Genomic DNA, 100441 nt, shown 5'->3' on the forward strand with positions numbered 1-100441 from the left:
AGGCGTCCACCAGCGCATGGATTTTGGTTGTCAGCCCGCCGCGCGAGCGACCCATGCCACGGGATCGCGTCTGTTTTTTTTGGCCGTTGGCCGCATGCTGATGCACCCCGATCGACGAGAAGTCGATCATCTGGATGTCGCCATCGTAGGCCTTTGATACCGCCGACAGAATGCGATCCCACACGCCTGCCGTGCGCCACCGGTTGAAGCGGTTCACGCAGGTCGTTGCGGGTCGTAGCGCGCCGGAATGTCCGCCCACGGCGCACCGAACCTGTCAGGGCCTAGTGCGCCAGCACCGCCAGCAGCAGCAGCGCCACGATGTTGGTGATCTTGATCATCGGATTGACCGCCGGTCCGGCCGTATCCTTGTAGGGATCTCCGACCGTATCACCGGTGACCGCCGCCTTGTGCGCGTCGGAGCCCTTGCCGCCATGATGGCCGTCCTCGATGTACTTCTTGGCGTTGTCCCATGCGCCGCCGCCCGAGGTCATCGAGATCGCGACGAACAGGCCCGTCACGATCACGCCGAGCAGCATCGCCCCGACCGCCGAGAATGCCGCCGATTTTCCGGCAACGCCGCCCCCGGCGATCGCGTAGATCAGGAAGTAGACAACGATCGGCGACAGCACCGGCAACAGCGACGGAATGATCATTTCCTTGATCGCCGCCTTTGTCAGCAGGTCCACCGCCTTGCCATAGTCGGGCTTGTCGGTGCCGCGCATGATGCCCGGCTTCTCACGGAACTGGCGACGCACTTCCTCGACGATCGCGCCTGCCGCGCGTCCCACCGCGGTCATGCCCATCGCGCCGAACAGATAAGGTAGCAGGCCGCCGAACAGCAAGCCCACCACCACATAGGGATTGTTCAGGGAGAAGTCCGGGTTGACGCCCTGGAAGTAGGTGTGTTGCGCGGCATCGCCGATGAAGAACTTGAGGTCCTGATTATAGGCCGCGAACAGCACCAGCGCGCCGAGACCGGCGGAGCCGATCGCGTAGCCCTTGGTGACGGCCTTGGTGGTGTTGCCGACGGCGTCGAGCGCGTCGGTCGACTTGCGCACCTCCTTCGGCAGACCCGCCATTTCGGCGATGCCACCGGCATTATCGGTCACCGGACCGAAGGCGTCGAGCGCGACGATCATGCCGGCCAGCGCCAGCATGGTTGTGGTGGCGATCGCGATGCCGAACAGGCCGGCCAGACCGTAGGTCACCAGGATGCCCGCGATGATGACGATCGCCGGAAGCGCCGTCGCCTCCATCGAGATCGCGAGGCCCTGAATGACGTTGGTGCCGTGCCCCGTCACCGAGGCCTTCGCAATCGACTTGACCGGGCGATAGTCAGTGCCGGTGTAGTATTCGGTGATCCAGATGATCAGGCCGGTGACGATCAGGCCGGCGACGCCGCAGGCGAAAAGATCGAGTCCGGTATAATCGACGCCCGCCAGTTCGCCGAAGCCGACCAGCCAGTAAATGACGGCGCCGACGCCGATCAGCGACAGGATGCCGGTGGCGATCAGGCCCTTGTAAAGCGCGCCCATGATCGACTGGCTGTTGCCGAGCCTGACGAAGAACGTCCCGATGATCGAGGTGATGATGCAGATGCCGCCGATCGCGAGCGGCAGCGTCATCATGTTCACGAGCAGCGGCGAGGTCGCGAAGAAGATCGCGGCAAGCACCATGGTGGCGACGGCGGTCACCGCGTAGGTTTCGAACAGGTCGGCGGCCATGCCCGCGCAGTCACCGACGTTGTCGCCCACATTATCGGCGATCGTCGCCGGATTGCGCGGATCATCTTCCGGAATGCCGGCTTCGACCTTGCCCACGAGGTCGCCGCCGACGTCAGCCCCCTTGGTGAAGATGCCGCCGCCGAGGCGGGCGAAAATCGAGATCAGCGAGGCGCCGAAGCCGAGCGCAACCAGCGCGTCGACAACCGTGCGGCTGTTCGCGGCGTAGCCCGCGCCGTGGATGAGATAAGCGAAATAGATGGTCACGCCGAGCAGCGCCAGACCGGCGACCAGCATCCCCGTGATCGCGCCGGCCTTGAAGGCAAGCTCCAGTCCGCCGGCCAGCGACTTGGTCGCGGCCTGCGCGGTGCGCACGTTGGCGCGGACCGAAACGTTCATGCCGATAAATCCGGCCGCGCCCGACAGGATCGCGCCGATCGCGAACCCCACGGCGACCAGCACTCCGAGGAAGTAGGCAAGCAGCGCGAAGATCACGATGCCGACCATTCCGATGGTCGTGTACTGCCGGCGCAGATAGGCCTGGGCGCCCTCGCGTACAGCCGCCGCGATTTCCTGCATCCGCGGATTTCCCGCATCCGCCCTCAACACCGACGAGGTCGCCCAGCCCGCATAAACGATCGAAAGCGCTCCGCAGAGCACAATCCCTACCAGTGCTGTCATTGAATTTGCCTCAGAATTCCGGAAGTTGCCCCGACCACGCCGCGAGCCCGCGAACGGACGTTCAAGGGAGGTCCGTTTTATCGCAAGGCGACGATAAATCGGGCGAGACCATGCCAAAATCGAACCTCCGGCGCAATGTCGGCTTTCGGCTGAACGGCCGAATTTCCGTCAGGAATTGCAACAAAATGCCGGCAATCGCGGAAGGATTCCAAGCCCGGCCGGAGGCAGCCCGCTTGAGCGCGGAGGCTCAGGTCAGCCATTTCCCGAGGCGCGCGACCGCCTCGTGCATCTCGGCGGCCGACCGGGCGTAGGAGAAGCGCAGGAACGAGTGGCCGCGCACGGGATCGAAATCGACCCCGGGCGTCGCGGCAACGCGCGCCTGCTCCAGCATCCTGCGTGCGAAGTCATGGCTGTCCGTCGTGAACTTCGAAACGTCGGCATAGAGGTAGAACGCGCCATCCGCGGGCAGAAACTCGCTCAAGCCGGCCTTCGGAAGACCCTCGATCAGGATGTTGCGGTTTTCCTCGTAGCCGCGCTTCACGATCTCCATCTCCTCGCGGCCCGCGAAAGCCGCCTCGGCCGCGACCTGCGAGAGCATCGGCACCGAAATCGACAGGTTCTGCTGCAGCCGCTCGATCGTCCGCACCAGGTGTTCGGGCACGACCATCCAGCCGACGCGCCAGCCGGTCATGCAGAAATACTTCGAAAACGAGTTGATGATCAGCGCATGCGGCGACAGTTCAGCGGCGGTGACGGCAGGAAACGCATAATCGAGACCGTGATAGATCTCATCGGAAATAAAGCGAATGCCTTCGCTCTCGGCAGCCGCCATCAGATGCGCAAGCGCCTCGCGCGACATCATCGTTCCCGTCGGATTTGCCGGACTGCCGACCAATACCCCCTTCAGCGGCGTCTTACGGTGCGCGGCCAACAGCGCCTCACCCGTCAGCGCGTGACGGTTCTCGCTTGACGTCTCGATCAGAACCGGCTCGCAGCCGAGCGCCGTCAGGATGTGCCGGTACGGCGGATAGCCCGGCACCGCCACCGCGACGCGGTCTCCCGGTTCGAACATCGAAAGGAACGCGAGGATGAATCCGCCCGATGATCCCGTCGTCACGACGATCCGCTCGTGGCTGACCGTGCAGCCGTAGAACTCGCGGTAATGCCGCGCGATCCGTTCTCTCAGCGAGGGGATGCCAAGCGCGGGCGTGTAATCGATCCGGCCGGACTCCAACGCGGCGCGGGCCGCGTTCAGCGCGGTTCGGGGCGCCGGCGCTGAAGGCTGTCCGACCTCCATGTGAATGACGTGTCCGCCCTCCGCCTCGATCCGCGCCGCCGCCGCCATGACGTCCATCACCATGAAGGGTGGAACCTGGCTGCGGCCAGATGCCGCCAGCACGTTGGCGGCCCGCTCTCTCGGTGTCGCGTCGGCCATGGAAATCTGTTAATGCGCTCTCTCGCCCGAGGCCGCGTTACCGCCTTATTCGATGGGTTGTTTAGGACATACAGCGTATTCGAACCCGCGCCAATGATTCCGAAGGCATTGACTAACGAAGATATGACCCGGCGTCCCGTCACTCCCCTGCGTCGTCCCGTCTCGAAGCTGATGACGCTGGTCACCGCCTGCGCGATCGCGAACGCCTCCTTTCCGGTCCAAGCGCAACAGGACAAAGGTCTGCCGATGTTGCGCGATAGCGAGACCGAGCAACTGCTGCGAGACTATACGCGGCCGATCCTGCGCGCGGCGGGGCTGCAGAAGCACAACATTCAGATGGTCATCATCAACGACAGGTCCTTCAACGCCTTCGTCGCCGATGGCCGCCGCATCTTCGTGAATTACGGCGCGATCTCGAAATCGACAACGCCGAACCAGTTGATCGGCGTGCTTGCGCACGAGACCGGGCATCTCGCCGGTGGCCATCTGTCCAAGTTTCGCGAGCAACTCGCCCGAACCCAGACCCAGCTCATCATCGCCATGCTTCTCGGGGCCGGCGCTCTCGCGGCCGGAGCCGGCCGCGGCGGAAGCAACAGCGCCGGCAGCAATATCGGCGCGGCCGCACTCAGCGCGCCTCAGGAAATCGCCCGCCGAAGCCTGTTGGGCTATCAGCGCCAGCAGGAGGAAAACGCCGACCGCGCCGCCGTCAAGTTCCTCAACGCCACCGGACAATCCCCCCGGGGAATGTACGAGACCTTCAAGCGTTTTACCGATGAAAGCCTGTTCGCCGCGCGCGGCGCCGATCCCTATGCGCAGTCGCACCCGATGCCGGCCGACCGTGTCGCTTCGCTCGCGGAACTCGTCAAGACCAGCCCCAACTGGCAAAAGAAAGACGATCCGGCCCTGCAATTGCGCCACGACATGGTGCGCGCCAAGATTTCGGCGTTCATGGAACGCGAGGATACGGTATACCGGCGCTATCCCCGATCAGACACCAGCCTGCCCGCCCGCTACGCGCATGCCATCACCACGTACCTGCATGGCGATCTTCGCTCGGCCATCGAGCAAATCGATGCGCTGATCAAGCTGCAACCACAAAACCCCTATTTCCACGAAGTGCGTGGGCAGGCTTTGCTCGAGGGAGGCCGCCCCGCTGAGGCGATCGCGCCGCTGCGGCGCGCCGTCCAGCTCTCACAAAACGCTCCGCTCATCGAGATGTTGCTGGGTCAGGCGCTCGTGGCTTCGAACAACAAGGCCAATGCCGACGAAGCTATCGCAATCCTGCGAACGGCGCTGGTACGGGAGCCGGAGGCTCCGCTCGGCTACTCGCAGCTTGCGATAGCCTACGGCCGCAAGGGCGATTATGCACAAGCCGATCTGGCATCGGCTCAGGCCGCGTTCCTGCGAGGCGACAACAAGACGGCACGCGAACTCGCATCACGCGCGAAAACCCGCTTCGCGATCGGCACTCCCGGATGGGTCAAGGCGGACGATATCGTCTCATCCAAGGTTCCGGACAAGAAATAAGACCAGACGCTCCGCCACGCGGCCCCTTTCAAAGGATTTGACAATGCCCCCTCTCCGTTTTCTCGCTCCTGCCCTTCTTGCGCTCGCGTTCAGCTCTCCGTCCGCCGCGTCCGCTCAGAACTTCTCCGACGGCCAGCGCGGCGAGATCGAGCAGATCGTCAAACACTATCTGCTCGCACATCCCGAAATCCTTGAAGAGGTTTCGGCCGAACTCAGCAAGCGTCAGGCGGCCGCCGAAGCGCTCAAGCACGAGGCCGCGGTTACGGAGAACGCGAAAGTCATCTTCAATTCACCGCGTGGCGTGACACTCGGCAACAAGGACGGCGACGTCACTTTCGTCGAGTTCTTCGATTACAACTGCGGCTACTGCAAGCGCGCGATGCTCGACATGCTTGAGCTTATGAAGTCGGATCCCAAGCTCAAGGTTGTGCTCAAGGAGTTTCCCGTGCTCGGCCAGAGTTCGGTGGAGGCTGCGCAGGTCGCTGTCGCGGCGCGAATGCAGGATCCCACCGGCAAGAAATACCTCGATTTCCATCAAAAACTTCTGGGAAGCCGCGGTCAGGCCGACAAGGCGCGAGCGCTGGCCGCCGCCAAGGAGGCCGGATTCGACATGGCCAGGATCGAAAAGGATATGACGAGCGCCGAGGTGCGCGCCACGCTCGAGGAGAACTTCAAGCTTGCCGAATCCATGGGGATGAATGGAACGCCAAGCTACGTCATCGGCAAGCAGGTCGTCGTGGGAGCCGTGGGGCTCGAGAACCTGAAGGAGAAAATCAACACGGCGCGCTGCGGCAAAGCCTCCTGCTGATTGGCGCGTCCCTGTTTTGGAGCAGCGCTCACCGGCGAGCCTCGCGTCGCAGGCCGGTACCCGCTTTCGCTTGAGAGCCTCCGAATCTCTCGCGACGATTCTCCTTTACCTATCGTCGTTTGAGAGGTTCCTCAGTGGGCGCGGGAACTGGCTATCTGATACGCTCGCATGCCCCGTCGCGGCGCCCGAGGTCGGTTAACGAGATATTTCCGTATGTTCTCCATGAGTTCTCGCAAACAGCGCGAGGTATCTCAAGCCGAATCAGGGAGTGTTCAGGCTTCCCCTTGACGCCCTTGTTACATATAACGGCCCGAACTCCGGCGTTCGGCGGCGGAAATGGCTGATTCTCGGGATTTCAGATGGCCAAGACGATCTACGTGCTCAACGGCCCGAACCTCAACATGCTCGGGATCCGGGAGCCGGATACCTATGGCCACGCCACCCTTGCCGACGTCGAACAGCTTTGCGCCGAGACGGCCCAAAATTTTGGACTGGTTGCGGATTGCCGCCAGTCAAACCGCGAGGGTGAGCTGATCGATTTCATTCACGAAGCTCATGCAAGGAACGCGGCCGGTATCGTCATCAACGCCGGCGGCTACTCGCACACTTCCATTGCGCTTCACGACGCGCTCGTCGCGGTCAAAATTCCGGCCGTCGAAGTTCATATCAGCAACATTCATGCGCGCGAGGACTTCCGTCATCATTCCTTCACAGCCAAAGCCGCGTTCGCAAGCCTGTCCGGGTTCGGAATTGACGGCTACCGGCTCGCGATCAATGGCCTTGCAGCCAAGATCGGCGCAGTAGACCCGTCGAACAAAGTTAAATCCTGACACATCAGCGTCATTCTCACAGAAAGTTTCGGATCGAGAACATGTCCCGCCAGCCCGGAGAACCTGCAAAAATCAAAACCGGCAACGATCTGCGCGAGGAGAGCGACGTGATCCGCGAACTCGCCGCACTGCTCGACGAAACCAGGCTCACGGAAATCGAAATCGAGCGCGATGGACTTCGTGTCCGTGTCGCGCGCAACATCACTGTCGGGGCGGCGGTACCGACTACCTATCAGGCCGCGGCGGCCCCTGCCCCCTCGCCGGCCGCAGGCGCCGCCGACGTCAGCAAGCATCCCGGCATGGTTCCCTCGCCGATGGTCGGAACGGCCTATTGGGCATCGGAGCCGGGCGCAAAACCCTTCATCGAGGTCGGGTCCAGGGTCACCGCAGGTCAGACGCTGCTGATTATCGAGGCCATGAAGACCATGAACCAGATCCCGTCGCCGCGGTCCGGCACCGTCACGCAGATTCTCGTCGAGGATGGCCAGCCCGTCGAGTTCGGCGAGCCGCTTGTCATCATTGAATGACGCCGTTCGAACCGCGGACGCAGTGATGTTCGATAAAATCCTGATAGCCAATCGCGGCGAGATCGCCCTGCGCATCCTGCGCGCCTGCAAGGAGCTGGGTATAGCGACCGTGGCGGTCCATTCCACCGCCGATGCCGACGCCATGCATGTCCGGCTCGCGGACGAAAGCGTCTGTATCGGACCGCCGCCGACGAAGGACAGCTACCTCAACATCCCGGCGCTGCTGGCAGCCTGCGAGATCACGGGCGCCGAGGCCGTGCATCCAGGGTACGGCTTTTTATCCGAGAATGCCCGTTTCGCCGAAATCCTCGCTGACCATCGCCTGCATTTCATCGGCCCCAAGGCTGAACACATTCGCCTCATGGGCGACAAGATCGAAGCCAAGAAGACCGCGAAGCGGCTCCGTATTCCGGTGGTCCCGGGCTCCGATGGCGGCATCGGTCCCAATGACGACGCCATGGCCATCGCCAAGGCGATCGGCTTTCCTGTCCTGGTGAAAGCGGCCGCCGGCGGCGGCGGGCGCGGCATGAAGATCGTCAAGACACCCGACGACCTGATGATGGCGATCTCGGCCGCGGGTAACGAGGCCCGCGCGGCGTTCGGCGACGCCTCCGTTTATCTGGAAAAGTATTTGCAGAAGCCGCGCCACATCGAAATCCAGGTGCTTGGCGACGGGCGCGGCGGCGCCATCCATCTTGGAGAGCGCGACTGCTCGCTGCAGCGGCGTCACCAGAAGGTCTGGGAAGAAGGCCCCTCGCCCGCGTTGACGGCGGCAGCCCGGAACAACATCGGCGAGACCGTTGCCAATGCCATGAGCGAGATAAAGTATCTCGGCGTCGGAACGGTCGAATTCCTCTACGAGGACGGCAGATTCTATTTCATCGAAATGAACACGCGCATTCAGGTCGAACATCCGGTCACCGAGATGATCACCGACATCGATCTGGTGCTGGAGCAGATCCGCATCGCCGCCGGCGGCGACCTTCCCGCCACCCAGAAGGAAATCGCCGTCAACGGCCACGCCATCGAGTGCCGCATCAACGCGGAAAACCCCGTCACCTTCCGCCCCTCTCCGGGCAAGATCATGCAATTCCATGCGCCGGGCGGGCTCGGCGTCCGGATCGATTCCGCCGTATATCAGGGGTATGTGATCCCGCCCTACTACGACTCGCTGGTGGGCAAGTTGATCGTGCATGGCAAGACGCGCGCCGAATGCCTGATGCGGCTGCGCAGGGCCCTCGACGAGATGGTCGTGGAAGGCGTCGAGACCACCTTGCCGCTGTTCCGGGCGCTGGTCCGCGAGGCGAGCATTATCGACGGTGACTACCATATCCATTGGCTGGAGCAGTATCTCTCCAGCGGCGGTCTTACAGGAGTCTGAGCCGCCTCGAGTCCGGATCGGTTTTTTAGGAACAAAAGGCCTGGAACCGATTGCGTACTGAGGGGTTTAGCAAATGGCTGGCAACGGTGCGGGGGCGATTTAGACTGTCTCGATCCAAACACGATGAAATCGCAGCGCCGCGAGCCAGATCGTCGCGCCCCGCGCTGAGCCAGCTGATCCTGCTGACGGCAGGTCTAGTGGTTCTAACGCTGATCAGCGCCATTTCCGTCTATCTTGTCAACAAGGCGCGCGACGACACCCGCTGGGTTCTGCACAGCACGGCAGTCGAGAATGAAATTTCACTAGCCCAACTCCAGATACAGCGGGCGGAAAGTTCGCAACGCAGCTTTCTACTGACGCAGCGCCCGGAATTCCGTGCGGCGTTCGAAGAAGCATCCGGCCGTATTCCGCAGAGCTTCGAACGGCTGAGGACGCTGACGAGGGAGAACCCCTACCAGCAACAGCGGCTCCAGCAGATGGTCCCGCTGACCAATCAGCGGATCGAGCAATTACGGCAGAGCATTGATCTCGCGCTGACGAACCGGCTGGATCAGGCTGTTGAGAGCGCGCGACGAGAGGCCGGTCAGGACGCCACGCGACAGATCCGCGATCTGGGGAACGAGATGCGAATCGAGGCAAATCGTCTGCTAGCGGCGCGCACCGCGTCAGCCGATGTCAGCCAATCGCGCTCGGCGCTGATTACCAGCGTGGGTTCAGGGCTGGTCGTGCTGTTTGCGGGGCTTTCGATCTATCTGGTGCGGCGGTCGAGCCGGGAACGCGACCTGGCTCACGCCCGGTTGCGCGATATCAATCTCAACCTGGAATCGGCCATCGAGAAGCGGACCAGCGATCTGCGGGAAGCCAACGATGAAATCCAGCGTTTTGCCTATATCGTCAGTCACGACCTGCGCTCGCCGCTGGTCAACATCATGGGTTTCACCAGCGAGCTAGAGGAACTGCGGGGTGACATTTTTCGCCGGATCGCGGAGCTCAGCCGGGCAAACAGCCTCCCGCCTCCGGGAGTGAGCGATCCAGCCAATGCGGCCGAACCGGTTCTCGATGGAGCGGACGAGCAACTGTCGCAGGATTTCAACGAGGCTCTTGGATTCATCAAGTCGTCGATCGCCAAGATGGACCGTCTCATCGGTGCGATCCTCAGCCTGACCCGCGAGGGCCGACGCGAGTTTCATCCCGTTTCGATCGCCATGCGCGATCTGATCGAGAGCATCGTATCCACGGTAGCGCATCAGGCCGCCGAAGCGGACGCCCAGATCCGGGTCGAGCCATTGCCGGATATTGTCACCGACCGCATCGCGATCGAACAGATCTTCTCCAATTTGATCGACAATGCCTTGAAATATCTCAAATCTGATGTACCCGGCGATATCGCCATCAGTGGCCGGCGCAAGCTGGGTTTCGCTATTTTTGAGATCACGGACAACGGTCGCGGCATCGATCCTAAGGATCACCAAAGGATTTTCGATCTGTTCCGCCGGGCGGGTCCGCAGGATCGACCGGGCCAGGGTATCGGACTGGCACACGTCCGTGCACTGGTCCGAAAGCTCGGAGGGACCATATCAGTCTCGTCGGAGCTTGGTACCGGCACCACATTTACAGTTACGCTGCCCAGCACATGGGTGGGCACAAACCGGGACGAACAATCATGAGTACGCCAGTCACCATCATCATGATCGAAGACGATGACGGTCACGCCAGGCTGATCGAACGAAATATCCGGCGTTCCGGTGTCAACAATGAGATCAAGTCGTTCACCACCGGTACAGAAGCCGTCAATTACCTGTTCGGCGCTGATGGCAACGGCCTTCCCCATAAGGGAGAATCATTGCTTATCCTGCTCGATCTCAATCTTCCTGACATGACCGGCATCGAGATCCTGCGGCGCGTGAAGGAAAACAGATACCTCAAGTGCGCGCCGGTGGTGGTGTTGACGACGACCGACGATTCGCAGGAGATCAAGCGTTGCTACGAACTCGGATGCAGCGTCTACATCACAAAACCGGTGAATTACGACAATTTCGCCAACGCGATCCGGCAACTCGGTCTGTTCTTCTCCATCATTCAGGTCCCTCAGGCCACTCCATGAACGTCAAGCCTACCCTCTTGTATGTGGATGACGACAAAGCGCTGGCTCGTCTGGTGGAGCGCGGCCTAACGCGCCACGGATTTTGCGTGGAGTACGCGTCCGACGGCGAGGCTGGACTTGCCCGCATCGCGCAGGGCGGCATCGATGTGATAGCGCTCGACCAATACATGCCCGGCCTGGACGGGCTGGAGACGCTGGGCCGGATTCAGGCAATTCCCGATGCGCCCCCCGTGGTGTTCGTCACCGCCTCGCAAAATTCAAAAATCGCAGTGACCGCGCTCAAAGCGGGGGCCGCCGATTATCTTGTCAAAGACACGTTCGGCGAGTTCGTTCCGCTATTGCATGTCGCGGCCGAAGTGGCGATCCGTCAGGCGCGCGTTCAGAAGGCGCGCGACGAAGCCGAAGCCGAAGTCCGCGCCTCACGCGACCGCTATGCAGCGCTGGCCGCCGAGCGCGAGGTGCTGCTGCGTGAGGTCAATCACCGCATCGGCAACAGTCTCCAGATCATTGCGTCGCTGCTGCATCTGCAAGCCAATTCGAGCCCCGAGGAAGACATCAAGGCCGCCCTCACCAACGCAATGGGACGGGTGGCGGCCGTCGCGCAGGTGCATCGCCGGCTCTACACGTCGCACGACCTGAACAGCGTCCTGCTGAACCAGTATCTCGAAGCGCTGCTCGAGGATCTCCGTCGCTCCGCCGAAGGCAACCGGATGTCGCGCCTCGACCTGAAAGCCCAGCCCATCGAGATCGATCCCGATCGCGCCGTGGCCATCGGTATCATCGTCAACGAACTGGTGATGAATGCGGTCAAATACGCCTATCCCGATGGTCCCGGCCCTATCCACGTCGAACTCGCGAGTGATGGCGATGATGTGGTGCTGTCGATCGCCGATGACGGCGTCGGCCTCAATGCCAGAAGCGATCCGCGCTCGACCGGAATGGGTCAGCGGATTGTTTCAGCGATGGCGCAGAAGCTCGACGCGCAGGCCGAACGCGATCCCACCCACACGGGCACGCGCATCGTTCTGCGGTTCCGCGGCGGAACTCCTCAGGTCACGAAACCCCTGTCCGCGACGGCTGCATGAGCACGGCGGCAGCAGACTGATACCGCGCTCCGCGCGCGCCAGATTATCGACGCGGAAACCTTCCAGCTCTGCTATAAGATAACCGGATGTCCCGCGAGACCGCCTCGTCCGAGATCACGCCCGAACTGCTGCTGCGCGCTTATGCCTGCGGCATTTTTCCGATGGCGGAAAGTGTCGATGACCCGACGCTGTTCTGGGTCGAGCCGAAGATGCGCGGCGTGGTTCCGCTCGAGAGCTTTCGAATTCCGTCGCGGCTCGCGCGCACCGTTCGATCGGACAATTTTACGGTGACCGTCGATACCGCCTTCGACGCGGTGATCAACGGCTGCGCCGCGCCGCAACCCGGCCGCGACAATACCTGGATCAACCATCGGATCCGTGAACTTTATATCGGCCTGCACAAGCTCGGCCACTGCCACAGTGTCGAGGTCTGGCAGGACGATGAATTGGCCGGCGGTCTCTATGGAGTCAGGCTCGGCCGAGCGTTTTTCGGCGAGAGCATGTTCCATGTCGTGCGGGACGCGTCGAAGGTCGCGCTCGTGCATCTGGTCGCCCGATTGATCGCGGGAGGCTTCGTCCTGCTCGACACGCAGTTCGTCACCGACCATCTGCGGGGGTTCGGCGCTATCGAAATCCCGCGCCGGCGCTACCGGGCGTTACTCGACGTCGCGCTGGAAGGCCGGGCCGATTTCGGGACGCTGCCGCTCGACCGGCCGGTGCCGGGCGTGGAAGCGCTCAAGGCCATCGCCGCCCGCCGCTCTTAGAGCATGATCCCGACCCGAAGGGCCGCGCCAGCGCAAAGTGGGAACCGGCAGCCTTTTCACTTCTGATGGAATCAGAAACGAGGCTCGCGGATTTTGATCCGGCGCGTTTTCCTCATGCGACCGATACCCACTTCAATCGAGAATGCCCTGAAGTGTCGCGGCGCGAGCGCAAAAGCGGAACGCCCACTCTACCTCTGGAACGGCGGGAAGAAGGGATTGCTCTGCGGTTGCCGCTGCACCGGAGGCGCTGGCGCTGGTTGCGGCGGAGGTGCCGGCTGACGCGACTGGCGAGTCGATTGCCGCGATCGCCTGGCTGGCGGCGGCGGCGGCGGTTTCGGCTGATCCGGCTGCTCGGCGATAACGGTCGTCTCCGGATCCTTGCAGTCGGTCAGCCAGACATCATAGATCGGATGCTCGACGCCATGCAGGCCGGGGCTCGACGCAAACATCCAGCCGGAGAAAATTCGCTTCACCTCGCCCTGAAGCGTGATCTCATCGACCTCGACGAAGGCGTCGGTATTCGCGGCTTCGGTCGCGGGGCGCGTGTAGCAGGCGCTGGTTTTTACGCGCAGCGCGCCGAACTGCACGGTCTCTCCGATGTCCTCGTCGAAATGGATGATGCGGCCGGTGATTTTATCCAGACCGGAAAATACAGCCTTCTTGTTGAGAATCCTCTCAGCCGGCGCCTCGGTGACGACCTCGTCGCCGGGCTGCAGCGTGGCCGGCGCGGGCGGAGCAGATCGCGCGGCGTTCTGTTCGGGAGCCTGACGGGGTGATGGCGGCGCTACGGCAGCGCCCCCCGGGGCGTTCTGCGGAGCCACGGTGGTTCCGGACGGCGGCGGCAGCGGCTGAGACTGAACCGGACCGGGCGGTGGAGCGCCCTGCCCCGGCGGTGGACGCATTGGCGCCGGCAGCACGCGGCCCTCAGGCGGCAGCTCGGGAACCTCTTCCTCGTCATCCTCAGGTGCCGCCTGCCCCTGTGGAATGGCGCCGGGCGGACGCGGCGGTGGATCCGAGAAGATATTTCCGATCTGGGCGCGCGCGGAAGGCGGGGCCGCGACGAGTGCGACGCCTGCAAAAGCCGCACAACCGGCTATAACGATGGTTCGAAATATCATGCGCGGCTTTGTGAGGCTCGAATCAGGGCCGGACCATTGTACAGGGATAAAGGCTCCAAGCCGCTCGCAGCAATCCGGTTAACACGTCGATTGCGGCGGGGAAAGGGCGACCTGCTCCGCGTCCACTGGCGGCTGCGGCAGGGCTCGCTCGATTGCGTGACCAATAGTGTTTTGGAACGAAGTGGATGCCGGTTTGCCTGAAGAAACGCGTCGAGACAGATCCAGAATCTCGCTGCTGATTGCACCAGAAGCGGAAGGTTCGGGGCGAACCGTGGATTTACAGCAACAGATGCCATCAATCGGCCGCGGATCGTGACCTGGTAGACGATCGGGGGTTGGCGCATTCGGATTATTCAAGCGTATACTTGACAGGACTTTGTCTGTTCTGAGTGTCAGGAGTTGCCATGACCCGGGCGGGGGCGCATTGGATCGCGATGACGGCGGCGACGCTGGCGCTCGGGGGCACCGCTGTGCAGGCTCAGCAGGTCGGCACGGCATCAGCGGTTAACCCTGCCGCCACCGCCAACCTGAAGACCATCACCATCGGCCAGTCGATCGCTCACAAGGAGCGCATCCAGACGAGGTCCAGCGGCTCGGTGCAGTTGCTGTTCCTTGATAAGACGTCGATGACCATCGGCCCGAACAGCGACCTCACAATCGATGAATACGTCTATGACCCGAACGCCAACACCGGCAAACTGGCGGCCACTCTCGGCAAGGGCGCGCTGCGTTTCGTAGGCGGCCAGATCAGCCACAGCGGCGACGCGGAAATCAAAACCGGAACGGCCTTGATCGGCATTCGCGGCGGCGTGATGATGACCGACGGCAAGGGCGGCATCTATGCCGGCTACGGCAGAATGACCGTCTCATCCGGCGGCCAGACCGTCACCCTGGGCGCCGGCGAATTCACCCAGACGCAAGCGGGCGGCCCCCCTTCGCCACCCGGCCTGCCGCCGCCAGGGTTCGTGCAGCAGCTGATCGCATCGTTCCAGAGCGCCGCCGGTCAAACAGGCGGGACGCGCGCCGGCTCGGCTTCGGCGAAGAATGTAGCGGCCGCCGAACACAAGGCGACCGGATCGCCTGGCGGACTGGTCGCCGGGTCGGGTGCTCCGCCCTCTCCCAACCCGCCCACCATTATTCAGCAGATCAACGCGATTACGTCAGCCTTCACGGAAGCGATCCAGACATCCAATCAGGTGACGGGCGCGCAGCAGATCGCGAACGATCATCCGCCCGGCGGCGGCGACCACCCGCCCCCGACAAACAATATCCCACCCCCGACAAACAATATCCCGCCTCCGACAAACAACAACCCGCCCGGGCCGCTGCGCGGATATGTCGGCGGATTGGTCTACACGGACTCAAGTGAGGGCGAATATTACTCGAATCACGGTGAGAACAGTGAGCATGGCGTAAGCCATGAAGTTCCGCCCAATGTCACGCCTGTTACCGGAACCGCGGAAATCACCCTCGACACCGCCAACCGGCGCGTCCAGGCGCGCCTGGACACCTACCGTTACGATCAAAATAATCCGTTCACGCAGCTCGCCGAGACGATGCACGAGTTGTTTCAGTTTGGATCCAAGGGATCGACCGGCCCCGCTGACAGCGTCTATGTGGACCACGATAATTTCTACGCGAATACCCCTGAGAACCATGAGGTCAACGGCACGAAGGTCAGCGGCATTTTGGTTTCCGGCAACGGCATCGCGGCAAACCCGATCGTTAGCGAGACAATTCCGAACCTGACACCGTGCCAGTGCGACTATACCCGCTGGGGTTTCTGGATGGCTGACGAAAGCGATACCAGCACTGGTGAGTCAGCGTCCTACAAAACAACCTTCGGCACCTGGGTCGCCGGCCGGCCCGTGGGCAGTATCGGCGACGTGCCGACGACGGGCGCCGCAACCTACACCGGCCATGTCGTCGCCAACGTGAATAATGCAGGCTTCGTCGCCGGCGGGTTTTCGAACAACGTCAATTTCGGGGCGCGCACCGGCGCGGTGAGCGTGACCAATCTCGACGGCACGAACTATTCCGGCACCGTGAACTTCAACACCGACCCGCGCAATTTCGGCGGCACGATCGCCGGTGACAACAACCGCAGTATGACTCTGCAAGGAAGCTTCTTCCAGGGCGCTCACAGCCCGGTCGGCGAGATGGGCGGACGGGTCGCGATCTCCGACCCGTATGGCTATGTCGGCAGCGGCATTTTCGCGGCTACCAAACAGTGACAGCACCCGCGTAATGCTGCTGCATCCCCGCGCTGGATACGGGTGTTTCTACTGACCGGGCGTCCAGGGCTGATAATCGCCGGTCGCCTTTGGCCGGCGGCCGCTCGCCAGCGTAGAGCCGGACGGTCGATAGGCCGCCGGTGTCCCCGTCATGTTCGGTACATGCGGCTTCTGCCATTCGCGCGGCTGGTAGTCTTCCTTGGTCGGCGGAACATCGACAACGTGATGAATCCAGCCATGCCACTCCGGCGGAATACGGGTGGCTTCCGTATAACCGTTATAGATCACCCAGCGGCGCTCGAAGCCAAGCGCCGGGTCGATCTGTCCGCCTCGCGTCCGGTAATAGCAGTTGCCCTCGCTGTCTCTGCCGACGAGTTCACCGAACCGCGCCGTCCAAAGCTGCGTGCCGAAGGTCTGGCTGTTCCACCAGGTAAAAAGCTTGAGGAAAAACTGCTTCATTGCCGGAAATCCGTCGCAAGGGTATCACGGAGCCCCCGCAAGGGGTCGCGCGATTATCATTCTGTTTCGATTTGATGACATCCCGCCGCGACCTTGTCCAGCCAACGCGGCCAAATAGCGCGTCCGGCCGCCTCCGGCAGCGCCAAACGGGGCGTGAATTATAGCGTTTTCGAGCAAAGCATGCCCTCGGGCCTGACCCGGGGATGAAATCCGGTTCGCGTGAAGAAAACGCGTCAAAACATAAAGATGGAGCCCTTCACCGCTTCCATGAAGTGGCGGAGGACTCTAGCGGGTTGCGCCTTCGGCTCGCACGCCTTAGAGCCTCTTAACGCGTTTTCTTCACGCGAACCGGTATCCACTTCGCTCGAAAACGCTATAACCCACTCTATTATCCAAGCCCGGTCCGGCGCTGATCGCGCGGGCCGAAGGCGCAGCAATGGCAGGCCGCAGACGCTCCGCTGTTGTTGACTGGTTCCTGAAAACTTTGAATGTTGCCTCTCAGGCACGAAAGAACAAAGGCTGCGAAATGTCCGAAGTCGTCAATAATATGGAAAAACATCGCTACGAGCTCGAAGTAGACGGGCTCGTTGCCGCGACCTACTACCGATTCCTGGACGGTGTCCTCGTCTTCACCCACACTCAGGTGCCGCCCGAACTCGAAGGCAAGGGCATCGGTTCGGAACTGGTGAAGGGCGCGCTGGATCAGGTGCGCGCGGATAAATTCAGGGCCAGCGCTCAATGCCCCTTCGTCAAAGCGTGGCTCGAGAAAAATCCGGATTACGCTGATCTGCTGCGCCCGAATTTGTGAGGCAACGAGAGACCAGAGTTCCGCTTCTGATTCAATCAGAAGCGGATTTCAGATACTGGCATAACGCCGTTTCTTTTCGCGAACCGGTGTCTACTTCGCTCCAAATGCTAAAGCTAACTGCGCTCTGTCTGATCACTGCTTCATGTCAGGCGGCAGCTTGCCCCCGTTGGCCGCGAGCTGCGCCATCATCTGCTTATGCAGCCAGACGTTCATCGCCGCGGAATCGTTGGTGTCGCCCGGATATTTCAGATCCTTCGCCAGCTCCTTGCGCGCGTTCAGGCTGGAGTCGACATCAAGCGCCTTCATCAGATCAACGATCGAGGTCCGCCATGCCAGCTTTTCCTTCTTGGCGGCGACAGCCTTGTCGAGAATGGCCGCGACGTCGACGCTTTTGGCGGACGAGCCCTCCGGCGAGGGCGCAGTCCCGCTGCCTGACTCTCCCGCCGGTGTTGCCGCTTCTGCGTGCGAGCCGAAGATAGCGCCCATGATCTTTCCGAATATGCTCATTGTGCCGCTCCCAATAGCTTTAGCCCTATGCCGACTACAAAGCGGAAATCCCGCATCTGTTTCCGCCGGATCGTCAAAAGAGTAACCGGCTCATCGCGGCTTGCCAATGCGAACGATGCCGGGCCCCTCCCCCAGGCCATCCTCCCCTTCGATGAAAAAAGTCACTCAACCGTGAGCAACCAAGATCACGGATCCGAATTAGAATGGTGACAGTACAGGTCGCGGCAGGACCAGGTTGCTTGCCTTCGCGTCTGGTCTTGATCGTGATCCGTTTCCGAAGGGGCGACCTCGCGCCTTCCGGCGGCCAGAGATCGACCCCGCGAAAGGGAGACAACGAACATGGCCACCTCTTATCCTGTCGACGTTACGTCGCATTCCGGAATGGCCGGCGCAGACAGACCAGTGGTCCGTCACATCGGCTTATCCGATCTGTTCGATGCATTGCGGCTGGGCTGGGAAGACTTCAAAGCGGTTCCCAGCCACGCCATCGTTCTCTGCGTTATCTATCCCATCATCGGAATTCTGCTGTGGCGAATGGTGCTCGGCTACTCGGTCTTGCCAATGCTGGTTCCGATCGCCGCCGGCTTTGCCTTGGTCGGGCCGTTCGCCGCTCTTGGACTTTATGAACTGAGCTATCGACGCGAACTCGGTATGGACGCGTCAGCCTGGCACGCATTCCGCGTGCTAAAGGCGCCGTCGTTCGGATCGATGCTCGGACTGGGCGCCGTGCTGCTGGTCATTTTCTTTATATGGGTGGCAACAGCTCGCGCGATCTATGTGTCCACCTTCGGTAACACCCCGGCGGCGATCATTCCCGACTTCCTCACGCAGGTTTTCACCACGACCGAAGGCTTGCAGATGCTCATGATGGGCGTCGGCGTCGGATTCCTGTTCGCAGCCGTGGCCTTGTGCATCAGCATTGTGTCGTTCCCGCTGATGCTTCATCAACACGCTGACATGACCGACGCCATGCTGACGTCGTTGCGCGTGGTGGCGAAGAATCCAATAGCGGCGGCGGAATGGGGTCTGATCGTTTCTGTCCTGCTGACGCTCGGATCGATCCCGTTCTTCCTTGGCCTCACGGTTGTCATGCCACTGCTCGGTCATGCGACGTGGCATCTCTATCGCAAGGCGATCGAGAGTCCTTTAACGTCGTCAGCGCACGAGCCTCGGGAAACGGAGAAGGAAAAACGCTACGCAGCCGATTTCCCCTCCGTCTTGTTCCCGCCTTACGGGCGCAAGCACCGGTTCTTCGATAGTTCGGATTGATCGGAAGACACCGTTCTCGCAAAGGCCGCCTCGATGCCGATCGAGGTGGCCGTTGCGCGTCGACAGCCCTCAGGCGATATCCCCTGGGCAGACCATAGCCCGAATGCGGACACGAATACCGTCGATAGTGAAAGCGCCGGACCGGCGTTAACGCGTTCCTTTTGGCTGAGAAACGCGCTACCCCTTCGTCCATGACACAGTTTGAATCCTCCCGCGCCACCATCCATATCGTCGGCGCCGGCCTCGCCGGCTCGGAAGCGGCCTGGCAGGTCGCGGATCAAGGCGTTCGGGTCGTGCTGCACGAGATGCGGCCGCACCGGATGACCGCGGCGCACCGGACCGATGGCCTGGCGGAACTGGTCTGTTCAAATTCGTTCCGATCCGACGATGCTTCCAACAATGCGGTCGGACTCCTCCATGCAGAGATGCGCCGGCTGGGATCGCTGGTCATGCGCTGCGCCGATGCCAATCAGGTTCCGGCAGGCGGCGCGCTCGCGGTGGATCGCGACGGCTTTTCCGCCGCGGTCACCGAAGCTCTCGACAACCATCCGCTGATCGAGATCGACCGTGCCGAGATCGACGGCCTGCCGCCGGCGGACTGGAGCAACGTCATCGTCGCCACCGGGCCGCTGACCTCGGCACCTCTCGCGGCTGCGATCCGCGCACTGACCGACGAGTCCGCCCTCGCCTTTTTCGACGCGATCGCACCCATCGTCCATCGCGACTCCATCGATATGTCGAAAGCCTGGTTCCAGTCCCGTTATGACAAGGCTGGTCCGGGCGGCAGCGGCGCCGATTACATCAATTGTCCGCTGACCGAAGTGCAGTATCACGCCTTTGTGGACGCGCTGCTTGAGGGCGAGAAGGTCGACTTCAAGGACTGGGAGGCCGACACCCCCTACTTCGACGGCTGCCTGCCGGTCGAGGTCATGGCCGAACGCGGCCGGGAAACGTTGCGCTATGGTCCGATGAAGCCGGTCGGCCTCACCAATCCGCACTATCCCACGGTGAAGCCCTATGCCGTGATCCAGCTACGCCAGGACAACAAGCTGGGCACACTTTACAATATCGTCGGCTTTCAGACCAAACTGAAGCATGGCGCGCAGACGCGGATCTTCCGCACGATTCCCGGCCTTGAAGGCGCGGAGTTTGCCCGCCTCGGCGGCCTGCATCGCAACACATTCCTGAACTCGCCAAAGCTTCTTGACGTCCGGTTGCGGCTGCGCGCCGAGCCACGGCTGCGCTTCGCGGGACAGATGACCGGATGCGAAGGTTACGTGGAATCCGCCGCTATCGGGCTACTCGCCGGACTCTACGCGGCAGCCGATGCACGATCATGCACGCTTGAAGCCCCGCCGCAGACGACGGCGCTCGGCGCGCTGCTCGGCCACATCACGGGCGGCCACATCGAGACCATTGACGCTGGCCCCCGCTCGTTCCAGCCGATGAACATCAATTTCGGATTATTTCCCCCACTCGCCGATCCGCCAACCAGGAAGCCTGACGGCACGCGCCTGCGCGGCAACGAAAAGACGATCGCAAAGAAACAGGCGATCTGCGCGCGCGCGCTGTCGGATCTCGATCGCTGGATCGCGGATGCGCTTCGTCCGGCAGCCGCGGCATAGGTTCAACACGCTATCTCCAGGATTATCATGCCCCTTCCGAAGCAGGACGCAGCATTCCTGTCCACGAACTGGACCGAAGGAGTCCTGCTGAAACGCGACGTGTTTTCGACGGTGGAGCGCGGGCGTTTTCGGACAACCTCCGGCGAGGCCGACGCGGTGCTGCGACGGCTGGATCAGGTGCCCTGGTGGTCGCATCTAGTCGCGCGGCATTTGTTCGAGCGTGAGCGCAAGGCGCTGACGCTCGCCCGCGATCTCGGCGTCGGTCCACGGCTGTTGTGGAGCGGACGTAGCGCGTTGCTGCGAGACTTCATCGATGGCGTGGCGCTGCATCTCGCGAGACCCCACGGCGACCTGTCCTACTTCCGCTCGGCCAAGGCAGCGCTGCGCAAGCTGCATCGCGCCGGCATCTGCCACAATGATCTTGCCAAGGAGCAGAACTGGCTGCGCGGCAGCGACGGCAACGCCTACCTGACGGACTTCCAGCTTGCTGCATGTTTCAAACGGCGATCGCGCCTGTTTCGCATCGCGGCTTACGAAGACCTGCGGCATCTTCTCAAGCACAAGCGCACCTATGCGCCGGACGCCCTGACGCCGCGTGAGCGCAGAGTGCTCGAGCGCAAGTCGGTCATCGCGCGTATATGGCTGATGACCGGAAAAAAGGTCTACCAGGCCATCACGCGCGGCCTGTTCAGTTTCACCGACCGCGAAGGCGGCGGCCGACGTCTCGTCAACGACGCTCCCGTGCTGGTCGCGCGCATCAGGGAAAATCCCGCGGTGCGCGACGCCGCCATTGTCGCCTTCGCTGACCGCCGCAGCGGCGTCGGGCTTTACGCCTTTGTCGAGGCGGACCTGCCCGGACTCGAAGCGCGATTGCGCTCCGCGCTTGCCGCGGCAGGCGAGCCGAAACCTCCCGAGCACATCCAGGTCGTTGCGCGCCTTCCACGCGGCGCAGCCGGCAAGGTGCGCACCGAAATCCTGCAACTCATCGCCATGAATCAGATCGACCTGATCGAGCCGTTGATCACGAGTCCCGCGGATCGCGAGTTCTTGCGCGGTATCCTGGAGAGCCGAAAAAACCTGCGCGACCGTTTCAATTTCGAATCGACCGATCGGGCCCTGCCGACCTGAATATGTTCAACCGCGAAATGCCTTCGAGCGTGACGCCCGCCACATGATCCACAGGATGCGCAGCCGCGACACCGGCCTTGGCATAAAGGGATTGATGTCAGCGCCGCCGACATCGTCCAGTGCGCGTCGCACAAGCGCGAGCGGAAGATAGACACCGCGAGACTCTGGCGGCAGATCGGACAGCAGGCCCAACGCCGCCTTCAGATGCGGTCGCGCCTCATTCGCCAGTCCGCCAATGGCCGCGCGAACCGGGGGCGTATCCCGGCCCGTGAACATCTGTTCCAGATCGGCGCCGTGCTGCTCCAGCAACGTGAGCGGCACATAAGACTGCCGCCGCGAAGCGTCGAAACCGAAGTTCGCGATCACCCGCGCCATACCGCTGGCGAGACCGGCGTGTCGGGCGAGATGATCCGTCTGCTCCGGCCGCTGTCCGATGATACGCGATGAGAGCGAGAACAGCGCGCACGACGTATCAGCCAGATACTGTTCCAATGCCGCCATGTCCGGCATCGGATCGTTGTAGAGATCGAACTGATGCGCCTCGATCAGTCGCCGCAACAACTCGACCGGGAGATCGTGATCCCGGATCGCGAGCAGGAGTTCCGCCGCGACCGGATTGCCTTCAACGCCGCCATGCCCCGCGCCCGCGAGCATATCCATCCACCATTGCAGGCGGACTTCTCCCGCCAACGGCTGGGTGATCTGCTCTCTGACCCTGACGATCTCGACATTGAAAGCATAAAGCGCGAGCAGCGCGCGGCGGCAACGGAGCGGCGCGAACAACGTCGTGGCATAGCTGCCGAAGTCGTGAGTGCGCACTAGTTCCGCACAGAACGCCGCGGACGTGTTCTTTGTTGTATCGTTCATAACACCGCAATCACGCGCGCCAAGGAGCACATCGATATGACGGTCGCCATAATACAGCAACCGACGCCATCAGGCGCTGCCTCGACCTCGCGGTTGTCATGGTACGGCAATCAGTGCCATCAGGCGCTGTCGAAACGATGAGGCTATCATGCCACGGCTATCAGCGCCGCCGCCACCCTGCGCCGCTCGCCCAGCATGATGTTGTAAGTGCGGATCGCCGGACCCGTGAGCATGGTGTCCACGCCGATGCTCACGCGACGCAGAGCCGTGCGCAGTTCGGGAGGAACAAGCCACACATCTGTTCCGGTACCGATCAACAACGTGTCGATGGCAGCCGAGCCCTCGAACACGCGCGCCAGCGCATGACGGTCGATGTCATCCGCTCGCGCTACGGGCCACGCCCATACACCGTCCGGCAGGCAAAGCAGCGAGCCGCGATGCGACATTGTATCGAAGCGAAAGCCGCCGTTGCCATAGGCCTCGATCGCGGCGGGCCGCGGAAGATGCGGCACCTCCGGTGGGACAGCGCTCACGGCTTCGCTGGTTTCGCGGACTTGGCCAGCTTCTCGGACTTGTCAGGCTTTTCGGGCTTCGCCAGCTTTTCGGGTTTGGCCGGCTTTTCCTCGACATCGGCGCGGCTCTCGCCCACGCCGAGATAAATCAGGATCGGAGCCGCGATGAAGATCGAGGTGTAGGTGCCGACCAGCACCACGCCGAACGTCATCACCGCGGTGAAGCTGTGGATCGCAGGTCCACCGAACAGCAGCAAAGCGAGCAGCGCCAGCGTCACCGTGACGTGCGTGATGATCGAGCGCGAAAGCGTCGAGTTGATCGATGCGTTGAGCAGTTCGGGCATCGGCATTTTCTTGTAACGCCGGAGGATCTCGCGGATCCGGTCGTAGATGACGACCGTGTCGTTCAGCGAGTAGCCGAGAATTGTCAAAAGCGCCGCAATGCTGGTGAGGTCGAAGTCGACCTGCGAGATCGACATGAAGCCGATCGTCAGCACGATATCGTGCACGTTGGCGATCATCGCGCCGAGCGCGAACTGCCACTCGAACCGGAACCAGAGATAGACCAGAATGCCGATGATCGCCAGGATCAGACCGATCATGCCGTAAGCAAGCAATTCGCCGGACACGCGAGGTCCGACGACCTCGACCCGGCGATAGTTGACGGTTTCGCCCAACGCGCCGCGCACCTTCTGCACGGCTTCCTGCTGCGCGGCGTCTCCGCCCGGCTGCTCGGCGACGCGGATCAGCACTTCGGTCGGGCCGCCGAACTGCTGAAGCTGGACCTCGCCCAGATCGAGCTTGCTCAGCGTTGCGCGCATGCCCGCGATGTCAACCTCGCCAGACTTCGCTTGCACCTCGAGCAGCGTGCCGCCCTTGAAATCGATGCCGAAATTCAGGCCATGCGTGAAGAACAACGTGATCGCGACGATCGAAAGCACGGCGGAAATCGGAAAGCTGATGCGACGGAAGCGCGTGAAATCGAACTTCGTGTCGTCCGGAACGATCCGCAGCGACGGCAGCAGGCCGAAGCAGCTGACGATGGTCAGTACAACGATGAGGGCACCGAGCCCGATCAAAATCCATTGAGTCACAGCCGGCTCCGCGTCATCAGATCGGCACGGTTTGCGGCCGCTTCCAGCGCACCCACGTCGCGACGATCAGCCGGGTCACCTCGAAGGCGGTGAACACCGTTGTAATGATGCCGATGCCGAACGTCACCGCAAAGCCGCGAACAGGACCGGTGCCGATATAGAACAGCACGGCGGCGGCTATGAAGGTCGTGATGTTGGAATCCAGAATCGTCGCCAGCGCTCGTTTGAAACCGGCGTCGATGGCCGAAATCGCGGTGCGACCGGCGCGCAGTTCCTCGCGGATGCGCTCGTAGATCAGCACGTTCGAGTCCACGGCAATGCCCACCGTCAGAACGATGCCGGCTATACCGGGCAGCGTTAGCGTCGCGTTCAACAACGACAGCACTCCGAAAATCATGGCGACGTTGATGGCGACCGCGATATTCGCGATCACTCCGAAAAACCGGTACGTCAGCAGCATGAACAGGATCACCATGATCGAGCCGACATAGGCGGCAAGCTCGCCCTGTTCGATCGAATCCTGTCCGAGGCCAGGTCCGACGGTGCGCTCCTCGATGATCGTCAGCGGCGCGGGCAGCGCGCCGGCGCGCAGCAGAATCGCGAGGTCATTGGCCTCCTGCACCGTGAAATTACCGGAGATCTGACCCGAACCGCCGGTAATCGGCTCGCGGATGACGGGCGCCGAGATCACCTCATTGTCAAGGATGATGGCGAACGGCTGTCCGACGTTTTCGGTCGTCGCCTGCGCGAATTTTCTCGCGCCATTGCTGTTGAAGCGGAACGTCACGATCGGCTCGCTGGTTCGCGAATCGAATCCCGGCTGGGCGTCGGTCAAATCGCCGCCGGAGACGAGCACCTGCTTCTTGACGACGTAAGGCGTCTTGGGCGCCTGCGAACTCATCAGCACTTCGGAATCGGCAGGCACCCGGCCCTGCGTGGCCTGATCAGCCGGAATGCTGGAATCGACCATGCGGAAGTCCATCTTGGCGGTCTTGCCGAGGATTTCCTTCAGCCGTGTCGGGTCCTGCAATCCCGGCACCTGCACCAGAATGCGGTCGGCGCCCTGACGCTGGATCAACGGCTCGACGGTGCCGAGTTCGTTGACGCGCTTTTCGATGATCTGAATCGACTGTTCGACCGACTGGCGGATGCGATCGGTGACGGCGGCCTGCGGCACGGTCATGCGGATCACGCCGTCCGCGCTGGTGACTTCGAGGCTGCGCTGGCCGCTGGAGCCGAGCAGACCTCCCAGCGGCTGCGACAGCTCACGCAGTTTGCCCAGCGCGGTCTGGAATTCCTCTTCCTTGCTGATGCGGACCTCGACGGCGCCGTTCTTGACCGCAAGGCCGGTATAAGCGATCCGGGCGTCGCGCAGCGTCTTGCGCGCATCATCGCGAACCTGATCGAGCTTCTCCTTCTTGACGTAGTTGGAATCGACCTCAAGCAGCAGATACGAGCCGCCCTGGAGATCAAGTCCGAGCACGAGGTGACGCTGCGCCCATTTCGGCCATGTCTTGACCTGCGCCTCCGGAAAGAAATTCGGTACGGCGCACAGGCAGATCGCGAGAGCGGTCACGATGATCGCCAGCGCCTTCCACCGCGTAAAGTACAGCATCGAGATAACTCGTCAGATTCGAGGAATGATCACCCGAGAATCACCTAGCTCGCCGCGGTGTCGTCCCTGGAGCCATTTCCTTTAGCGCCATCGCCCTTGGCGGCTCCTTTTGCCAGTTCGCCTTTGGTCGATTCACCTTTGGCCGGCTCGCCCTTCGCGCGAACGATCGAAATCATCTGTCGCATCTGCCGCACCCGGACGCCATCAGCGATTTCGAACTCGATCTGCTCGTCATCCACCACCTTGGTGACTTTTCCGACCAGGCCGCTCGATGTGATGGCGGTGTCACCACGACGAATGTTCTTCACCAGTTCGGCGTGCTCTTTCGCCTTCTTCTGCTGGGGCCGGATGATCAGGAAGTACATGATGATGAAGATCAACGCGAACGGCAGCAGCGACATCAACAGGCTGTTGGCGTCGCCGGAGCCGGCGGCCTGAGCAAAGGCAGGGGTAATGAACATTCGGGCCATTCCTTGGGATCAGACCGGCATGAGCACAGAGTCGGGCCGATCAAGAGCAAATTCGCGCGGACTATAACGGCCACGGTCCCAATTGCAACGCCGCCAGACCCTTGATCGAGCCACATTATTCCGCAGCTTGCAGGAGCCAGGTCGCCCCGCTAAGGGTGCGCGCTCGGGAAAGACAAAGATGGCCAGAAAGTCGCGGAAAACCAGCCTTCGAAAGACCCCTCTCAAAACATCGGGGGCCCGCTCCAGTTCTCGGGCCGGCGTGACAAAACGTCCGAAAGCGGCCGCGAGGCGAGATGCCGCGGACCGGATCGCCCGCGCTCTAGAAACGATCGCCGCCGCCATGACCGCCGCCTCAGAGCAGATCGACAATCACGCCGTCATGACCCACGCCGACGCCTTCGTCTGGCATCCTGACGGGCGATTGACGCCGGTTCCGCAGGTCAGCCGCGTCGATCTCGGCCTGCTCAGGGGCATCGACCGGATGCGCGATATCCTGATGGAGAACACCCTCCGCTTTGCCAGGGGTCTGCCCGCGAACAACGCCCTGCTCTGGGGTGCGCGCGGCATGGGCAAGTCGTCGCTGGTGAAGGCGGCACATGCCAGCGTCAACGTCGAGGCCGGCGGACGGCTCAAGCTGATCGAAATTCACCGCGAGGACATCGAGAGCCTGCCCGGCCTGATGGAACTGCTTCGCTCATCCGGGTTTCGTTTCATCGTTTTCTGCGACGACCTCTCCTTCGACGGCAATGACGCCTCATACAAATCGCTGAAGGCCGCTCTCGAAGGCGGCATCGAGGGACGGCCCGACAACGTCATCCTGTACGCGACGTCAAACCGCCGTCATCTGCTGGCCCGCGACATGATCGAGAACGAGCGATCGACGGCGATCAATCCCGGCGAGGCCGTCGAGGAAAAGGTTTCGCTGTCCGACCGCTTCGGCCTCTGGCTCGGCTTTCACCGCTGTAGCCAGGATGAGTATCTCGCAATGGTGCGCGGCTATTGCTCCCACTTCGGCATCAGGCTCGACGATGCCGAACTGGAGCGGGAGGCGCTGGAATGGTCGGCCACGCGCGGCTCGCGTTCCGGTAGGGTTGCCTGGCAGTTCACGCAGGAGCTTGCAGGGCGGCTCGGTGTGCGGCTCGCGGCGAAATAGCCTTCAAGCTTGTTATGCGGATATAGCGCGGCACGAGTTGATACGCTGCTGATCCGGAGTCGTCTCACGCGCCGAGGTTGTTAAGGTTCCGGATCAGCGGAGCATCGCAAGCGCGACGCACCGCCTCCGGGGCATCCAGCCTCAGGCCCCGTTCAGGAAATTCAACGGGTCGACCGGCGTCGATCCTTTCCGGATCTCGAAGTGAAGCTGCGGCGAGCCCGCCTCGCCCGACTGACCCGACTTGGCGATGACCTGACCGCGCCTGATGGAATCTCCACGCTTCACCATCAGCTCACGTGCATGGGCATAGGCGGTCACGTAACCGTTGGAGTGCCGAACAAGAACAAGGTTGCCGTAACCCTTGAGTTCGCTACCGGCATAGGCAACGACACCGTCCTCGGCGGCCTTGACCGGCGTGCCCTCGGGCACGGCGACGTTGATGCCGTCATTGGATTTCCCATTCGTCCGGGCGCCATAGGCTGTGATCACGCGGCCACGCACCGGCCAGCGGAAAGTCGGCAAGGCGCCGGTCGCCTCCGCGGCTTTCACCGAAGGTTTGACCACGGCCGCTTCAGGCGTCGCGGTCGCAACCGCGAGGTTGACCTTCTGAACCGGACCTTCGGGCGCAGCAGCGGCGTGAACCACGGGCGCAGGCGCGGGCTTGGGTGCAGCAGCAGGAGGCGCGGCCGGAGCGGCAATAGGTTGCGCGGACACAGTGGCGACCTTCGTCGGCACCGTGATTTTCGTGCCGATCTTCAGTTTCGCGCCGGGCGGCAGTCCGTTTGCGCGAGCAAGCTCCCCGACAGAAATGTGGTTGCGGCGGGCGATGTTCATCAGGGTGTCGCCGCGATTGACGTAGTGGGTACCGGACGCAGCCGTAGCGACGACCGCCGGCTTCGCGACCGGAGCCGTCTGGGTCTCCGCCACCGCTGCGCGCTTCGGAATGATCAACCGCTGGCCGGGCTGCAACTGGCGGGGACCCCGGTAGCCATTGGCCTTCAAAATCTCCGCGGTGGACACGCCGTATCGGCGCGACAACCCTTCAAGCGTATCGCTGGTCCCAACAATGATCGGCGTGCCGCCGTTATGATTCCAGCCGTCTCGCGCAGCGACCGCGGGGGCGGGCTCGATCGGCCGCGCGGGAGGCGTATACGAACCGGGACCGCGCCCGTTCCCCGACACATTCGATGCCACCGGATAGGACTTCGGCGTCGAGATCGGCGGCAGCGGCTGGGATTGATAGTCGGACTGAGGTCGATACGGAGGCCGCGAATATTGCTGCAACTCGCGGCGCTCCACCGGAGCCGCGGGCGCCGCGGCCACCGTGCCGGTGGTCTCCCGCTGCCAGCCGAAGCGATTTGATTGCTGTGGACCTGATTGCTGCGGACCACTGTCCAACTGCGCGAGGCGCGTCGACATATCCGCGCTGCATCCGGCAAAACCGATCGACACCAGCGCCAGCACCGCTACCTGCGGTGCGCGGCGCGAGCAAAGCAACTCGACGACACGGGACATGGTTACTCACTCGTACGCAACACGACTAAATTTGAATAAACACCGTCCCAGTAAACAAAGCCTTTCACCGTGACACGTCGCGGCCTCGAAAGTTAACATCGCCGGACAAACTGATTACGGCCGCAACCGCACCTTCGACCCGCAGGGTCAGAGCTCGCGGGCGATACCCGGCAGCGCCGGCACGAAGCGGACATCGATCAGTTCCTTGCGGATTATTCCGGCGGGGGCGCGACGCAGGAGGATCAGGGTCTGCCGTCCGCTCTGCGGTCCGACAGGCGCGATCAAAAGCCCGTCGGGCTCAAGCCTGGCCGTCAGCGCCTCCGGTATCTGCTCCATTGCCGCGGTCACCATGATGCGGTCGAACCGCCCTGCTTCGCCAGGAATGTCGAAGCCGTCACCCAGCAGAACTTCGACGTTATCGTAGCCGAGATGCTTCAAGCGGGCGCGCGCGCGATCGGCGAGCACGCGATACCGCTCGACCGTCACGACCTCGCGGCAGAGGCGCGACAGGATCGCGGTCTGGTAACCCGAGCCGGTGCCGATCTCCAGGACCCGATGATCGTCACCTAATTCCAGCCGCTCGGTCATGTAGGCCACGACGAACGGCTGGCTGATGGTCTGGCCGCAGGCGATGCCGAGCGCGGTGTCGCACCATGCGTCCTCGCGATCGCCCTGTTCGACGAAAGCATCGCGCGGGACGTTATCCATCGCGCGGAGCACACGCTGATCGCTGATGCCGCGGCGCCGCAGGTTAAGCTGAAACATCATCTTTTCAGGCGGCGGATGACCGGCGGGGGGCATGACGGGCGAACTCTCGAGCGCCGGCGCTTGGCCGAGCGGTTATCATTAACGCAATCTGCGCAGATCACCCACCGGGTCAATCCGGCGCGGCAAGTATTTGTTCCGGCGAGGAACCGGCGCGAACGCTTCTGCCGGTCCGGGAATCTCCCGATTTGCAGCCCGGCGCACCGGTGCGACAATCTTGCCCGAGGCGACGACACGGATTGCGTTCGGTCGCATAATTTGCGACCCTTCGTTGGTGACAAGGCGGGATTTCCAACATGGAATCAGCGAAGCCACCCAGCGGCTCCGTATTCCTCGTTGAAGACGAGGTTATGATCCGCATGATGGTTGCGGATATGCTGGAGGAACTCGGCTATAGCATCGCCGCCGAGGCTGGCGACATCGAGCAGGCTCTCCAGCTCGCGCGCACAACGAATTTCGACATCGCGATTCTCGATGTCAACGTCAACGGAAAGCTGATTTCCCCCGTGGCGGAGGTCATCGAAGGCCGCAACCGGCCTTTCATCTTCGCAACAGGCTATGGCACGCAAGGGCTTCCGCCCGAGTATCGCAACCGTCCGTCCGTGCAGAAACCCTTCCAGATGGATGGCCTTGACGCCGTGATCCGAAGCACGCTCAAGGGCAGCGCCGTGGCCTGAGGCCGAGCATTTCCGCTTCTGATGGAATCAGAAGGGAGATTGATCCAGCGTGGATTCCGGGCGTCCTACTTGAACTTCGCGGTCAGGATCGCGGCGAACGCTTCGTCGGTGCGGTCCAGCCGCAGCGGCGTCACTGAAACACACTGCCCCGCGATCGCCGCGAGATCGGAGCCCGACGCGGGGGTATCCGCGTCGTCGGCCTTCTCGAACCCGATCCAGAAGTACGGGTTGCCGCGGCCGTCGCGACGCTCATCGATCTTGAGGAAGCCGAGATTGCGCTTGCCCATCCGCGTCACCAGCACTCCCGCCACATCCTCCGGCGCGCAGGCCGGGAAATTGACGTTGATAACCGTGTTTTTCGGAATGCCGATCTCGATCACCTTGCGGAGAATTTGCGGCCCGAATGTCCGCGCCGTTTCCCACACCGGCCTGTCACCGGTTTCCATGCTGAACTCCTGCGACAGCGCGAAAGACGGCAGCCCGAGCATCGTGCCTTCGAGCGCCCCCGCGACGGTGCCGGAATACACCACATCCTCGGCGAGGTTGCGGCCGCGATTGACACCGGAAAGCACGAGATCAGGCGCTTTGTCGGCGAGGATGTAGCGTGATCCCATGATCACGCAATCGGTCGGCGTGCCCTTCACCGCGAAATGGCGCGGCCCGAGTTCGCGCAGCCGCAGCGGATCGTTGAGCGTCAGCGAATGCGAGACCCCGGACTGATCGTGCTCGGGTGCGACCACCCAGACGTCGTCGGACAGGTCTTTTGCGATTTGCTCGATGATTTCGAGGCCCGGCGCGTAAATGCCGTCATCGTTGGTACAGAGAATCCGCATTCCTAAGAGCGCCTCTTTCGGCCGCCGACAGCGTTTTCGAACGAAGTGGATACCGGTTCGCGTGAAGAAAACGCGTCAAATCAAAATCATAGAGCCCCGCTTCTATTCTACCAGAAGCGGAAAGGCTCCAGCCGTTCGGGGACACCTCATATCCGGCCCGGCCGAGGCTGGCAAACCTGACGTTCCGCCTGCGCCGGCGGATTTTACGCCGTCATCACCGGGCCCACCCCGGTGATCCACGTCTTTCCGCTGAACCGCAAGCAAGGCGTGGATGGCCGGAACACGTCCGGCCATGACGCTGAAGCTGGGTCTGAGGGCAGCGGCTACATGCCTTTCGCGATCACCTTCAGGCCGCCCATGTAGGGCTGCAAGACATCGGGCACGGCGATCGAGCCATCGGCCTGCTGGTAAGTCTCCATCACCGCGATCAGCGCGCGGCCCACGGCAGTGCCGGAGCCGTTGAGCGTATGGACGAAGCGTGGCTTGCCGTCGCTTGCGCGATAGCGCGCATCCATGCGCCGGGCCTGGAAATCACCGCACACCGAGCAGGATGAAATCTCGCGGTAGGCGCCGCCCTCGCCCTGACCTGAAATTTGTCCTGGCATCCACACCTCGATGTCGTAGGTCTTCTGCGAGGCGAAGCCCATGTCGCCTGTGCACAGCGTCATCACGCGGTAATGCAGGTCGAGCCGGCGCAGCACTTCTTCCGCGCATGACAACATCCGCTCGTGCTCGTCCTTCGATGTCTCCGGCGCGGTGATCGACACCAGTTCGACCTTGGTGAACTGATGCTGACGGATCATGCCGCGCGTATCGCGCCCCGCCGCACCCGCTTCGGCGCGGAAACACGGCGTCAGCGCGGTGAAGCGCAGCGGCAGGTCTTTTTCGTCGAGGATGGATTCGCGTACGAGGTTTGTGAGCGAGACTTCGGCGGTGGGGATGAGCCAAAGTTTTTGTTCACTCGGAGCACCTAAAAGCTCTTCAAAAAAATACTTTCGTAGTTCAGCTTGCACTTGCTCACGCTGACCAAATAACGATCTGACAATATTAGTGAAGAACCTTCTACGATAAAGAGCGTCGGCCTTCACTTTAGCAATTTCTATCCGCTCGGTTTCAGAAATTCGCCGAGTGGCTTGAAACTGATCCTCCTCGAACTTCGGCAATTGCGCGGTGCCGAACATCGCGTCGTCTCGCACCAAGAGCGGCGGGTTGACCTCGGTGTAGCCGTGCTCGCCGGTGTGGACATCGAGGAAGAATTGTCCGATCGCGCGTTCGAGCCGCGCCAGCCCGCGCTTCAGCACCACGAAGCGCGAGCCGGACAATTTCGCCGCCGCCTCGAAATCCATGTCGCCAAGCGCGCCGCCGAGATCGTCATGCGGCTTCGGCGTGAACGCATAGTCGCGCTTTCTGCCAAACACATGACGCCGCACGTTGCCATGCTCGTCGACGCCATCAGGCACCTCGTCGAGCGGCAAGTTCGGAATTTGCGCAAGCTCTTTTCGCAGTTCTTCGTCGGCTGTCTTCGCAGCCGCTTCCATCTGCGGCATGGTGGTCTTGAGTTCGGCGACCTCAGCCATCAGCTTCGCGGCGCGCGCATCGTCCTTCGCCTTCTTGGCGTCCCCAATTTCTTTTGATGCCGCGTTGCGACGCGCCTGCGCCTGCTCCGACGCCAGAATCGCCGCGCGCCGCTTTTCGTCGATCGCGAGCAGCGATGACGACGGCGGCTCAAGTCCTCGCCGCTTCAGCGCGGCGTCGAAGGCTTGCGGGTTGTCGCGGATCGCTTTGATGTCGTGCATGGGAGCCAGTCCAAAAGATAAAGAAGCGGCCAGACTCAGGGTGACGTCATGTCCGCGAGAACGGGCATTCAGTAGCCCGAACGGCAGCGATTGGAAACAGTCACGCCCTATTCCGCGGGATTTCCCGCAGGCGGTGAAGTGGCGGCGGAGGCGGAGGGCCTCACGGCCTTTTTCTCTACAACGGCCACGGCGAGGATCGAGCCCTCGTACAGCAGGAGCAGCGGCAGCGCCAACGACATCTGGCTCAGCACATCCGGCGGCGTCAGCACCGCCGCGATGACAAACGCGCCGACGATGAAATAGCGGCGCTTCTCGCGCAGACCTTTCGCCGTGACGACGCCGATCCGCCCGAGCAGCGTGAGAATCACAGGCAACTGGAAGGCGATGCCGAAGGCGAAGATCAGCGACATCGTCAGCGACAGGAATTCGCCGACCTTGGGCAGCAACTGGATCTCCGCGGTTCCGGGACCAGCCATCTGCTGCATCCCGAGCGAGAACCGCACCAGCATCGGCAGCACCGCGAAATACACCACCGTCGCGCCGAGCACGAAGAACGCCGGGGTCGCGATCAGGTACGGCAGGAAAGCATTGCGCTCGTGCTTGTAGAGTCCGGGCGCCACGAATTTATAGATCTGCGTCGCCACGATCGGAAACGAGATGAAGGCCGCGCCGAACAGCGCGAGCTTGAGCTGGGTGATGAAATATTCGAGCAACGCGGTGTAGATGAATTTCGAGTTCTCCGGCCCCGCGACCCAGACGAACGGCCATATCAGGACGTTGTAAATCTGCCTGGCGAAGAAGAAGCAGGCAACAAACGCCACGCCGAATCCGATCAGCGCCTTGATCAACCGGGAGCGCAGCTCGATCAGGTGATCCATCAGGGGGGCTTTGCTGGCCTCGATGTCTTCGTGGCTCATGACGCTTTGGCGTCCCTGGCCGTCTCGTCCCTGCCCTCATGCGAGGCTTCCGGCGCAACCTCGGGCGGCTCAACGGCAGTTGCATCCTGATGAGCCTGCGGCGTGATCGCCAGCGGCCCGGTGGTGCTCGTCCCGGCGTCGGACTGCGTAAACGTCTCGGGAATCGCCGGCGCGGCCGATCCGCTCGCGGAAGCGGCATCGGGGGATGCGGATGGCTTGTCGGCCCCGGTCGCAGGCTTGTCGAGATCCTCGAGCCTGGGCGGCTCGCCGAGCGAGTCGGTGAGCCTGGTCATCAGGTCGCCACGGGTCAGACCGCTGGTGGCGTCGCGCACTTCGTCGAAGGATTTTTTCAGGTCGGCCATTTCGGCCTCGCGCATGGCCTCGTTGAACTGTCCCTGAAATTCAGCCGCCATCCGCCGCGCCTTGCCCATCCACTGGCCGACCGTACGCAGCACGCCGGGCAGCTCCTTGGGGCCGATCGCGATCAGCGCGACGACCCCGATGACGAGCAGTTCACTCCACCCGATGTCGAACATGAAACTTTCCGCTCACGCGAGGGCTTTGCGTCGGTTTTCGCGCCGCAGCCCATGTCCCGCCTTGTCACGTCCCCGCCCTGAGCCCGCAGGGATCATCGCGTTTCGACAGCCCTGCCGCATCGTGGAAGTCGAACCCTGATGATCGCCGCAGACGTGACGTCCTCGCGCCGAGTCGCGTCAGATGACCTTGCTGCCGGTGTCAGACCGCGCCGCGCCGGACCCGTCCGCATTGTGATGGATCGTCTTCACGGGTTCGGGCTTTTCCGCGCTGTTCTCATCGTCCCTCATGCCCTTCTTGAAGGCCTTGATGCCCTGCGCCACGTCACCCATCAGATCTGAAATCTTGCCACGACCGAACAGCAGCAGGATCACCGCGACCACCACGATCCAGTGCCAGATGCTCAGTGAACCCATCTGCAACCTCCAAGCCGGCGACCGGCGTACGGCCAAACCTGTACGGAAAGTAGGCCCGGGGATTGGCAAAAACAAGGATTCAGGTTCTCGCGAGCCGCAATAACGGCCCCGGGGACAGCCCTTGCGGCTTCAGACCGAAACCGCGGTCGCGCGCTCCGTCAGAATACTCAGAATACGAAGGCGGGCGGCCGTTCGAGGCCCGGCAGGATCGGAGCCGACGCGTCGAAAAGAGGACGGCTCCCAAAATCGGAACGTGAACGGGTGACGATGACCGCCCGCGGCGCGCCGCCTATGGCAAATACGCCGACCAGGCGTCCCTCGGGCGCAAGCTGCCCGTAAAGCGTATCGGGAACAATCTCGGTCGCGCCCTCCAGAATGATGACGTCGTAGGGGGCGCGGGCGGGCGCTCCGTTGCTCGCCGTGGCCGGAACGATGGTCACGTGGCGGAGGCCGAGGCTCGCGAGATTGTCCGAGGCTTTCGCCGCCAGCGCCGGATCGCTCTCGGTCGCCGTCACGCGATCCGCTAGTTTCGCCATCAACGCGGCGGTATAGCCGGTCGCACAACCCACCACGAGCACGTTGTCTGTGGTCTTGATCTCGGCCGCCTGAATCATTTTGGCGACCACCACGGGCTTGATCAGGTGTCGCTTCGGCGCGCCCTTTTCGCCGACGTCGAGATCGAGATCGAGATAAGCCAGCGCACGGCGATCCTCGGGGACGAAAATCTCACGCGGAAGCACCGTCATCGCGTCGATAATTCGAGGATCGGTGACGTCGCTGGGCCGCACCTGACCGTCAACCATTTTCCCGCGAGCGGTCGAAAAGTCAGACATCGACGATCCCTCAACCCATGACAAAGTTCCCGGAGGACTAGGACACCCCCATGATCGATGCAAGCCTTTGCTGAGCGGGCCTTGTCAGCCGTCGCATTTTGTCGCAGCGTTTTCCGTTGGTTGCGCAACGTGCATGACGCGTGACGGGTAATCGATCGATTTATCTGCCCTCGTCCGGGGACGCCGGGTCGGCATTTCTGCTTTGCAAGCGTCGGAGGCTTTGTTATACGCTGCCTCATTGCGAAGCACGCTTCGCACGTTCCCTGGTAGCTCAGCGGTAGAGCATTCGACTGTTAATCGAATGGTCGCTGGTTCGAATCCAGCCCGGGGAGCCATTTTCATGAAACCCGAATTCAGAAAAAGCCGGCAAACATCGCCTCCACTATCAGGTGGGGTGCGTCCATCCTCGGGTCAGGCTTGAGGACATGCTTCGCTTGAAACGCTAGATTTTCCGGCTGTCATAGGCCCAATGCAAGAGCGCCTGCCGTTGGCGCGGCCGGCACATGGGATCTCCCGGCTCGCAATGCTTCCTGACCTGTGACACATGACGCCGCATCGCTTTCCAGCGGCCGATCTGGCGCGCGTCCTCGTCCGGCATGCGCCGTCCCATATAGTAGCGGCAATACCACTGGAACCAACCACGCGGGTCGTCGGGATGAATCCAGCCCTTGCGTCGCCAGACCGAAAGCGGCTGGCTGGCATCGACGCCGAAATAGTTGAGCGAACAGTCGCGGCCAGTGGATGAAAGCCTGGCCCGCGCGAACCAGTTCGCCGGAAACTCGTCCCGGCAGTCGGTCAGATACTTGCCGCAGAACACGCCGAGTTCGAGCATCTGCTTCGGAGTAAGGTCGGGCTGGAAGGCCGGATCGAAGCTGCGGCCGGCCGGCGCCGTCAATCGATAGCGATAGTCGCTTTGCATCCTGTCGTTGACGGTAATGACACGGCCCATTGGGTCAGTTTAGAGCGTTTTCGAGCGAAGTGGACACCGGTTCGCGTGAAGAAAACGCGACAGAACAAAATCATACAGCCCGCTTCTGATTCAATCAGAAGCGGAAAGGCTCTAGCGCAGGAATCGAACCAGACGACGCCTGACGCGCGTCATCAACGAAAATCTCGCATCTTTTCGAGCGGCCGACCCTATAGCCTTCGTTTCTGACGGAACCAAAGATGAAATTCCATGATCCTGATTTGACGCGTTTTCTTCACGCGAACCAGTGTCCACGCCGCTCGAAAACGCTATAGCTTTCGTCACGCAATTCAAGGCGAACAGGATCGCAGCAGGCGGGATTCAACCTTGCTCCTGAACACCGAACAGAGGAGATTTTGATGGCGGAAGATAACTTTGAAGTCGAAACTGAAGGTTCTGCAATCGCAGCGTTTACGCTGGCTCAATTCGCGTTCTGGGGTCTCATCGAGAGCGGGGTTATCTCAACCGAGAAGGCGGCGGACATGCTGGAACAAGGAGTAACAGCGCTTTCCAAGGGAGATTCAGCCAATCGGAAGGCGGCGCAGATGTTGCAAACCATCCTCGACATGGTGCAGCGTAATCAAAGGTCGAGCGTTAACTAGAGCGTGGACCGATCAAGTTGCATCGGACCAACCGGTATCCATCCTTGGGTCATGCCCGAGGACGCGCTTCGCTCGAAAACGTCATGAACCGCTGGTGGGTGTCATGTCATCAAACATAGAACCGCTGGCGCGAGCGATGGCAGAACGAATCTGCCGGTCTCAACTCATGAATGAATCGGAAATTCCGGGCTGGGTGGACCGCCACTGGGAGGTCGCAGCCGCAATGCTGGAGTCCGGCGCCATGGACGAAATGGGCGAATGGCAGCCCGGACAGGACTGGCGACGTGGCCTGGAAGCGTACCGCGAACGACTAGCCGCGAAGCACACCGTCCGATAAAAATCCAGCTTTGACCCCTCTCGACCCCCGCCCGGGAAAAGGGCATGATCAGGATCTGGACGCCTTTTTTCTCCGTCCCCATCCGAAGGTCTCCGATGGACGTATTTCCCGATCAACTGAGCATCGTCACGGTGAACGCTTCACGCCCTTTGATCCGGCCTGACGGTCGCTACGCGATAGAACTGGCAACGACGGAACTTGGCTCGATCGCGTTCGAGGTCGATGAGCAAGCGCTTTACGCCTTGCGTCAGGCTATAGGTGAAATCGAGACGGAAATGAAACGGAGACCCGGAAGGGCCTGATCCGACCAGCCGAGCTGTTACCTCCCCGTGGAGGAGACGCTTTTTAGATTTCCGTCTTCACCCGGAAGCCCCATCAGGCATTCGCGATCTTTTCACCGTGCAGCGTCAGTTCCTGCTGCCATGCGCTGCCGGTATGGGTCTCCTTGCCTGTCTTCTGAACAGCCGCGATCAGCGCGTTGAGGCCCAGCAATGTTGCTATGATGAGAATGACCATCAAGACAGCTTTGATCTTCTTTTCGTTATCCATTTCGTTTCGTTCCTCTCATGACAACCGGAAAGGTGCGCCGATGGAAAACGGCGCGACCGTGCGTCTGATGATGTGCGGGTGAATAGGCTGATCAGGGTCACTCTCGAACAGATGAGGTCGCCGCAGCAGGTGTTCCAGACACTATGCTGTTTTCCGGCGCTTCGCGACGGGATTTTATCGCCTCACGCAAAATCGCCTCGGCCCGGGTTCCGCTTTTCCGCCATCCTTTAGACGCGTCACGACCATTCGACTTTGCTGCGCGCTTTTAACGAGCGCGCAACGTTTATACGGAAAGCTCCCTATGCGCGTTCGGGCGAAGTATGTCCTGGGGGCTTGCCCCCGGGAAGAACATCGGTTCGCGTGAATAAGGAGGGGGAGGACCATGGAACCGTGAGCGACACCCGCGATGCCAATGGCCGAGCCGGGCCGCAACGATTCTCCCGCGCATCGACGCGCTCGCTTGCGCAAACGTCATCCCGTCTTGCCCATTGGCCGCCGCCGTTCCGCGGCACAGCCACGAAGCCGAAGATCGTCCGCCATAAGCCGGATGAGAAACCACAGCGGGCAAAGCCTCGCGGCTGGCGCCTCACGCGGGCCATGTTCTCCGAATTCGAGGAAGAATGAATCTTCGGCTCGCCTCGGCCTCCTTCTTCAACCGGTCTTCTGTTTCCTGGCGAGCAGCTTCATCTCTCGGAATCTCTTTGCCCAGCCCTCGCGCAGGGTTTGCTGGCCCCGGCCGACCGCGAGCGCGTCATCAGGCACGTTTTTGGTGACGACCGAACCCGATCCTATGTAAGCCCCGGCGCCGATCCTGAGCGGCGCGACCAGTGAGGAGTTGGAGCCGACGAACGCCCCCTCGCCGATCTCGGTGCGGTGCTTGTTGAAGCCGTCATAGTTGCAGGTGATGGTGCCCGCGCCGATGTTGGCGTTGGCCCCCACATGGGCATCGCCGATATAGGTCAGATGATTGACCTTGGCGCCGGCTTCGAGAACGGCGGCCTTGGTCTCGACGAAATTCCCGATCCGCGCGCCCTCGCCCACCGACGTTCCCGGCCGCAGCCGGGCATAGGGGCCGACGGAGGCGTTCCTGCCGATTGATGCCTGTACCAGGTGAGAGAATGCGTGAATTACCGCGCCGTCGGCGATCGTCACGCCCTGCCCGATGATGACGTAGGGCTCGATGGTCACGTCCTTGCCGAATGAGGTATCGGCGGAAAGAAAGACCGTTTCGGGGGCCACCATGGTCACGCCGGCGTCGAGCGCAGCCTTGCGCAGCCGCGCCTGCATGACCTGTTCGGCCTCGGCCAGTTGAGCCTTGGTGTTGATGCCGCGCACTTCGTCCTCGCCGGTTTCGATCACCGCCGCCGTCAGACCCATATCTCCGACGATGCCGACGGCGTCGGTGAGATAGTATTCGCCCTTGCTGTTGGTGTTGCCGATCTTTTCAATGATCCGCAGCGCCGTCCTGCCGTCGAAGGCCATGACGCCGGCGTTGCAAAGCGTCATGCGGCGTTCGTCGGGGCTGGCGTCCGCGTCCTCGCGGATCGCTGTAAGCCGGCCATCGGTCACGATCAGCCTGCCGTACCCCGCAGGATCGTGGGCATGAAAGCCGAGCACGGCCAGAGACGCACCCGCCCGCAACGGCGCCCGCATCCTCGCGAACGTATCGGCCGAGATCAGCGGCGTGTCGCCGAAAGCGATCAGCAGATCGTCGGCGCCGCGGATGATGGCCTCCTTCGCCGCGAGGACAGCGTGCGCCGTTCCCAGGCGCTCGTCCTGGACGAACGTCATGACGTCCGGCCGCACCCGCCTCGCTTCATCCGCCACAGCCTGATGGCCGGGACCAACGACAACCGCCAGCGACGTCCCGGCACCGCCCGGCGCGGCCGCCAGCACATGAGACAACAGCGTCTGTCCTCCCACCGGATGCAACACTTTAGGCAGCGAGGAGCGCATCCGTGTCCCCTCACCCGCGGCCAGCACGATGGTCAGACAATTCCGGCCGCTCATTCGAATCCCCGTGGTTGGCGCATCAAACGTCGCCGTCATTAATCTTTTTTCTCGAAACTGAAAACCGACCGGCTTCCCTGAGATCAGGCGGGTTTCCTGCTAACATTCCGCCATGATTCGGAACGGGGGTCCGGCATCATCATTATGGCGAAGAATCAGAACGGCTTAGCCGAAAGCGCAGGGGCCGATGAAAGCAGCGGCCGGCCGGGCGGCTTTCTTGCCGACGAGGACGGATTCGACCGCCGCACCATATGGCGGCTCGGATCCTGGGGCGTCGGGTCCATCGGAGCCGTCATCGTCGCCCTCCTGGTATACAATTCCGGAGCCGCTCTCCGGTCCCGGCCGCTCGCCGGCGCCGATCTCGCAAAGCCATCGCCGCAGCTGGAGATCGCGCAGGCGGCCGAGAGGAAAATCGAACGCCTTTCGTCCGCCATCGACACGTTGAACAGCGATCGCGACCGGCTGTTCGCCCGTCTCGCCGCACTCGAGCAGGGTTTCGAATCCGTCACCGGCTCCATAAGCCGGAACGCGTCACAGACCAACGCTATGGCAACGACGACCTCGACGCCGGCGGCCAGTGAGCCCGCTCCGGTCCGAGAGCCTGACTCACCGGGCCCAGACGCCTCGACAGCCGCAAATGCGTCCACCGATGCGCCGCTCGCCGCACCGGCCGCTTTCATCACCGCTGCCACAGCGGCAGCGGTGAAGCCTCCGATCGCCGCTTCTTCTCCCGTAGCTGCATCACCGCCCGCGATAGCCGCACATGATCCGCCCGCAACAATACCTGGCGGACAGAGTGAAACGGCCACGCTCGGGACCACGAAATCCGAACCCGGGAAAACCCTTCACCATCACAAGGAGGCGCAGATCGTTGCCGCATCCATTCCCCCGATCGCTGATGCGCCGCAACCACCTCTCCCCGCTCAGGCATCGTCCCCTGAAACGGTGAAAGACATGAGCCCCGTCCCGGTGCCGCGCACCGAGTTCGGCGTCGATCTGGGAAGCGCCGTTTCGATCAAAGGATTGCGAACGCTCTGGCAAAGCCTTCTGAAATCAGAGCCGAAGGAATTGACGTCGCTGCATCCGATCATCGTGCTGAAAGAAAACGGCAACAGCATTCAGATGCGTCTGGTCGCCGGGCCGCTCACCGATGCGGCAACTGCCGCCAGGATCTGCGCGGTGCTGTCCGAGAACGGCCGAACCTGCGGCACCACCGTCTTCGACGGCCAGCGCCTCGCCATGAACGAAGACGGCAAGGACAGCGCCGTTACCCCCGCGACAAAAAAGCCGAAAATAGCGCCTGCGTCGCGACGTCGGCCTGCCCGGAAATCGACGCGAGTCGAGGAGCCGGCACAGCCACCACCTCCTCCTCCGAAGCCGGCAGCATTCAGCCCGTTCTTTTCACGCTGACTCCATCCGGCGGGGGCCGGATTCCGGGTTGTCCGCTCTACCGATCCGGATCATATTCACGCAATGAAAAAAGACCCGTTCCGACTGACGCCTTATCAGGTGCAATGGTTGCTGATCGTGGGATTCCTGAGCGTCGGTTATGCGCTCTATCTTCGCTATCTCGCGATTGAACTATCGACGGTATCACTGGCGTGCGACTCCGGCCTGCAAACCATGCTGTGTCGGGGCCGGAGCATCGCCACCTACCTGTTTCGCAATCAGGTCTTCGGAATTGCGGCGCTGGTCGTCGCGGTGCTGCATGTGATGCGGCCCTCGATCGTGCTTCTGACTGCGGGGTTGAGCGCCGCCGGCTTTGGAATCGTCCTCTACAATGCCGGTCTTTCGGGCCTCGCGATCGGCCTGCTTATCCTTGGGTTTGCGCGGCCCGCGCCCGCCACAGCGTGATCCCGAGCATGGCGTACACCACACAGGTCCAGAGCGACTGCCAGTTCTTCGGGCCTTCGTTAAATCCGATATAGACCGCCGCGATTATCAGCAGACCGGCAAAAGCCGATTCCGCGATGGGGCGAATGCCGGTGAGCGGACGATTGAGCCATGCCAGCGCCCAGCACGGCGCCACGGCCATTGACAACGCGGCGAAGGGAAAATCCCGGTACCGTGGATCGAAGACGAAGCCGAGCGCCGTCTCCGCCGCGATCAAGGTGGTCACGAGCAGCGTTATCCCCAGCATCACGGTCAACACCGAGCCGGTGCGACCCGGGCGCGGACCTATCAATTCGACGAATGTCGGCAGCGCGCGTCCCGACATCAGGGCGTTCGCACCCAGCAGCGGAGCGATGACCCCCGCCGCCAGCAGCACCCCCCAGCGCAGCGAGTTGCCGAGCCCGTAGCTCTCGTAACACAGCTTGTCCGCGGCCACTCCGAGCAGGATTCCCGCCGTCGTCGCCGAGATCGCCACCGCAATCCAGGACATCCACCGCGGTTTCCAGGGCTTCCGCCGCAACGTCAGCATGGCGACCCCGAAGACAAGGACGCATAAGCCCATCCCGGCGCCCATCTGGATCTTCCAGAGCGGGAAATTGCGGACGGGTTCTCCGGCCGGATATTTCAGATCGCGCGGATCAGCCTCGATCAGGCCCCAGTTGCCGCCGACCGTACCTTCGAGCTGGCGCTTCCAGGGCTGGTCATAGGCCTCGATCAGGTTGACGCGGAATTTCTCGCGTTTCGCCATGTCGAGAATTTCGGACACCACACGCGCCTGATTGGCGCGAGATGGCAGCGCGCCTTCCCGCATCCGGCCGGCGCTCGGCCATCCGGTCTCGCCGATCAGGATCTCCTTGGCGGGAAACGACGCCGCGACCTGCTTGCGGATGGCGCCGACATGCGCGGCGGCGTTACGTGAGCGAACAGGAATATCCTCCCAGTAGGGAAGGATATGGATGGTGACGAAATCGACCGCGTCATAGACTTCGCGGTTGCGCAGCCAGTATTCCCAGACGTCCGCGTAGGTCACCGGCACCTTCACCTGCGACTTCACCAGCCGGATGTTCGCCGCGAGATCGGAGGCGGTCATTTCCCCGCGCAGCAAAACCTCGTTACCGACGACGAGCGCGGTGATGACGTTGGGATATTCCTTCGCAAGACCGATCGCGACATTGATCTGGGCCAGATTTTTCAACCGGTTGTTGCCAAGCCAGATGCCCTGGATGACCTTGAGGCCAACCTTCTCGGCGAGAGCGGGCAGCCGGTCGAGGCCGTTCTCGATCGAGTAGGTCCTGACGCAATTCGAGATCTTCGCCAGCTGGGCAAGATCTTCGGCAATCTGCTCGGGCGCGATCTCGATCGTGGCGACCAGCGGGGTCTGTTGCCCCCGGAACGGTGCATAGGACACGCATTCCAGCTTCGCCGCCGGATCGATCGGAGCCCGCGCAAGCCGGATCGGCGCGCCGAGCCACCACCATGCTGCCGCGATCAGACCTAGCGAAATGATGAGAAGCGCCAGTGGCGTGCGAAATGAAATCGGCCCTATCCTCCACTAGAACATTTTTGCTTCTGATCAATCAAAAGCAAAGCTCCAGATTGTTGTTTTAAGACGTTTTCTTCACGCGAACCGGCACCCGCTTCGCTCGCGAACGCGAGAGAGTCGTCCGATTAGCTTGTCGGGACCGTCCTGCCAAGAGCCGCGACCGGGCCACCACAATCATCGGGCCACGTTTGTCCCTGATGCGATCAAACCTCTCATCTGCTGGACAAAATTCAGAATCTCCGTCATTTGGAAATCTTTGCGGACGAATTTGACATTCGCAATCTGCTTGCGCGATCTGCCTGGCGACACCTCGCGAGAGCGAATGATCAGAATCACGCGACCAGGGCGCCTCGCCGCATTGGGGACTAATTTGCCCGTCATTGCGGGCAAGTGGTGCGGCGGGCAAGAGTCGGGGGACTTTCATGCGTCGAATACTGTTTGGATTCGAGAAAGCGTTGTGGCGTGGCCTTGCCGTTCCAGGCTTCGCCTTGCTGTTCGGTATCGGCGGAGCGATCGCGCAAAGCGGTGATCTGCGAGCCCAGGATCAAAACAAGCCGGCGACGGAGAACGGGACAAACGGGGCTGACGGGGCCAAGGACAGCCAGCGTAAAACCGACGAGTTCGTCGAAGCCGCCCGCGTCATCAACGGTCCAGCGGGAAATCCGGAATGCGTCTGGCTCGGCCGCCGCGTGGTTGTCCTGATGTGGCGCGACGACCTGGATACGGCCTTCCGTCATCTCGATCTCTATGATCGCTTCGGATGCCCCGGCGGTCACGTCCAGGCGGCGTTCCGTTGCCTGGTCCGGTTCGGACCCATCGACCCCAAGGCGCCCGATGCGCTGAGCGGTCGCGTTCATGCCTGCTGGATCAATCCGGACGCACAGCCGTCCGGGCAGGATGCCGCGACCTCCCCGCCGGCGGGTCACTCCACCCCTGCGCCCGCAACTCCGGCGCCGCCGCAGCCAGCGCCCGCTCCCGCCACCCCGAAGAAAAAGTAAACGCCACTCCGCCAGAAACAGTTTCGATTTTTGGGATCACGCGGAACCGCCTTCAAAACGCCACGGCACCATACGAGTTGTTAATTATGTCGCAGAATTATGTCTGCTAATGTGTCGGTCGGGCCCAGGGGCAGGTCCGCGTTTCTGGCAGGCACGCCCCTTATGGTTTAGTCGCGATGCGCGCCGTCGTCGCCGTTTTTCTATTTGTGTCCGCCGCGCATGCCGCGCTCTGGGGAGTTCTTCAGGACAAGCAGTCAGCACCCGACTTCAAGGGCGTTCTGACCAGCCTGTCCTACGCGCCCTTTGAAGGCGCCGCGCACCCGGACGTCGACAATATCCCGACTGTCGAGAAGATCCGGACCGACATGAAGGCGCTGGCGCCCCTGACCCGCGCCATCCGTCTGTATTCGTCGACCGGCGGCGTGGAGCTTGTGCCCCCCATCGCCAATGAGTTCGGCCTCAAGGTCATGGTCGGCGCGTGGATCGACAAGTTCGTCGAGCGCAACGAGCGCGAGATGCTCGCCGCCATCGATCTCGCGAAGCACAACGGCAACGTCAACGGAATCGTCGTCGGCAACGAAACGATCTATCGCGGCGATCAGAAGGTTTCGGATCTGATCAAGCTCATTCAGCGCGTAAAGGGCTCCGTGAATGTGCCTGTTACGACGGGTGAAATCTGGAACATCTGGCTGGAGCATCCTGAACTCGCATCATCGGTCGACTTCATCGCCGCGCACATCCTGCCCTATTGGGAAGGCTTTTCGAGCAAGCAGGCCGTCGATCAGGCCCTCATCATCTATCAGAAATTGCGCGACGCCTTTCCCGGCAAGCGGATCGTGATCGCCGAGTTCGGCTGGCCGAGCGCCGGATATAACCTCCGGAACGCCGATCCCGGTTCTTTCCAGCAGGCGGTCACGCTCCGCAATTTTGTAACCAAGGCCCAATCGATCGGCATGGAATACAACATCGTCGAAGCCATCGACCAGCCTTGGAAGTTTTTCGAAGGCGGCGTGGGTCCCTACTGGGGTATCCTCAACGCGGATCGCGAGCCGAAGTTTTCGTGGACCGGTCCCGTCGTCAATGAAGCTTACTGGAAGCTTGCCGGCATCGCGCTTTTGATCGGTATCCTGCTATCCCTGCCTATCCTGCGACTTGTCCGTCCCACGCCGATGCAGACCCTGCTGCTGTCGGTTGCTGCCAACGGCGTCGGCGCCTGGGTCGCGACAGTCTTCGCCTATTGGACCACGCATTACTTCGTTTTCGGTTCGGCTCTCGCGCTGGCGCTCGGATTGACCCTGCTTGTCCCGCTGATCCTGATCGCGATGGCGCGCATCGAGGAGATCGCGACCGTGGCGTTCGGCGAGCGCCCGCGGCGGTTGATTACCAGGGAGGCGGCGGCCGCTGCCCAGGCGGCCAGCGACGCGCCGCTGCCCAAGGTCTCGATTCACGTGCCCGCCTATTTCGAGCCGCCCGAGATGCTCAAGCAGACGCTCGACGCAGTCGCGCGCCTCGATTATCCGAATTTCGAATGCGTCGTGATCATCAACAACACGCCCGATCCCGCCTTCTGGCAACCCATTCAGGATCATTGCCGCGCGCTTGGCGAACGATTCAAGTTCATCAACGCCGAAAAGGTCGAGGGCTTCAAGGCGGGAGCGCTGCGTATCGCCATGGAGCGTACCGCCGCTGACGCCGAGATCATCGGTGTCATCGATGCCGACTATGTGGTGCAGCCCGACTGGTTGAAGGACCTGGTGCCGGCGTTCAACGATCCCAGCGTCGGCCTGGTTCAGGCGCCGCAGGATCACCGCGACGGCGACCGCTCGTTGATGCACTACATCATGAACGGAGAATATGCCGGCTTCTTCGATATCGGCATGGTCCAGCGCAACGAGACCAACGCGATCATCGTCCATGGCACGATGTGCCTGATCCGCCGCGCCGCGATGGATATGGCGGGCGGCTGGGCCGGAGACACGATTTGCGAGGACACCGATCTCGGCCTTGCGATTGCCCAGCATGGCTGGGTCACACACTACACCAACACCCGTTACGGCTACGGCCTGCTCCCCGACACGTATGAAGCCTTCAAGAAGCAGCGACATCGCTGGGCCTATGGTGGCTTCCAGATCGTCAAGAAACACTGGCGCCGCTTTCTGCCGGGCGCGAGCCGCCTGTCGCCAGACCAGAAGCGCGAATTCACCCTGGGCTGGCTCAACTGGCTTGGCGCCGAAAGCCTCGGCGTCGTGGTTGCGATCCTGAACCTGATCTGGGTGCCGATCGTCGCCTTCGCCGACATCGCCATCCCCGACAAGATCCTGACATTGCCTATCATCGCCGCCTTCGTCGTGTCGCTGCTCCATTTTCTGGCGCTGTACCGCCTTCGCGTACCGATAAGAACGGCGCAGATGCTGGGAGCGATGGTCGCAGCCATGTCCGTGCAGTGGACCGTGTCCCGTGCGGTGGCGCAGGGGCTCATCACGGAACACCTCGCCTTCGCACGGACATCGAAGGGCGGACTATCGCGAATGTCGATCGAGTTTCAGGCGTTCTGGGAGGCGGTGATCGGCATTCTCCTGCTGGTCGGAGCCGCGGTGCTGATCGCATCCAACCAGTACAAGGAAGTCACGGAGATCTACATCTTCGCCGGTGTGCTCGTGCTCCAGAGCCTGCCGTTCCTGTCGGCCGTCGCCATCGCCATCCTTGAGATGTCGCGCATCAACCAGTTTTCATTCTGGCGCAATGCGCGTATCCGCAGCGCTGAGCTGATCGGGCTGCGGCCCGCTCCGATGACAACAGGCACGTCGTCGCCCGTCGGCTCCGAGATTCAGCGCGAAACAACCTGATCCCAGCCGCTATCCGTTATTCGCCAGGCTGCTGGAAAGTTTGTCGCTAGAGTCTGTTTCAACTGCGTTGAATCAGACTCTAGAGCGGGATGAGAAAAAGTGTGGTGCGGTTTTCCGCCCGCATCCCGCGTCTCAAAATATTGGAATCGATCACGTTTATGGTTTTGGATCGATTCGATCCAAAACCATCGTGATCTAGCCTTAACTTTTGATCGAGCATGATCTTGTCCGAAAACCGGTTTCCACTTTGCGCTGGCGCGGCCCTTCGGGTCGGGATCATGCTCTAAGGCTCGGATTCGGATGGGTAAACCCGTGATATAGGTCATCCTGCGCCGACACCGGCGCTATTGACCGGCGCGGACTGGCCCCCTACACAGCGCGGCATGTGAGCGCGTAGCTCAGTTGGTAGAGCACGTGACTTTTAATCATGGGGTCGAGGGTTCGAGTCCCTCCGCGCTCACCAAGCAAAATCAATAACTTACAACTCTTTTGCCTCGATTGTCCGCTGATAAAAAATCTCTTATGCACACAATATGCACATAGACGAGGATTCATTATTGCCAGAAAGCGGACTCTCCCTCACTTTGAGGAAGAGTCCGTCCTCAATTCTTCAAACGACCGTGCAGCCCATCGACGCGATCTGTGCCCGCAGCCGGTCAATCAGCCGGTGTGCGCGGTCCAGTTCGGCCGTCAGATTGCGTTCCGATTGCTCGGCACGTTCAGCCCTTACGATGGCAAGCCGCTCGCGCTCCTCTGCCGCCATTCGGACGCGGGTTTCTCCTGCCATTCGGGCCTTAAGCTCTTTGCGGTCGATCATCGCGGCACCGATGCGGAGGCGGCAATATCAATCTCCCCGCGCAGGACGGCCAAGGCTATATCTTTGGCTTCCTGATCCGCCTGTAGCCAGGCGGCAACCAGCGCCAGATTAAGGGCTTGCGCGTCCGCTTTCCTCCATTCAGTCTCTGTGGACCCTGACGCCGGGTTGGCTGCCCGCTGAACATTGTGTGCTCGGACCATGGCCTAACCCACCACCATTAGAGGCGATGACGCCAACGTCCGCAGAAACTGGCCTGATGTGTCGGGGATGCACCCCTCGTCGTATTCCAGAAGCCACGCTACGGCGGCGGCGAGACCCGCCATCGTGGTCGGGGCTGTAGACGTGAGCAGATCGGCAGCTTCTTCGTTCGCCTCGACCGCCGCATCCAGCCTGTCTTCAGCCTCTTGTGTGATCTCGCGCCCATCTCTCAGCGCCTTGACTTCGTCGACGGCGAGCGATGCGGCCACGAACTCTCTGAAAGCCGATCGATGGCGTTCAATGACCGCAAATATCGGATCAATCAGTTGCGGTGCTGCGGCGGCCGGCAGAACAGCGGCTGCAACCGCGCCAGATAGAAAGACCCGTCTCGATGTGGTAGGAATCCTTTCAGCCTGCGCCATGGTCCTGATCCTTGGTTCGGGTTAGGGCCGGGTAGGAAGTTCGCGCTTCCTTCCGGCCTGATTTTACGCTATCATATAATCATGACTGGTCAAGATAAAAAGATAGCAAAAAAGCGCGGCCGTCCCGCGACCGGGACGAGTCCCACAGTCGGTGTTCGTGTTCCTCCCGAACTATCGGCTAAAATTGAAGCGTGGCGAGCGGAGCAACGGCCCATTCCGTCGCAACCCGAGGCCATTCGCCGGCTCGTGGAACAGGCTCTGAAGTTGCGCACCACAGAAGCTGATCCGGTTGGGAAGGAAAAGCGTCCATAGCCCGCATAAACGCCAACGCAAATTGTTTGGACACGAGACGGACATGTGCCTATTTATACGAGCCGGCAACCGTCCGGTCCAGGAATCGAGTCATCCTTGGCCCCGCCCTAGTAGGCGGGGCTCTTTTTTACTGTGCTCAGCGTCGATATTCCACCCGAGTGTGGCCGCCCCGCTACAGCAGCCTTGTGTTTTGTCTCTAGAATGCCAGTCATCGAATCTAACATCGAGGCTCCGTCATGAAAAAGATTCTTGTAACCGCCGCAGCTGTGCTGATGGGCGCGTCGGCTGCTTCCGCCGCTGATTTGGCGGCACGTCCCTACACGAAGGCTCCGCCCTACGTGCCACCAGCACCGATCTACAACTGGACCGGGTTCTATCTGGGTGGTCATATCGGTGGCGCGTTCGGTGGTCCGAACAATGCCCTCGCGCCCGGCTTCTTTACCAATAACGACGGCAGGTTCATGGGCGGCGGTCAGATCGGCTTTGACACGCAGTTCTCGCCGAACTGGGTCTTCGGCATCGAAGCCAACTACAGCTTCCTCGACACCGGCAGCTTCTTCGCCAACCGTGGTCTTGGATCGGTTACTGGTCGGCTCGGCTACACTTGGGGTCCTGCGCTGCTTTACGTCAAGGGCGGCTACGGATGGGCCGACTCGCGCTTCACCAACGGCTTCGCCGGCAACGGCGGCCGTGACGGTTACACCGTCGGTGGTGGCCTGGAATACCTGTTCACCCCGAACTGGTCGGGCAAGGTCGAGTACCAGTACTACGATCTTGGCAATGTAAACTTCGTCGGTCCGATCGGGGCTCCTGGCACGTTCCGCAACGACCAGCACACCGTCAAGGTCGGCCTGAACTATCGCTTCAACTGGGGCGCTCCAATGGGTGCTCCGCTTGCGCCGGGATACTGATCTAGTCAGAACGGATGTGAAGGCCGGCAAGTTTGCCGGCCTTTCTATTTTACTCAGGCGGGCGACGCGCATTCGTGACCGCGCCATTCGCCGCGCTGGTGAGTTGCTGAAACAGATTGAGCCGCAGCAGGGCGCTCGGAACGACATAGCAACTTCGGGTAGTCGCCCACCCGAAGTTACGCGGACAGAAGCAGCGCGGGATGCGGGAATGTCGCCGCATCAAGCGAAGCAGGCTATCCACTGCGCCGTGACATTGATCCTAGTTCACCCTCATCGCCGCTCGCATCTCGGCAAGCGCGGTCTCTAGCAGTTCTCGCGTTGAATCAACATCGCCCGCGTCAAGCAGATCGATAGCGGTCGTGAGCACGAAGTCCACACCGCGAAAACCGTTCTGCAGATTTGCGATGTGCTCCACCACCATCGGCGGGACATCATACCAGATAAAGGGATCATCGGTATCGTTCCAAAGGGGCTCGCTCATCGGTCGCCCTCAAGGGTCGCGTTCGTCCCGAGAATGCCGCCGATCTTCGTCCGTTTCTTCAATGGCGCGGTCACACTCTCGGTGCGCTTTATGAAGCGCCCAATAGCATCGCGATCCTGCAATCTGGCCGGGCTCAGCAGCATGTCAGCAAGCACCTTGTCGGACCGTGAGCGGGTGGTGTCCCGAATGCCTCGCGACACGGCACCGACCGCAGCCGGAATACCCTTCCTGACCGGGGACGATATGACGTCGAGGATCATCTCAGCAGGAATACCTGCCGCCGCGTCCTGCTCTGCCAGCCGCCGCGCGGTCGCGGAATTGCCGAGCGCCTGACGCGACAGCGATGAGAAACCGGATTCCGCATCGAAAACCCGGCTCCACTTCTTTGCCAGAGCCTCGGTTGGCATCAGCGCGGCCACCTTCTGCCGCATGGCCCGTGAGTTGAGATATTTCGTCATGTCCGGCAGCTTCGCCGCGTCGTTTTCCATCTGCGCGCGAATCGCGTTCACCGCACCGATGCGGTACGCCTCACGGTCAGCATCGCTAAGCCTGGCCAGCGTCGCCTTGACTTCATCAGCGGTGACGTTGCGCGTGATCAGGCTGCGGCCTTCCTCGATTGCATCAAGATAGCGCGATGGTCCGGCCCAGGCATTTCGCGCCTCGCCATAGGCCGGGTTCACCGCGTCAACCGCTGCCACAACCTTGTCGCGCACGCCGCTGACAACCCGCGCAATGTTGCCGTTGCCGGCACGGCGTGCCGATTCAATCACATCGTCAGCCTGCTTCTTCCAAGCATCGATCACGGGCATCATCACTTCCTTGCCCGGCGTCCCCTGCAGGCCATACTCGCTTTGCAACGTCAGCTTGAGTTCCTGGCTTTCAAGGATTTTCTTTCCCCATCCGCTCGATGTCGCTTCCTGGAAGGTTCGAACGAGCGCCGGCGATGTCGCCACGTCGAAGCTGTACGCCTCGTCATAGAGCGGCTTGGATGCTCCCTTGCGTTCCACGATCTTCTGTTCAACCGTTTCCGTCAGGTTGCGGTTAGCGCCCGTGAGACGGGACAACTCATCCGAAAGGCGGTCAAGCTGTCCCTGCTGCCGCTCAATGAGCGCGGGAACGACCTTGGTGCGCCCGGCTCCTGGGCTTTGCGCGATGCGCTCCACGAGGCCGCGAACATTCTCACCGCCAGCATCAGCCAGCGACGCGACGCCGGGGCGGTCTTGCGCAAGATCAGCGGCGCGCGCGGCAAGCGATGCAGGCGTGTCAGCATCACGCATGACCGCTCGCCCGAAGTCTGCCGCAGCCCGCCGCGTCGGGTCGATCGTTCCGAGAATTCCCTTGCCGATGTTGGCCGCGCTTTGCATCACATAGGGTGCAGCCGCACCGACCGCAGCACCGCCGACAGCGCCGCCTGCCGCGCCCTGCATCCGATCGGCCAAGCCGCCATCGGCCGCACCCGAGCCATAGGCTGCGCCCGTGCCTGCGCCAATTCCGATGCTGCGGGCGAGCATTGGAAGCTTTGAGAGGCCAGTTGCAGCACTGAGCACGCCCGCTGCCGGTGCGGCAGCGATAGCTCCTGCCAAACCGCCAGCAATCTCGCCGGGAATGCGGATAGCGGGCGAGATAGCCTCATCCCGCGCCCTCTCCCGCCGCAAATTGTCCTCATAGGAGCCGCTGCCGAAAAGTGAGCCAGCTTTTGCCGCCAGTTCGTCGGCATAGTTAGATGTCATGCCATTTGCGAGCGAGCGCACAACATCGTCCGCCATGCCAAGCAGTCCGGCCGGTTTGCTCACCTGCGACCGCGCGAACGCGGCCTGCGCCTCGGACGCGGACGGGGCGTCAATCTCATAGGTTTCACCGCCAGCGGTCTGAAATTGAAAGATGCCCATCTACTTCACCTGCCGCATTCTCGTGCCATTTCCGAGATCGGTCCATCCGTCAGCGCTCGATCCCGATTTGCCGCCACGCTCGAAAGACAATCGCTCCCGCTCAGGCCCTTTGCCCTTGCCGTGGATGATATCGAGGTAAGTGTTTTTGACGCGCAGCAGATTGTCCTTGAACTGCTTCTCCGACTGCGACTGCTCAAGGGATCCGATCACTGACTGCAAAAGCTTGTTCTCACTATCCGAAACCGAACCCAATGCGCCGCCAGTTGGGGAGGCCGCGCGCATGGCCGATAGCTGATCGAATCCGGCATTGGCTTTGATAGTGGTCAGCAAGCTGCCAAGGTCATATGAAGACGTTCCTGGGATATAGCTCAACAAGCCTCCGGTCGCGCCGGTCACTGGCGTCCAACTGTCCTTCGTCAGCTTTAGCGCTCGGTCGATATCCTGCACGACAATGTTTGCTTGCGTGTCCTTGCGCTCTCGCCCCTCCTGATCACCGAATGCTTTCTTGGTCTGCAACTTGCGCCATTCCTTCGGGTCAACACCGGGAGGGATGGCATGCGACGCACCAAACCTTTCGTCAAACGTAGCCGCTCCTGTCGCTTGCGGCGAGGCCGGCGGCACCGGATGTGCTGGCGTCGTGGTCATGGCGCTCGGATCACGCCAGCCATATTGCTCGTTACCGAATTCATCTTTGCTGATCACACCATAAGACGGCTCTTTCGGCTTCGGCCCACTCAACTGTTTTCGCCGCTCGGGATCGTTCATGTCGATCATCCACGATGTGCCGTCTGAAAGGTCCTGCTTCTGCCAGTTTACCTCGCCCTTCTTCTGTCGTTCCGCAAAATGCGCGCGCAGCGCAACGGGGTCGCTCGCCAAATAATTTGCGGTGTTGGCGTCAACGCCCTGCGATTGCAACCATTCAACAGTGTGATTGCGCTGCTGCTGAACCCGCTGCCGTTCCTCACGCTTCGGCGCGTTGAACGCCATCATCCGGCCAGCCATCGCCATCGACTCTTGCGGCGTGGTGCCCATCGCAAGGCCCGCCATAAGGTCGCGAAGGGTCGGTGTAAGGCTTTCGAATGTGCTCATTGTGCCATCTCCCTGCACCGCTCATACAGTGCATCCACCAATTCAACGTCTTTCGCTTTCGGCGCGCCACGCCAATAGGCCAGGTTCTGAATAGTGATCAGTTCAGCGCCGGAAATTAGCTCCGGGTGAGCCTTGATCGTCTCAAGCTTGCGAAACCATCCATCAGGGGCTGTGCTCATTCCACCGCCCCTTTGAAACGTGCTGCCAGCGTTTCCACGCGTTGCAATGTCTCTGCATCAAGGGACCAGGGATTCGCACCGTAACGCCGCAAGTTCCTGATCAACCGGATTTCATCCGGCTTGGTGATGGTCTTGCCAAGCCGGGAATGCAGATTACCAACCGTGTCTCTGAACTTCCGCCATTGCTCAAAGTAAGCCGGACTGCCAACCGGCGGTGGTGCAATTCCAGCCTCGATATCATCCGCCAGACGACGCGCTGTCTCAGCCTCGGCCGCGAACGAGGTCGACGCCGCGAGCTTGCGCAGTTTGTCGGCGCGCATTCTGTTACGCTGCAGATTTGCTGGCATTAGCTTTCTCGCTCCATTGCTTGTCGATCACGCCCTTGGCGAACTGCCATGCTTCGCCCCCTCTCACAGCGCTGCCAATGTTCTCATAAAGCGCATCACTGAGAGATCGGACGAAATTTGAGAGCGCGACAAACACTTCATGATTTAGATGTCCCGCTGACGGCTGCATCTCCGTTAACCCCTGTATCCTCGTGATGCCAAAGACGTTGCGCTTGACGGTGTTGTATTCGATGCCATCCGCAAGGCGATGGACGACGTACCGAAGTAGCGCATCCTCTGTAACCGGCAGTGCATCGATGCCGTGTTCCGAACACCACCTTTCGAAGCAACGAAAATCCGACTGATAATGAGCCTTCGTTTCCTCGGACAGTTCAGCCTTCTGTTTCACCTTGGATCCGAGTGACAATAACCAGTCCGCATGACTGACCGGTGTGTGCGCAACGGCGACGCCAAGATTGATGATCCGCTTCGCCTCTTTCTCCGGCAATTCGATTTCCGATCCGCGCATCACCTTGCCGCCGTTCTCAAGGAAGTAGTTTCGCTGTAGCTTGACGTGCATGTCGGGCATCACCGCTGTTTCATCTGATGACGCACAGCATCCGCCAAAACCTGCTGAATGCGATGGTCGCGAAGGCTGACCGGCGCACCATTACCGAGTGCGGTCAGTTCATCTTCCGAGAAACCGATTTCCTTCAGATAGGAAATGCCGGCATGGTAGGCATCGCCTGCGGTATCGAGAGACTTGCCGGTGATGTAGCGCGCCGCGTCCACAACGACGCCCTGCGCACGCGGATCGCTCAACGTGATCCCGCCATTGCCGTTCCACATCTCGGCAATCTGCGCATCGCTCAAGCCGCCCCGACGCAAAAGTTCGGTGACGGCCGGCTGCATGTCGTCGGACCAGTCAGGATTGCGGCGGCGAAACTCTGCATCGGAGTATGCCGCGCAGACTTCAAAGGCTGATCGCCGCGCGGATTCTGCTTGCTCATATAACCTGTTGATCGCCGGTAGCGCCCGCTGCAATTCCTTCTCACGGGCATCCCATTTCATCCGGCCGATTGGATCGGTGTACACATCGGGCATACCGCCAGGAAATTCGCTCGCACATTGCGCCACGAACTGCCGAAAGGATGCGTGCGCCATCTGTGCGTTGTTGGCCGTCGTCTGCGCTTCAGCAAGAGCGCGCGCCTGCCGGTCAACGGCGTCCTGATCAAGCGCTGGCTTGGCGATGTGCTGCCGGTTTGCTCTCGCCACAGGCTTGGCTTCCGGCTCGTCGCCAAAGCCAAGGCGATCAAGCGCGCGATCCAGCATTGCATCGACGTTATCTTCAGTCCTGGCAACCCGACGCTTCGGCGCAGGTTCAAGGCCCTCAAGGCGGTCAACCACATCGCTAAGGGCTTCTTCGGCATTGTCGCGCGTGACGACGCGTAAGCGACGGGCCTTTGCAGGCTGATTGCCGCCGCCATAAGCCGCGCGTTCGAATACGTCTTCCTGCTCTGCCGGAAGCTGGATTGTGTCGAAGGACTCGACGTTATTGACTGCGATTTCGCCCATGGGGCCTCCTGGATCGATGAATGTAAATGTAACTTACATTAACATTAAAGTCCCGTCTAGCCAACACCTTATAGATTTCACACCATCCACCGCGACATCCGCTCCCGAGCCCGATCCGCCGCCTTCATCCAAGCTGCCTCACGCTTCGGATCAGATGCCAGCCCCTGCTCTGCCAGCGTCAACGCGCCGGCAACCGAATTCGCCAGATCATCATGCGCGCCGCGCCCGTGGTCGATGCTGTCCTTGCCAGAGCGCCCCGTGCGACGCTCAAGGCCGCACAACTGATGAACCAGCCGATCGTTATCAAGCAGATCGCAGCCGCGAGAATTCAGCATCGGCAACAGGTCGCGATATAGATCGGACTTCGGGGCGGCAGCCGCCTCGTAATAGATTCCCGCCTTCCTGAATTGCTCCGCGCACCACTCGCCGGCATACTTGTCGCCCGTCACCTGCGACACGCGATAAGCCCTCAACAGCGCCGCGAACTCTAACACCACCGCCTCAGGCGAGAATGGTGGTTTCACTTCACGCACAGCATCAAGGATCGCCGTCTTGCCCTCCTTATGGGCAATCGCCAGCGTCATTGAGTCCGACGAGCCGCCGGATGGATCGACAAAGCCGAGATACCTATGTTCGCGGATCGGGAGACGCTCCCGAACGCCGCTCTCGATACAAGCCGCGACAGTCTCCCTGGACACAAAGTCCGCAATGTCGGTGCGAAACTGCCCCAGGTACTCCGCCGCCGCATACTCGTAATCACGCGCAAGCTCCGCATCGATGAATTCCTGCGATACGGTTTCATTAAAGGACCGGGTATCGCCATGAACCACCAATGTCCGCGCATCGTTCTGCCCGTAGCTGCCCTGAAAGGTCTCAAAGAGCACGCCCTTCCTGGCATAGGGCGAACTCGCCATGATCAGCGGGCCACGAGTGCGGGCCATCGCCGGGCGGACGGCGTTGAGGATTTCACGGTCAGGGTTCACGCTCGAATCCGCATCGCGCCAGAACGCCACCTCGTCCGCCACAACGCCAACGGCGGACATGCCGCGCAGGTTTCGGAAACTCGCCGGGCGGATTTCAAGATCAATCCGGTTCTTAAGGACGATGCTGTCAGCGGTGATGTTCTTCACCAGCTTGGCCAACATCGGAACGTTGGTGAACAATGCGCTGGTGTAATCGAGCGCGATCTTCGCCGTTGACTGGCTCTGCGCCAGGAACAGCAGCTTGCCACGATCGCCAAGCCCAAGAACGTCCGACCAATCGCACAGGGCCGCGAGATACGTCGCAAGGCATGACATTGAAACCGTCTTGCCGCTACGCCGACCAGCGACGAAGCATAGTTCCTCAAACGGCACCGTCGGCGCGCTGTCCCGCCCGGTGCGGGCCATGAACATGGCAAGCTCGTCAGACGACAGCGGCTCACCGCGAGAGGCAATCAAGAGGGTACGCCATACCCGCCAGCTATCGCCGGCAAGCATGGAGCCGAGCAGGTTTGCATCCTCAACCGCCCGGCGCATGGTGAACAGCGGCTTCATTGCGGCGCACCCGCTGGGGTGCCTACGTTGCCCGCTGGTGAGTTTTGAGCGGTGGCAGCCACAACAGAGGCCGACGAGCTAGAAGCAGCCGGTGACTCGCTGAGAGTCCTTGCATAGGCTTTCAGATCAGGGGTGACATCACGGGCACGGCGCTGCCATCCGAGTATCTGAGCCGTTCGGTTGAATGTGTTTTGCAGCGTGGCAATCGCTGAAGGGTCAAGCTGCTCCCCCTGAAGCCATCGCGCGCCCGTGTCAGCGATCATCGCCGCCACCAGCGCAACGTTGTCGGCAGCAAGCCGCTCCAAGGTCGAAAGCCGATCCTCCCCGCCAAGGTCTTCCATAACAGCCGCTCGCGTCTCTCGAACCTGCTGCGCAGCCCTGGTGCGGCCGTCTAGGTCTTCAAGCGTCAGCAGCCGCACCTTTCCAGAGGGTTTTGGCTGCGATCCAGATGATATTTCGGCGGTATCTGGCTGCATCTGGTTTCCAATCGTGCAAATCGATCGGCATAATATAGCGGGGAAGGGTCGATACCAACAGACCCCGTAATCAAAGATCACGGCCTAAACGTTGATTTATTTGGTATTTCTTACGCGTTCTAGTATTTGCACACAATGTGCACACACTGTCGGTTATTTCTCATAGATAGAATGGCTGCAAATAACCGCGCTCACCAGACAGCGACAGTTCAGCATCTGGCGCTATCGCAGTAAGAAAGCGGTTTTGACCGATCAACAAAAATACCGGCCTGGGGTGTGGGCGCGGGAGTTGCCATGAACGACGAGTGCCGTGACACGTGACACGTAGTGACGCATTTTTCCGTTATCGCTACGTACGCGCGCGCGTGAGGCGTATAATAGAAAAAACGTGTCACTATCCGTCACGTGTCACTCCTTTCATGGCTAGCAATCACCCTCAGCCGCAAAAAACGAAACGCTCGCGTGCCGATATTGGGAACACGATACTTTTCAAATCCACGCTTTTGCATGAGTTGACCGAAGCTTTTGCTCGAACCCGGCTCGTCGCCGGCTTTGATCGCGTATTCGGACCAGCTTTCAAACAGGTCAGCAGATTTGTCCCACAGCCGATCATTGCCGGGCTGGACATCACAGCAGTCTTCAAGCCACTGTCCGAACAAATCCTGATCGTTGAAATAGGTCTCTGTCGCAGCCTGCACGACTTGCGGTCGGGTCAACTCGTTCGCCTGCCAATCGAGACAGCCCGCAATCATCCAAGACAGAATGCCCCCTGCTTCCTGCATCAGCTTCGTCTCTAGCTCGCGATCAGGCTGTTGCGGCTTCAACATGAAGGGCACGATATTGAACCTGCGCCGTGCCGCTTCGTCCACATTGTGCAGCACGGGCTTGTGATTACCGACAATCGTAAGCTTGAACTGCGGGACGAATTCAAAGAAGTCCTGCCGCATGAACCGGGCAGCAATCTTATCGCCGCCGGTCAGTTGTTTAATCCGGCTTTCGGCCCATGGCCGGCCTTCTTCCGTCTCTGAGGCCGTCACCAGCCTTGCGCCCCGCAACATCGCGAGATCAGTCGGATGCTTATCGCTATGGCTTGCCGTGAACGTGTCCATAGCCGCAGTCGTGGCATAGTCGCCAAGAATGGCAGTGACGATATTCAGGAAGACAGATTTGCCGTTACCGCCGGGACCATAAACAAACACCAGAGCGTGTTCGCGCGTGACGCCGGTTAGGGCGTACCCGCACCACTGCTGAAGAAACCGAACGAGCTCCGTATCACCGCCGGTTGTTTCGTTCAGGAATTGAAGCCATCGTGGACACCCTGTTTCCAGGGGAGCCACTGCCGTCAACTTGGTGATCCCTGCCTCTCGTCTCGGGTCCTGTAGTTTCCCCGTCACCAGGTCTACCGTGCCGCCTGGGGTGCCAAGCACCCAAGGGTCTTGATCCCAGTAATCCATCGTGACGGCCACGCGCTGGTCAACACGCGCAAAGCGCTCGATCCCGCTCACAAAGCCGTTCTTCCCAATCGCCTTGCGGCCACGCTCGTCCTGATCCTCACCGATCTTGCGGCCAAGCTCCCGCGCTAGTTGGTAGGTCGAATTGGTCTGATCAATCTGCCAACGCGCACCGTTCCAGCAATACCAATGGCCGATCGAATGGCCACCGGAATGGCAAAACCGAATGTTCTCATGGTAACGGTCAACAAATAGCTGCGCGGCGCTGTCTTCTGTGATCACGTCGTTCGAAAACGGCTTGTAGCTTTCTGATTCCGTGTTAGCGGAGAATCCGGAGTGCATCAGCCTGCCCTCCCCGCGCGCCATGCATCGTTCAGGTCATTGCCTATACGCGACCTGACGATGTTCACCGGCAAGCCGGCCTTGAGGTACCGATCCCTGCAAACCGCGCTATCTCGCCGGCTGGTATCGTCGTTTTCCTGAATGATGGTGAGTGTGGAAATTGTAGCGATTACCGGGAATGTTCGGATTGCGACGCTTGAGCCAAGCGCCCACACGGCCTCACTCAGCCCGGCCTCTCGCGCGGACAGGCACGTTTCCACGCCCTCTCCGATCATCAAACCGGATGCCGACACGGGATCGAACTTGATGGCTGTGCCCTTCGCAGGGCCAAGCATCCTGCGGTCTATCTTTTCGGCCGTTTCACGGTGCAAAAACGTCCGATGGATCGCGCGCGGTTCATTGGTCTTGATATCGCGCAACAGACAGATCATGCCCGGCAATCGCGCGCTCTGATCGAACCATAGCGAGCCGTGAAACCTGATCACCTTGCCGGCAATATCGTCAGTCAGCCGCAAGCCGCGATGTTCGCGAAGATAGTGCTCGACGATCGTGCCGCGCGGATCGACGCTCCCCTGCCAAATCTCGATCGCCCGTTTCGCCTTCTTCTTCGCATCTTCGTCTTCTTCCTGCTGCGAAACCACCGTGAAAGCCGCCTGTGAACGCGACGAGCAGCGGTCAATGCCCAGGCGGTCCATCACATAATCGCGGCATTCCTTCCAGTCGTTTCCGGCGTGACTATAGACACATAGACGGCCGCGCTTGATCGTGATCGACAGTGAGCGGTCGCCCGGTCTATGCCCTGGCCCCGGAACGTTAGCGGTGAATTGGCCGGTTTTCTTCCCGCCTAATGCGCGGGCGATCGATTGAATATCGAGAGTCATGGCGCAGCCCTCCACAGGCTGCCAACCCACGGCACGAAACGACGCCAAAGTGTGGAATTGTCAGAGTGTGAATGGACCACGCCCCAGCCGCGTCCCTGGGGGCGGACTGGATTGCCGCGCCATTCGATCAGGACGCCATCCGAGTCGAAGACATTCTCGACCTGATCGCGTGTGACACGATACTCAACAATAAAACCGACACCGTGAGCGCCGACGCAAACTTGTCTGATGGGTTTCGGGTAATAAGTCATCGCCCGCCCTCCCCAAACAAGAGAGGCGCGACAACAGCAGCCATCACGGCGCTGATCGCGCAGCGACGTGTGAGCGAAGACACTTGAATAAGGCGGATCGAATTTGTATCTTCCGAACTGATCCCGCCTGTCAGCAGATCAGTATTCGGAACGCCCCGTGCCACCAGCGCGGGGTTTTCCATATGCGTGGTCATGGACTATGCAACCTCCTTCACGTCGGAGGTCGATTTGCATTTCAGGCTGGAGAGCCAGGCGTCCAGGTCGTTAGGGTCATAACGAACCACGCCGGCACGCTTGATGAAGATCGGCCCGCCGCCGTAGCAGCGTAGCTTGTTCAAATAACCTTCAGTGAATCCGGTATATGCCGCAGCGTTTTTGGTATCGAGCGGGGGGCGATGGTCGTTCTTCGTGGTGGAGCTCATAATTCCCTCGACGTTTGCCGCCGAGAAATCCCCACCTCACGCAACATTGGGCTATTTCTCGGTAGCGGTGATTACCGAGGGTTGGTCTCGCATGACGGAATCCTCCGTCGCTATTTGTCGATGGTCGCTATTTGTCGGAATTACTTTTCCCGACAAATTCCGACAGAACTTCGCTACGCGCTCGGCGGCATGTATCGCGGCTTGCACTGAAGGTGGCCGCCATTGCTTCTTCGGTCATACTCTGCAGATCGTTCATGTCGTTGCGGCTAACCATTTCCGCCTTTACCCGTTTAAGGACACCCTTCTTGGGACCGCGCTTGGCGGGAGATGACAGCACAACGGCTGTTCGCGCTTTCTGCTCGGGCCACCGCCTTTGAACATCAGGTCTGGAAACGAGTATGCGCGTGTAGACCACGCCGGCTGTATTGTGAGCGCGGTGGACTAGCCCGTCATCGCCCCGGTCTTCGTAAGTTAGCTTGATATCTTCCCACTCGGGCGGCTGGATTGGCACACGTTGTCCACCCGAAAGGCCAGTTGCTTGAACGCCCCCGGTCACTAGCTCATGAATCAGCAACGCGCGGGCTCGCTGAATTTCAACGTTAGCCTTTAGATTATCATCTAGCCACACGTCCTCTAAATTACATTTCCACAAAGGCCCCGCAGCAAGAGGCGTAGGGTTTACAATCCAGACGCAAGCCATCCCGATAGACCACCACGGCACCAGCATTGCATCTTCAAGATCACCGATTTTCTTGCCATCCATCACGCCATCTCTCGGTCGAAGCGTACGACATTTTTTGCCGGCGGTTTGAGGATGATCGCCACAAGGTCCGCCAGCCTTTGGAACGCCTCCCGCTTTTCATCGAGGAATGAGTATCGATCATAGGTACCCCGCACGCCGGCAATAACGTGCCCCATGGCGCGCTCGGCATGATCCTCTGGCACCTTGGCGCGGCTCATTAGGGTCCGTGCGGTGCGCCGCAGATCGTGCAGCGTCCATCGCGGCATCTTCGCCCTGCCCTCTGCCTTGCGCCGCTTGGCGATCTCTGCATCAAGGCTGGCCTTAGCTTTGCTGAACCCGCTGAACGGCCGCTTGCCGTCCGTGGTCGAGAACACGAACCAGTTATTGCCCTTGAACCCTTGTGGCTTGGTGCCGATCAGGGCTTTCGCATCCGGCGGCAGTGGAATGACGTGATCCAGCTTGTTCTTGTAGCGCTCGCCCGGAATGGTCCAAAGATCGCCATCGATCTCTACGGCATTCATGTCCGCCGATTCGTTGCGCCGCGTCATGGTCAAAAGCAGCATCTTGACGTAGCGCGGATAGCAGGACGGAGCGTCAGCCGTTTCCAGCGCATGCCAGATGTCACGAATTTCATCGTCGGTCAGGACACGTTGCCGTGCCCGTTCCTTGGGCTTTGTCCGCGCCATGCCTCGGACGATCGGTGACAGGAAGTCGTCATCCCGCGCGGCCTGCCAATTGAACGCCTTGCGGACATGGGCCAGCACCCGATCCGCCATCACCGGCCCGGCCTTGTCTTCCACCGAATCCAGCATTTCCACGATCTGACGGCGCTTCAATTCATAGATGGAGGTTTCACCGATCTGGGGGCGGACGTAGCGGTCCAGGGCAGACGTGATCTGATCTTCGCTGCGAAGCTTGCTGGCGTGGCGCATCACGAAATCGTCCAGGATTGCATTGACGGTATTCGACGAAGCCCGGCTGGCCTTGGCTGCCTCAGCCTTTGCCGTCGCCCGTTCAGCCGATGGATCGCGCCCATCCGCAACCTCGCCGGCCCGCTTCTTGGCGAGGGTGCGCGCCTCGTCAGGCGTGATTGATCCCATAATCCCCAGGCCGTGCCACTTCTGCTTGCCAGCCGCATCGCGGTAGCGATAGCCGAACGTTACCTTGCCGCTGGACAGCTTGCGCGCAACAAAGCCCCTGATTTCGCCATCCGCGATGATCTCACCGGCCCGCATTTTATCCACCCGGCTCTTACTGATCTTGCCCTGCACCCTCGCCGCCTCCGTGCACATACAAAAATCACGGGGTCAATATGCACACACTATGCACACAGAACAAGGTAAATCGGTGGGATTAGTCGGAAAGTGTGAGAAAAATAAAGAAATACTGCAACTATAATAGCTTGGTGCAACAATGAGATAAAAATGAGCAATTGCAGAGACTTGGAATCAACCCAAGGACATAACTTTTAATCATGGGGTCGAGGGTTCGAGTCCCTCCGCGCTCACCATCAAAACATGGGTTTCCAGGATTTTACCGGAACGCCCGGCGCCAGAATGTGCGAACCCGATCACATCGTCGGCTTGGTTTTTCAGCAGTAGAGCACCGCAGACAGGCGACACGCGATAGCGGTTCTCGTCGAGGCGCAGTAGAGCATGATCCCGACCCGCAGGGCCGCGCCAGCGCAAAGTGGAAACCGGTTTTCGGATAAGATCATGCTCTAACAAAAAGATGAGCGACGAGTCTGATTCAACGGGGTTGAATCGGATTCAACGCAGTTGGGGACCAGACTCAAGCGTTCCGCTGGAACCGCTCGCCTCCCGCGCAGTTAGCCAGACTGATCGGGCAGCGCGAGACTGAGAAATCCGGCATGACAGAGTTCCTGAGCCAGGTTCTGGTGCCGATCGCGGTGGCGTCCGTCGCGGCGGTACTGATACTGGGCCTCGTCAACATGATACGCGGCGGCAATCCCTGGCGCTCGCAATACCTGATGCAAACGCGGGTTGTACTGCAGCTCGTCGCGATCGTCATGGTCATGATGGCCGTTTGGTCGATGATGGGCCGACAATAGATCGTTCACGGCCTCTGGAACTATATGCCTCTCGGCGCATTGCCCGTGCCGGACGGCCCTTGGCCGGGTACCGTCCGGCTTCACTTGATCTGGCCCGCCTCCTCTCGCGTTGGCGGGCCTTTTGTTTTGACTCCTGATCAGGACCGGCTCTACGCACAAGCTCCTTGGCATGAACCGTCCGATCAGCGACAGGCGCTCAACCGACGGCTGCGGCATCCTCGTTCAGACCCGAGATAAAGGCCTGTATCACTTTCTCAACGTCTGGCGACACGTCAGCGTTGTACGGCCCCTTGGTCTGGATGAGCTTGTAGGGCGAGCGCTTGCGGGCAGGCAGCTGAAGAAACTCACCCGACGCAAGCAGGAATCCTGACTTGCTGATCTCGAAGGTCGCGACGCGCTGGCCATCCCTGCGCACGGAAAAAATCCGGCTGAAACCGCGTATGACATTTCCCGCGTAGCTCGCCACGCAATGATGCATGTCCGCGCCCTCGGCGTGAAGCACCGCGCCTGACTGAAGCGCTACAATTTCGTACCCATCGATGATCCTCCTGCGCGGAAGATCTCCATAATCAATGACATCGTTCCACCCGATCTTGTGGGTCAGAAGGTACGCCTTCTCGCTGGAGGCCCGTGCGAGTTCATCATGCCACTCGATCGCCGCCCGGTAAGCGCGCTCGTAACTCCAGCGCCGATTGAACCGGTCGATATGAAAGGCCGCATAATCAGCAACGGACGACCCCTGATCCAGAAGACCACCCGCCGTGCTTGCCGCATGCTCGCCCATCGCGCACACTGTCCATTCGAAAAGGGCCTTGGCGCTCTGTTGACGCCGACACATCGTCTCAGACCACTCACCGAGCGCGCGCAACCAGTTGTGCTGCTTGCGGATCGCGGTGGGAATCGCCTGCGCCAATGGCGAGGGCGGGATGTCGCACAGGTTCTGAATGACCTGATATTCGGTCGGACCGGCGCGAAATGCTTGGCCTTTGAGCGCACGTAAGGGACGGATCAACCCATAGGACTTCAAAAGGTCGCGCAATTTCGGGCGATCTTGAATAGCCGCGTGCCAGTCCTGCTGGACAAACTCCCGTTCGCTCGGGCGGAAACATTCCATGCCCTGTGCCGCCGCGACCACAAGGACCGGAGCCTGCCTCAGATAATCGATCGCGAAAGGTTCGACCACGACCATGCTCACCGCAGCGATGGCCAGCGGCTTCACCGCGTACATACTCTCGGCTTCGCGCGCGCAAGCCTGAACCCACGGCTCATCCCGCAGCAGACCCGTTGCCGCAAACTCGGGAGCCAGCCATTGCAGCAGGCTTCTCTGTGCATCATCTTTCATGCGAGGACCTTGAGCATCGCAACCAGAAGCCCCTGACCTTCCACTCGGCCTCCCGACCGGTCAAATATATTCTCTCCTTCGAAGCAGCGCGGTGGCTCTCATGATTAGGTGGCCCCATGATTGAATGCCACATATCACCCAGGGGACGCCGCCATTTTTATAGATCAGCTTCCTCGCCAGAACCTGGTTATTGATAAAGAGCCTTGAAATCGGATAAACTCAAAGCCGGATACCCCACAAACATGGGGGGGATTGGAACATCGCCGGGGTTTGGCGCGTAATGTGTTGAATGATTTAGTGATTTGCTTATATTGAGCGAGACACTATCGGTGCGCGGACTGATCCGGCGGAGGCCCATCGGCCCGACTCGTCTTGCCGCTAATTTTGGACACAATGTACCGGAATAACGCGGCAAGCACGAAGATTGAGGAATTTGTTCATGCACCGCGCCAACACTTATGCTCTTCTTTTTTCAGGTGTTCTGATTGCGGGCTTGGCCTCGGCGGCGCTAGCGGGGAACACCTATGACGGCCTCTGGCACGTTAAGATCGTTACCAAGACTGGCAGTTGCGACCCGGTGGCGCAATATCCCCTGATGGTTACCAACGGCAAGGTTTCGGCGGGAAACGCTGACGTTACCGGCAGCGTTGGAAGCCAGGGCTACGTGAAGGTATCGATCCGTGGGGCTCACGCCAACGGGCAACTCAACGGCAACGTCGGGTCTGGCAAATGGAACGGAGCGTCCGGGGGGATTCCTTGTAGCGGCCGATGGGAAGCTTCGCGTCAGTAAACAATGGGATGATACAAATGGGATTCGGGGGAATCATGTCTCGAGGATTGTCAGCCACGTGTGCGTTTGGCGCCGTGGTAATGCTGTCGATGTCGACCAGCCTGGCGGGGGCTGGCCCGTTTGAAGGCTTGGCGGGGATCTGGACTGGACGTGGCACGATACAGCTCGAGGATGGCTCGACCGAAAAGATCCGATGCAAAGCTACTTACGCGGTGAGTGGCGATGCCCAGGGTCTCAATCAGACGCTGCTGTGCGCCAGCGACAGCTACAAATTCGAACTCAAAAGCAATGTGCATGCTCGCAACGGCGTTCTGTCGGGAGACTGGCGCGAGACCAGCCGCAATGTTGGCGGAACTCTCGAAGGACGCGCCGGTAACGGCCAGTTCAACGTCGACGTCAACGCTCCCGCATTTACGGCGAAGCTCAAACTGAAGACGAACGGTAACCGCCAGGACGTGGTCATCAGTTCGGACGGGCAGTTCAAGGGCGCCAGTATCTCACTGTCCCGTTCCTGATTTCAGGCGCGATCTTCAGCCGATGGACCCGCTTCTGATAGAATCAGAAGCGGGTCCATTGTTGTTGTGCCAGAGCCTTTTCCGCTTCTGATAGAATCAGAAGCCGGCTCTATGATATTGATCTCACGCGCTTTCTTTCCGTGAACCGATATCGCTTCGTTTGCATAGCGCTATAGATGCCGAGCTAAACCCGGGGACGGAATTCGGTTCGCGTGAAGGCTCGTTGGATCAAGAGGATCAAGAGGGAGTCCTTCAACCGTTTTATGACGCGGTAAGAGACTCCGGTCAGATTCCCTCGAACAGCGCCGTCGAAAGATACCGTTCCGAAAAAGATGGGACGACGGCGAGAATTGTTTTGCCTTCGCTTCCGGGCCTTCGGCCAATGGCCAACGCCGCAGCAATCGCCGCGCCGGACGAAATTCCGCCTGGAATGCCTTCGCTGCGCGCCAGGGCACGGGCGGTTTCCAGTGCCGTGGCGCTATCGACCTTCACAATCTCGTCGATGGCGGAACGGTCCAGAATCTCGGGCACAAAACCCGCGCCGATCCCCTGAATCCTGTGCGGCGAATGCCGGCCGCCGGACAGTACCGCGCTCTCTTCGGGTTCGACCGCGACAATGCGCAGCGACGGCTTACGGGGTTTCAGGGCCTGACCGATCCCCGTGATGGTGCCGCCGGTGCCGACGCCAGCCACGATCCAGTCAATGTTCCCGCCGGTATCGTTCCAAATCTCTTCGGCCGTGGTGCGCCGGTGAACCTCCGGATTGGCGAGGTTCTTGAACTGTTGCGGCATTACAGCATGCGGAGTGGTGCGCACCAGTTCCTCCGCCATGGCGATCGACCCCTTCATGCCTTCCGCCGCCGGCGTCAGAACGATCTCCGCTCCCAGAAAAGCCAGCATCTTGCAGCGCTCCGTCGAGACCGATTCCGGCATCACCAGCTTCAGGCGGTAACCGCGCGAAGCCGCGACGAAGGCCAGCGCAATGCCGGTGTTTCCCGAAGTCGGCTCGATCAAAACAGTGTCCGCATTGATCTTGCCGGCATCTTCCATCGCCCGGATCATCGCCGCGCCGATACGATCCTTCACGCTGGTGGCCGGGTTAAAGTATTCAAGTTTGGCCAGGATGGTCGCGTTCACGCCGTGCTGCTGCGGCAACCTGCGCAGGCGAACGATCGGAGTATCTCCGACCGTATCGACAATGCTGTCGAACACACGACCTCGGCCGGCATGGTGCGGTGCATCGTTATTCGGCTTGGTATCCATGTCAGCGTCCTTCAGTCATGGGTTGAATGCTCATCCACATAGCGTTTTCAAGCGAAGTGGAATCCGGTTCGCGTCAAGAAAACGCGTCAAAACATAAAGATAGAGTCCATGAAGCGGTGAAGGACTCCAGCGTGTCGGCCAGGCGCCTGGCGGCAAGACTCATTGCGCCAAAATATCGCGCCAGGAAATCGAGCTTCGCAGGCTGGAATTCGTAAAAGAAACGCATTTGTGTTGCGACATCGTCAAATCATGCGTGTACCGTACCTGAAAATCCAGGCCGATTAATCTCAAAAGGAGGTCACGATGCCAGCGATTGCTGAAGTCCGGTCGACCGCCCTGCTCCATTCCTCGCCTCATGGAAGCGATCTTCCGGCGTGCCCGGTTTGCGCCGACTCGATGATTGCGGCGGAGGCATCCGCATACTTGCCGGACAATGTCATCGGCCATTTGTGGAGTTGCGACACGTGCGGATACGGCTTCGTCACCAAGCATGTCGTCCAACGGATCGCCTGCAACTGACGTGATCCTTTCCGGCGCCGTCAGGCATCAGCGCGTGGCGATGTCGCCGCGCGCCCATCCCTCGCGTGTCTGCTCCCTGAACTGCTGAAAGGCTCCCGCGGCGATCGCCGAGCGCATCGCCTGCATGAGGCCTTGATAATAGGCGATGTTGATGCCTGAGAGCAGCATCGCGCCCAGCGTTTCGCCCGAGCGAACCAGATGGTGCAGATAGGCGCGGGAATAATCGCGCGCCGCCGGCCATGAACTCTCTTCATCGAGCGGACGCGGATCATCGGCGTGGCGCGCGTTGCGCAGGTTGATCTGACCGAAGCGGGTGAAGGCCGTGCCGTGACGCCCGTTTCGCGTCGGCATGACACAGTCGAACATATCGATGCCGCGCGCGACGGCTTCCAGCAGGTCGTGCGGCGTCCCCACGCCCATCAGATATCGCGGCCTTTCAATCGGCAACCACGGCACGGTTTCCTCGATCATCGCGAGCATGGTGGCCTGAGGTTCGCCGACCGCGAGACCGCCGATGGCGTAGCCATGGAAACCGATCCCGGTCAGCCCGCACGCGCTCGTGCGCCGCAGTTCCGGGCTGTCCCCACCCTGAACGATGCCGAACAGCATGTCGGCGGCGGGGGCACCCTCGAAGGCGCGCCTGCTGCGCTCGGCCCAGCGCAGCGAGAGCTGCATGGCGCGCTCGATGTCTCCACGTTCCGCCGGCAAACGCACGCATTCGTCGAGTTGCATCGCGATGTCGGAGCCGAGCAGACGCTGCACCTCGATTGCGCGTTCCGGCGTAAGTTCGATCACGGCGCCGTCGATATGGGATCGAAACGTCACGCCCTGCTCTTTCACCTTACGCAACTGCGCCAGCGACATCACCTGGAAGCCGCCGGAATCGGTCAGCATGGGTCCGCCCCAGCTGGTAAATTTTTGCAGGCCGCCGAGTTCGTGGATCCGTTCGGCGCCGGGTCGCAGCATCAGGTGATAGGTGTTGCCGAGCACGATGTCGGCTCCGGCATCGCGCACCTCCTGCCATTGCAGGCCCTTCATCGCGCCCTGCGTGCCGACCGGCATGAACGCCGGCGTTCGCACCGTCCCGTGAGCCGTGGTGAGAAGCCCGCTACGGGCGTCACCGTCGCGCCCGAGAATCTCGAAATGGTTGGCGGGATTCATGCGCTTGACCGTTCGGGAAACAGCAGACAGGCGTCCCCATAGGAATAGAACCGGTAGCCCGCCGAGATCGCATGAGCATAGGCCTGTTTCATGGTTTCAAGACCGCTGAAGGCAGAGACCAGCATGAACAGCGTCGATCGCGGCAGATGAAAATTCGTCATCAGGATATCGACTGCGCGGAAGCTATAGCCCGGCGTGATGAATATCGCGGTCTCCCCGGTGAACGGCTTGATCCGACCGTCATCGTCCACCGCACTTTCCAGGAGCCGAAGCGATGTCGTACCAACCGCAACGATCCGGCCGCCGCGCGATCGCGCCGCGTTCAACGCGTCGGCGGTCTCCGTAGATATCGCGCCCCATTCCGAATGCATCCGGTGACCGGCGGTGTCATCGACCTTTACCGGAAGAAACGTACCCGCGCCGACATGCAGGGTGATCCGATGAAGGCCCACGCCGCGACCGCGCAGCGCCGCCTCGATGGCCGGCGTGAAATGCAGACCCGCGGTCGGCGCCGCGACCGCGCCCTCATGCGCCGCGAACATGGTCTGATAATCTGAGGCATCGCGATCGTCGGGTGCGCGCTTCGAAGCAATGTAGGGCGGCAGCGGCGTTGAGCCCAACTCGGCAATGGCCTGATCCAGCATCGGCCCATGAAACGAGAAAGCGAACGTCACTTCGCCCTCCTCGCCCTTGCTTTCGACCTGCGCGTCGAGATGCCCCAGAAAGCACACCCGTCCCTCGTTGCCGAAACGAACGATATCTCCCGCCATGAGCTTCCTGGCCGGCCTGACCAATGCGCTCCAGCGAGAACCGTCGAGGCGCTTGATCAGCGTCGCGTCGATCCTCGATTCCGCCTCGCGACCGATGCGGCGGCCATGCAACTGGGCGGCGATGACACGCGTATCATTCACGACGAGCTGGTCGCCTGGCCGCAGCCATTCCGGCAGATCGCTCACTCGCTGGTCGCTCACACCGGACCCAGGCTGCACCACGAGCATCCGCGCGGAATCGCGCGGGCTCGCCGGACGCAGCGCAATGCTCCCGGCCGGTAGTTCGAAGTCGAAGAGATCGGTTCGCATGGAATGATCAAGCTATGGCGTTTTTCACTGACCCTGCCCGGCCCGAAACGTCAATGGCCGGAATACATCCGGCCATTGCGCGTCGGTCTGAAGAGTCGGAACAGCATCTTGTCGCGTTTTCGGGCGAAGCATGTCCTTGGGCCAGACCCGAGGATGAATACCGGTTCGCCTGAAGACAACGCGTCAAAATAATCCAGAGCCTCGCTTCCGTTTCAATCAGAAGCGAGCGTGCTCTAGCCCGCGTCCGCCGCTATGCTGGCCTTGACGATCTTGTCGGGATTCTGCACCGGCTCGCCGCGCTTGATCTTGTCGACATTCTCCATGCCTTCGATCACCTTGCCCCAGACAGTGTATTGGCCGTCCAGGAAGGAGGCATTGTCGAAGCAGATGAAGAACTGGCTGTCGCCCGAATCCGGGCTTTGCGCCCGCGCCATGGACGCGGTGCCACGCACATGCGGCTCCCTGTTGAACTCGGCCTTCAGTTTCTGGCCGGAGCCGCCCATGCCGGTGCCTTGCGGGCATCCGGTCTGCGCCATGAAGCCATCGATGACGCGATGGAATACGATTCCGTCATAAAAGCCTTCACGAACCAGTTCTTTGATCCGCGCGACATGGCCGGGAGCAAGATCAGGACGCATCTCGATTGTCACGGGTCCCTGGGTGGTTTCGAGGATCAAAGTGTTTTCGTTATCAGCCATGCTCGTTTCTCTTTCCGTTTGTAAGGGGTTCGTCCGTTGTTACTTGACGTCGGAAGCAACCTGAACCTTCAGCATCTTGTCCGGGTCGGTGACGGTGCCGCTGCTCGAACCGGCGGGCGCCTTCTTCAACTTGTCCACCACGTCCATGCCCGCGACGACGTCACCCACCACGGTATATTTGCCGTTGAGGAAGGAGGCGTCAGCGAAGCAGATAAAGAATTGCGAGTTCGCCGAGTCGGGACTTCCCGCGCGCGCCATTCCGACCACGCCGCGCTTGAACGGCACGTTGGAGAACTCGGCCTGGAGGTTCGGATATTTCGAACCACCGGTGCCGTTGAAATTCTTGCCATCGCCCGTCTGCGCCATGAAGCCATCCATGACCCGATGAAACGGCACGTTGTTGTAGAAGCCGTCACGCGCGAGTTGCTTGATGCGCTCGGCATGCTTGGGCGCGATGTCTGACCGCAGCTTGATGACGATCTGTCCCTTCGTGGTGTCGATCACGATCGCGTTCTGCTTATCGAGACCGGCCGGCAATGGCTGCGCAAGAGCAGGGAACACGAACATCAGCGCGGCGACGAGGCCAAGGATTCTAATCATGATAACTCCGGATCCAGAGGAAGATCGGTTCATTCAACCGGCGAATTTGGTCTTGAGCTTCGAGGCGACCAGTTGCGGAACGAAAGCTGAGACATCGCCGCCCATCGTTGCGATCTGGCGCACCAGTGTGGCGGTGATCGGGCGGACGCCGGGCGAAGCTGGAACGAACACCGTATGCACGTCGGGGGCCATAGCCTCGTTCATGCCGGCAATCTGCATTTCATAGTCGAGATCGGTGCCGTCGCGCAGGCCCCGAACCAGAATCGTGGCGCCGGCTTTATGCGCGGCCGCGACTGTCAGGTCGTCATACGTCACGCAATCGAAAGCGCAGCCGGCTTCGATCGCAACCGGTTCGAACACCGAGCGCGCCATCGCGAGGCGCTCATCCGTCGAAAACAGAGGCGTCTTGCCGGGATGAACGCCGACAGCCACGATCAGCCGGTCGCACAGGGCGACGGCATGTCTGACGACATCGAGATGGCCGTTGGTGACGGGGTCGAACGATCCCGGATAGAGCGCGACGCGTGGCATCGTCCCCCTCTAGAGCATGATCCCGACCCGAAGGGCCGCGCCAGCGCAAAGTGGAAACCGGTTTTCGGATAAGATCATGCTCAATCAAAAAGTTAGGGCTGAAGTCTGATTCAACGCAGTTGGATCAGACTCTAGAGCCTTTCCGCTTCTGATAGAATCAGAAGCGGGCTCTATGATTTTGATTTAACGCGTTTTCTTCACGCGAACCGGATTCCATCCTCGGGTCTGGCCCGAGGACATGCTTCGTTCGAAAACGCTATAGCGCGCCTGTTCAGAGGCCGCAAGCTAAGCGGGTTCCGCAATAATCGAGGCGACGGCCGATATTTATTTCCGGGCGCCCATCGAACCGGGACCGGGGTGTGTGCGTCTTATCCATATGGCGCCGAGGCAACTGAAATCATTGCGGATTCAGGCTCTGTTTCGTTTCAAGAACCGGGGTGAAACAATTCTCCCGCACGATGAAACCACTTTTATGACGGGCGAAGACATCGCGAAACGAGGGCCGATTATCAATCCGTCCAACAAAGCGGGCCGCCAAAATCAAACGGACAGGCCCAGATCGCAGGGGACCGTCATGATCAAAGCTCTTTCCGCAGTTGCGGTCGCGGCGTTCATCGCAGCCGCCCTCACCGTCCTTCCGGGTTTCGCTCCGCAGGTTTCCGCCAGCACGCCCGTTCCGCTCGCCAAGGCCGACCGGCTCGATATCCGGCCCGCGGGCGCGGTCTGCTCGCAGCAGGCCTGGCCGAATTTCGACGTGTCCTGCCTTCGCGCCGCCGGCTCCAGGACGGTGGTTCGTGAAGCCCGGCTGATCACGGCAGGGCATCGCTGATCCTTCAAGGAAAGGCCGCCCGTATGATGATTTTTTGATCGGGCATGATCCTATCCGCCGTTGCCGTTCTCGCCATCCTCGCGGATATGTTCGACCGACACCACGTGCTCGCCGTCCGCCGTGTTGAACACGCGAACGCCCTTGGACGCGCGGCTGGTGATGCGGATGCCTTCCACCGGCACCCGGATCAATTGCCCGCCGTCGCTCACCAGCATGATCTGGTCCGACATCTCGACCGGGAATCCAGCCACGAGATGTCCGATCTCGCCAAGCTTGGTCGGATCTGTCGCGCGAATGCCCTTGCCGCCGCGTCCGGAAACCCTGAATTCGAACGATGACGACCGTTTGCCATAGCCGTACGTCGTGACGGTGAGTACGAACTGCTCGGCGGCGCCCATCTCCACATAACGTCCTTCGGGCAGCGAGAGATCGGTATGCGCGGCCTCGTCGGCTTCGGGCGTCGCCTCCTCCGGCTCGATATCCTCGCCGGTCGCCGCGCGGCGGATCGCGCCGGACTGCTTGAGGTACGCGGCGCGTTCGGCCGGCGTGGCATCGAAGTGATGCAGGATCGACAGCGAGATAACCCGGTCGCCCTTGGCCAGCGCGATGCCGCGTACGCCCATCGATGTCCGGCCCGAGAACACGCGCACGTCGGTGACCGGAAACCGGATGCATTGACCGCCCGCGGCGGTCAGCAGCACGTCGTCGCGCTCGGTACAGATCTGCACGTCGACGATCGACTCGCCCTCACCCAGCTTCATCGCGATGATGCCGGAACGCCGGACATCGACGAAATCGGAGAGCTTGTTGCGGCGGACCGTTCCGCTGGTGGTCGCGAACATGACGTCCAGGTCGGCCCAGGACGATTCATCCTCCGGCAGCGGCATGATGGTGGTGATGCGCTCGCCCTGGTCGAGCGGCAGGATGTTGATCAGCGCCTTGCCGCGGGCATTGGGAGCCGCCATCGGCAGCCGCCAGACCTTTTCCTTGTAGACCTGTCCGCGCGACGAAAAGAACAGCACCGGCGTATGGGTCGAGGCGACGAACAGCCGGCTGACGAAATCCTCATCCCTCGTCTGCATTCCGGAGCGGCCTTTGCCGCCACGCTTCTGCGCGCGGTAGGTCGATAGCGGCACCCGCTTGACATAGCCTGCGTGCGAGACGGTCACGACCATATCCTCGCGCTGGATCAGGTCCTCGTCCTCGACCTCGCCCTCCTGCTCGACGATAACGGTTCTGCGCGGAGTGGCGAACTCGGACTTCACCGCGCCAAGCTCGCCCTTGATGATCGCCTGTACGCGCGCGCGCGACCGCAGGATATCCAGATAGTCAGCGATCTCGATGGCGAGCTTGTCGAGTTCGTCCGAGATTTCCTCGCGGCCGAGCGCTGTCAGGCGCTGCAGGCGCAGATCGAGAATGGCCTTCGCCTGCTCCATCGACAGCCGTGCCGTGCCGTCCGGAGACACGCGGTGGCGCGGATCATCGATCAGCGTGATCATCGCCGCGACATCCTTTGCCGGCCAGTCGCGCGACATCAACGTCTCGCGCGCGGCGTTGGGATCCGGCGACTCCCTGATCACGCGAATGATCTCGTCGATGTTGGCGACGGCGATCGCAAGACCGACCAGGATATGGGCGCGATCGCGAGCCTTGTTGAGCAGGAACTTGGTGCGGCGCGTGACGACCTGTTCGCGGAACGCGATGAACAGGGTCAGCAGGTCTTTCAGGTTCATGACCTGCGGACGGCCCGCATCCAGCGCCACCATGTTGGCGCCGAAGTTGGTCTGCAGCGGCGTGTACTTGTAAAGCTGATTGAGCACGATCTCCGGGACGGCGTCGCGCTTCAACTCGACGACGACGCGAAACCCTTCGCGATCGGATTCGTCACGCAAATCCGAGATGCCGTCGATCTTCTTTTCGCGCACCAGCTCGGCGATACGCTCGACCATGCTGGCCTTGTTGACCTGATAAGGAATCTCCGAAACCACGATCGCCTCGCGGTCCTTTCGGATCGTATCGATCGACACCTTGCCGCGCATCACGATCGAGCCCCGGCCGAGGTGATAGGCCGAGCGGATGCCCTGCCGTCCGAGGATGATGCCGCCGGTTGGGAAGTCCGGACCCGGAATGATCTTGATGAGGTCGTCGATCCCGAGCGCGGGATCGTCGATCAGCGCCACGCAGGCGTCGATGACTTCGCCGAGATTGTGCGGCGGAATGTTGGTCGCCATGCCGACGGCGATGCCACCGGCGCCGTTGACCAGAAGGTTTGGAAATTTCGCCGGAAGAACCGACGGTTCTTTCTCGCTGTTATCGTAATTGGGCTGGAAATCGACGGTGTCCTTGTCGATGTCGTCGAGCAGCGATTGGGCGATCTTGGTGAGGCGGGATTCGGTGTAGCGCATCGCCGCCGCCATATCGCCGTCCACCGAGCCGAAATTGCCCTGTCCGTCGATCAGCGGCACGCGCATCGAGAAATCCTGCGCCATCCGCACGAGCGCGTCATAAACCGACTGATCGCCGTGAGGATGGTACTTACCGATGACGTCGCCGACGGTGCGCGCCGACTTGCGGTAGGGCTTGTTCCACTCGAAGCCGTTCTCATACATGGCGTAGAGAATGCGACGATGGACCGGCTTGAGGCCGTCGCGCGCATCCGGCAGCGCCCGCGCCACGATCACGCTCATCGCGTAATCGAGATAACTGCGTTTCATCTCGTCGAGGATGGAAACGGGCCGAATGCCCGAAGGCGCCGGCGGCTCCTCGGGTTTGGTGTCTTCGATATCTGACAAGGAAGGATTCCGGTCGGTTTCTGCTCGGAATCGTATAGCCTATTGCGGCTCTGAAAACCACCTTCGGCAGCCGCCCGAGGTGGTTTTTTCCCATCGTTCTTTCAGGTACTTATAGGCTATAACGGCAACCAGAATCTGATGGTGGAGCGGTGCTGCTGGACTACGCGCTGACGACCTTCGCGACACTGATGGTGGTGGTCGATCCGATCGGTCTGGCCCCGGTGTTCCTGTCAATCACCCAGGGCCTGCCGAAGGCCGCCCGGCGCGGCATCGGCTGGCGCGCCTCGGCCATAGCCGCCGCTATCCTGGTGGCGACGGCGCTCGGCGGCACATGGCTCCTCGCCCGGCTCGGAATCGGCCTCCCCGCCTTTCGCATCTCCGGCGGCCTCCTGCTGTTCGTGGTCGCGTTCGAGATGGTGCTGGGCGTCCGGCCGGCGCGAGAGGCCCAGCAGGCCACCCAGGCGGCGGAGGAGCACGCGCGGAATATCGCGGCCTTTCCGTTGGCGATCCCGATGATCGCGGGCCCGGGTGCGATCACAGCCACGCTGCTGCTGGCCGGCCGCGCGGCGGATCAGCCGGTTCAACTGATAGCGCTGATCGCCATCATCATTGCGGTCGCCGCCATCTGCGGCGTCACATTCGCGTTGGCGGGGCGCGTGGCCGGCGCGCTCGGACACACCGGCAATGTCGTGCTGTCGCGATTGCTCGGCGTCGTACTGGCGGCCCTCGCCGTCCAGTTCGTCATCGATGGGATTCGCGAGGCATTCGGCTGAAAAGGGACTCACGACCGCGAGTCAGGCTGGTCCGAGCGCGAACTACGTTTCCGATGAAATCAGAAGCGGCGCTAGATTATTGTTTTAACGCGTTCTCTTCACGCGAACCGGTATCCATCCTCGGGTCAAGCCCGAGGACATGCTTCGCTCGAAAACGTTCTACCCCTTGATCCGATGTTTTGTCTTCAAGCGAACGGAATCCTCCGTTGGGTCAAGCCCGAGGACACGCTTCGCTTGAAACGGCTCAGGATCCTGCCGGGGCAGCACCGCCGCTGCTCGAATTATCGCTTTCCACCTCCAGAGCCGGAACCAGCGCCAGTTCGAGATCGCCCGCTTCAAGCGGATCCTCGTCGTCGCGCAACGCCGGATCGTCTGATGGCGTTGGAACGCTGAACCCACCAGGCAGGCGGGAATCCAGCAGCCCCGTTCCTTTCAGTTCTTCCAGGCCCGGCAGATCGCCGAGGTTCTCGAGGCTGAACTGGGACAGAAACGCCTCGGTCGTTCCGAAGGTGAGCGGGCGGCCCGGTGTCTTGCGGCGACCGCGCGGCTTGATCCAACCGGTCTCCAGCAGCACATCCAGCGTGCCCTTGGAGGTCACGACGCCGCGGATCTCCTCGATCTCCGCACGGGTCACGGGCTGATGATAGGCGATGATGGCCAGCACCTCGATCGCCGCGCGCGACAGGCGCCGCGTCTCCGTGCTTTCCCGCGTCATCAGCCAGGCCAGATCGCCCGCCGTGCGGAAGGTCCACTTGTTGGCGATTCGCACCAGGTTGACGCCCCGCGACGCGTAGTCCGCCTGCAACCGGGCAAGAGCCGATTTGATATCGACGCCGTCGGGCATCCGCTTGGCCAGCGCCGCCTGATCCAGCGGTTCGGAGGAAGCGAACAGCAGCGCCTCCAGTAACCGCAATTCCTCGGGCCGCGCCGCGGGCAGATCCGACTCAGGTTCCTCGAACTGCTCCACGCGCATTTCCGCCAGGCTTGCCATCGCTCGGTCTCCTTCTTCCAATTACTGCACCGGGGTGTCCGGTCCCGCCGTCGGATCGGGTGACGGCTGCGGCGCACGCTTGCGAAAATAAAGCGGCGCGAAGGCCTCTTTCTGATTCAGATCCATGACGCCCTCGCGCACCAGTTCGAGAGCGGATGCAAAACTCGACGCGAACACAGTGGCGCGCTGCGCCGGATCGACGACAAACGTCATCAGATACTCGTCGAGGCACCCCCAATCCTCGCCCGAAAGGCCGACCAGACGCTCAAGCGAGGCGCGTGCCTCGCTCAACGACCAGACCGTGCGCTTGGCCATGTGAACGGTCGTCAATACGCGCTGCTGACGCTGCACGGCATAGGCGGAGAGCAGGTCGAACAAGGTCGCGGTGAACTTCGGATGTCGAATCTCGGCGATCGACTCGGGATTTCCGCGCGGGAAGATGTCGCGCCCCAGTTGCTGACGATTCATCAGGCGGTTCGATGCCTCGCGGATGGCCTCAAGCCGACGCAGGCGGTTGGCGAGCGCCGCCGCCATTTCGCCCGCGCTGGGCCCATCCGGTGTCGGCGGCTCCGGCAGCAGCAATCGCGATTTCAGGAAGGCCAGCCACGCCGCCATCACCAGATAGTCGGCGGCCAGTTCGAGACGAATCTTGCGCGCCGCCTCGACAAAAACGAGATACTGATCCGCGAGCGCCAGAATGGAGATCTTCGACAGGTCGACCTTCTGCTGCCGCGCAAGCGCCAGCAACAGGTCAAGCGGGCCCTCATAACCCTCGACATCGACCACGAGCGCAACCTCGTCGGCGACGACGTGCTCCGTCGGGCGGCCGGTTTCAAACGAAAGAATTTCAGCGCTCATGCGCTCGCGGCTCCAATCAGTGCGTCGAGTTCCGCCCACGCTGCTTCGCGGTCGAACGGTTGCGGCGGCTTGCGCGCGGCCAACGCCCGCCGGGCGCGGTCCAGCGCGGCTCCCGACAGTTCCGGAGTTTCGCTGGCGACCTGCCGCATCTCGTCCAGCCTGCCGTTGCAGTGCAGGACCATGTCGCACCCGGCCGCGACGATCGCCCTCGTCCGCTGGGCGATCGAGCCCGACAACGCATTCATGGACACGTCATCACTCATCAATAATCCCTGAAATCCGATCGAGCCACGAATCACCTGCTCGATGATTGTCGCAGATGTTGTCGCCGGTTGGGTGGCGTCAATCGCACTGAACACAACATGTGCGGTCATCGCCATCGGCAGATCGGAAAGGGGACGGAACGCAGCGAAATCAACGGCCTCAAGCTCGTCTTTCAAGGTATCCACGACCGGAAGCCGGTGGTGGGTGTCCGCGGTCGCCCGTCCGTGACCCGGAATATGCTTGAGGACCGGCAGAACACCGCCCTGCTCCAGCCCCTCGGTCACGGCCCGCGCGATGCTCGCGACCTTGTGAGGATCGGTCCCATAAGCGCGATCACCGATGACGGCATCCGCGCCCGGCACCGGAACATCCGCCAGCGGCAGGCAGTCGACCGTGATCCCGAGATCGGCGAGATCGGCCGCGATCAGTTGCGCGCTGAGCCGCGCGGCCTTCAGGCCCGCGGCCTGATCGCGGTCATAGAGAGCGCCGAACGTCGCGCCCGCCGGATAGACGGACCAATGCGGCGGCCCCAACCGCTGCACGCGGCCGCCTTCCTGATCGATCAGGACAGGTGCATCACCATCCTCGACCGCTTCGCGAAATTCTTGAACCAAGCGAGCAACCTGCAGAGGATCGTCGATGTTCCTCTTGAAAAGGATGAACCCCCAGGGTCGCTCTGCGCGCAGGAATTCGCGCTCCTCCGTTGTCAGGCTCAGGCCTGACGCTCCCGTGATGAATGCGCGCGTGCTCATGTCGGCCGATTAGCTCTCACCGGCCGCGATGGTCAAGGAAACCGCCGTTAATTCCTTTGGACGACGCACTGTCCGCCGGCAGATTTGAGGCTTCCGCAGAAGCGCGAGGCCTCGCCGGACGAGGCGAACGGCCCGACCATTGCGCGATAGTAGACGCCCTTGGCGCCGAGGTCGGCGCGTTTGATCACTGGCGTGCGCGATCCCAGTACCGACGGGAATTTACCCTGCAGCACCCGGAACGAAGCCTTCGCGTCCGCCTCATTCTTTTGCGAGGATACCTGGACCAGATACCCCCCGCTGCCGGACGCCTGTTGCGCCGGATTGGTCGATGCCATCCGGGTGCGGGTGTCGGCGGCCGGCGTGGATGGCGACAGCGGCACATTTGCCCCCGGCGCGACTCCTGCCGCAGCCGTCGTATGCCGGTTAGCAGCGGACGCGGCAGCGAGATCAGCCTGATCGCCGCGGACCGCCAGTGTCCTGACCTTGCGCGGCTCATCACCCCCGAGCGCGCTGTTCGCGACGGTCGCGGGAGGCTTGATATCCGGAGCCACGCTTGCCGCGGACGGCGGGTTGTCGTTCTGGTTCAGCGGCGGAAAAACCACGCGCGGGCCGGCGTTCACGGCGCTTTTGACATCGACCGGCTGCTCTTCACGAGACACCACCTGCTCGGTGCCGTTTTCCGCCGACATCCGGTCCTGAAGCAACTTGCCGACCGCATCACCCGACGTCGCCTGTTGAGGCACGATCTTGTTGGGTTCGGTATCGGCCCTGATGACCGGCGGCTCACCATTAGGCGCGTTCCCGACAAAGGTGCGGTACCCATACGCCGCGCCGGTACCGACCACCGCGAGCGCCAGAACCGCGACCACCGTCGCCATTTTTCCGCGACGGCCGGGAGCCGGTTCAGCTGCAGCCTCCCCGTAGCCGTAAGATTCGTCGTAGCCGTTCTCGTCGCCGAAGGGCGCTTCCGGATAGGTCTCGCGCGGAAACTGACCCTCATAAGCATCGTGTGGAACACGATCGCCATAGGCATAGGCCGGCTGATCGTCCGGCAGATTCCCATACCGTGCATCGTGGTAACGGTCGGAATCGTTCTGATAAGATTCCGGTTCAGGCTGCTGATGGCTGTCTGGATAAACCGCCGCGCGCCGCAACACCGGATGCGGCGAAGATTCGAACTGCTCCGGCGAAGGATCAGGCTGCGTCATCCGCCTTTGAATCCACGACGGCGGCCCGGCGGGTGGCTGCTCTTCGATGGGTTCCTCGATCGGCGGCAGCGGCTCAAAATGGTCGACGGGATCATCCACCGGAGCCATCGACGTTTCTGGCTTGGGCTCACCGAAAGAATCGCCCTGACCAATCAGCCGCGCCAGTTCCGCAAGCGGATCGGGCTCCGTGGGAGCAGCCGCGCGCTGGTCGTCGCGCCCGTAATCGTCGTCCTCCGGGAAGGGCCGGTCCTGATATCGATGAGCCATCGTGATGTCGCGTCCCTTTCGGAAAGGCGCCAACTCGCTCGTTCTAAACGAAACAGCTGCCAATCAAGCCCATCACGATCCCCTTCATGACGGCTAACCCATTATCGCATCTCGGTCGGCGCATGGACGCCGAGAACGGTAAGTCCGGATGCCAGAACAGCGACAACGCCCTGAACCAGCGCCAGCCGTGCCCTAGTTATTTGTGCATCATTATTGATAATGAAGCGTAAATGAGGCAAATCGCGCCCTTTCGTCCAAAGCGCGTGAAATTCGCTTGCGAGATCATAGAGATAGAAAGCGATCCGGTGCGGCTCGTGAGCGACCGCCGCAGCTTCGACCGTTCGCGGATAGAGCGCCAGCCTCCGCAACAAGCTGATTTCCACCGGATCGGACAGCCGTTCCAGGTCCGCTATCCCGAGGAATTGCCTTCGTTCCGCATCCGCTTCGGGAAGGTCCGGGAACACCTCGCGCGCATTTCGGAAAATCGAGAAGCCGCGAGCGTGGCCGTACTGAACATAGAAAACCGGATTGTCCTTCGACTGCTCGATGACCTTGGCGAGGTCGAAATCCAGCACCGCATCGTTCTTGCGGAACAGCATCATGAAGCGCACGGCGTCGGAGCCGACTTCATCGACTACTTCACGCAACGTCACGAAATCCCCGGCGCGCTTCGACATCTTCACCGGCTCGCCGTTGCGCAACAGCTTCACGAGTTGCACGATCTTGACATCGAGGGTCGCTTGGCCCGACGTGACCGCCTTGATCGCGGCCTGCACGCGCTTGATGTAGCCGCCGTGGTCGGCGCCCCAGACATCAACCATGTTGTGAAAGCCGCGGTCGAACTTCGTCTTGTGATAGGCGATATCCGAGGCGAAGTAGGTGTATCCGCCATCCGACTTCTTCAGCGGGCGATCGACATCGTCGCCGTAGGCCGTGGCGCGGAACAGGGTCTGCTCGCGATCCTCGTAGTCCTCCACCGGCGCGCCCTTCGGCGGCGGCAACCGGCCCTCATAGACGTCGCCCTTCTCGCGCAGGAAATCGATGGTCTCCGCGACGCGATCTGCACTGCCTTCGATCAGCGAGCGTTCCGAGAAGAACACGTCGTGTCGGATGTTCAGCGCGGCGAGATCGCCCCTGATCATCTCCATCATCATGCCGATGGCCTTGGCGCGCACGAGACCCAGCCACTCCGCTTCGGGAGCCTTCACCAGACTATCGCCATGCTCAGCGGCAAGCGCCTGCCCCACGGGCTTCAGATAATCGCCGGGATAAAGCCCATCCGGAATCGCGCCGATATCCTCACCCAGCGCCTCGCGGTAGCGCAGGAGCGCCGAGCGCGCGAGCACGTCGACCTGCGATCCGGCGTCGTTGATGTAGTATTCGCGCGTCACGTCATAGCCTGCGAACGACAACAGGCTCGCCAGCGCGTCGCCAAACACCGCGCCGCGACAATGACCGACATGCATCGGGCCTGTCGGATTGGCCGAGACGTATTCGACGTTGACCTTTTCGTCGGCGCCGATGGCGCTGCGGCCAAAACCCTCACCATCCCGCAACACATCACGCAATACATCAGCCCAGACCGGCAACTTCAACGTCAGATTGATGAAACCGGGACCGGCGATCTCGGCATTCTCGATCAGATCGTCAGCGCGCAGCTTCGTCACGATCCGTTCTGCGAGATCGCGCGGTTTGGTTTTAGCGTCCTTCGCCAGCACCATGGCGGCGTTGGTCGCCATGTCGCCATGCGAGGCATCGCGCGGCGGCTCGACGACGATCCGCGTCAGATCCAGTCCGGACGGAAGCGCGCCTTCTTCCGCGAGCGCGGCGCAGGCCCTGTGCACGCGCACAAGCACATCCGCGAAAAGATGCTGCGATGGACTGGAATCGGTCATGATATCCGCGATTTGAGTGGAGCTGGAACACGCGCCGCCTAACGCAATTCCGGAGTCGAGTCAAAAAGGCGCTTGTGCTCGTTGATCGCGAAACGGTCGGTCATCCCCGCGATGAAATTGCCGACCCTGCGCGCTTTTTCAGCATCGAACGTGCGATCGACGCCCTCCTCCGGCAGCCATTCGGCGGGAAGCGCAGCCGGATCGTCACGGTAGCGAATGAACAGGTCCCGGACGATGGTTTCAGCCTCGTCCATCACCCGCATGACGCGAGGATGGCGATACATCCTTTGCCGGAGGAACGCCTTGATCCCCGCTTCGGCCTCAGCCGCCTCCGGCGGAAAGGCGATCAGCGGCGCGGAGTGCCGGCGCACATCATCGACCGATCGCGGCTGCGCCGCGGCAATCCGCCTACCCGCCTCGGACAGGACCGCCATGATCAGGCAGGAGATCAGTTCGCGCACCAGTTCGGCGCCGCGCCGCCCATTGTCCAGCGTCGGATGGCGGCGCGCGATATCCGCGATCATTCCGGCGGTTAGCGGCATCTCCTTCAAATCATCGACAGCGAACAATCCGGCGCGCAAGCCGTCGTCGATGTCGTGGGCGTCATAGGCGATGTCGTCGGCGACCGCCGCAACCTGCGCCTCGAGCGAGGCGAAGCTCCATAGCTCCAGATCGCAGGTCCGGTTGAAATCGGCAATACCTACCGGCACGCCCCGACACTGATAGCGCCCCACGGCGTTTCCGGCGGCATCGGTCAGCGGACCGTTGTGCTTGACGATCCCCTCCAGCGTTTCCCAGGTCAGGTTGAGGCCGTCGAAATCCGGATAGCGGTGCTCCAGCAGGGTCACGATCCGCAGCGTCTGCGCATTATGGTCGAAGCCGCCATAAGGACCCAGGCAAAGGTCCAGCGCCCGCTCCCCGGCGTGGCCGAACGGCGGATGGCCGAGATCGTGCGCCAGAGCCAGCGCCTCCGTCAGATCCTCGTCGAGCCCGAGCTGGCGGGCCAGCGCGCGGGCAATCTGCGCCACTTCGAGGGAGTGGGTGAGACGGGTCCTGAAGTGATCGCCTTCATGATAGACGAACACCTGGGTCTTGTGCTTCAGCCGCCGGAACGCCGTCGAATGGATCACCCGGTCGCAATCGCGCCGGAACGCGCTGCGGGTCCGGCTCGGCGGCTCGTCATGCAGCCGCCCGCGGCTGCGGTCGGGCTCGCTGGCAAAAGGCGCAGGCGGGGCTGCCATTCCAACTGTCACGGCACTTGCCCCCTTCCGATGGTTTGATTCCGCCGCGAGCCCACTTAACTATGGCTTGCGGGCAATTCAAAATATTAGACAATGTCCGCAATCGCATATGGAGTCGCAGGATGACAGAAGCCAACATCACCGTCAGCGAGCGCGCGGCGCGGCGGATCAGAGAAATCCTGAAATCCGAGGGCGATGGCGCGATGTTGCGTATCAGCGTCGAAGGCGGAGGCTGCTCGGGCTTTCAGTACAAATTCGACATCGAACGCGCCAAGGCCGACGATGATCTGGTAATCGCGCGCGATTCCGCGGTGGTGCTCGTCGATCCAGCCTCCGTCCCTTTCCTGAGCGGCTCCGAAGTCGATTTCGTTGACGATCTGATCGGAGCATCGTTCCGGGTCGTCAATCCGAACGCCACCGCCTCCTGCGGCTGCGGCACCAGCTTTTCGATATAGTTTTTTGGGGTCATACGCGACCCTGACCCGCTTAAAGGGACCTTCGCGCCGGATGCCCCGTTTCGGATCGGCAATCACCTGCGGGACCACCTCATGCGCATAGCCACCTGGAACGTCAATTCGGTCCGGCAGCGCCTGGATCACCTGATCACCTGGCTGGGAGAGACCGCGCCGGACGTGGTCTGCCTTCAGGAGATCAAATGCGTCGACGAGCAATTTCCCCGCGAAGCCATCGAGGCGCTCGGCTACAATGTGGTGACGCACGGCCAGAAGACCTTCAACGGCGTAGCGCTGCTATCGAAATTCCCGTTCGACGAGACCCGGCCCCGGTTGGCGGGCGATGACGGCGACGTGCAGTCGCGATTCCTCGAAGGCGTCGTCACCCTCAAGCACGGGGTGGTGCGCGTCGCCTGCCTCTATCTGCCCAACGGCAACCCTCCGAACACCGAGAAATATCCTTATAAACTCAAGTGGATATCGCGCCTTATTGAGTATTCAAGGGAACGATTGAAAAGCGAGGAAGCCTTCATACTCGCCGGCGATTTCAACGTCATCCCCGCGCCGTGCGACGTCTACAATCCCGCCGCATGGGTCGATGACGCCCTGTTCCGCCCGCAGACACGGCAAGCGTTCCAGACGCTGCTCGGGCTGGGCCTGACCGACGCCTTACGCGCGGTGTCAGATGGCGCCGGAGAATATACCTTCTGGGACTATCAGGCGGGCGCCTGGCAAAAGAACAACGGCTTGCGGATCGACCATCTGCTGCTGTCGCCGCAGGCCAGCGACCGGCTCAGCGGAGCAGGAATCGATCGTCATGTGCGCGGCTGGGAAAAAGCGTCCGACCATGTCCCGGTCTGGATCGACCTCGATCTGGACGCGACCGAGACGACATAAGATTTTGATTTGGCCGCGTTTTCTTCCAACGAACCGGTATCCACTTCGCTCGAAAGCATTATAAGCAAAGCAACTCAGTCCCGCCGCCCCTGCACCCAGTGTTCCAGCATCTGCAGCGCCATGGCGCGATCATCCTCCGAGGCCTTCGCGATCGCCTTGTTATAGCTCTCGGCGATCCAGGTCTCGTCCGGCGCCGCCGCGTCTCGCGCCAGCGTCAGCCACATCAGGCCGCGCGCCGCCTGCCGGGGCAACAGGTCGCCGTTGAACAACATCCTGCCGAGCATGGCCTGCGCCTGATGCTGGCCCTTCTGCGCCGCGAGGCCGAGCCAGCGGGCGCCATACTTGACGTCGTGAGGCGCTCCGATGCCTTTCAGATAAAGCCGGGCGAGATCGTATTGCGCATCGGCATTGCCGAAATAGGAGGCCGCGTAGGAAAACATCTCTCGCGCGCGCTCAGCGTCACGTTTGATGGCCGAATTCGGAATCCCTTGCAGATAATAGCGCCCGAGCGCGACGAACGCGTTAGCCACAACGCCGGCCTGCGGCGCCGAGGGGCTGTCCTCGGCATGGGCATTGGCGATACGGCTGAAGTACTGGAATGCCCGCAGATCATCCTGGGTAACGCCGTCGCCCTTGGCATACATACGCCCCAGCCGCCACTGGGCGATCGGATGCCCACCCTCGGCGGCGTACTGCAGAGCCGTCAGCGACACACTCGGCGTCGCCGCCTTCTTCAGCGCCTCACCCCCGGCGAGGGGCGCAGAAGCCACGGGAAGCGCCGCGGCGGCTTCCTGCTCTCCGGCCACGGTTCCATCAAAGGCAAAGGCCGGGGCGCTCACGCACCCCACGCTCCAAGCCAACGCCAGAAAAGCTGTTCTGCTAGCCATTCGCATTAACGCAACTTCTCGAACATCCTGCCCGTACAGGTCAGGATACGGCTAAACATCTGTCCAAACTGCCGAGCGAACTTTGCGCGCTCGTCGGATGTGGGATTGGTCGCGCCGATCCGCCATTCGGTCTTGCGGTCGGGACACCGGACATATATCAAATTTACGTCAGCACGCGGGCGAACCGCATTGCTGTCGAGTCTAACGCCGTCAGCGGTCGCGAGCGCCGCAAGGCGATGCGAATCGATCCATCGCGCGCCGGACAAGCCCGCACGGCCGGGCCCGCGCATCGGACCTTCCGTGGCACGACGGCTCGACAGCCTGCCTTTGATGTCCGTCCCGACATCCATCGCGAACCCGATCCCTCCCTGCGGCCTTTTTTCCGGAGACGCTTCCGGGGCTTCGAGCCTCTGAAGCGCCAGCTTCCAGCCGACAGATAAATTTTCAAGAAGGGGTGTGGCCAAATAGCGGCGTCTGCAAGAGCCACCTGTTCGCAGGGTTAAATGATCAGCCAGGTGTTGCGCACTGGCAACAATATTGCCACAGGGCAACAACAGGCGGTTGCGGGGCGTGTACGCCTACATGTTCAGCGCGCGCCCGTAGGCGTCGAGCACCGCTTCCTTCATCATCTCCGAGAGTGTCGGATGCGGGAAGATAGTGTGCATCAATTCCTGCTCGGTCGTCTCCAGGTTCATCGCGACCACATATCCCTGGATCAGTTCGGTGACCTCCGCGCCGATCATGTGCGCGCCGAGCAACTGCCCGGTTTTGCTGTCGAAGATCACCTTCACCAGCCCCTGATCCTCGCCGAGCGCGATGGCCTTGCCATTGCCGGCGAACGGAAAGCGGCCGACGCGGATATCCCTGCCCGCCGCCTTCGCCTTGGCCTCGGTGAGGCCGACGGAGGCGATCTGCGGGTGACAATAGGTGCAGCCGGGGATCAGGCTCTTGTCCATCGGATGCGGTTTGAGGTCCTTGATCGCCTCGATACAAATGACCCCTTCGTGCTCGGCCTTGTGCGCCAGCATCGGCGGTCCCGCGACGTCGCCGATCGCATAGATACCCGGCACGTTGGTCCTGCCGTAGCCGTCGATCACGATGCAGCCGCGATCGGTTTTCACGCCGAGCTTTTCCAATCCGAGATTCTCGATGTTGCCGACCACGCCGACCGCCGAAATCACCCGCTCGAACTCGGCGGCGACCGGCTTGCCGTCGCCCGCGTCGATGGTGGCGACGACGCTGTCAGCCTTCCTGTCGAGCTTGGTGACCTTGGTGGAGGTCATGACCTTGATGCCCTGCTTCTCGAACTGCTTGCGGGCGAGAGCGGCGATCTCGGCATCTTCGACCGGGAGAATCTGCGGCAGCACTTCCACCACAGTGACCTCCGCCCCCATGGTGCGGAAGAACGAGGCGAACTCGATGCCGATCGCGCCGGAGCCGACGACAAGCAGGGACTTCGGAATCTTCGGCGCGACCATCGCCTCGAAATAGGTCCAGACCAGCTTGCCGTCCTGCTCCAGGCCGGGCAGCACGCGCGGCCGCGCGCCGGTCGCAACGACAATGTGCTTCGCCTGATAGCTGCCCTCGCCCAGCACGCCCTTGGGTGGCTCGGTCTTGATGCGCGGATCCGACGTCTTCACCGTGATCTTTCCGGGAGCATCGATCGATGCTTGGCCCCAGATCACGGTGATCTTGTTCTTCTTCATCAGAAAGCCGACGCCCTCATTGAGGCGCTTGGAAACGCCGCGCGAACGCTGCACCACGGCCGTCGGATCGTAGCTCACCTTCTCCGCCGACAGGCCATAGTCCCTGGCGTGCTGCATGTAATGATAGATTTCCGCCGAGCGCAGCAGCGCCTTGGTCGGAATGCAGCCCCAGTTCAGGCAGATGCCGCCGAGATGTTGCTTCTCGACGATCGCCGTCTTGAAACCCAGTTGCGCCGCCCGAATAGCAGCGACGTAACCGCCCGGGCCCGAGCCGATGATGATGACGTCGAAGTGAGTATCAGCCATGGCCTCTGCTTTCTGTCCTCAATTCGTGGCGTCGACCAGTTCGACCCGCCGGTTCAGCGCACGCCCCTCTTCGGTGCGGTTGGTCGCCATGGGAGCGGCCATGCCGACGCCAAGCGGCGTCATGCGCGCTGCGACGATGCCATGCTCGCGGCTGAGCGACTCAACGATAGAGCGCGCGCGACGATGTGACAGGTCGCGATTGTAGTCGAGCGCCCCCTTCGAATCGGTATGCCCGACGATCAATACCTTCAACTCGGGTTGAGCTTTCAAAAGCTTGGCGATCTCGTCGAGCTGCGGCTTCGAATCGGAACGCATGGTGTCCTTGTCGAAGTCGAACAGGATGCCGTGAATCGCGACACGCCCTTGCGAAGCGATATCACGCTGCATGGCGGACGACTCCAGCACGACCATCCGCTCCTCCATTGGCTTGGCTTCAGTGATTTCGAGAAGCGCCAGCGCACGGTCCTTGAGCGGCCCGCCACCCGAGCGGTGCATGATCACATACAGCGAGGCATAGACGTCGCCTTCCGCGCGCTTGAGCCGCGCGGCGACGTAGCGTTGGTCGGCCTGCTGATCGCCGAACAGCATGTAGAGCGGGTCGCCGGCGATCGCGAGGCTGAAATTCCGGCCACCGCAAGTCTCACGCTCGCAACTGAACATCGTCTCGAAGCCGGCTTTCTTGAGCGCCTGCTCGTAGTTGCGAAACACCTCCAGCGACGAGCGGCCTTCCGGCATCTTGTAGGCGATCTGGGTGAACTTACCCTCCAGCGGCGTCACGGAATTCGCATTCTTGTCCTTGCCGCCGTAGTTCTTTATCGGCGCGATCGCGAGTTTGTAATCGGTGAACGCCTCCTGCTTGTAACGAAGGATCTCCGAGCCGTCATAACGCGGCAATAATGGATGGTCCTTGGAGCCCTTGATGTCCGCTGCCTGCACGGACGCCGCGACCAGAACCACACCAAGAGACATCAGGAAGGTCCGCATCTTTTTTCCTTCACACGCTCGGTCAAATTTACGACTTGCACTGCTTCTCGCCGAGATCGACCCGAACGATCCGCGACGGTCCCGGCATCGGTCTCCCGTCCGGACTCTTCGCGGGCTCACGCACCACCGTGGCGAGGATCGCGCAATTGCCGCCGTAAATATTGAAACGACCCATGCCAATCCGCTCGATACGATCGACCACGCCGAGTCGCTCGGGGAAATCACGCATCGCAACGATCGCTGCAAAGTCCTGCCACACTGTGAACTGCGGTGGCAATTCGGCGCGCGCCGAACCCGTGATGGCAATGCACGGACTTGCTGCCAGGATCGCAACCGCGAGGGATTTTCCGATGGCCATCGAAGGTCTCCGGCGCGGTCACACCATCATCATCACGGGATTCTCGATCAGCGTCTTGAACGCGCCGATCAACTCCGCGCCGAGCGCGCCGTCGACCGCGCGGTGATCGCAACTCAAAGTCACGCTCATGATCTGCGCCGCCTCGATCCTGCCGCCCCGCACGACCGCCCGCTCCTCGCTGGCGCCGACCGCGAGAATGGTGGCGTGCGGCGGGTTGATGACCGCGGTAAAATCCTTGATGCCGTACATGCCGAGGTTGGAGACGGCCGTGGTGCCGCCCTGATATTCCTCGGGCTTGAGTTTGCGCGCCCGCGCCCGCGCCGCGAAATCCTTCATCTCGGATGAGATGGCGGAGAGTGTTTTCGTTTCGGCATTGCGGATGATCGGCGTGATCAGCCCGCCCGGCATCGCAACCGCGACACCGACATCGGAATGCTTGTGTTTCAGCATGCCGCCCTCGGTCCAACTCACATTGGCGTTCGGCACGCGTTGCAGCGCCACCGCCATCGCCTTGATGACGAAGTCGTTGACCGAGAGCTTGTAGAGCGGCTTCTTTTCCTTGTCCTTCGGCGCGGTCGCGTTGATCTCTTCACGCGCGGACAGCAGCCGTCCGATGTCGCAGTCCATCGTCAGGTAGAAATGCGGAACGTTCTGGATCGACGCGGTCAGGCGCTGCGCGATCGTGCGGCGCATGTTGTCATGCGGGACGAGTTCGTAGGAGCCGTCCTCGAACAGCGACAGGATCTGTTTGTCCGACATCGAAGGCGCGATCGACGACGCGCCTGCCGGGGCGGGCGCGGCCGCCGCCTTCAGGCCCTTGCCGGACTTCGCCTGCTCCACGTCGCGCGCGACGATGCGGCCATGCGGACCGCTGCCCTCGATGCGCGCCAGTTCAATGCCGGCTTCACTGGCGAGCCGCCGCGCCAGCGGCGATGAGAAGATGCGAGCGTGGCCGTTCGCCGGCTGCGCCGCTTGCGATCCTGATGATGCAGGCTTGGGCGCGGGGGCGCGGGAGGATGGTTCCGGAGAACCAGTCGCTTCGCCGCTGCCAGTTTTCGCCTCCGCCCTGGATTGTGCTTTCGCGTCGGCTTTCGGCTCCACCGTGGCTCCGCTCGCCGCCGCCTTCACGTCCTCGCCGTCACCGGCGAGCACCGCGATGACGTTGTTGACCGGCACGTCCTGCGTGCCTTCCGGCACCAGGATCTTCGCGATGGTGCCTTCGTCCACCGCCTCGACTTCCATGGTCGCCTTGTCGGTCTCGATCTCGGCGATAACGTCGCCGGACTTGACCGCGTCGCCCTCTTTCTTGAGCCACCTCGCGAGGTTGCCCTTTTCCATCGTCGGCGACAGCGCGGGCATCAGGATGTTGATCGGCATGACTTGCCCCGCTTACCGGTAACAGACGGCCTTGGCCGCGGCGACGACTTCAGCCACCGACGGCAAGGCCAGCTTTTCGAGATTGGCCGCATAGGGCATCGGCACGTCCTTGCCCGAGACGCGCATCACCGGCGCGTCCAGATAGTCGAATGCGTGTTCCATGATGCGCGCGACGATCTCCGCACCGACGCCCGATTGCTGCCAGCCCTCTTCCACGGTCACCGCGCGGCCGGTCTTCCGCACCGACGCCACGATGGTGTCGGTGTCCATCGGCCGCAGCGTGCGCAGGTCGACGACCTCGGCCTCGATGCCTTCCTTGGCGAGTTCATCCGCCGCCTTCAGGGCGTAGGTCATGCCGTTCGACCATGAGACCAGCGTGACGTGCTGACCGGTTCGCGCGATCCGCGCCTTACCGATCGGCAGCACATGGTCATCGAGTTTCGGCACCGGACCGGTGTGCCCATAAAGAATTTCATTTTCGAGGAAGATCACCGGATTGGGATCGCGGATCGCGGCCTTCAAAAGTCCCTTGTGGTCGGCGGCTGAATACGGCGCGATCACCTTGAGGCCGGGGATTTGCGAGTACCACGCCGAATAGTCCTGACTGTGCTGCGCGGCGACGCGCGCCGCGGCGCCGTTGGGACCGCGAAACACGATTCCACAGCCCATCTGGCCGCCGGACATGTAAAGCGTCTTGGCGGCCGAATTGATGAGCTGGTCCATTGCCTGCATGGCGAAGTTGAACGTCATGAACTCGACGATCGGCTTCAGGCCCGCCATCGCCGCGCCGACGCCGACGCCCGTAAAACCGTGCTCGGTGATAGGCGTGTCGATCACCCGCCGCGCGCCGAATTCCTGCAACAGGCCCTGCGACACCTTGTATGCGCCTTGATATTCGGCGACCTCCTCCCCCATCAGGAAGACATCATCGTCGCGGCGCATTTCCTCGGCCATGGCGTCACGCAGCGCCTCGCGGATGGTCATGGTCACCATCTCGGTGCCTTCCGGTACCTCGGGATCCTCTGAAATCCCGGGGCGGGGTGAGGCGGCCATCGGCTTGCCCTCGTTGGCCGGCCGGGCTTCCGCGATCGGGGCGGCTGACGATGTCCGGGAAACAGTCGGCTCTGTTTTGGGCTGTGTCTTGGCGTCGGTATTGGCCAGATCGGCCGCGCTTTCGCCGTCCGCAAGAATGGTGGCGATCGGCGTGTTCACGGCCACGTCGGCGGTTCCTTCAGGGACCAGTATCCTGCCAAGCGTCCCCTCGTCGGTGGCCTCGACCTCCATGGTCGCCTTATCGGTCTCGATCTCGGCAATGACGTCGCCCGATCTGATCGTCTCGCCCTCCTTCTTCAGCCACTTGGCGAGGTTGCCTTTCTCCATCGTTGGCGAAAGCGCGGGCATCAGAACTTGAATTGGCATGATCGCTCCGAAAAAAGGCTTGCGCGCTCAGCGATAAATATCGGTGTAAAGTTCGGACGCGTCGGGCTCTGGATCGTTCTGCGCGAAGTCCGCGGCCGTATTGATGGTCTCGCGCACCTTGGCGTCGATCTTCTTCAACTCGTCCTCGGAGACCTTGGCCGCCAGCAGGCGGTTGCGAACCTGTTCGATCGGATCCTGATCGTGCCGGACCTTGTCGACCTCCTCGCGCGTCCGATACTTCGCCGGATCCGACATCGAGTGGCCGCGATAGCGGTAGGTCTGCATTTCCAGGATGTAGGGACCATTGCCCTCGCGGCACCATTTCACAGCCTTGTCGCCTGCCGCTTTCACGGCACGGACGTCCATGCCGTCGATCTGCTCGCCGGGAATGTCGAAGGACACGCCGCGCCTGGAAAAATCGATCTGCGCCGACGAGCGCGCCACCGACGTGCCCATCGCATAGCGGTTGTTTTCAATAATGTAGACGACCGGGAGCTTCCAGAGCTGCGCCATATTGAAGCTCTCATAGACCTGGCCCTGATTGGCCGCCCCGTCTCCGAAATAAGTCAGGCTGACACGATCATTGCCACGATAGCGATTGGCGAAGGCAAGGCCCGTTCCAAGCGACACCTGCGCGCCGACGATGCCGTGGCCGCCATAGAAATGCTTCTCCTTGCTGAACATGTGCATGGAGCCGCCCTTGCCCCTGGAATAGCCGCCGCGCCGCCCGGTCAGTTCGGCCATCACGCCCTTGGCGTCCATGCCGCAGGCCAGCATGTGCCCATGATCGCGATAACCGGTGATGACCTGATCGCCCTCCCCGAGCGCCATCTGCATGCCGACGACGATCGCCTCCTGGCCGATATAGAGATGGCAGAAGCCGCCGATCGCACCCATTCCGTAGAGCTGGCCGGCTTTTTCCTCGAAACGGCGGATCAACAGCATTTCGCGCAGTGCGTGAAGGTCCTGCTCGCGCGTGAACGAGGGGGGTGGCTGGCTTTTCGAGTCGCTGCCTGCCGGCTGCGCGACGTTCTTCTTGGATGCAACCATGGTCATTCCGGATGCGAGAAAGGGTCACCCTCTCTAGCCCAACTCAGGCAACCTTGAAAGCGTGTGATATCAATGATGTTCGCTATGTCGCGAAATTCCGTGACCGAAAACCGGAGGTTTTTGAAATTAGACAAAAGCCTTCTGCGAAAAGGCTGAAGTGCCGCAAGCGCGGCGGCCGCCAGCGGCGTTTCTAATCCTGGCGGATGATGTGAATCAGGTCGTGCGGATTCGCGTAGTGAAGCTGATAGCGGACGCGCTCATCGAGCATGTCGGGATCGATTCCGCTCGCGCGCAAAAGCGCGACCCGCTTCTCGCCTTCGGCGCGCTCCGCCTTCAACCGCACCAGTTCGGACGTCAGCGCGATGATCTCCTGATCGAGGTCCTGCCGCGCATTCAGCCCGTACTTGCCGGTATAGGCGTTGACGCCGAAATAGCCGACGATCATGGCGGCCATCGCATAGAGAGCGAGGCCGGTGAGCAGCGATCGGAGGCGTGAGCGTGAGACCATGGCCCGACGATGCGACGGTCCGGTTAACGCTTCGCTAACGACCTCGCGGGCCCCGGCTGCTATTGTTGATGCCGGGCCACCCAGGCGGCGAAAGCCTTGACATAGGCATCGAGAAACTCGCGCAGCGAGGTCTTGACGAGTTCTCCCTTCTCATCGAATGCATCGCCGATACCGCCGATATAGGCTTCCGGCTGCTGCAAGACCAACACGTTGAGAAAAACCAGCGACTGGCGCAGATGATGATTGGCGCCGAACCCGCCCAGGGTGCCCGGCGAACTGCTGATCACCCCGCCGGGCTTGCCGTTGAAAACGCTCTGCCCATAGGGACGCGATCCGACGTCGATGGCGTTTTTCAGCACGCCGGGAACGGACCGATTGTATTCGGGCGTCACGAACAGGACAGCGTCAGCTTTCCTGACACGATCGCGAAAATCCACCCAGTCCGCCGGCGGCGTCGCGTCCAGATCCTGATTGTAGAGCGACAGTCCATTCAGCGTGATGACATCAAGCCGAAGCGACGGCGGTGCGAGCGCCGTCAACGCCCTGGCGAGCTTCAGCGAAAACGACTCCTTGCGAAGGCTGCCGACGATGACGGCGGTGCTTGGTTGGGACGCCATGAAAAGATCCTATGGTTGCGCGGGCCTGGCGGCCGACTAGATCGCAAACAGATGGTGCCGAAGAGACAGGCGCGTCTCCTGTGAAAACTCATCACCAGAAACTTCGCCGCACTCTCGACCTCCGGTCAATACACGCCGGGGATGATGCGGTGCGTTTGCTGCATGTAGCGGCGATAGTCTTCCCCGAACGTCTCGATCATCATCTGCTCCTCGAAGCGCACGCGCGCGAAGAACAGCAGCGCCACGGCGGCGACGCCGCTGAGGGCGGCGACGACGTTCGGCAGCAGGAAGGCTTGCGCGATCGCCCACAGCCAGAACGAAGCGTACATCGGATGGCGGATCAATCGGTACACACCGGTGCGAACGACCCGATGCCCCTCACGCACTTCCAGCGAAGCCGACCATTGCCGGCCGAGATCCTTGTGCGACCGGCGGAACAGCCAGAGCGAGAAGGCGAACAACAGGCTGCCGAGCACGATGAGACCATAGCCCGGATCGTAGGCGAAAGCGCGCGGCCATCCCGTCGCGAGATTGACTATCGGAATGACAAACAGTCCGGCAAAGGCCGCCGCCAGAAGGGCGCGCTCGCGCCGGCTACCGTCGCGCCGCAACGTCGCGGTGCCCCGCGCCCGCCGGGCATAGGGATAGCGGATGATGAACCAGGCGACGAGACCGATAAGCCATATCGTCTGTCCGAGGGTGATCGAGGACATCAGCCGCCGCCGTGCTTAAGCGACGCCGACGACGGCGGCGTCCGCCGACCTGCTCGCGGCGGCGGCCGTCCCGGAGGACGCGTGTGGCAGGAGCGCGCCATCCTCTCCAAAACGATCGACACCGCCGCGGGGCGACGTGATCTCCTCGAACGGCAGCGGACCACAAATGATCAGGCAATAGTCGTAGTTGGCGCGCACGCTGTTTCCCATCAGGAATTTGTAGTGCAACAGCATGAAATTGAACCGGTGACGCCGGAAGCTAGCCCTGTCCATCATGTCATGCAACTGCACGCGGCGGATGTCCGGACGCCCGCCCGAGCGCTCGCGGCTGACGCGCTTTAACATGACAGGATCGAAGCGATAGAAACTGATGGCGTCGTCGCGGGCGTGATACTCGGTCCACGGAATTCGCGTCTCTCCGGCAACGGCTTGCGCGGCCTGACGAATGCGCTCGCCGCGCGGATGCAGCGAGAATTTCGCGATGGTGGAGCCAACGGTCAGAATACACAGGGAACGGCCACGCCGTGCAAGTTCGGGATCGCGCTTGAGCGCGCGCGCCACCGCATCCATGACCAATGCGGCGCCGAGGCAGTGACCGATGATGACGACCTCATCGACGTCGGCGTTACGCACCCGGTCAAGGATGCGCTCCGCGAACCGGTCGATCCGGGCATCCATTCGCGGCCGCCGGCCATATACAAACTCGCGCGAAAAGATCCAGTCGTCGAACACATGGTTGATCGGACGCCGCCAGCCCAGCAGGCGCAACAAGCCAGCGCTGACGCCCACGGCCGCCGCCGTCCCAAGCACGCCCGCCGGAAATCCGGTCACGCCCGTGAGCCAGGCCAGGCCGTATCCCACCGCCACGCCGCATCCGATGAACCCCGCGACGTACAGATAAGGAAACAGAAAGAAGCCGGCATACTTCCAGTTCGCATACATGAAGCGGAACAGCGTGCCGGTCACGATGAAATCGACCAGCGTGACGAAGCTCTGCCATAGGCGCGACCACATCCCGCGCGCATGATCTTCAAGGATCAGGTCGTCCCATCGCAGCATTTCATAGGATGTGCGCGTGCTCCAGTTAGGCCCGGACGCCTCGACGACCCAGAACGCGCTCACCGGCGTCGCCTCGATCGCGCTCACGATCCCGGCTCTCACGCCCCAGGTGCGCTGGAAAACCGACAGCGATCGCTCCAGGCGGTTCACTTGCTGTTCCGGCGAAATCGGATCGTATCCGCCGATATGAAAGACATGCCGCCGCGCGATCATTCCGTCACTTCCGTGGGCATCTGTTTTCGAGAAGGAAGAGATGTCGATTCTCCCGGCCTCCAGACACGATACCCAACTTCGACCTCGAATACTTCCCTGAAACCGGCTGTGACGTTTCAGTCACAATGCACAGGATTCCCGGCCGCACAATTGACGAGGGAGTGTGAGGGCGCAAATACTAAACCTCCAAGAGAGTCATAGGAACTTATCGATGCCGACTGGTTTCCCGCCTGCTCTCCCCGCCCTGCGTGCCGGAATCGTAGGTCTTGTCCTGTTCGCGCTCGGCGGATTCCTGACAACCTCCGCCCTTGCCCGGACGGCAGCGCCCCATAGGCCCGGTCATGTGTATCTGATGCGGGGTCTGTTCAACGTATTTTCGCTCGGCATGGACGATCTGGCCGCGAAGCTCCAGAAAGTCGGCGTGAAGGCCGAAGCCGTGTCCTATACGTCGTGGTCCTCGCTCGCCGACAGCATTACCGCTGATTTTCGAGCCGGCAACCGCGAGCCTATCATTCTGATGGGCCATTCATACGGCGCGGATACGACGATCTCCCTGGCGCGCAAGCTGAACCAGAACAGGATTCCCGTGGCGCTGATCGTGAACTTCGATCCGACGGAGCCGGACCAGGTTCCACCCAATGTCCGCCGGATCATCAATTTCTACGTGCCGACCGACTGGGGACGTCCCGTGGAGCCCGGTAAAAAATTTCGCGGCCGCCTGTCCAACCTCGATGAGAGCGGCAAGCACGGTCATTTCGAGATCGACAAGGCCGAAGAGCTTCATCGCAAGGCGATCGCCGCCGTGCTTCAGGCCGTCGGACGAGGCGCCCCTCGCGTCAAGCGACCCGCCCAGCACGATCAGATATCCGAAGCACCGGCGCAGTAGCCGGGCACAAGTCATCACTGTCAGCCGGATCCGTGAAGCCCGTGCTCGTCCCGGCCATGAAGACGACAGTGACCAGAGCCTTTTCGCTTCTGATAGAAGCGGAAGCGAAGCGCTAGCCCGTTCTGGCAACCGCGTTACGCCAGAGCCTTGAGCGCGGCACGACCCGCGTACTTCGCCTGGTCGCCAAGCTGCTGCTCGATGCGCAGCAACTGATTGTACTTGGCGGCGCGGTCCGAACGCGACAGCGATCCGGTCTTGATCTGTCCGCAATTGGTGGCGACCGCGAGGTCGGCGATGGTGGAGTCTTCGGTCTCCCCCGAGCGGTGCGACATGACGGCGGTATAGCCGGCCTTGTACGCCATTTCGACAGCGGCCAACGTCTCGGTCAACGTGCCGATCTGGTTGACCTTGATGAGGATGGAATTGGCGCGGCCATTCCGGATGCCGTCGGCGAGCCGCGTCACGTTGGTGACGAACAGGTCGTCGCCGACAAGCTGGCACGTCTTGCCGATCATGTCGGTGACGAGCTTCCAGCCCTCGAAATCATCCTCGGCCATGCCGTCCTCGATCGAGACGATCGGATAGTCCGAGGCCAACTTGGCGAGATATTTTGCCTGCTCCTCGATCGAACGGGTCTTGCCCTCGCCTTCGTAAACGTACTTACCGTCCTTGAAGAATTCCGTCGAAGCCGGATCGAGCGCCAGCGCCACGTCGTCGCCCGGCCTGTAGCCGGCCTTGACGATCGCACCCATGATGAAATCAAGCGCCGCATTGGCCGACGGCAGGTCCGGTGCAAAACCACCCTCATCGCCGACGTTGGTGTTGTGGCCGGCCTTCTTCAGTTCGGACCTCAGGGTGTGAAAGATTTCCGATCCGCAGCGCAGCGCGTCCGAGAACGTCTGGACGCCAACCGGCATGATCATGAATTCCTGGAAGTCGATCGGATTGTCGGCATGCACGCCGCCGTTGACGATATTCATCATCGGCACCGGAAGCGTCCGCGCCGTGACGCCGCCGACGTAACGGTACAGCGGGATGTCGAGGGAATCCGCCGCCGCCCTGGCGAGCGCCAGGGATACGCCCAGAATAGCGTTGGCGCCGAGCCGGCCCTTGTTGGCTGTTCCGTCAAGCTCGATCAGGGTCTCGTCGATCTGCGCCTGCTGCTCGGCATCCATGCCCCCGATCGCATCGAAGATTTCGCCATTCACGGCGTCGACCGCTTTTCGGACGCCCTTGCCGTGATAGCGGCTATTGTCGCCATCGCGCAGTTCGACCGCCTCATAAGCGCCGGTCGAAGCCCCGGACGGCACCGCGGCCCGCCCCATCGCGCCATCTTCGAGCACCACGTCGACCTCGACGGTCGGATTGCCGCGGCTATCGAGAATTTCGCGGCCGATGATGTCTACGATGGCAGTCATAAGAACCTCTTGAGTCACTGGATCACGATGGCCGGATCGAACCGATCCAGAACCATGAACGTGATCGATTCCAGATGTTTTGAGAAGCGGGATGCGAGCAGAAACCAATACCTGCTTTTCCTCGTCCCGCTCTAGTGTCCCGATTCCGAAGTTCGTATTCCCTTGCCGCAACCTCTGATGCGAACTTCGGAATCAAAGGGACACTAGCAACTTTATGATTCTAGTGTGGTTTAGGTTCAGAAGTTCGCTTGACGGACTCGATGGGGCAATGAAGCGAACTTCTGAACCACCACACTAGATTTTGCGCTGCTTCTACAGCAATGCTTGTGGGTGGGAAAGGCTGTGAATCATGACTCTCTCATGACGAGAGCCTTTCCGCTTCTGAGCCAATCAAAAGCGGGGCTTTATGATGTTTATCCAGGATCGGCTTTCGCCGACACCGCTTTGACAGAGACGATCATGCCCAGAAAGCCTCCCTCTTCGCCGAAATCCCCGGATTTGCAACTGGGCCGCGCCGTGGCCTGGCCTGATTCTCCAGAGCGGGCAAAGCTCGACCGCGTGCCCAATCCGCAGAAGGGCACCGACTACGTCGCGCGTTTCACGGCGCCCGAATTCACCGCGCTGTGCCCAGTCACAGGCCAGCCGGATTTTGCGCATCTGGTGATCGACTACGTGCCGGGATCCTGGCTGCTGGAATCGAAATCGCTCAAGCTCTATCTCGCCAGTTTTCGCAATCACGGCGCTTTCCACGAGGACTGCACGGTAGCCATCGGCAAGCGCATCGTCGGCGCGGTCAAACCGAAATGGCTGCGTATCGGCGGCTATTGGTTTCCGCGCGGCGGCATTCCCATCGACGTGTTCTGGCAGACCGGAGCGGCGCCGAAAGGCGTCTGGATTCCCGACCAGGATGTGCCGTCCTACCGGGGGCGAGGCTGAGCACAGACCGAAATCCCCAGAGTCTGTTTCAACTGCGTTGAATCCGATTCAACCTCGTTGAATCACACGCGTCGCTTGTTTTTCATTTGAGCATGATCTTTCCCGAAAACCGGCTCCCACTTTGCGCTGGCGCGGCCCTTCGGGCCGGGATCATGCTCTAGAGC

The 100441-nt window shown here is 61.5% G+C and carries 103 protein-coding genes, 2 tRNA genes and 1 pseudogene; 37 read left to right on the forward strand and 69 right to left on the reverse strand.

The window, feature by feature from the left end; genetic code table 11:
* From NWI01_RS05615 to NWI01_RS05625, 3 genes and pseudogenes are all read right to left on the reverse strand, one after another.
* Positions 1 to 291, reverse strand: a pseudogene (locus NWI01_RS05615) (transposase); the annotation flags it as partial.
* Positions 282 to 2402, reverse strand: a complete 2121-nt coding sequence (locus NWI01_RS05620; RefSeq protein ID WP_141382945.1) for a sodium-translocating pyrophosphatase — start codon at positions 2400 to 2402, stop codon at positions 282 to 284. The pseudogene NWI01_RS05615 and the gene NWI01_RS05620, both read right to left, overlap by 10 nt.
* Before the next feature lie 247 nt (positions 2403 to 2649).
* Positions 2650 to 3837 (reverse strand): pyridoxal phosphate-dependent aminotransferase, encoded by a 1188-nt coding sequence (locus NWI01_RS05625; protein ID WP_141382946.1) that lies wholly within the window; start codon positions 3835 to 3837, stop codon positions 2650 to 2652.
* A 123-nt stretch (positions 3838 to 3960) separates the two neighbouring features.
* Between NWI01_RS05625 and NWI01_RS05630 the strand changes: the two genes are divergently transcribed.
* The 9 genes from NWI01_RS05630 (at position 3961) to aat (ending at position 12863) form a co-directional block, all read left to right on the forward strand.
* The gene (locus NWI01_RS05630) at positions 3961 to 5364 is read left to right on the forward strand and encodes a M48 family metalloprotease (protein WP_141382947.1); all 1404 of its coding nucleotides are present in this window, start codon (positions 3961 to 3963) and stop codon (positions 5362 to 5364) included.
* A 43-nt stretch (positions 5365 to 5407) separates the two neighbouring features.
* On the forward strand, positions 5408 to 6172 hold the full coding sequence (locus NWI01_RS05635) for a DsbA family protein (protein ID WP_141382948.1): 765 nt from the start codon (positions 5408 to 5410) through the stop codon (positions 6170 to 6172).
* 359 nt (positions 6173 to 6531) lie between these two features.
* Entirely contained in the window at positions 6532 to 7002 is a 471-nt protein-coding gene (gene aroQ, locus NWI01_RS05640) for a type II 3-dehydroquinate dehydratase (protein ID WP_141382949.1), read from the forward strand.
* A gap of 41 nt (positions 7003 to 7043) precedes the next feature.
* Positions 7044 to 7529 (forward strand): acetyl-CoA carboxylase biotin carboxyl carrier protein, encoded by a 486-nt coding sequence (gene accB / locus NWI01_RS05645; RefSeq protein ID WP_141382950.1) that lies wholly within the window; start codon positions 7044 to 7046, stop codon positions 7527 to 7529.
* A gap of 25 nt (positions 7530 to 7554) precedes the next feature.
* A complete protein-coding gene (accC, locus tag NWI01_RS05650) occupies positions 7555 to 8910 on the forward strand; it encodes an acetyl-CoA carboxylase biotin carboxylase subunit (RefSeq protein WP_141382951.1) in 1356 nt (451 codons plus the stop codon).
* A 104-nt stretch (positions 8911 to 9014) separates the two neighbouring features.
* Positions 9015 to 10577, forward strand: a complete 1563-nt coding sequence (locus NWI01_RS05655) for a sensor histidine kinase (RefSeq protein ID WP_181410389.1) — start codon at positions 9015 to 9017, stop codon at positions 10575 to 10577.
* Complete coding sequence (locus tag NWI01_RS05660; RefSeq protein ID WP_141382952.1) at positions 10574 to 11014, forward strand: response regulator; 441 nt, start codon at positions 10574 to 10576, stop codon at positions 11012 to 11014. The genes NWI01_RS05655 and NWI01_RS05660 overlap by 4 nt, the downstream gene beginning before the upstream one ends.
* Positions 11011 to 12099 (forward strand): sensor histidine kinase, encoded by a 1089-nt coding sequence (locus NWI01_RS05665; RefSeq protein ID WP_141382953.1) that lies wholly within the window; start codon positions 11011 to 11013, stop codon positions 12097 to 12099. Before NWI01_RS05660 ends, NWI01_RS05665 begins: the two co-directional genes overlap by 4 nt.
* An 86-nt stretch (positions 12100 to 12185) precedes the next feature.
* Positions 12186 to 12863, forward strand: a complete 678-nt coding sequence (aat, locus tag NWI01_RS05670; RefSeq protein WP_141382954.1) for a leucyl/phenylalanyl-tRNA--protein transferase — start codon at positions 12186 to 12188, stop codon at positions 12861 to 12863.
* 188 nt (positions 12864 to 13051) lie between these two features.
* Here the strand turns inward: aat and NWI01_RS05675 are convergent, their stop codons facing one another.
* On the reverse strand, positions 13052 to 13981 hold the full coding sequence (locus NWI01_RS05675) for a DUF2155 domain-containing protein (RefSeq protein ID WP_141382955.1): 930 nt from the start codon (positions 13979 to 13981) through the stop codon (positions 13052 to 13054).
* A gap of 404 nt (positions 13982 to 14385) precedes the next feature.
* Here NWI01_RS05675 and NWI01_RS05680 point away from each other — a divergent pair, with 404 nt between their 5' ends.
* Complete coding sequence (locus NWI01_RS05680; protein WP_141382956.1) at positions 14386 to 16215, forward strand: FecR domain-containing protein; 1830 nt, start codon at positions 14386 to 14388, stop codon at positions 16213 to 16215.
* A gap of 48 nt (positions 16216 to 16263) precedes the next feature.
* Here NWI01_RS05680 and NWI01_RS05685 read toward each other — a convergent pair whose 3' ends face one another.
* Positions 16264 to 16674, reverse strand: a complete 411-nt coding sequence (locus NWI01_RS05685; protein WP_141382957.1) for an NADH:ubiquinone oxidoreductase subunit NDUFA12 — start codon at positions 16672 to 16674, stop codon at positions 16264 to 16266.
* A gap of 436 nt (positions 16675 to 17110) precedes the next feature.
* Between NWI01_RS05685 and NWI01_RS05690 the strand changes: the two genes are divergently transcribed.
* A complete protein-coding gene (locus NWI01_RS05690) occupies positions 17111 to 17482 on the forward strand; it encodes a GNAT family N-acetyltransferase (protein ID WP_375782169.1) in 372 nt (123 codons plus the stop codon).
* Between the two features lie 132 nt (positions 17483 to 17614).
* On the opposite strand, the gene NWI01_RS05695 is transcribed toward NWI01_RS05690, so the two are convergent.
* Positions 17615 to 17989 carry a DUF3597 domain-containing protein gene (locus tag NWI01_RS05695; protein ID WP_141382958.1) on the reverse strand — a complete coding sequence of 125 codons (375 nt, stop codon included), beginning with the start codon at positions 17987 to 17989 and terminating at the stop codon, positions 17615 to 17617.
* Between the two features lie 339 nt (positions 17990 to 18328).
* On the opposite strand from NWI01_RS05695, the gene NWI01_RS05700 reads away from it, so the two are divergent.
* The 3 genes from NWI01_RS05700 (at position 18329) to NWI01_RS05710 (ending at position 22011) form a co-directional block, all read left to right on the forward strand.
* A complete protein-coding gene (locus NWI01_RS05700) occupies positions 18329 to 19258 on the forward strand; it encodes a DUF2189 domain-containing protein (RefSeq protein ID WP_141382959.1) in 930 nt (309 codons plus the stop codon).
* A gap of 191 nt (positions 19259 to 19449) precedes the next feature.
* Positions 19450 to 20883: a methylenetetrahydrofolate--tRNA-(uracil(54)-C(5))-methyltransferase (FADH(2)-oxidizing) TrmFO gene (gene trmFO / locus NWI01_RS05705; RefSeq protein WP_141382960.1), complete on the forward strand. Its 1434-nt coding sequence runs from the start codon at positions 19450 to 19452 to the stop codon at positions 20881 to 20883.
* A 27-nt stretch (positions 20884 to 20910) separates the two neighbouring features.
* Positions 20911 to 22011 (forward strand): serine/threonine protein kinase, encoded by a 1101-nt coding sequence (locus NWI01_RS05710; protein WP_141382961.1) that lies wholly within the window; start codon positions 20911 to 20913, stop codon positions 22009 to 22011.
* Positions 22012 to 22017: 6 nt separating this feature from the next.
* On the opposite strand, the gene NWI01_RS05715 is transcribed toward NWI01_RS05710, so the two are convergent.
* The 5 genes from NWI01_RS05715 to yajC form a co-directional block, all read right to left on the reverse strand.
* Complete coding sequence (locus NWI01_RS05715; RefSeq protein ID WP_141382962.1) at positions 22018 to 22878, reverse strand: phytoene/squalene synthase family protein; 861 nt, start codon at positions 22876 to 22878, stop codon at positions 22018 to 22020.
* 146 nt (positions 22879 to 23024) lie between these two features.
* Positions 23025 to 23411, reverse strand: a complete 387-nt coding sequence (locus NWI01_RS05720; RefSeq protein ID WP_141382963.1) for an Mth938-like domain-containing protein — start codon at positions 23409 to 23411, stop codon at positions 23025 to 23027.
* A complete protein-coding gene (gene secF, locus NWI01_RS05725) occupies positions 23408 to 24484 on the reverse strand; it encodes a protein translocase subunit SecF (RefSeq protein WP_141382964.1) in 1077 nt (358 codons plus the stop codon). The genes NWI01_RS05720 and secF overlap by 4 nt, the downstream gene beginning before the upstream one ends.
* A 16-nt stretch (positions 24485 to 24500) precedes the next feature.
* On the reverse strand, positions 24501 to 26099 hold the full coding sequence (gene secD / locus NWI01_RS05730; protein WP_141382965.1) for a protein translocase subunit SecD: 1599 nt from the start codon (positions 26097 to 26099) through the stop codon (positions 24501 to 24503).
* A 44-nt stretch (positions 26100 to 26143) separates the two neighbouring features.
* Positions 26144 to 26560: a preprotein translocase subunit YajC gene (gene yajC / locus NWI01_RS05735; protein ID WP_141382966.1), complete on the reverse strand. Its 417-nt coding sequence runs from the start codon at positions 26558 to 26560 to the stop codon at positions 26144 to 26146.
* A 187-nt stretch (positions 26561 to 26747) separates the two neighbouring features.
* Between yajC and NWI01_RS05740 the strand changes: the two genes are divergently transcribed.
* A complete protein-coding gene (locus NWI01_RS05740; protein WP_141382967.1) occupies positions 26748 to 27722 on the forward strand; it encodes an ATP-binding protein in 975 nt (324 codons plus the stop codon).
* Positions 27723 to 27863: 141 nt separating this feature from the next.
* Here the strand turns inward: NWI01_RS05740 and NWI01_RS05745 are convergent, their stop codons facing one another.
* Positions 27864 to 29237: a peptidoglycan DD-metalloendopeptidase family protein gene (locus tag NWI01_RS05745; protein ID WP_141382968.1), complete on the reverse strand. Its 1374-nt coding sequence runs from the start codon at positions 29235 to 29237 to the stop codon at positions 27864 to 27866.
* Between the two features lie 147 nt (positions 29238 to 29384).
* A complete protein-coding gene (locus NWI01_RS05750; RefSeq protein ID WP_141382969.1) occupies positions 29385 to 30038 on the reverse strand; it encodes a protein-L-isoaspartate(D-aspartate) O-methyltransferase in 654 nt (217 codons plus the stop codon).
* A 260-nt stretch (positions 30039 to 30298) separates the two neighbouring features.
* On the opposite strand from NWI01_RS05750, the gene NWI01_RS05755 reads away from it, so the two are divergent.
* Positions 30299 to 30679, forward strand: a complete 381-nt coding sequence (locus NWI01_RS05755) for a response regulator (protein ID WP_141382970.1) — start codon at positions 30299 to 30301, stop codon at positions 30677 to 30679.
* Between the two features lie 65 nt (positions 30680 to 30744).
* On the opposite strand, the gene surE is transcribed toward NWI01_RS05755, so the two are convergent.
* The 6 genes from surE to NWI01_RS05790 all read right to left on the reverse strand — a co-directional run bounded on the left by surE (position 30745) and on the right by NWI01_RS05790 (position 36008).
* A complete protein-coding gene (gene surE / locus NWI01_RS05760) occupies positions 30745 to 31512 on the reverse strand; it encodes a 5'/3'-nucleotidase SurE (RefSeq protein WP_141382971.1) in 768 nt (255 codons plus the stop codon).
* Between the two features lie 323 nt (positions 31513 to 31835).
* Complete coding sequence (serS, locus tag NWI01_RS05770; protein WP_141382973.1) at positions 31836 to 33308, reverse strand: serine--tRNA ligase; 1473 nt, start codon at positions 33306 to 33308, stop codon at positions 31836 to 31838.
* Positions 33309 to 33415: 107 nt separating this feature from the next.
* Entirely contained in the window at positions 33416 to 34225 is an 810-nt protein-coding gene (tatC, locus tag NWI01_RS05775; RefSeq protein WP_141382974.1) for a twin-arginine translocase subunit TatC, read from the reverse strand.
* Entirely contained in the window at positions 34222 to 34761 is a 540-nt protein-coding gene (gene tatB / locus NWI01_RS05780) for a Sec-independent protein translocase protein TatB (RefSeq protein WP_141382975.1), read from the reverse strand. Before tatB ends, tatC begins: the two co-directional genes overlap by 4 nt.
* 177 nt (positions 34762 to 34938) lie before the next feature.
* Positions 34939 to 35175: a twin-arginine translocase TatA/TatE family subunit gene (locus NWI01_RS05785; RefSeq protein WP_141382976.1), complete on the reverse strand. Its 237-nt coding sequence runs from the start codon at positions 35173 to 35175 to the stop codon at positions 34939 to 34941.
* 167 nt (positions 35176 to 35342) lie between these two features.
* Positions 35343 to 36008 carry a protein-L-isoaspartate O-methyltransferase family protein gene (locus NWI01_RS05790; RefSeq protein ID WP_141382977.1) on the reverse strand — a complete coding sequence of 222 codons (666 nt, stop codon included), beginning with the start codon at positions 36006 to 36008 and terminating at the stop codon, positions 35343 to 35345.
* 260 nt (positions 36009 to 36268) lie between these two features.
* On the opposite strand from NWI01_RS05790, the gene NWI01_RS05795 reads away from it, so the two are divergent.
* Positions 36269 to 36343 (forward strand) — tRNA-Asn (locus tag NWI01_RS05795).
* 107 nt (positions 36344 to 36450) lie between these two features.
* Here the strand turns inward: NWI01_RS05795 and NWI01_RS05800 are convergent.
* Positions 36451 to 36957 carry a hypothetical protein gene (locus NWI01_RS05800; RefSeq protein ID WP_181410381.1) on the reverse strand — a complete coding sequence of 169 codons (507 nt, stop codon included), beginning with the start codon at positions 36955 to 36957 and terminating at the stop codon, positions 36451 to 36453.
* Positions 36958 to 37334: 377 nt separating this feature from the next.
* Between NWI01_RS05800 and NWI01_RS05805 the strand changes: the two genes are divergently transcribed.
* The 3 genes from NWI01_RS05805 to NWI01_RS05815 all read left to right on the forward strand — a co-directional run bounded on the left by NWI01_RS05805 (position 37335) and on the right by NWI01_RS05815 (position 38216).
* A complete protein-coding gene (locus tag NWI01_RS05805; protein WP_141382978.1) occupies positions 37335 to 37577 on the forward strand; it encodes a hypothetical protein in 243 nt (80 codons plus the stop codon).
* Positions 37578 to 37743: 166 nt separating this feature from the next.
* The gene (locus NWI01_RS05810; RefSeq protein WP_244613657.1) at positions 37744 to 37914 is read left to right on the forward strand and encodes a hypothetical protein; all 171 of its coding nucleotides are present in this window, start codon (positions 37744 to 37746) and stop codon (positions 37912 to 37914) included.
* A gap of 95 nt (positions 37915 to 38009) precedes the next feature.
* Positions 38010 to 38216 carry a hypothetical protein gene (locus tag NWI01_RS05815; protein ID WP_041344964.1) on the forward strand — a complete coding sequence of 69 codons (207 nt, stop codon included), beginning with the start codon at positions 38010 to 38012 and terminating at the stop codon, positions 38214 to 38216.
* Between the two features lie 73 nt (positions 38217 to 38289).
* Here NWI01_RS05815 and NWI01_RS18805 read toward each other — a convergent pair whose 3' ends face one another.
* Positions 38290 to 38463, reverse strand: a complete 174-nt coding sequence (locus NWI01_RS18805; protein WP_181410382.1) for a hypothetical protein — start codon at positions 38461 to 38463, stop codon at positions 38290 to 38292.
* A 390-nt stretch (positions 38464 to 38853) separates the two neighbouring features.
* Here NWI01_RS18805 and NWI01_RS05820 point away from each other — a divergent pair, with 390 nt between their 5' ends.
* Positions 38854 to 39087, forward strand: coding sequence for a hypothetical protein (locus NWI01_RS05820; RefSeq protein ID WP_141382980.1), 234 nt, complete (start codon positions 38854 to 38856; stop codon positions 39085 to 39087).
* Positions 39088 to 39114: 27 nt separating this feature from the next.
* On the opposite strand, the gene glmU is transcribed toward NWI01_RS05820, so the two are convergent.
* Positions 39115 to 40473 carry a bifunctional UDP-N-acetylglucosamine diphosphorylase/glucosamine-1-phosphate N-acetyltransferase GlmU gene (gene glmU / locus NWI01_RS05825; RefSeq protein ID WP_141382981.1) on the reverse strand — a complete coding sequence of 453 codons (1359 nt, stop codon included), beginning with the start codon at positions 40471 to 40473 and terminating at the stop codon, positions 39115 to 39117.
* A gap of 144 nt (positions 40474 to 40617) precedes the next feature.
* Between glmU and NWI01_RS05830 the strand changes: the two genes are divergently transcribed.
* On the forward strand, positions 40618 to 41883 hold the full coding sequence (locus NWI01_RS05830; RefSeq protein ID WP_141382982.1) for a hypothetical protein: 1266 nt from the start codon (positions 40618 to 40620) through the stop codon (positions 41881 to 41883).
* A 63-nt stretch (positions 41884 to 41946) separates the two neighbouring features.
* The gene (locus NWI01_RS05835) at positions 41947 to 42327 is read left to right on the forward strand and encodes a hypothetical protein (RefSeq protein ID WP_141382983.1); all 381 of its coding nucleotides are present in this window, start codon (positions 41947 to 41949) and stop codon (positions 42325 to 42327) included.
* Here NWI01_RS05835 and NWI01_RS05840 read toward each other — a convergent pair.
* Positions 42287 to 43885, reverse strand: a complete 1599-nt coding sequence (locus tag NWI01_RS05840) for a glycoside hydrolase family 17 protein (protein ID WP_141382984.1) — start codon at positions 43883 to 43885, stop codon at positions 42287 to 42289. The genes NWI01_RS05835 and NWI01_RS05840 overlap by 41 nt on opposite strands.
* A gap of 446 nt (positions 43886 to 44331) precedes the next feature.
* Between NWI01_RS05840 and NWI01_RS05845 the strand changes: the two genes are divergently transcribed.
* From NWI01_RS05845 to NWI01_RS05860, 3 genes are all read left to right on the forward strand, one after another.
* Positions 44332 to 44907, forward strand: coding sequence for a beta-1-3, beta-1-6-glucan biosynthesis protein (locus NWI01_RS05845; protein ID WP_141382985.1), 576 nt, complete (start codon positions 44332 to 44334; stop codon positions 44905 to 44907).
* 176 nt (positions 44908 to 45083) lie between these two features.
* Complete coding sequence (locus NWI01_RS05850; RefSeq protein ID WP_141382986.1) at positions 45084 to 47753, forward strand: glycosyltransferase; 2670 nt, start codon at positions 45084 to 45086, stop codon at positions 47751 to 47753.
* A 387-nt stretch (positions 47754 to 48140) separates the two neighbouring features.
* Positions 48141 to 48216: transfer RNA gene (locus NWI01_RS05860), tRNA-Lys, on the forward strand.
* Positions 48217 to 48363: 147 nt separating this feature from the next.
* Here the strand turns inward: NWI01_RS05860 and NWI01_RS05865 are convergent.
* Together NWI01_RS05865 and NWI01_RS05870 are read right to left on the reverse strand one after the other, a co-directional pair.
* A complete protein-coding gene (locus NWI01_RS05865; protein WP_141382987.1) occupies positions 48364 to 48570 on the reverse strand; it encodes a hypothetical protein in 207 nt (68 codons plus the stop codon).
* Positions 48571 to 48773: 203 nt separating this feature from the next.
* Complete coding sequence (locus NWI01_RS05870; RefSeq protein ID WP_141382988.1) at positions 48774 to 49190, reverse strand: hypothetical protein; 417 nt, start codon at positions 49188 to 49190, stop codon at positions 48774 to 48776.
* A 548-nt stretch (positions 49191 to 49738) separates the two neighbouring features.
* Here NWI01_RS05870 and NWI01_RS05880 point away from each other — a divergent pair.
* Entirely contained in the window at positions 49739 to 50413 is a 675-nt protein-coding gene (locus NWI01_RS05880; RefSeq protein ID WP_141382990.1) for an outer membrane protein, read from the forward strand.
* Between the two features lie 259 nt (positions 50414 to 50672).
* Here NWI01_RS05880 and NWI01_RS05885 read toward each other — a convergent pair whose 3' ends face one another.
* The 16 genes from NWI01_RS05885 to NWI01_RS05955 all read right to left on the reverse strand — a co-directional run bounded on the left by NWI01_RS05885 (position 50673) and on the right by NWI01_RS05955 (position 63323).
* Positions 50673 to 50894, reverse strand: coding sequence for a hypothetical protein (locus NWI01_RS05885; protein WP_141382991.1), 222 nt, complete (start codon positions 50892 to 50894; stop codon positions 50673 to 50675).
* The gene (locus NWI01_RS05890) at positions 50891 to 52783 is read right to left on the reverse strand and encodes a hypothetical protein (RefSeq protein ID WP_141382992.1); all 1893 of its coding nucleotides are present in this window, start codon (positions 52781 to 52783) and stop codon (positions 50891 to 50893) included. Before NWI01_RS05890 ends, NWI01_RS05885 begins: the two co-directional genes overlap by 4 nt.
* Positions 52784 to 53872, reverse strand: coding sequence for a hypothetical protein (locus NWI01_RS05895; protein WP_141382993.1), 1089 nt, complete (start codon positions 53870 to 53872; stop codon positions 52784 to 52786).
* Positions 53869 to 54051 carry a hypothetical protein gene (locus tag NWI01_RS05900; protein WP_141382994.1) on the reverse strand — a complete coding sequence of 61 codons (183 nt, stop codon included), beginning with the start codon at positions 54049 to 54051 and terminating at the stop codon, positions 53869 to 53871. The genes NWI01_RS05895 and NWI01_RS05900 overlap by 4 nt, the downstream gene beginning before the upstream one ends.
* Positions 54048 to 54371, reverse strand: a complete 324-nt coding sequence (locus tag NWI01_RS05905; protein ID WP_181410383.1) for a hypothetical protein — start codon at positions 54369 to 54371, stop codon at positions 54048 to 54050. Before NWI01_RS05905 ends, NWI01_RS05900 begins: the two co-directional genes overlap by 4 nt.
* Before the next feature lie 4 nt (positions 54372 to 54375).
* Positions 54376 to 54969, reverse strand: a complete 594-nt coding sequence (locus NWI01_RS05910; RefSeq protein WP_141382996.1) for a hypothetical protein — start codon at positions 54967 to 54969, stop codon at positions 54376 to 54378.
* Complete coding sequence (locus NWI01_RS05915) at positions 54966 to 55952, reverse strand: hypothetical protein (protein ID WP_141382997.1); 987 nt, start codon at positions 55950 to 55952, stop codon at positions 54966 to 54968. Before NWI01_RS05915 ends, NWI01_RS05910 begins: the two co-directional genes overlap by 4 nt.
* 77 nt (positions 55953 to 56029) lie before the next feature.
* Entirely contained in the window at positions 56030 to 57487 is a 1458-nt protein-coding gene (locus NWI01_RS05920) for a hypothetical protein (RefSeq protein ID WP_141382998.1), read from the reverse strand.
* The gene (locus NWI01_RS19295; RefSeq protein WP_210242943.1) at positions 57484 to 57828 is read right to left on the reverse strand and encodes a hypothetical protein; all 345 of its coding nucleotides are present in this window, start codon (positions 57826 to 57828) and stop codon (positions 57484 to 57486) included. The genes NWI01_RS05920 and NWI01_RS19295 overlap by 4 nt, the downstream gene beginning before the upstream one ends.
* A 536-nt stretch (positions 57829 to 58364) precedes the next feature.
* Complete coding sequence (locus NWI01_RS05930; protein ID WP_244613658.1) at positions 58365 to 59756, reverse strand: phage/plasmid primase, P4 family; 1392 nt, start codon at positions 59754 to 59756, stop codon at positions 58365 to 58367.
* On the reverse strand, positions 59756 to 60637 hold the full coding sequence (locus tag NWI01_RS05935) for a DUF7146 domain-containing protein (RefSeq protein WP_141383000.1): 882 nt from the start codon (positions 60635 to 60637) through the stop codon (positions 59756 to 59758). The genes NWI01_RS05930 and NWI01_RS05935 overlap by 1 nt, the downstream gene beginning before the upstream one ends.
* Positions 60634 to 60888 (reverse strand): hypothetical protein, encoded by a 255-nt coding sequence (locus tag NWI01_RS18810; protein ID WP_181410384.1) that lies wholly within the window; start codon positions 60886 to 60888, stop codon positions 60634 to 60636. Before NWI01_RS18810 ends, NWI01_RS05935 begins: the two co-directional genes overlap by 4 nt.
* Positions 60885 to 61082: a hypothetical protein gene (locus NWI01_RS05940; protein WP_141383001.1), complete on the reverse strand. Its 198-nt coding sequence runs from the start codon at positions 61080 to 61082 to the stop codon at positions 60885 to 60887. The genes NWI01_RS18810 and NWI01_RS05940 overlap by 4 nt, the downstream gene beginning before the upstream one ends.
* A gap of 3 nt (positions 61083 to 61085) precedes the next feature.
* Complete coding sequence (locus NWI01_RS05945; RefSeq protein WP_141383002.1) at positions 61086 to 61310, reverse strand: helix-turn-helix transcriptional regulator; 225 nt, start codon at positions 61308 to 61310, stop codon at positions 61086 to 61088.
* Between the two features lie 127 nt (positions 61311 to 61437).
* A complete protein-coding gene (locus NWI01_RS05950) occupies positions 61438 to 62073 on the reverse strand; it encodes a hypothetical protein (RefSeq protein WP_141383003.1) in 636 nt (211 codons plus the stop codon).
* Positions 62073 to 63323 (reverse strand): tyrosine-type recombinase/integrase, encoded by a 1251-nt coding sequence (locus tag NWI01_RS05955; protein WP_141383004.1) that lies wholly within the window; start codon positions 63321 to 63323, stop codon positions 62073 to 62075. Before NWI01_RS05955 ends, NWI01_RS05950 begins: the two co-directional genes overlap by 1 nt.
* 599 nt (positions 63324 to 63922) lie before the next feature.
* Here NWI01_RS05955 and NWI01_RS05965 point away from each other — a divergent pair.
* Entirely contained in the window at positions 63923 to 64123 is a 201-nt protein-coding gene (locus NWI01_RS05965; RefSeq protein ID WP_141383005.1) for a twin transmembrane helix small protein, read from the forward strand.
* 196 nt (positions 64124 to 64319) lie between these two features.
* Here the strand turns inward: NWI01_RS05965 and NWI01_RS05970 are convergent, their stop codons facing one another.
* Positions 64320 to 65465: a PcfJ domain-containing protein gene (locus tag NWI01_RS05970; RefSeq protein ID WP_141383006.1), complete on the reverse strand. Its 1146-nt coding sequence runs from the start codon at positions 65463 to 65465 to the stop codon at positions 64320 to 64322.
* 439 nt (positions 65466 to 65904) lie between these two features.
* Here NWI01_RS05970 and NWI01_RS05975 point away from each other — a divergent pair, with 439 nt between their 5' ends.
* Together NWI01_RS05975 and NWI01_RS05980 are read left to right on the forward strand one after the other, a co-directional pair.
* Entirely contained in the window at positions 65905 to 66255 is a 351-nt protein-coding gene (locus NWI01_RS05975) for a hypothetical protein (RefSeq protein ID WP_141383007.1), read from the forward strand.
* Between the two features lie 17 nt (positions 66256 to 66272).
* Positions 66273 to 66770, forward strand: coding sequence for a hypothetical protein (locus NWI01_RS05980; protein ID WP_141383008.1), 498 nt, complete (start codon positions 66273 to 66275; stop codon positions 66768 to 66770).
* Positions 66771 to 67055: 285 nt separating this feature from the next.
* On the opposite strand, the gene cysK is transcribed toward NWI01_RS05980, so the two are convergent.
* Both cysK and NWI01_RS19300 read right to left on the reverse strand, forming a co-directional pair.
* Entirely contained in the window at positions 67056 to 68033 is a 978-nt protein-coding gene (gene cysK, locus NWI01_RS05985; protein ID WP_141383009.1) for a cysteine synthase A, read from the reverse strand.
* A 73-nt stretch (positions 68034 to 68106) separates the two neighbouring features.
* A complete protein-coding gene (locus NWI01_RS19300) occupies positions 68107 to 68259 on the reverse strand; it encodes a hypothetical protein (protein ID WP_210242944.1) in 153 nt (50 codons plus the stop codon).
* 77 nt (positions 68260 to 68336) lie between these two features.
* Here NWI01_RS19300 and NWI01_RS05995 point away from each other — a divergent pair, with 77 nt between their 5' ends.
* Complete coding sequence (locus NWI01_RS05995) at positions 68337 to 68552, forward strand: hypothetical protein (protein WP_141383011.1); 216 nt, start codon at positions 68337 to 68339, stop codon at positions 68550 to 68552.
* Between the two features lie 27 nt (positions 68553 to 68579).
* Here the strand turns inward: NWI01_RS05995 and tgt are convergent, their stop codons facing one another.
* The 5 genes from tgt to coaD all read right to left on the reverse strand — a co-directional run bounded on the left by tgt (position 68580) and on the right by coaD (position 72621).
* Positions 68580 to 69713, reverse strand: coding sequence for a tRNA guanosine(34) transglycosylase Tgt (gene tgt / locus NWI01_RS06000; protein ID WP_181410385.1), 1134 nt, complete (start codon positions 69711 to 69713; stop codon positions 68580 to 68582).
* Positions 69710 to 70792, reverse strand: a complete 1083-nt coding sequence (gene queA / locus NWI01_RS06005; RefSeq protein WP_141383013.1) for a tRNA preQ1(34) S-adenosylmethionine ribosyltransferase-isomerase QueA — start codon at positions 70790 to 70792, stop codon at positions 69710 to 69712. The genes tgt and queA overlap by 4 nt, the downstream gene beginning before the upstream one ends.
* Before the next feature lie 233 nt (positions 70793 to 71025).
* Complete coding sequence (locus tag NWI01_RS06010; RefSeq protein WP_141383014.1) at positions 71026 to 71490, reverse strand: peptidylprolyl isomerase; 465 nt, start codon at positions 71488 to 71490, stop codon at positions 71026 to 71028.
* 39 nt (positions 71491 to 71529) lie between these two features.
* Positions 71530 to 72090, reverse strand: coding sequence for a peptidylprolyl isomerase (locus NWI01_RS06015; RefSeq protein ID WP_141383015.1), 561 nt, complete (start codon positions 72088 to 72090; stop codon positions 71530 to 71532).
* 33 nt (positions 72091 to 72123) lie between these two features.
* Positions 72124 to 72621: a pantetheine-phosphate adenylyltransferase gene (gene coaD / locus NWI01_RS06020; protein WP_141383016.1), complete on the reverse strand. Its 498-nt coding sequence runs from the start codon at positions 72619 to 72621 to the stop codon at positions 72124 to 72126.
* A 574-nt stretch (positions 72622 to 73195) separates the two neighbouring features.
* Between coaD and NWI01_RS06030 the strand changes: the two genes are divergently transcribed.
* Positions 73196 to 73450, forward strand: coding sequence for a hypothetical protein (locus NWI01_RS06030; protein WP_141383017.1), 255 nt, complete (start codon positions 73196 to 73198; stop codon positions 73448 to 73450).
* A 50-nt stretch (positions 73451 to 73500) separates the two neighbouring features.
* On the opposite strand, the gene gyrA is transcribed toward NWI01_RS06030, so the two are convergent.
* Positions 73501 to 76242 carry a DNA gyrase subunit A gene (gene gyrA, locus NWI01_RS06035; RefSeq protein WP_141383018.1) on the reverse strand — a complete coding sequence of 914 codons (2742 nt, stop codon included), beginning with the start codon at positions 76240 to 76242 and terminating at the stop codon, positions 73501 to 73503.
* 149 nt (positions 76243 to 76391) lie between these two features.
* On the opposite strand from gyrA, the gene NWI01_RS06040 reads away from it, so the two are divergent.
* Positions 76392 to 77015: a MarC family protein gene (locus NWI01_RS06040; protein ID WP_141383019.1), complete on the forward strand. Its 624-nt coding sequence runs from the start codon at positions 76392 to 76394 to the stop codon at positions 77013 to 77015.
* Between the two features lie 244 nt (positions 77016 to 77259).
* Here NWI01_RS06040 and scpB read toward each other — a convergent pair whose 3' ends face one another.
* The 6 genes from scpB to NWI01_RS06070 form a co-directional block, all read right to left on the reverse strand.
* Positions 77260 to 78006 carry an SMC-Scp complex subunit ScpB gene (gene scpB / locus NWI01_RS06045; RefSeq protein WP_181410386.1) on the reverse strand — a complete coding sequence of 249 codons (747 nt, stop codon included), beginning with the start codon at positions 78004 to 78006 and terminating at the stop codon, positions 77260 to 77262.
* A gap of 21 nt (positions 78007 to 78027) precedes the next feature.
* Positions 78028 to 78864 (reverse strand): segregation and condensation protein A, encoded by an 837-nt coding sequence (locus NWI01_RS06050; RefSeq protein WP_141383021.1) that lies wholly within the window; start codon positions 78862 to 78864, stop codon positions 78028 to 78030.
* The gene (nagZ, locus tag NWI01_RS06055; RefSeq protein ID WP_141383022.1) at positions 78861 to 79880 is read right to left on the reverse strand and encodes a beta-N-acetylhexosaminidase; all 1020 of its coding nucleotides are present in this window, start codon (positions 79878 to 79880) and stop codon (positions 78861 to 78863) included. The genes NWI01_RS06050 and nagZ overlap by 4 nt, the downstream gene beginning before the upstream one ends.
* 47 nt (positions 79881 to 79927) lie before the next feature.
* The gene (locus tag NWI01_RS06060) at positions 79928 to 81355 is read right to left on the reverse strand and encodes an SPOR domain-containing protein (RefSeq protein WP_141383023.1); all 1428 of its coding nucleotides are present in this window, start codon (positions 81353 to 81355) and stop codon (positions 79928 to 79930) included.
* A gap of 101 nt (positions 81356 to 81456) precedes the next feature.
* A complete protein-coding gene (gene argS, locus NWI01_RS06065) occupies positions 81457 to 83250 on the reverse strand; it encodes an arginine--tRNA ligase (protein WP_141383024.1) in 1794 nt (597 codons plus the stop codon).
* A 38-nt stretch (positions 83251 to 83288) separates the two neighbouring features.
* Entirely contained in the window at positions 83289 to 84503 is a 1215-nt protein-coding gene (locus NWI01_RS06070; RefSeq protein WP_181410387.1) for a deoxyguanosinetriphosphate triphosphohydrolase, read from the reverse strand.
* 110 nt (positions 84504 to 84613) lie between these two features.
* Between NWI01_RS06070 and erpA the strand changes: the two genes are divergently transcribed.
* Entirely contained in the window at positions 84614 to 84946 is a 333-nt protein-coding gene (gene erpA / locus NWI01_RS06075; protein ID WP_011315066.1) for an iron-sulfur cluster insertion protein ErpA, read from the forward strand.
* A gap of 93 nt (positions 84947 to 85039) precedes the next feature.
* Positions 85040 to 85840 carry an exodeoxyribonuclease III gene (xth, locus tag NWI01_RS06080; protein WP_141383026.1) on the forward strand — a complete coding sequence of 267 codons (801 nt, stop codon included), beginning with the start codon at positions 85040 to 85042 and terminating at the stop codon, positions 85838 to 85840.
* Between the two features lie 74 nt (positions 85841 to 85914).
* On the opposite strand, the gene NWI01_RS06085 is transcribed toward xth, so the two are convergent.
* The 12 genes from NWI01_RS06085 to NWI01_RS06140 all read right to left on the reverse strand — a co-directional run bounded on the left by NWI01_RS06085 (position 85915) and on the right by NWI01_RS06140 (position 97037).
* Positions 85915 to 86733, reverse strand: coding sequence for a tetratricopeptide repeat protein (locus NWI01_RS06085; RefSeq protein ID WP_141383027.1), 819 nt, complete (start codon positions 86731 to 86733; stop codon positions 85915 to 85917).
* Complete coding sequence (locus tag NWI01_RS06090) at positions 86733 to 87191, reverse strand: hypothetical protein (protein ID WP_181410388.1); 459 nt, start codon at positions 87189 to 87191, stop codon at positions 86733 to 86735. The genes NWI01_RS06085 and NWI01_RS06090 overlap by 1 nt, the downstream gene beginning before the upstream one ends.
* A gap of 114 nt (positions 87192 to 87305) precedes the next feature.
* Entirely contained in the window at positions 87306 to 88739 is a 1434-nt protein-coding gene (gene lpdA, locus NWI01_RS06095; protein WP_141383029.1) for a dihydrolipoyl dehydrogenase, read from the reverse strand.
* 18 nt (positions 88740 to 88757) lie between these two features.
* Positions 88758 to 89723 (reverse strand): OmpA family protein, encoded by a 966-nt coding sequence (locus NWI01_RS06100; protein ID WP_141383030.1) that lies wholly within the window; start codon positions 89721 to 89723, stop codon positions 88758 to 88760.
* A 28-nt stretch (positions 89724 to 89751) separates the two neighbouring features.
* Positions 89752 to 90081, reverse strand: a complete 330-nt coding sequence (locus tag NWI01_RS06105) for a hypothetical protein (protein WP_141383031.1) — start codon at positions 90079 to 90081, stop codon at positions 89752 to 89754.
* Between the two features lie 18 nt (positions 90082 to 90099).
* The gene (locus tag NWI01_RS06110) at positions 90100 to 91458 is read right to left on the reverse strand and encodes a pyruvate dehydrogenase complex dihydrolipoamide acetyltransferase (protein WP_141383032.1); all 1359 of its coding nucleotides are present in this window, start codon (positions 91456 to 91458) and stop codon (positions 90100 to 90102) included.
* Between the two features lie 12 nt (positions 91459 to 91470).
* The gene (locus NWI01_RS06115; protein ID WP_141383033.1) at positions 91471 to 92877 is read right to left on the reverse strand and encodes a pyruvate dehydrogenase complex E1 component subunit beta; all 1407 of its coding nucleotides are present in this window, start codon (positions 92875 to 92877) and stop codon (positions 91471 to 91473) included.
* Between the two features lie 27 nt (positions 92878 to 92904).
* Entirely contained in the window at positions 92905 to 93927 is a 1023-nt protein-coding gene (gene pdhA, locus NWI01_RS06120) for a pyruvate dehydrogenase (acetyl-transferring) E1 component subunit alpha (protein ID WP_141383034.1), read from the reverse strand.
* A gap of 190 nt (positions 93928 to 94117) precedes the next feature.
* Positions 94118 to 94435, reverse strand: a complete 318-nt coding sequence (locus NWI01_RS06125; RefSeq protein ID WP_141383035.1) for an FtsB family cell division protein — start codon at positions 94433 to 94435, stop codon at positions 94118 to 94120.
* A gap of 59 nt (positions 94436 to 94494) precedes the next feature.
* Positions 94495 to 95052, reverse strand: a complete 558-nt coding sequence (locus NWI01_RS06130; RefSeq protein ID WP_141383036.1) for an NADPH-dependent FMN reductase — start codon at positions 95050 to 95052, stop codon at positions 94495 to 94497.
* A gap of 125 nt (positions 95053 to 95177) precedes the next feature.
* Positions 95178 to 95765 (reverse strand): protein-S-isoprenylcysteine O-methyltransferase, encoded by a 588-nt coding sequence (locus tag NWI01_RS06135; protein ID WP_141383037.1) that lies wholly within the window; start codon positions 95763 to 95765, stop codon positions 95178 to 95180.
* A 15-nt stretch (positions 95766 to 95780) separates the two neighbouring features.
* Entirely contained in the window at positions 95781 to 97037 is a 1257-nt protein-coding gene (locus NWI01_RS06140) for a hypothetical protein (RefSeq protein ID WP_141383038.1), read from the reverse strand.
* A 211-nt stretch (positions 97038 to 97248) separates the two neighbouring features.
* Between NWI01_RS06140 and NWI01_RS06145 the strand changes: the two genes are divergently transcribed.
* Entirely contained in the window at positions 97249 to 97923 is a 675-nt protein-coding gene (locus tag NWI01_RS06145; RefSeq protein ID WP_141383039.1) for a hypothetical protein, read from the forward strand.
* A gap of 134 nt (positions 97924 to 98057) precedes the next feature.
* On the opposite strand, the gene eno is transcribed toward NWI01_RS06145, so the two are convergent.
* Complete coding sequence (eno, locus tag NWI01_RS06150) at positions 98058 to 99341, reverse strand: phosphopyruvate hydratase (protein ID WP_141383040.1); 1284 nt, start codon at positions 99339 to 99341, stop codon at positions 98058 to 98060.
* A gap of 459 nt (positions 99342 to 99800) precedes the next feature.
* Here eno and queF point away from each other — a divergent pair, with 459 nt between their 5' ends.
* Positions 99801 to 100277: a preQ(1) synthase gene (queF, locus tag NWI01_RS06155; protein ID WP_141383041.1), complete on the forward strand. Its 477-nt coding sequence runs from the start codon at positions 99801 to 99803 to the stop codon at positions 100275 to 100277.
* The last annotated feature ends 164 nt before the right edge of the window (positions 100278 to 100441 follow it).

It is taken from the genome of Nitrobacter winogradskyi, assembly GCF_006539545.1.
In the GTDB taxonomy this organism is placed as follows: Bacteria; Pseudomonadota; Alphaproteobacteria; order Rhizobiales; family Xanthobacteraceae; genus Nitrobacter; species Nitrobacter winogradskyi_A.

What these genes read in the sequence shown, in the direction of transcription:
- tatB (WP_141382975.1), bottom strand. Translation starts at nt 34,761, where the DNA reads ATGTTCGACATCGGGTGGAGTGAACTGCTCGTCATCGGGGTCGTCGCG.
- NWI01_RS05830 (WP_141382982.1), top strand. Translation starts at nt 40,618, where the DNA reads ATGGCGAAGAATCAGAACGGCTTAGCCGAAAGCGCAGGGGCCGATGAA.
- NWI01_RS05930 (WP_244613658.1), bottom strand. Translation starts at nt 59,756, where the DNA reads ATGCACTCCGGATTCTCCGCTAACACGGAATCAGAAAGCTACAAGCCG.
- NWI01_RS18810 (WP_181410384.1), bottom strand. Translation starts at nt 60,888, where the DNA reads ATGACTTATTACCCGAAACCCATCAGACAAGTTTGCGTCGGCGCTCAC.
- NWI01_RS05965 (WP_141383005.1), top strand. Translation starts at nt 63,923, where the DNA reads ATGACAGAGTTCCTGAGCCAGGTTCTGGTGCCGATCGCGGTGGCGTCC.
- NWI01_RS06125 (WP_141383035.1), bottom strand. Translation starts at nt 94,435, where the DNA reads ATGGTCTCACGCTCACGCCTCCGATCGCTGCTCACCGGCCTCGCTCTC.
- NWI01_RS19295 (WP_210242943.1), bottom strand. Translation starts at nt 57,828, where the DNA reads ATGGAAGACCTTGGCGGGGAGGATCGGCTTTCGACCTTGGAGCGGCTT.
- queF (WP_141383041.1), top strand. Translation starts at nt 99,801, where the DNA reads ATGCCCAGAAAGCCTCCCTCTTCGCCGAAATCCCCGGATTTGCAACTG.
- NWI01_RS05675 (WP_141382955.1), bottom strand. Translation starts at nt 13,981, where the DNA reads ATGATATTTCGAACCATCGTTATAGCCGGTTGTGCGGCTTTTGCAGGC.
- NWI01_RS05755 (WP_141382970.1), top strand. Translation starts at nt 30,299, where the DNA reads ATGGAATCAGCGAAGCCACCCAGCGGCTCCGTATTCCTCGTTGAAGAC.
- NWI01_RS06010 (WP_141383014.1), bottom strand. Translation starts at nt 71,490, where the DNA reads ATGGCTGATAACGAAAACACTTTGATCCTCGAAACCACCCAGGGACCC.
- surE (WP_141382971.1), bottom strand. Translation starts at nt 31,512, where the DNA reads ATGCGGATTCTCTGTACCAACGATGACGGCATTTACGCGCCGGGCCTC.
- pdhA (WP_141383034.1), bottom strand. Translation starts at nt 93,927, where the DNA reads ATGGTTGCATCCAAGAAGAACGTCGCGCAGCCGGCAGGCAGCGACTCG.
- NWI01_RS06050 (WP_141383021.1), bottom strand. Translation starts at nt 78,864, where the DNA reads ATGAGCGCTGAAATTCTTTCGTTTGAAACCGGCCGCCCGACGGAGCAC.
- NWI01_RS06030 (WP_141383017.1), top strand. Translation starts at nt 73,196, where the DNA reads ATGATCAAAGCTCTTTCCGCAGTTGCGGTCGCGGCGTTCATCGCAGCC.
- NWI01_RS05970 (WP_141383006.1), bottom strand. Translation starts at nt 65,465, where the DNA reads ATGAAAGATGATGCACAGAGAAGCCTGCTGCAATGGCTGGCTCCCGAG.
- NWI01_RS05870 (WP_141382988.1), bottom strand. Translation starts at nt 49,190, where the DNA reads ATGGCGCAGGCTGAAAGGATTCCTACCACATCGAGACGGGTCTTTCTA.
- NWI01_RS05700 (WP_141382959.1), top strand. Translation starts at nt 18,329, where the DNA reads ATGGCCACCTCTTATCCTGTCGACGTTACGTCGCATTCCGGAATGGCC.
- eno (WP_141383040.1), bottom strand. Translation starts at nt 99,341, where the DNA reads ATGACTGCCATCGTAGACATCATCGGCCGCGAAATTCTCGATAGCCGC.
- xth (WP_141383026.1), top strand. Translation starts at nt 85,040, where the DNA reads ATGCGCATAGCCACCTGGAACGTCAATTCGGTCCGGCAGCGCCTGGAT.
- NWI01_RS05835 (WP_141382983.1), top strand. Translation starts at nt 41,947, where the DNA reads ATGAAAAAAGACCCGTTCCGACTGACGCCTTATCAGGTGCAATGGTTG.
- yajC (WP_141382966.1), bottom strand. Translation starts at nt 26,560, where the DNA reads ATGTTCATTACCCCTGCCTTTGCTCAGGCCGCCGGCTCCGGCGACGCC.
- glmU (WP_141382981.1), bottom strand. Translation starts at nt 40,473, where the DNA reads ATGAGCGGCCGGAATTGTCTGACCATCGTGCTGGCCGCGGGTGAGGGG.
- NWI01_RS05805 (WP_141382978.1), top strand. Translation starts at nt 37,335, where the DNA reads ATGGCGGAAGATAACTTTGAAGTCGAAACTGAAGGTTCTGCAATCGCA.
- NWI01_RS05620 (WP_141382945.1), bottom strand. Translation starts at nt 2,402, where the DNA reads ATGACAGCACTGGTAGGGATTGTGCTCTGCGGAGCGCTTTCGATCGTT.
- NWI01_RS05710 (WP_141382961.1), top strand. Translation starts at nt 20,911, where the DNA reads ATGCCCCTTCCGAAGCAGGACGCAGCATTCCTGTCCACGAACTGGACC.
- NWI01_RS05790 (WP_141382977.1), bottom strand. Translation starts at nt 36,008, where the DNA reads ATGTCTGACTTTTCGACCGCTCGCGGGAAAATGGTTGACGGTCAGGTG.
- NWI01_RS05810 (WP_244613657.1), top strand. Translation starts at nt 37,744, where the DNA reads ATGAATGAATCGGAAATTCCGGGCTGGGTGGACCGCCACTGGGAGGTC.
- NWI01_RS05905 (WP_181410383.1), bottom strand. Translation starts at nt 54,371, where the DNA reads ATGCGCGCCGACAAACTGCGCAAGCTCGCGGCGTCGACCTCGTTCGCG.
- cysK (WP_141383009.1), bottom strand. Translation starts at nt 68,033, where the DNA reads ATGGATACCAAGCCGAATAACGATGCACCGCACCATGCCGGCCGAGGT.
- NWI01_RS05945 (WP_141383002.1), bottom strand. Translation starts at nt 61,310, where the DNA reads ATGAGCTCCACCACGAAGAACGACCATCGCCCCCCGCTCGATACCAAA.
- NWI01_RS05865 (WP_141382987.1), bottom strand. Translation starts at nt 48,570, where the DNA reads ATGATCGACCGCAAAGAGCTTAAGGCCCGAATGGCAGGAGAAACCCGC.
- NWI01_RS05715 (WP_141382962.1), bottom strand. Translation starts at nt 22,878, where the DNA reads ATGAACGATACAACAAAGAACACGTCCGCGGCGTTCTGTGCGGAACTA.
- tatC (WP_141382974.1), bottom strand. Translation starts at nt 34,225, where the DNA reads ATGAGCCACGAAGACATCGAGGCCAGCAAAGCCCCCCTGATGGATCAC.
- NWI01_RS05695 (WP_141382958.1), bottom strand. Translation starts at nt 17,989, where the DNA reads ATGAGCATATTCGGAAAGATCATGGGCGCTATCTTCGGCTCGCACGCA.
- NWI01_RS05935 (WP_141383000.1), bottom strand. Translation starts at nt 60,637, where the DNA reads ATGACTCTCGATATTCAATCGATCGCCCGCGCATTAGGCGGGAAGAAA.
- NWI01_RS05665 (WP_141382953.1), top strand. Translation starts at nt 11,011, where the DNA reads ATGAACGTCAAGCCTACCCTCTTGTATGTGGATGACGACAAAGCGCTG.
- NWI01_RS05740 (WP_141382967.1), top strand. Translation starts at nt 26,748, where the DNA reads ATGGCCAGAAAGTCGCGGAAAACCAGCCTTCGAAAGACCCCTCTCAAA.
- NWI01_RS05915 (WP_141382997.1), bottom strand. Translation starts at nt 55,952, where the DNA reads ATGGGCGAAATCGCAGTCAATAACGTCGAGTCCTTCGACACAATCCAG.
- NWI01_RS05750 (WP_141382969.1), bottom strand. Translation starts at nt 30,038, where the DNA reads ATGCCCCCCGCCGGTCATCCGCCGCCTGAAAAGATGATGTTTCAGCTT.
- NWI01_RS06060 (WP_141383023.1), bottom strand. Translation starts at nt 81,355, where the DNA reads ATGGCTCATCGATATCAGGACCGGCCCTTCCCGGAGGACGACGATTAC.
- NWI01_RS05815 (WP_041344964.1), top strand. Translation starts at nt 38,010, where the DNA reads ATGGACGTATTTCCCGATCAACTGAGCATCGTCACGGTGAACGCTTCA.
- NWI01_RS05975 (WP_141383007.1), top strand. Translation starts at nt 65,905, where the DNA reads ATGCACCGCGCCAACACTTATGCTCTTCTTTTTTCAGGTGTTCTGATT.
- NWI01_RS05690 (WP_375782169.1), top strand. Translation starts at nt 17,111, where the DNA reads ATGGCAGGCCGCAGACGCTCCGCTGTTGTTGACTGGTTCCTGAAAACT.
- NWI01_RS06085 (WP_141383027.1), bottom strand. Translation starts at nt 86,733, where the DNA reads ATGCGAATGGCTAGCAGAACAGCTTTTCTGGCGTTGGCTTGGAGCGTG.
- NWI01_RS06105 (WP_141383031.1), bottom strand. Translation starts at nt 90,081, where the DNA reads ATGGCCATCGGAAAATCCCTCGCGGTTGCGATCCTGGCAGCAAGTCCG.
- accC (WP_141382951.1), top strand. Translation starts at nt 7,555, where the DNA reads ATGTTCGATAAAATCCTGATAGCCAATCGCGGCGAGATCGCCCTGCGC.
- nagZ (WP_141383022.1), bottom strand. Translation starts at nt 79,880, where the DNA reads ATGAGCACGCGCGCATTCATCACGGGAGCGTCAGGCCTGAGCCTGACA.
- coaD (WP_141383016.1), bottom strand. Translation starts at nt 72,621, where the DNA reads ATGCCACGCGTCGCGCTCTATCCGGGATCGTTCGACCCCGTCACCAAC.
- NWI01_RS05900 (WP_141382994.1), bottom strand. Translation starts at nt 54,051, where the DNA reads ATGAGCACAGCCCCTGATGGATGGTTTCGCAAGCTTGAGACGATCAAG.
- NWI01_RS06110 (WP_141383032.1), bottom strand. Translation starts at nt 91,458, where the DNA reads ATGCCGATCAACATCCTGATGCCCGCGCTGTCGCCGACGATGGAAAAG.
- NWI01_RS05630 (WP_141382947.1), top strand. Translation starts at nt 3,961, where the DNA reads ATGACCCGGCGTCCCGTCACTCCCCTGCGTCGTCCCGTCTCGAAGCTG.
- trmFO (WP_141382960.1), top strand. Translation starts at nt 19,450, where the DNA reads ATGACACAGTTTGAATCCTCCCGCGCCACCATCCATATCGTCGGCGCC.
- NWI01_RS05850 (WP_141382986.1), top strand. Translation starts at nt 45,084, where the DNA reads ATGCGCGCCGTCGTCGCCGTTTTTCTATTTGTGTCCGCCGCGCATGCC.
- NWI01_RS05845 (WP_141382985.1), top strand. Translation starts at nt 44,332, where the DNA reads ATGCGTCGAATACTGTTTGGATTCGAGAAAGCGTTGTGGCGTGGCCTT.
- secD (WP_141382965.1), bottom strand. Translation starts at nt 26,099, where the DNA reads ATGCTGTACTTTACGCGGTGGAAGGCGCTGGCGATCATCGTGACCGCT.
- NWI01_RS05625 (WP_141382946.1), bottom strand. Translation starts at nt 3,837, where the DNA reads ATGGCCGACGCGACACCGAGAGAGCGGGCCGCCAACGTGCTGGCGGCA.
- NWI01_RS18805 (WP_181410382.1), bottom strand. Translation starts at nt 38,463, where the DNA reads ATGGATAACGAAAAGAAGATCAAAGCTGTCTTGATGGTCATTCTCATC.
- queA (WP_141383013.1), bottom strand. Translation starts at nt 70,792, where the DNA reads ATGCGAACCGATCTCTTCGACTTCGAACTACCGGCCGGGAGCATTGCG.
- NWI01_RS05885 (WP_141382991.1), bottom strand. Translation starts at nt 50,894, where the DNA reads ATGAGCGAGCCCCTTTGGAACGATACCGATGATCCCTTTATCTGGTAT.
- NWI01_RS05660 (WP_141382952.1), top strand. Translation starts at nt 10,574, where the DNA reads ATGAGTACGCCAGTCACCATCATCATGATCGAAGACGATGACGGTCAC.
- accB (WP_141382950.1), top strand. Translation starts at nt 7,044, where the DNA reads ATGTCCCGCCAGCCCGGAGAACCTGCAAAAATCAAAACCGGCAACGAT.
- NWI01_RS05920 (WP_141382998.1), bottom strand. Translation starts at nt 57,487, where the DNA reads ATGAAGCCGCTGTTCACCATGCGCCGGGCGGTTGAGGATGCAAACCTG.
- serS (WP_141382973.1), bottom strand. Translation starts at nt 33,308, where the DNA reads ATGCACGACATCAAAGCGATCCGCGACAACCCGCAAGCCTTCGACGCC.
- NWI01_RS05995 (WP_141383011.1), top strand. Translation starts at nt 68,337, where the DNA reads ATGCCAGCGATTGCTGAAGTCCGGTCGACCGCCCTGCTCCATTCCTCG.
- aroQ (WP_141382949.1), top strand. Translation starts at nt 6,532, where the DNA reads ATGGCCAAGACGATCTACGTGCTCAACGGCCCGAACCTCAACATGCTC.
- NWI01_RS05685 (WP_141382957.1), bottom strand. Translation starts at nt 16,674, where the DNA reads ATGAAGCAGTTTTTCCTCAAGCTTTTTACCTGGTGGAACAGCCAGACC.
- NWI01_RS06115 (WP_141383033.1), bottom strand. Translation starts at nt 92,877, where the DNA reads ATGCCAATTCAAGTTCTGATGCCCGCGCTTTCGCCAACGATGGAGAAA.
- argS (WP_141383024.1), bottom strand. Translation starts at nt 83,250, where the DNA reads ATGACCGATTCCAGTCCATCGCAGCATCTTTTCGCGGATGTGCTTGTG.
- NWI01_RS19300 (WP_210242944.1), bottom strand. Translation starts at nt 68,259, where the DNA reads ATGCGTTTCTTTTACGAATTCCAGCCTGCGAAGCTCGATTTCCTGGCG.
- NWI01_RS06100 (WP_141383030.1), bottom strand. Translation starts at nt 89,723, where the DNA reads ATGCGGACCTTCCTGATGTCTCTTGGTGTGGTTCTGGTCGCGGCGTCC.
- NWI01_RS05745 (WP_141382968.1), bottom strand. Translation starts at nt 29,237, where the DNA reads ATGTCCCGTGTCGTCGAGTTGCTTTGCTCGCGCCGCGCACCGCAGGTA.
- NWI01_RS06130 (WP_141383036.1), bottom strand. Translation starts at nt 95,052, where the DNA reads ATGGCGTCCCAACCAAGCACCGCCGTCATCGTCGGCAGCCTTCGCAAG.
- NWI01_RS05940 (WP_141383001.1), bottom strand. Translation starts at nt 61,082, where the DNA reads ATGACCACGCATATGGAAAACCCCGCGCTGGTGGCACGGGGCGTTCCG.
- NWI01_RS06015 (WP_141383015.1), bottom strand. Translation starts at nt 72,090, where the DNA reads ATGATTAGAATCCTTGGCCTCGTCGCCGCGCTGATGTTCGTGTTCCCT.
- NWI01_RS05980 (WP_141383008.1), top strand. Translation starts at nt 66,273, where the DNA reads ATGGGATTCGGGGGAATCATGTCTCGAGGATTGTCAGCCACGTGTGCG.
- NWI01_RS06140 (WP_141383038.1), bottom strand. Translation starts at nt 97,037, where the DNA reads ATGATCGCGCGGCGGCATGTCTTTCATATCGGCGGATACGATCCGATT.
- scpB (WP_181410386.1), bottom strand. Translation starts at nt 78,006, where the DNA reads ATGGCAAGCCTGGCGGAAATGCGCGTGGAGCAGTTCGAGGAACCTGAG.
- NWI01_RS05895 (WP_141382993.1), bottom strand. Translation starts at nt 53,872, where the DNA reads ATGAGCACATTCGAAAGCCTTACACCGACCCTTCGCGACCTTATGGCG.
- tgt (WP_181410385.1), bottom strand. Translation starts at nt 69,713, where the DNA reads ATGAATCCCGCCAACCATTTCGAGATTCTCGGGCGCGACGGTGACGCC.
- NWI01_RS05680 (WP_141382956.1), top strand. Translation starts at nt 14,386, where the DNA reads ATGACCCGGGCGGGGGCGCATTGGATCGCGATGACGGCGGCGACGCTG.
- NWI01_RS05890 (WP_141382992.1), bottom strand. Translation starts at nt 52,783, where the DNA reads ATGGGCATCTTTCAATTTCAGACCGCTGGCGGTGAAACCTATGAGATT.
- erpA (WP_011315066.1), top strand. Translation starts at nt 84,614, where the DNA reads ATGACAGAAGCCAACATCACCGTCAGCGAGCGCGCGGCGCGGCGGATC.
- lpdA (WP_141383029.1), bottom strand. Translation starts at nt 88,739, where the DNA reads ATGGCTGATACTCACTTCGACGTCATCATCATCGGCTCGGGCCCGGGC.
- NWI01_RS05950 (WP_141383003.1), bottom strand. Translation starts at nt 62,073, where the DNA reads ATGGATGGCAAGAAAATCGGTGATCTTGAAGATGCAATGCTGGTGCCG.
- aat (WP_141382954.1), top strand. Translation starts at nt 12,186, where the DNA reads ATGTCCCGCGAGACCGCCTCGTCCGAGATCACGCCCGAACTGCTGCTG.
- NWI01_RS06145 (WP_141383039.1), top strand. Translation starts at nt 97,249, where the DNA reads ATGCCGACTGGTTTCCCGCCTGCTCTCCCCGCCCTGCGTGCCGGAATC.
- NWI01_RS06135 (WP_141383037.1), bottom strand. Translation starts at nt 95,765, where the DNA reads ATGTCCTCGATCACCCTCGGACAGACGATATGGCTTATCGGTCTCGTC.
- NWI01_RS05800 (WP_181410381.1), bottom strand. Translation starts at nt 36,957, where the DNA reads ATGGGCCGTGTCATTACCGTCAACGACAGGATGCAAAGCGACTATCGC.
- NWI01_RS05880 (WP_141382990.1), top strand. Translation starts at nt 49,739, where the DNA reads ATGAAAAAGATTCTTGTAACCGCCGCAGCTGTGCTGATGGGCGCGTCG.
- NWI01_RS05635 (WP_141382948.1), top strand. Translation starts at nt 5,408, where the DNA reads ATGCCCCCTCTCCGTTTTCTCGCTCCTGCCCTTCTTGCGCTCGCGTTC.
- NWI01_RS05785 (WP_141382976.1), bottom strand. Translation starts at nt 35,175, where the DNA reads ATGGGTTCACTGAGCATCTGGCACTGGATCGTGGTGGTCGCGGTGATC.